Source organism: Streptomyces sp. NPDC046939 (genome assembly GCF_040644575.1).
In the GTDB taxonomy this organism is placed as follows: Bacteria; Actinomycetota; Actinomycetes; order Streptomycetales; family Streptomycetaceae; genus Streptomyces.
In genome coordinates, this window is the sequence record NZ_JBEYWV010000041.1 from 1 (window position 1) to 93,102 (window position 93,102).

The 93,102-nt window shown below is 72.1% G+C and carries 82 protein-coding genes and 1 tRNA gene; 41 read left to right on the top strand and 42 right to left on the bottom strand.

The window, feature by feature from the left end; all coding sequences use genetic code 11:
• The first annotated feature begins 117 nt into the window (after positions 1-117).
• Both sigK and ABZ877_RS33855 read left to right on the top strand, forming a co-directional pair.
• Positions 118-675, top strand: a complete 558-nt coding sequence (gene sigK / locus ABZ877_RS33850; RefSeq protein WP_361079366.1) for an ECF RNA polymerase sigma factor SigK — start codon at positions 118-120, stop codon at positions 673-675.
• A 328-nt stretch (positions 676-1,003) separates the two neighbouring features.
• The gene (locus ABZ877_RS33855) at positions 1,004-1,273 is read left to right on the top strand and encodes a hypothetical protein (RefSeq protein ID WP_361079368.1); all 270 of its coding nucleotides are present in this window, start codon (positions 1,004-1,006) and stop codon (positions 1,271-1,273) included.
• A 178-nt stretch (positions 1,274-1,451) separates the two neighbouring features.
• Here the strand turns inward: ABZ877_RS33855 and ABZ877_RS33860 are convergent, their stop codons facing one another.
• Entirely contained in the window at positions 1,452-2,237 is a 786-nt protein-coding gene (locus tag ABZ877_RS33860; RefSeq protein WP_361079370.1) for an ABC transporter permease, read from the bottom strand.
• Positions 2,234-3,220, bottom strand: a complete 987-nt coding sequence (locus tag ABZ877_RS33865) for an ATP-binding cassette domain-containing protein (RefSeq protein ID WP_361079372.1) — start codon at positions 3,218-3,220, stop codon at positions 2,234-2,236. Before ABZ877_RS33865 ends, ABZ877_RS33860 begins: the two co-directional genes overlap by 4 nt.
• 63 nt (positions 3,221-3,283) lie before the next feature.
• Here ABZ877_RS33865 and ABZ877_RS33870 point away from each other — a divergent pair, with 63 nt between their 5' ends.
• The gene (locus ABZ877_RS33870; RefSeq protein ID WP_361079373.1) at positions 3,284-3,994 is read left to right on the top strand and encodes a TetR/AcrR family transcriptional regulator; all 711 of its coding nucleotides are present in this window, start codon (positions 3,284-3,286) and stop codon (positions 3,992-3,994) included.
• Between the two features lie 102 nt (positions 3,995-4,096).
• Here the strand turns inward: ABZ877_RS33870 and ABZ877_RS33875 are convergent, their stop codons facing one another.
• The 3 genes from ABZ877_RS33875 to hmgA all read right to left on the bottom strand — a co-directional run bounded on the left by ABZ877_RS33875 (position 4,097) and on the right by hmgA (position 7,730).
• Positions 4,097-5,311 carry a type ISP restriction/modification enzyme gene (locus ABZ877_RS33875; RefSeq protein ID WP_361079375.1) on the bottom strand — a complete coding sequence of 405 codons (1,215 nt, stop codon included), beginning with the start codon at positions 5,309-5,311 and terminating at the stop codon, positions 4,097-4,099.
• Positions 5,312-5,333: 22 nt separating this feature from the next.
• Positions 5,334-6,083 (bottom strand): GntR family transcriptional regulator, encoded by a 750-nt coding sequence (locus ABZ877_RS33880; RefSeq protein ID WP_361079377.1) that lies wholly within the window; start codon positions 6,081-6,083, stop codon positions 5,334-5,336.
• 324 nt (positions 6,084-6,407) lie between these two features.
• Positions 6,408-7,730, bottom strand: a complete 1,323-nt coding sequence (gene hmgA / locus ABZ877_RS33885) for a homogentisate 1,2-dioxygenase (protein ID WP_361079378.1) — start codon at positions 7,728-7,730, stop codon at positions 6,408-6,410.
• 158 nt (positions 7,731-7,888) lie between these two features.
• Between hmgA and ABZ877_RS33890 the strand changes: the two genes are divergently transcribed.
• The 7 genes from ABZ877_RS33890 (at position 7,889) to ABZ877_RS33920 (ending at position 16,826) form a co-directional block, all read left to right on the top strand.
• Entirely contained in the window at positions 7,889-8,425 is a 537-nt protein-coding gene (locus tag ABZ877_RS33890) for a hypothetical protein (protein WP_361079380.1), read from the top strand.
• Positions 8,422-9,039 carry a TetR/AcrR family transcriptional regulator gene (locus ABZ877_RS33895; protein ID WP_361079504.1) on the top strand — a complete coding sequence of 206 codons (618 nt, stop codon included), beginning with the start codon at positions 8,422-8,424 and terminating at the stop codon, positions 9,037-9,039. The genes ABZ877_RS33890 and ABZ877_RS33895 overlap by 4 nt, the downstream gene beginning before the upstream one ends.
• 210 nt (positions 9,040-9,249) lie before the next feature.
• Complete coding sequence (locus ABZ877_RS33900) at positions 9,250-11,463, top strand: molybdopterin oxidoreductase family protein (RefSeq protein WP_361079381.1); 2,214 nt, start codon at positions 9,250-9,252, stop codon at positions 11,461-11,463.
• A gap of 142 nt (positions 11,464-11,605) precedes the next feature.
• Entirely contained in the window at positions 11,606-13,012 is a 1,407-nt protein-coding gene (locus tag ABZ877_RS33905; protein WP_361079383.1) for a CitMHS family transporter, read from the top strand.
• Between the two features lie 4 nt (positions 13,013-13,016).
• On the top strand, positions 13,017-14,288 hold the full coding sequence (locus ABZ877_RS33910) for an MFS transporter (protein WP_361079384.1): 1,272 nt from the start codon (positions 13,017-13,019) through the stop codon (positions 14,286-14,288).
• Positions 14,285-15,673 (top strand): aldehyde dehydrogenase family protein, encoded by a 1,389-nt coding sequence (locus ABZ877_RS33915; protein ID WP_361079385.1) that lies wholly within the window; start codon positions 14,285-14,287, stop codon positions 15,671-15,673. Before ABZ877_RS33910 ends, ABZ877_RS33915 begins: the two co-directional genes overlap by 4 nt.
• Positions 15,674-15,734: 61 nt before the next feature.
• Positions 15,735-16,826 (top strand): Zn-dependent alcohol dehydrogenase, encoded by a 1,092-nt coding sequence (locus ABZ877_RS33920; protein WP_361079387.1) that lies wholly within the window; start codon positions 15,735-15,737, stop codon positions 16,824-16,826.
• Positions 16,827-17,325: 499 nt separating this feature from the next.
• Here the strand turns inward: ABZ877_RS33920 and ABZ877_RS33925 are convergent, their stop codons facing one another.
• Positions 17,326-18,036, bottom strand: coding sequence for a winged helix-turn-helix domain-containing protein (locus ABZ877_RS33925; RefSeq protein ID WP_361079389.1), 711 nt, complete (start codon positions 18,034-18,036; stop codon positions 17,326-17,328).
• A 42-nt stretch (positions 18,037-18,078) separates the two neighbouring features.
• Entirely contained in the window at positions 18,079-18,729 is a 651-nt protein-coding gene (locus tag ABZ877_RS33930; RefSeq protein ID WP_361079391.1) for a TetR/AcrR family transcriptional regulator, read from the bottom strand.
• Between the two features lie 67 nt (positions 18,730-18,796).
• On the opposite strand from ABZ877_RS33930, the gene ABZ877_RS33935 reads away from it, so the two are divergent.
• The 5 genes from ABZ877_RS33935 to ABZ877_RS33955 all read left to right on the top strand — a co-directional run bounded on the left by ABZ877_RS33935 (position 18,797) and on the right by ABZ877_RS33955 (position 23,808).
• Positions 18,797-19,948 (top strand): acyl-CoA dehydrogenase family protein, encoded by a 1,152-nt coding sequence (locus ABZ877_RS33935; protein ID WP_361079393.1) that lies wholly within the window; start codon positions 18,797-18,799, stop codon positions 19,946-19,948.
• Positions 19,949-20,035: 87 nt separating this feature from the next.
• Positions 20,036-22,273, top strand: coding sequence for an ATP-binding protein (locus ABZ877_RS33940; RefSeq protein WP_361079395.1), 2,238 nt, complete (start codon positions 20,036-20,038; stop codon positions 22,271-22,273).
• Positions 22,274-22,282: 9 nt separating this feature from the next.
• Positions 22,283-22,702 carry a hypothetical protein gene (locus tag ABZ877_RS33945; protein ID WP_361079397.1) on the top strand — a complete coding sequence of 140 codons (420 nt, stop codon included), beginning with the start codon at positions 22,283-22,285 and terminating at the stop codon, positions 22,700-22,702.
• A gap of 97 nt (positions 22,703-22,799) precedes the next feature.
• Positions 22,800-23,090: a YiaA/YiaB family inner membrane protein gene (locus ABZ877_RS33950; RefSeq protein WP_361079399.1), complete on the top strand. Its 291-nt coding sequence runs from the start codon at positions 22,800-22,802 to the stop codon at positions 23,088-23,090.
• An 85-nt stretch (positions 23,091-23,175) separates the two neighbouring features.
• Entirely contained in the window at positions 23,176-23,808 is a 633-nt protein-coding gene (locus tag ABZ877_RS33955) for a TetR/AcrR family transcriptional regulator (RefSeq protein ID WP_361079401.1), read from the top strand.
• Position 23,809: 1 nt separating this feature from the next.
• Here the strand turns inward: ABZ877_RS33955 and ABZ877_RS33960 are convergent, their stop codons facing one another.
• Positions 23,810-24,271, bottom strand: coding sequence for a MaoC family dehydratase (locus ABZ877_RS33960; protein ID WP_361079403.1), 462 nt, complete (start codon positions 24,269-24,271; stop codon positions 23,810-23,812).
• 93 nt (positions 24,272-24,364) lie between these two features.
• On the opposite strand from ABZ877_RS33960, the gene soxR reads away from it, so the two are divergent.
• A complete protein-coding gene (soxR, locus tag ABZ877_RS33965) occupies positions 24,365-24,829 on the top strand; it encodes a redox-sensitive transcriptional activator SoxR (protein WP_361079405.1) in 465 nt (154 codons plus the stop codon).
• Positions 24,830-24,857: 28 nt separating this feature from the next.
• Here the strand turns inward: soxR and ABZ877_RS33970 are convergent, their stop codons facing one another.
• Positions 24,858-25,577, bottom strand: coding sequence for a 3-keto-5-aminohexanoate cleavage protein (locus ABZ877_RS33970; RefSeq protein WP_361079407.1), 720 nt, complete (start codon positions 25,575-25,577; stop codon positions 24,858-24,860).
• Positions 25,578-25,623: 46 nt separating this feature from the next.
• On the opposite strand from ABZ877_RS33970, the gene ABZ877_RS33975 reads away from it, so the two are divergent.
• Positions 25,624-26,136 carry a hypothetical protein gene (locus tag ABZ877_RS33975; protein ID WP_361079409.1) on the top strand — a complete coding sequence of 171 codons (513 nt, stop codon included), beginning with the start codon at positions 25,624-25,626 and terminating at the stop codon, positions 26,134-26,136.
• A 61-nt stretch (positions 26,137-26,197) separates the two neighbouring features.
• Here the strand turns inward: ABZ877_RS33975 and ABZ877_RS33980 are convergent, their stop codons facing one another.
• A complete protein-coding gene (locus ABZ877_RS33980; protein ID WP_361079411.1) occupies positions 26,198-26,800 on the bottom strand; it encodes a hypothetical protein in 603 nt (200 codons plus the stop codon).
• Between the two features lie 209 nt (positions 26,801-27,009).
• Between ABZ877_RS33980 and ABZ877_RS33985 the strand changes: the two genes are divergently transcribed.
• On the top strand, positions 27,010-29,886 hold the full coding sequence (locus tag ABZ877_RS33985; protein WP_361079413.1) for a penicillin acylase family protein: 2,877 nt from the start codon (positions 27,010-27,012) through the stop codon (positions 29,884-29,886).
• Positions 29,887-29,932: 46 nt separating this feature from the next.
• On the opposite strand, the gene ABZ877_RS33990 is transcribed toward ABZ877_RS33985, so the two are convergent.
• The 3 genes from ABZ877_RS33990 to ABZ877_RS34000 all read right to left on the bottom strand — a co-directional run bounded on the left by ABZ877_RS33990 (position 29,933) and on the right by ABZ877_RS34000 (position 34,027).
• Positions 29,933-31,216: a serine-threonine protein kinase gene (locus ABZ877_RS33990; protein ID WP_361079415.1), complete on the bottom strand. Its 1,284-nt coding sequence runs from the start codon at positions 31,214-31,216 to the stop codon at positions 29,933-29,935.
• Positions 31,217-31,313: 97 nt separating this feature from the next.
• Positions 31,314-32,567: an MFS transporter gene (locus tag ABZ877_RS33995; RefSeq protein WP_361079507.1), complete on the bottom strand. Its 1,254-nt coding sequence runs from the start codon at positions 32,565-32,567 to the stop codon at positions 31,314-31,316.
• Positions 32,568-32,770: 203 nt separating this feature from the next.
• Positions 32,771-34,027, bottom strand: a complete 1,257-nt coding sequence (locus ABZ877_RS34000; RefSeq protein ID WP_361079416.1) for a DUF1343 domain-containing protein — start codon at positions 34,025-34,027, stop codon at positions 32,771-32,773.
• Between the two features lie 203 nt (positions 34,028-34,230).
• On the opposite strand from ABZ877_RS34000, the gene ABZ877_RS34005 reads away from it, so the two are divergent.
• The 3 genes from ABZ877_RS34005 to ABZ877_RS34015 are packed head-to-tail and all read left to right on the top strand — an operon-like array spanning position 34,231 to position 37,321.
• Positions 34,231-34,995: an SDR family oxidoreductase gene (locus ABZ877_RS34005; protein ID WP_361079418.1), complete on the top strand. Its 765-nt coding sequence runs from the start codon at positions 34,231-34,233 to the stop codon at positions 34,993-34,995.
• The gene (locus tag ABZ877_RS34010; protein ID WP_361079420.1) at positions 34,992-36,671 is read left to right on the top strand and encodes an AMP-binding protein; all 1,680 of its coding nucleotides are present in this window, start codon (positions 34,992-34,994) and stop codon (positions 36,669-36,671) included. The genes ABZ877_RS34005 and ABZ877_RS34010 overlap by 4 nt, the downstream gene beginning before the upstream one ends.
• Before the next feature lie 53 nt (positions 36,672-36,724).
• Positions 36,725-37,321: a TetR/AcrR family transcriptional regulator gene (locus tag ABZ877_RS34015; RefSeq protein ID WP_361079421.1), complete on the top strand. Its 597-nt coding sequence runs from the start codon at positions 36,725-36,727 to the stop codon at positions 37,319-37,321.
• 101 nt (positions 37,322-37,422) lie between these two features.
• Here ABZ877_RS34015 and ABZ877_RS34020 read toward each other — a convergent pair whose 3' ends face one another.
• The 6 genes from ABZ877_RS34020 to ABZ877_RS34045 all read right to left on the bottom strand — a co-directional run bounded on the left by ABZ877_RS34020 (position 37,423) and on the right by ABZ877_RS34045 (position 42,352).
• Positions 37,423-38,637, bottom strand: coding sequence for an acyl-CoA dehydrogenase family protein (locus ABZ877_RS34020; protein WP_361079423.1), 1,215 nt, complete (start codon positions 38,635-38,637; stop codon positions 37,423-37,425).
• 7 nt (positions 38,638-38,644) lie between these two features.
• Positions 38,645-39,691 (bottom strand): phosphotransferase family protein, encoded by a 1,047-nt coding sequence (locus tag ABZ877_RS34025; protein ID WP_361079509.1) that lies wholly within the window; start codon positions 39,689-39,691, stop codon positions 38,645-38,647.
• Positions 39,692-39,821: 130 nt separating this feature from the next.
• Positions 39,822-40,160, bottom strand: a complete 339-nt coding sequence (locus tag ABZ877_RS34030; protein WP_361079425.1) for a DUF202 domain-containing protein — start codon at positions 40,158-40,160, stop codon at positions 39,822-39,824.
• Entirely contained in the window at positions 40,157-40,549 is a 393-nt protein-coding gene (locus tag ABZ877_RS34035) for a DUF202 domain-containing protein (protein WP_361079427.1), read from the bottom strand. The genes ABZ877_RS34030 and ABZ877_RS34035 overlap by 4 nt, the downstream gene beginning before the upstream one ends.
• A 21-nt stretch (positions 40,550-40,570) precedes the next feature.
• On the bottom strand, positions 40,571-41,080 hold the full coding sequence (locus ABZ877_RS34040) for an NUDIX domain-containing protein (protein WP_361079429.1): 510 nt from the start codon (positions 41,078-41,080) through the stop codon (positions 40,571-40,573).
• A gap of 381 nt (positions 41,081-41,461) precedes the next feature.
• A complete protein-coding gene (locus ABZ877_RS34045) occupies positions 41,462-42,352 on the bottom strand; it encodes a DMT family transporter (protein ID WP_361079431.1) in 891 nt (296 codons plus the stop codon).
• Positions 42,353-42,682: 330 nt separating this feature from the next.
• On the opposite strand from ABZ877_RS34045, the gene ABZ877_RS34050 reads away from it, so the two are divergent.
• Together ABZ877_RS34050 and ABZ877_RS34055 are read left to right on the top strand one after the other, a co-directional pair.
• Positions 42,683-43,651: a hypothetical protein gene (locus ABZ877_RS34050; protein ID WP_361079433.1), complete on the top strand. Its 969-nt coding sequence runs from the start codon at positions 42,683-42,685 to the stop codon at positions 43,649-43,651.
• Positions 43,652-43,692: 41 nt separating this feature from the next.
• The gene (locus ABZ877_RS34055) at positions 43,693-45,234 is read left to right on the top strand and encodes an APC family permease (protein WP_361079435.1); all 1,542 of its coding nucleotides are present in this window, start codon (positions 43,693-43,695) and stop codon (positions 45,232-45,234) included.
• Between the two features lie 91 nt (positions 45,235-45,325).
• Here the strand turns inward: ABZ877_RS34055 and ABZ877_RS34060 are convergent, their stop codons facing one another.
• Positions 45,326-46,732 (bottom strand): gluconate:H+ symporter, encoded by a 1,407-nt coding sequence (locus ABZ877_RS34060; RefSeq protein WP_361079437.1) that lies wholly within the window; start codon positions 46,730-46,732, stop codon positions 45,326-45,328.
• A 52-nt stretch (positions 46,733-46,784) separates the two neighbouring features.
• Positions 46,785-47,297, bottom strand: a complete 513-nt coding sequence (locus ABZ877_RS34065) for a gluconokinase (RefSeq protein WP_361079439.1) — start codon at positions 47,295-47,297, stop codon at positions 46,785-46,787.
• Between the two features lie 144 nt (positions 47,298-47,441).
• Here ABZ877_RS34065 and ABZ877_RS34070 point away from each other — a divergent pair, with 144 nt between their 5' ends.
• Entirely contained in the window at positions 47,442-48,143 is a 702-nt protein-coding gene (locus tag ABZ877_RS34070) for an FCD domain-containing protein (protein WP_361079441.1), read from the top strand.
• Between the two features lie 23 nt (positions 48,144-48,166).
• Here ABZ877_RS34070 and ABZ877_RS34075 read toward each other — a convergent pair whose 3' ends face one another.
• From ABZ877_RS34075 to ABZ877_RS34110, 8 genes are all read right to left on the bottom strand, one after another.
• Positions 48,167-48,562 (bottom strand): YchJ family metal-binding protein, encoded by a 396-nt coding sequence (locus ABZ877_RS34075; RefSeq protein WP_361079443.1) that lies wholly within the window; start codon positions 48,560-48,562, stop codon positions 48,167-48,169.
• Positions 48,563-48,591: 29 nt separating this feature from the next.
• Positions 48,592-50,865, bottom strand: a complete 2,274-nt coding sequence (locus tag ABZ877_RS34080) for a glycoside hydrolase family 3 N-terminal domain-containing protein (protein ID WP_361079444.1) — start codon at positions 50,863-50,865, stop codon at positions 48,592-48,594.
• Positions 50,862-52,802, bottom strand: a complete 1,941-nt coding sequence (locus tag ABZ877_RS34085; protein WP_361079446.1) for a cellulase family glycosylhydrolase — start codon at positions 52,800-52,802, stop codon at positions 50,862-50,864. Before ABZ877_RS34085 ends, ABZ877_RS34080 begins: the two co-directional genes overlap by 4 nt.
• Positions 52,803-52,853: 51 nt before the next feature.
• The gene (locus tag ABZ877_RS34090) at positions 52,854-53,906 is read right to left on the bottom strand and encodes a LacI family DNA-binding transcriptional regulator (protein ID WP_361079449.1); all 1,053 of its coding nucleotides are present in this window, start codon (positions 53,904-53,906) and stop codon (positions 52,854-52,856) included.
• Positions 53,903-54,748, bottom strand: a complete 846-nt coding sequence (locus ABZ877_RS34095) for a carbohydrate ABC transporter permease (RefSeq protein ID WP_361079451.1) — start codon at positions 54,746-54,748, stop codon at positions 53,903-53,905. The genes ABZ877_RS34090 and ABZ877_RS34095 overlap by 4 nt, the downstream gene beginning before the upstream one ends.
• Before the next feature lie 25 nt (positions 54,749-54,773).
• Positions 54,774-55,718: a sugar ABC transporter permease gene (locus tag ABZ877_RS34100; protein ID WP_361079453.1), complete on the bottom strand. Its 945-nt coding sequence runs from the start codon at positions 55,716-55,718 to the stop codon at positions 54,774-54,776.
• A 33-nt stretch (positions 55,719-55,751) separates the two neighbouring features.
• Positions 55,752-57,017, bottom strand: coding sequence for an ABC transporter substrate-binding protein (locus ABZ877_RS34105; protein ID WP_361079510.1), 1,266 nt, complete (start codon positions 57,015-57,017; stop codon positions 55,752-55,754).
• Between the two features lie 169 nt (positions 57,018-57,186).
• Positions 57,187-58,101, bottom strand: coding sequence for an AraC family transcriptional regulator (locus tag ABZ877_RS34110; protein ID WP_361079455.1), 915 nt, complete (start codon positions 58,099-58,101; stop codon positions 57,187-57,189).
• Between the two features lie 184 nt (positions 58,102-58,285).
• Between ABZ877_RS34110 and tkt the strand changes: the two genes are divergently transcribed.
• The 7 genes from tkt (at position 58,286) to ABZ877_RS34145 (ending at position 68,573) form a co-directional block, all read left to right on the top strand.
• Positions 58,286-60,382 carry a transketolase gene (gene tkt / locus ABZ877_RS34115; protein ID WP_361079457.1) on the top strand — a complete coding sequence of 699 codons (2,097 nt, stop codon included), beginning with the start codon at positions 58,286-58,288 and terminating at the stop codon, positions 60,380-60,382.
• Between the two features lie 49 nt (positions 60,383-60,431).
• Positions 60,432-61,559, top strand: coding sequence for a transaldolase (tal, locus tag ABZ877_RS34120; protein WP_361079512.1), 1,128 nt, complete (start codon positions 60,432-60,434; stop codon positions 61,557-61,559).
• Entirely contained in the window at positions 61,556-63,088 is a 1,533-nt protein-coding gene (gene zwf, locus ABZ877_RS34125; protein WP_361079458.1) for a glucose-6-phosphate dehydrogenase, read from the top strand. The genes tal and zwf overlap by 4 nt, the downstream gene beginning before the upstream one ends.
• A complete protein-coding gene (gene opcA, locus ABZ877_RS34130) occupies positions 63,085-64,122 on the top strand; it encodes a glucose-6-phosphate dehydrogenase assembly protein OpcA (protein WP_361079460.1) in 1,038 nt (345 codons plus the stop codon). Before zwf ends, opcA begins: the two co-directional genes overlap by 4 nt.
• Positions 64,115-65,773 (top strand): glucose-6-phosphate isomerase, encoded by a 1,659-nt coding sequence (pgi, locus tag ABZ877_RS34135; protein ID WP_361079462.1) that lies wholly within the window; start codon positions 64,115-64,117, stop codon positions 65,771-65,773. The genes opcA and pgi overlap by 8 nt, the downstream gene beginning before the upstream one ends.
• Positions 65,774-65,779: 6 nt before the next feature.
• On the top strand, positions 65,780-66,664 hold the full coding sequence (gene gnd / locus ABZ877_RS34140) for a phosphogluconate dehydrogenase (NAD(+)-dependent, decarboxylating) (RefSeq protein ID WP_361079464.1): 885 nt from the start codon (positions 65,780-65,782) through the stop codon (positions 66,662-66,664).
• Positions 66,665-66,956: 292 nt separating this feature from the next.
• Positions 66,957-68,573, top strand: a complete 1,617-nt coding sequence (locus ABZ877_RS34145) for a carbohydrate binding domain-containing protein (RefSeq protein WP_361079513.1) — start codon at positions 66,957-66,959, stop codon at positions 68,571-68,573.
• Between the two features lie 60 nt (positions 68,574-68,633).
• On the opposite strand, the gene ABZ877_RS34150 is transcribed toward ABZ877_RS34145, so the two are convergent.
• Positions 68,634-68,718 (bottom strand) — tRNA-Leu (locus tag ABZ877_RS34150).
• 196 nt (positions 68,719-68,914) lie between these two features.
• Between ABZ877_RS34150 and ABZ877_RS34155 the strand changes: the two genes are divergently transcribed.
• The 3 genes from ABZ877_RS34155 (at position 68,915) to ABZ877_RS34165 (ending at position 71,632) form a co-directional block, all read left to right on the top strand.
• Positions 68,915-70,240, top strand: a complete 1,326-nt coding sequence (locus tag ABZ877_RS34155; protein ID WP_361079466.1) for a M20/M25/M40 family metallo-hydrolase — start codon at positions 68,915-68,917, stop codon at positions 70,238-70,240.
• Positions 70,241-70,411: 171 nt separating this feature from the next.
• Complete coding sequence (locus ABZ877_RS34160) at positions 70,412-70,645, top strand: chaplin (RefSeq protein WP_361079468.1); 234 nt, start codon at positions 70,412-70,414, stop codon at positions 70,643-70,645.
• A gap of 162 nt (positions 70,646-70,807) precedes the next feature.
• Entirely contained in the window at positions 70,808-71,632 is an 825-nt protein-coding gene (locus tag ABZ877_RS34165; protein ID WP_361079470.1) for a chaplin, read from the top strand.
• 81 nt (positions 71,633-71,713) lie between these two features.
• Here ABZ877_RS34165 and ABZ877_RS34170 read toward each other — a convergent pair whose 3' ends face one another.
• Complete coding sequence (locus ABZ877_RS34170) at positions 71,714-71,902, bottom strand: DUF5703 family protein (RefSeq protein ID WP_111666225.1); 189 nt, start codon at positions 71,900-71,902, stop codon at positions 71,714-71,716.
• A 47-nt stretch (positions 71,903-71,949) separates the two neighbouring features.
• Between ABZ877_RS34170 and ABZ877_RS34175 the strand changes: the two genes are divergently transcribed.
• The gene (locus ABZ877_RS34175) at positions 71,950-72,708 is read left to right on the top strand and encodes a hypothetical protein (protein WP_361079471.1); all 759 of its coding nucleotides are present in this window, start codon (positions 71,950-71,952) and stop codon (positions 72,706-72,708) included.
• A gap of 27 nt (positions 72,709-72,735) precedes the next feature.
• Here the strand turns inward: ABZ877_RS34175 and ABZ877_RS34180 are convergent, their stop codons facing one another.
• A complete protein-coding gene (locus ABZ877_RS34180) occupies positions 72,736-75,081 on the bottom strand; it encodes a helix-hairpin-helix domain-containing protein (protein WP_361079473.1) in 2,346 nt (781 codons plus the stop codon).
• A complete protein-coding gene (locus ABZ877_RS34185) occupies positions 75,078-76,061 on the bottom strand; it encodes an aldo/keto reductase (protein WP_361079475.1) in 984 nt (327 codons plus the stop codon). The genes ABZ877_RS34180 and ABZ877_RS34185 overlap by 4 nt, the downstream gene beginning before the upstream one ends.
• A 144-nt stretch (positions 76,062-76,205) precedes the next feature.
• Here ABZ877_RS34185 and ABZ877_RS34190 point away from each other — a divergent pair, with 144 nt between their 5' ends.
• Positions 76,206-77,261, top strand: a complete 1,056-nt coding sequence (locus ABZ877_RS34190; RefSeq protein WP_361079515.1) for an LLM class F420-dependent oxidoreductase — start codon at positions 76,206-76,208, stop codon at positions 77,259-77,261.
• Between the two features lie 232 nt (positions 77,262-77,493).
• Positions 77,494-78,282, top strand: coding sequence for a ferritin-like domain-containing protein (locus ABZ877_RS34195; RefSeq protein WP_361079477.1), 789 nt, complete (start codon positions 77,494-77,496; stop codon positions 78,280-78,282).
• Positions 78,283-78,301: 19 nt separating this feature from the next.
• Here the strand turns inward: ABZ877_RS34195 and corA are convergent, their stop codons facing one another.
• Complete coding sequence (gene corA, locus ABZ877_RS34200; RefSeq protein WP_361079479.1) at positions 78,302-79,303, bottom strand: magnesium/cobalt transporter CorA; 1,002 nt, start codon at positions 79,301-79,303, stop codon at positions 78,302-78,304.
• A gap of 62 nt (positions 79,304-79,365) precedes the next feature.
• On the opposite strand from corA, the gene ABZ877_RS34205 reads away from it, so the two are divergent.
• From ABZ877_RS34205 to mshC, 4 genes are all read left to right on the top strand, one after another.
• Positions 79,366-80,052, top strand: a complete 687-nt coding sequence (locus tag ABZ877_RS34205) for a histidine phosphatase family protein (RefSeq protein WP_361079481.1) — start codon at positions 79,366-79,368, stop codon at positions 80,050-80,052.
• Positions 80,053-80,153: 101 nt separating this feature from the next.
• Positions 80,154-80,744 carry a DUF3090 domain-containing protein gene (locus ABZ877_RS34210; RefSeq protein ID WP_361079483.1) on the top strand — a complete coding sequence of 197 codons (591 nt, stop codon included), beginning with the start codon at positions 80,154-80,156 and terminating at the stop codon, positions 80,742-80,744.
• Positions 80,708-81,550, top strand: a complete 843-nt coding sequence (locus ABZ877_RS34215) for an SCO1664 family protein (protein ID WP_361079485.1) — start codon at positions 80,708-80,710, stop codon at positions 81,548-81,550. Before ABZ877_RS34210 ends, ABZ877_RS34215 begins: the two co-directional genes overlap by 37 nt.
• Before the next feature lie 104 nt (positions 81,551-81,654).
• Positions 81,655-82,884 (top strand): cysteine--1-D-myo-inosityl 2-amino-2-deoxy-alpha-D-glucopyranoside ligase, encoded by a 1,230-nt coding sequence (gene mshC, locus ABZ877_RS34220; protein ID WP_361079487.1) that lies wholly within the window; start codon positions 81,655-81,657, stop codon positions 82,882-82,884.
• Between the two features lie 70 nt (positions 82,885-82,954).
• On the opposite strand, the gene ABZ877_RS34225 is transcribed toward mshC, so the two are convergent.
• The 8 genes from ABZ877_RS34225 to ABZ877_RS34260 all read right to left on the bottom strand — a co-directional run bounded on the left by ABZ877_RS34225 (position 82,955) and on the right by ABZ877_RS34260 (position 92,628).
• On the bottom strand, positions 82,955-83,572 hold the full coding sequence (locus ABZ877_RS34225; RefSeq protein ID WP_361079489.1) for a hypothetical protein: 618 nt from the start codon (positions 83,570-83,572) through the stop codon (positions 82,955-82,957).
• Between the two features lie 33 nt (positions 83,573-83,605).
• Entirely contained in the window at positions 83,606-85,378 is a 1,773-nt protein-coding gene (locus ABZ877_RS34230) for a S8 family serine peptidase (RefSeq protein ID WP_361079491.1), read from the bottom strand.
• Positions 85,379-85,628: 250 nt separating this feature from the next.
• Positions 85,629-86,528, bottom strand: coding sequence for a PAC2 family protein (locus ABZ877_RS34235; RefSeq protein WP_361079493.1), 900 nt, complete (start codon positions 86,526-86,528; stop codon positions 85,629-85,631).
• Between the two features lie 164 nt (positions 86,529-86,692).
• Positions 86,693-87,364: a FadR/GntR family transcriptional regulator gene (locus ABZ877_RS34240; protein ID WP_361079495.1), complete on the bottom strand. Its 672-nt coding sequence runs from the start codon at positions 87,362-87,364 to the stop codon at positions 86,693-86,695.
• A gap of 61 nt (positions 87,365-87,425) precedes the next feature.
• A complete protein-coding gene (locus ABZ877_RS34245; RefSeq protein WP_361079497.1) occupies positions 87,426-88,484 on the bottom strand; it encodes an LLM class flavin-dependent oxidoreductase in 1,059 nt (352 codons plus the stop codon).
• Between the two features lie 112 nt (positions 88,485-88,596).
• Complete coding sequence (locus ABZ877_RS34250) at positions 88,597-90,213, bottom strand: glycerol-3-phosphate dehydrogenase/oxidase (protein ID WP_361079499.1); 1,617 nt, start codon at positions 90,211-90,213, stop codon at positions 88,597-88,599.
• A gap of 9 nt (positions 90,214-90,222) precedes the next feature.
• Positions 90,223-91,770 carry a glycerol kinase GlpK gene (gene glpK / locus ABZ877_RS34255; RefSeq protein ID WP_361079500.1) on the bottom strand — a complete coding sequence of 516 codons (1,548 nt, stop codon included), beginning with the start codon at positions 91,768-91,770 and terminating at the stop codon, positions 90,223-90,225.
• Positions 91,771-91,836: 66 nt separating this feature from the next.
• Complete coding sequence (locus tag ABZ877_RS34260) at positions 91,837-92,628, bottom strand: MIP/aquaporin family protein (protein ID WP_361079502.1); 792 nt, start codon at positions 92,626-92,628, stop codon at positions 91,837-91,839.
• Between the last annotated feature and the right edge of the window lie 474 nt (positions 92,629-93,102).

Below are 93,102 nucleotides of genomic sequence, written 5' to 3' on the forward strand. Positions count from 1 at the left end.
CCCCTGGGGGGGCGCCCGTCCGGGCGGCCCCCCAGGGGCGCGGCCCATCCGGGCGGACCCCTGTCTCCGAACCCCTCGGGGCAGCACAATGCGCGCAGGGGAGCGAGGGGGGACTAAATGGACGTCACGGACGCCGCCGATGAACTGCTCACCCGTGTGGGACGCGGGGACGAACGGGCCTTCGAGGAGCTGTACGAGAAGGTGGCGGGGCCCGTCTACGGTCTCGCGCGGCGCGTTCTGCGCGACCCCGCGCAGGCCGAGGAGGTGGCCCAGGAGGTCCTCCTTGAGCTGTGGCGGACCGCCGCCCGGTACGACCCGGCGCGCGGCGGCGCCCTCTCCTGGGTCCTGACCCTGGCCCATCGCAGGGCCGTCGACCGGGTGCGCAGCGTCCGCGCCGCGGGGGAGCGCGAGCAGCGCGTGGCCCGGCGCGCGGACATGCCCGCCTTCGATCAGGTCGCCGAGGCGGTGGAGAGCGGCCTCGAACGGGACTGGGTGCGCCGCTGCCTCGGCCGCCTCACCGACCTCCAGCGCCAGGCGGTCACCCTCGCCTACTACGACGGCTACACCTACCGCGAGGTCGCCCGCCGCCTGTCCGTGCCGCTCGGCACCGTGAAGACCCGGATGCGCGACGCCCTCCTGCGGATGCGGGCCTGCCTGGACGGGGCGTCGGCGTGAGCCCCCTGCTCGACGGCTCGACGAGAAAGCGGGCCGGGGCACGTGAGATCGCCCACGTTCCCGCCGCGCCCGATCCCCGTCACGGATCCCGCCGCCCCACCCACGACAAGGTCACCAACTCTGGCTGATCTCGGGCGCGGAACGCCCGCCCAGTGCCCCTCTTGTCCAACTCGCCCTGAATTCAGTAAGATTCGGAGAGTAATCGACTTTGGGTCGTCAACCTCCCTACGGGGTAGGTGAATCGTGCGGCCGGGATACACGAGTGTCCCGATGGGGCGATAGGGTTAACCTGCCCGGGCCGGGTGCCCTCGTACGGGTGGGGAGTGACATGGAACAGATAACAGTGCGCAGCAGGCCGCGTGTGCCTGCGATCACGTGCGGATCCAGCGCGACCAGTTCGCGTCTCGACCGCCATCTCGCGGTGCTCGGCGGTCCCGCCGTGCCCCAGGTCGAGGTGGCGGAGGCGACGACACTGATGCGTGAGCTGACCGCGCGTGACACCGCGCACAGGCGCGGCGGCAGCGCCGCGCGGGTGCGGCGGGTCTCGCTCTTCGCACCACTGCGGCGCCTGCGCCGCACGCTGTTCGGCGGCCACTAGCGGGTCGTCCGTCCAGCAGGGTTCGGGCCCGTGTCCGACCTCCGCGCCGTCCGGCGTACCGCTGCGCATCTTCGCGACCGTCATCCCCACGGCTTGCGGCGGGCGTCCCGGCAAGGAGGCAGGTACGGGCCTTCGCCATGTCCGCGTACGTCGTTCGGCGCCCGCTCCGCTGACCGGCTCAGCGGTCGCCGCGCGCGCAGCGGCGGACCGCGAGCGGCACGCACAGCAACAGCAGTGCCGCGCACCAGCCGAGTGATCCGGCGACCGGGTGCGCCACCGGCCAGGAGGCGCCGTCGGGCACCGGCGCGTTGCCGAACAGGTCACGGATCGCCGTGCAGACCGCGCTGATCGGGTTCCACTCGGCGAGCGTGCGCACCCAGCCGGGCATCCCGTCGGTCGGGATGTACGCGTTCGACAGCAGCGGAAGCATGAACGTGGCGCTGCCCAACTGCCCGGCCGCCTCCTCGCTCCGCGAGACGAGCCCGAGCAGGATGCCGACCCAGGTCGTGGCGAACCGGAACAGCAGCAGCAGTCCGAAGGCCGCCGACGCCTTCGCCGCCCCGCCCTCGATCCGCCACCCCATCGCGAGCCCCACGAGCACCAGCGGCACCAGACCGAGCGCGGTCGTCAGCAGATCGGCACCGGCCTGCCCGAGAGGTACGGCGCCCCGGCTCATGGGCAGCGTACGGAACCGGTCCATGACGCCGCGGTGCGTGTCCTGCGCCGCCGTGAACATCCCCGTCATGATCCCGTTCGCCGCCGTCGCCACGAGCATGCCGGGCACGAGGTAGGCGCGGTAGTCGGTACCCGGCATGGCGAGCGCACTGCCGAACACGTACCCGAAGAACAGCAGGAACACGATCGGCATCGTCTGCGTCATGACCGTGATCGCCGGAGCGTGCCGGACGCGCTGGAGGTGGCGGCCGAGCATCGCCGTGCCGTCGTACAGGATCGCGGTGCTCATGCGGCGGCCTCCCGGGTCGCGTGGTCCTGGCGGGTGCCGGCGGTGCGCGTCAGACGCAGGAACACCTCGTCGAGCGTCGGCGGGCGCAGGGTGGCGTCCATCAAGGGCACGCCGGACGCGTCGAGTTCACGTACGACGCGGGGGAGCGTGACGGCCGGGTCCAGGACGACCGCGCCGACCGTCCGGTTCTCCGCGTCGAGCCGGGGCCGGGCACCGGTGAGCTGGTCGAGGACGACGGCCGCCGCGTGCAGCGCCCGCTCGCCCGCGTCGTCCGGGACGACGACCTCGGCGTAGTGCCCGATCCGCGCCTTCAACGCGGCGGGGGTGCCCGAGTGGGCGGCGCGGCCCTCGTCGATCAGGACGATCTCGTCGGCGAGCTGGTCGGCCTCCTCCAGGTACTGCGTGGTCAGGACGACGGTCGTGCCCGCGCGGGCCAGTGCGCGGACCGCGTCCCAGATCGCGTTCCTGCTGTGCGGGTCCAGCCCGGTCGTCGGCTCGTCGAGGAAGAGCACGGCGGGCCGCGTGATCAGGCTCGACGCGAGGTCGAGGCGGCGGCGCATACCGCCCGAGTACGTACGCGCCGGCCGGTCCGCGGCCTCGGCGAGCGCGTACCGCTCGATCAGCTCGTCCGCCCGCGACCGGGGCGCGCGCAGCAGCCGGGCGAACAGGCGCAGGTTCTCCCGCCCGGTCAGATCCCCGTCGACCGACGCGTACTGCCCGGTGACGCCGATGGCGCGGCGGACGGCGTCCGGGGCGCGCACGACGTCGTGCCCCGCGACACGCGCGGTGCCCGCGTCCGGGCGGAGCAGCGTGGTGAGCAGCCGGACCGCGGTCGTCTTCCCCGCCCCGTTCGGCCCGAGCAGACCGCACACCGTCCCCTCGCGCACCGCCAGATCGAGCCCCCGCACGGCGTGCACGGCCTTCTCCCCGGACCCGAACCGTTTCTCCAGACCCTCACTAAGTACAGCGTACGTAGAAGTCATGGGGCCACCGTACCCCACTACGTACGCCGTACGTAACTACGATGGAGCGCGAGGTGATGATCAATGGCGGTCCGACCGGCCGTACCCGAAGTGATCTGGGCGCGCCCCGAGCGCACCGGCCGCGGGCCCCGACCCGCGCACAGCAGGGACGACATCGCGGCGGCAGCCGTGCGCGTGGCCGACGCGGAGGGCATCGACGCGGTCTCCATGCGCAAGATCGCCGGTGAGCTGGGCATGGGCACGATGTCGCTCTACAACTACGTGCCGCGCAAGGAGGACCTGTACGAGCTGATGGTCGACGCCGTCAGCGCGGAGTACGCGTACCCGGAGCCGAGCGGGGACTGGCGCGAGGACGTCCTGGCCCTGGCCCGGCAGACGCGGCAGATCATGCACCGGCATCCGTGGCTGCCGCGGCTCATGTCGCCGGTGTACGGGTTCAGCCCGAACGCGCTGACGTACCTGGAGTACTGCCTGCGGTGCCTGGACCCGCTGGAGCTTCCCTACGGGACGAAGATGGAGCTGATCGCCGCCGTGACGGGCGTCGTGACCACCTACGTCTCCAGCGAGATCGCCGGGGTCGAGCGGACGCGGTCACTGCCGTGGAGCGCCGAGCAGGAGCAGGCGGTGCGGATCGCCTATCTGGGCGGGCAGGTGGCGTCCGGGCGGTATCCGCGGCTCGCGGCTGCGTTCAGCGAGGATGCGGGGCCGATCGATCTGGAGGCGGTGTTCGAGCGGGCGTTGCGGCGGACCTTGGCGGGGTTCGTGGCCGGGTAGCGCTCCGGGGTGGGGCCTTCGGTTGTCGCGCGAACGACTCGCCATTGTGGTTGCTCGCGCCGTTCCCCGCCTTCCTCTGAGAGGCGCACTTCGTGCGGCCTCTCAGAGGAAGGCGAACTGGCCGCCTGGGCCCTCCTCCGGCTGGTCCAGGACGGTTGCCGGGCGGCGGGCCGGCGCCGGGACCGGGAGGACTCCCGCTCGGCGGAGTTCGTAGGGGCCGAGCAGTGTGCCGAGGTCCGCGCGCAACTCGCGTCGCAGCGGTTCCAGTTCGGCGAGGAGCGCCAGGACCGTGATCAGTTCCAGGAGCTCCGACGTCCACTGCTGGGGCCAGGTCGCGGGCCGGACGGCCGTGAGCGTGCCCTGTTCCGCCGGGGCCGTCCGGCGGATGAACCACTGTTCCAGGACGCGGACGCCGCTGACGTGGAAGTCCCAGGCCGCCGCCGGGACCGGGGAGATGCGGCCGTCGCCGATCAGCAGGGCCTCCTCCTCGCGGTCGTAGAGGAGTTCCGTGGGGCGGGGCGGCAGGGGAGCGCGGACGTACGGGCGGCGGCCACCCGGCAGCTTGGGCCGGTCGGCGCCCTGCCCGCGCCGGTGCAACCACAGCACACGGCGGCCGATCTCCACACCGCGCGCCCAGACCTCCGGGTCCACGGGGAGCGGAACCCGGCACTCCTTCGCGTCCCGGGTGGCGGCCGCGAGAATCCAGGCCAGAAGGGGCTCGGGGCCCACCTCGTGGCCGTAGAGGGCCGAGAGGTGGGGGAGGAGGCCCGGGGCGACGTTGGGTTCGGTGGCGCCGGGGCGACGGTACAGCGGGCGGATGCGGCCGGGGCGGCCCGCGGGGGAGCGGCCCTCGGGGAGGACGGCACTGGCGAGCAGCGCGGGGCCGCCCGCGTCGGGCACGTACCCCTGCTCGACGAGGAAGAGCTGGTGGTCGTCCGCCACCCGCCACAGCTCCGGGCGGGCCGCGTCGATCAGGCGCTGGTCGGGGATGAGCCACTGCTCGTCGAACGGGCCGTGCAGAATCCGCACCGGCTCCGGGCACGGCCCCTCCGCACGCGCCAGCGGCTCCGTCCCGGCGCGCTGACGCGGGAGCTGGGCGGCGGCGCTGTGCAGGGTGCGGGCGCGGGACGGCTGGAGCAGCGCCTCCCGCCGCTCGCGCGGGGCCGCGACGAACGCGTCCCAGCGCGCCTTCAACGACGCCGCGTCCGGCGCCACCGGCCAGGAACGGCCCAGGCGCAAGGGCGCCACGGACCACGGCATGAGGTCCGCGAGCGGCATGGCGTCGGTGAGCGGCCCGTCGTTCGTCACGCCCGGCATGGTACGTGGCCTCCGCGCACCGTCAGTGGGCGTCCAGCGTCACCGTGAACGAGAAGCGGTCGCCCCGGTAGTGGATGACCACCACGTCCAGGACCCTGCCCTCCTCGTCGTAGGTGATGCCCGTGTAGTGCAGGATCGGGCTGAGCAACGGCACCTTCAGCAGCCGCGCCGTCTCCGGGTCCGCGAGGCGGGCCTCCACCGAGTCCGTGATCCGGCTGATGCGGGCCCCGACCACGTCACGCAGCACCTTCGTCATCGGCCAGCGCGCCAGATCCGCCACGTCCACCTGGCCGCCCAGGTCCGGTCTGACGTAGTTGCGGGCGTGGTTCGTCGGCTCGCCCGTCTTCTCGTCGCAGCGCAGGCGGTGGTACGTCGCCACGGACTCCGTCCCCGGGAACAGGCCGGCGTACTGCACCGGGACCGGGGCCGTGCCGTGCGCCAGTATCTCCGTCACCATCCCCGACTGCTGCGCCACGATCGCGTCCACCGAGCCGAGCAGGCGTACGGGGGCGCCCTGCTGGGCCGTCGGCTCGATGAACGTGCCGCGGCGGCGGTGCCTCGTGATCAGCCCCTCGTCCTCCAGCTCCTTCAGCGCCTGGCGCATCGTGAGGACCGAGACGCCGTAGTGCACCGCGAGCTGTTCCTCCGTGGGCAGGCGCAGTGGGTCCTGCGGGGTGCGGCCCAGTATGGAGGCGCGCAAGGACTGCGACACCTGGTACCAGAGAGGCAGCTTGCGGTTCAGGACGATCGAGTCCGGGGCGAATGACGTCACGGGTTATCCGTATCTGGCGGGGCCGGGGCTGTGCAATGCGGGGTGCGATTTCGTCTGCCGGGTGACTGTCCCGTGGGCGGCTTCGTGTGCCGGGTGACTGTCTCGTGGGCGGCCCCCGCCCGGTGGGGGCTGGTCGCGCAGTTCCCCGCGCCCCTGAAGGCTTGCGGCTTCGCCGCGCCTTCCCGTGGAGCACGCGGCTTTTCCGCAGCCCCTTGAAATGGCGCACGGAGTGCGCATTTCAGGGGCGCGGGGAACTGCGCGACCAGCCACGACGCACCCGCACCCGCCGAGCGCCCCGCACCCGGCAGACGAGAAGGCGCGCCCCTACCCCCTGAAGTGACGTTCGAGCCCGCGCCACACCTCGTCATAGCCCCGCTGCAAGTGCCCCGCCCGCGCAGCCTGCACCGTCGCCGTGATGGGCCACCGCGTCTCGAACATGAACGCCAGCCCGTCATCGACCCGCTGAGGCACGAGCTCCGCCGCGCTCGCCTTGTCGAACGTCTCCCGGTCGGGCCCGTGCGCGGACATCATGTTGTGCAGCGACCCCCCACCGGGCAGGAAGCCGGAGGCCTTCGCGTCGTAGGCGCCTTCGATCAGGCCCATGTACTCGCTCATGACGTTCCGGTGGAAGTAGGGCGGCCGGAACGTGTCCTCGCCCACCAGCCAGCGCGGCGCGAACACCACGAAGTCCACCCCGGCGAGACCGGGCGTGTCGGACGGCGACGTGAGCACCGTGAAGATCGACGGGTCGGGGTGGTCGTAGGAGATGGTGCCGAGGACGTTGAAGCGCCGCAGGTCGTACACGTACGGGACGTGGTTGCCGTGCCAGGCGACGACGTCGAGCGGGGAGTGGTCGTAGGTGGCGCTCCAGAGGTTGCCGCAGAACTTGTTGACGACCTCGACCGAGGCCGTGCCGTCCCCGTCGTCCTCGTACGCGGCGACCGGCGCCCGGAAGTCCCGCGCGTTGGCGAGGCCGTTGGCGCCGATGGGGCCGAGGTCGGGGAGGCGGAACGGGGCGCCGTAGTTCTCGCACACGTAACCGCGGGCGGTGTCGTCCAGCAGCTCGACGCGGAAGCGGACCCCGCGCGGGATCAGCGCGACCTCGCCCGGCCCGGCGGCGAGCAGGCCGAACTCGGTGCGCAGGAGGAGGCCGCCGCGCTCGGGCACGATGAGGAGTTCACCGTCGGCGTCGCTGAACACCCGCCGTGTCATGGAGGAATTGGCGTGGTAGAGGTGCACGGCCATGCCGGTGCGCTGCGTCGCGTCGCCGTTGCCGCCGAGCGTCCACAGGCCGGACAGCCAGTCCGTGCCGGGCGCGGGCTCGGGCAGCGGGTTCCAGCGGCGCCGGTTGGGGTCGGGGACGGCCTCGGTGAAGGGGGCGGTGCGCACGGCGCCGTTGTCGACGCGGGTGAACTCGGGGTGTGCGGCGGACGGGCGGATGCGGTACAGCCACGAACGGCGGTTGTGCGCGCGGGGTTCGGTGAAGGCCGTGCCGCTGAGCTGCTCGGCGTAGAGGCCGAGCGGGGCGCGCTGGGGGGAGTTGCGGCCCTGCGGCAGGGCGCCGGGTACCGCCTCCGACTGGTGCTCGTTCCCGAAACCGGACAGATAGGCCAGGCCCTCGGCCGCCTTGCGTGCGTCCCCGCTCATCTTCGCTCCCTCGTCCCTGATTCCTATGCTCAACCGTAGGATTCGGAGATCACCCGCGCAAGAGGCCGTTTCCGGACGGGGCGACCGGGTCCCTCTCGGGCCGGACCTCCTCCCCGAGAGGGATTCGCGAAGGTGAGCGTTGCTCTACTCTCCCCGTCATGTTCAGGACACCGTGGGTGCGCGCAGCCGTCGCCGGTCTGACGTGCGCCGTGCTGACGGGGCCCGCCGCCGGGTGCGGGAGCGATGACGACGGCACCCGCACGGCCGGTGAGGTCCGCACCGACCGCACCGACGACGAGGGCAGGCCGTACCGGGAGGTCCCCGAGGAGGACGCTCCGGAGATCGGCGTCGTCGTCCAGCCGGACGAGGCGCGGGCGGGCGGCTGGGACGTCAGGATCCGCGTACGGAACTTCCGCCTCACCCCGGAGAGTTCCCCGAAGGGCAGCCCCGCCGACGCCGTGCGCGGGCGGGGCTACGCCCGGCTCTACCTCGACGGCCGCCCCCTCGCCAGCCTGCGCACCACCGCCTACCGGCTGCCGCCCACCCGGCTCGCCCGCGGCACCCACCACCTCACCGCCCGCCTCTACGCCGACGACCACACGGTCTGGGCGGTCGACGGCGAACCGGTCGAGGCCACCGCCGACCTCACCGCCTCGGGCGCGGAACCGTCCCCGGGGGCGAGCACCGTAGGCTGACCGCCATGCCCCACCCCACGTCCCTGCGGCGCGCCCCCGTCCAGCAGCGCAGCGCCGAGCGGCTGAGCCGGATCATCGACGCCTGCGCCGAACTCCTCGACGAGCAGGGCTACGACGAGTTGAGCACCCGGGCCGTCGCGACGCGGGCCGATGTGCCGATCGGCTCGGTCTACCGGTTCTTCAGCAACAAGCGGGCCATGGTCGACGCCCTGGCCGAGCGGAACCTGGAGCGGTACGCCGAGCGCGTCGCCGAGCGGCTCGGGGCCATCGCGGCGGACGACTGGCGCGGCGCCATGGACGCCTTCCTCGACGAGTACCTGGCCATGAAGCGCACGGCCCCGGGCTTCTCCCTCGTCGACTTCGGGACGCAGATCCCCGTCGGCGACCCCGACGCCGACCCCAACCACCGCGTCGCCGACACCCTCACCGACCTCCTCGCCCCCCACCTCGGCCGCACCCCGGACCCCGACCTGCGCCGCACCTTCCTCGTCGCGGTGGAGTCCGCGGACGCCCTGGTCCGCCTCGCGTTCCGACTCGACCCGTCGGGCGACGAGCGGATCATCGGGGAGATCAGACAGTTGCTGCGGGCGTATCTGGCCCGGGTACTCGACTAAAGGCGCACCAACCCGCCACATCAGCCACGACGATCACAATCCGTCGCGTCCGTCCTGCCCGTCGTGCCCGCCACTTCGGCCCTGATCGGTGCTGATCGGCCCTGGGCAATCTCCTGTTTGAGCGACGCCTCCCTTTTCTCCATACCGCTCGGTATGCTCGACCCGCCCGCGCACCAATGCACCGCCCTAGCGATCGCCCTGGGAGACGCCATGCCCCGCACCGCCCTGCGCATCTGCCCGCTCTGCGAAGCGACGTGCGGACTGGCGCTCACCATCGAGGGGACCCGCGTCACCCGCGCCCGGGGCGATCGCGACGACGTGTTCAGCGCCGGGTTCATCTGCCCGAAGGGCGCCTCCTTCGGCGCGCTCGACGAGGACCCCGACCGGCTCACCCGGCCCCTGGTCCGCAAGGACGGCCGGCTCCAAGAGGCCACGTGGGACGAGGCGTTCGACGCCGTCGCCGCCGGGCTGCGGCCGCTCATCGAGGCGCACGGGCCGAACGCCGTCGGTGTCGTCCTCGGCAACCCCAACGTGCACACCATGGCCGGCGCCCTCTACCCGCCCGTCCTGCTCAGCACCCTGCGCACCCGCAACCTCTTCACCGCCTCCACCGTCGACCAGATGCCCAAGCACGTCTCCAGCGGCCTGCTCTTCGGCGACGCGAACGCCATCCCGGTGCCCGACCTCGACCGCACCGACCACCTCCTGATCCTCGGCGCCAACCCCCTCGAATCCAACGGCAGTCTGTGCACCGCCCCCGACTTCCCCGGCAAGCTGAAGGCGCTGCGCGCCCGGGGCGGCACCCTCACCGTCGTCGACCCGCGCCGCACCCGCACCGCCAAGCTCGCCGACCGGCACGTGGCGATCCGGCCCGGCACGGACGCCCTGCTCCTCGCCGCCCTCGCGCACGTCCTGTTCGAGGAGAAGCTCGTCGACGTAGGACCGCACCTCGCCCCTCATGTGCAGGGCCTCGGCGAACTCGCCGAAGCGCTGCGGGACTTCAGCCCCGAGGCCGTCTCCGGCCGCTGCGACGTCTCCGCCGACACCCTTCGCGCCCTCGCCCGTGAACTGGCCGCCGCGCCCACCGCCGCCGTCTACGGCCGGGTCGGCAGCAGCACCGTCGCCTTCGGCACCGAGGCCAGTTGGCTCGTCGACGTCCTCAACGTCCTCACCGGCAACCTCGACCAGCCGGGCGGCGCCCTCTTCCCGCTCTCCGCCACCGCCCCCGCGCCCCGCCCCGCCGGACCCGGCAAGGGCTTCGCCCTCGGCCGCTGGCGCAGCCGCGTCTCCGGACACCCCGAGGCCAAGGGCGAACTGCCCCTCGCCGCGCTCGCCGAGGAGATCGACACCCCCGGCGAGGGCGCGATCCGCGCCGTCGTCGCCATCGCCGCCAATCCCGTCCTCTCCGCACCCGACGGCGACCGGCTCGACAAGGCCCTCGACTCGCTCGACTTCATGGTCAGCGTCGACCCGTACCTCAACGAGACCTCACGCCACGCGCACGTCGTCCTCCCGCCGCCCCCGCCGTCGCGCAGCGCCCACTTCGACTTCGCGTTCAACACCTTCGCCGTACGCAACCAGGTCCGCTACACCCGCGCCGCCATCCCCCTGGCGGACGGGCAGCCCGACGAGTGCACCCTCCACGCCCGGCTCGTCCTCGCCGTGAGCGGGCAGCACGGCGCCCCCGCCGACGCCGTGGACGACATGGTCATCCGCGCCGCGCTCACCAAAGCCGTCGCCACCCCGCACTCGCCGTGCTTCGGCGCCGACCCCGAACAGCTCGCCCGCGAACTGACCGGCGACACCGGCCCCGAGCGCCGCCTCGACATGATGCTGCGCCTCGGCCCGTACGACCTCACCCTCGACGACCTGCTCGCCCACCCCCACGGCATCGACCTCGGCCCGCTGGAGCCGCGCCTGCCCGGCCTCCTCAAGACCCGCAGCGGCCGTATCGAACTCCTGCCGCAGCCGATCGCGGACGACCTGCCGCGCCTGCGCCGGGCGCTCGATGACACGGACGACGGGCTCGTCCTCGTAGGACGGCGCCATCTGCGGTCCAACAACAGCTGGATGCACAACATCCCCGCCCTCGTCGGCGGCTCCAACCGCTGCACCCTCCACGTCCACCCCGACGACGCGGCCAGGCTCGGGCTGCACGACGGCACGCCCGCGCGCGTACGGGCGGCGGGCGGTGAGGTCGTGGCACCCGTCGAGGTCACCGACACCGTGCGGCCCGGAGTCGTCAGCCTGCCGCACGGCTGGGGCCACGACCGGCCGGGGACCCGGCTCGGGGTCGCGGCCCAGGACCCCGGCGTGAACGTCAACCAACTGCTCGACGGCAGCCTCCTCGACCCGCTCTCCGGCACCGCCGTGCTCAACGCCGTACCCGTGGAGATCGAGGCCGCCGCACCGACACCCGTATGACCCTCGCGCGACCGTGACCTGGAGTTTTGCGCTTATTGCTCACGTGTCAACATCTTGTTAACGCGTTCGTCACACCCCTAACGTCGCGCTGACCGCCGACCCCCGGGCGGTAGTTCAACGGCGAACGTAGGGACTCCACTCCATGCTGACCATCCTCGGCTTCGCCATGATCGCCACCTTCCTGGTGCTGATCATGGCGAAGAAGGTGTCGCCGATCGCGGCGCTCGTCCTCATCCCCGCGCTGTTCTGCGTCCTCGTGGGCAAGGGCGCGCACCTCGGCGACTACGTCATCGCGGGCATCGGCGACCTCGCGCCCACCGCCGCGATGCTGATGTTCGCGATCGTCTACTTCGGCGTGATGATCGACGTCGGCCTCTTCGACCCGATCGTGCGGGCCATCCTGCGGTTCGCGAAGGCCGACCCCGTGCGCATCGTCGTCGGCACCGCCGTGCTCGCCGCGATCGTCTCCCTGGACGGCGACGGCTCCACCACCTTCATGATCACCGTTTCGGCGATGTACCCGCTCTACAAGCGCCTGAAGATGAGCCTCATCGTGATGACCGGCGTCGCCGCCACCGCCAACGGCGTCATGAACACCCTGCCCTGGGGCGGCCCGACGGCCCGCGCCGCCACCGCCCTCAAGGTCGACGCGAGCGACATCTTCGTCCCGATGATCCCGGCGCTCGCCGTCGGCATGGTCGCCGTCCTCCTCCTCGCCTACGTCCTCGGGCGCCGCGAGCGCAAGCGGCTCGGCCACCTCTCCCTGGAGCCCGTCACCGAGGCCGTGACGGAGACCGCCGACGAGAAGGTCCTGGTCGGCGCGGGTGCCGGTACCGGCGGCCCGGGGGTCGCGGGCGGCGGCGGTGACCACGCCGCGCCCGCGTACGAGAACGAGGACGGCGAGACCTTCGCCGGACTCGACCCGCACCGCCCCACCCTGCGCCCCAGGCTGTACTGGTTCAACGCGCTCCTCACCGTCGCCCTGCTCACCGCGATGATCATGGAGCTGCTGCCCATCCCGGTCCTGTTCCTGCTCGGCGCCGCGCTCGCGCTCACCGTCAACTTCCCGCACATGCCGGACCAGAAGGCCCGCATCGGCGCGCACGCGGAGAACGTCCTCAACGTCGCCGGGATGGTCTTCGCCGCCGCCGTCTTCACCGGCGTCCTCCAGGGCACCGGCATGGTCGACCACATGGCGAAGTGGGTCGTGAGCGGCATCCCCGACTGGATGGGCCCGCACATGGCCCTGGTCACGGGCGTGCTGTCGATCCCCTTCACCTACTTCATGTCGAACGACGGCTTCTACTTCGGCATCGTGCCGGTCCTCGCCGAGGCCGGGAACGCGCACGGCGTCTCCACCCTGGAGATCGCCCGCGCCTCCCTCGTCGGCCAGCCGCTGCACATGTCGAGCCCGCTGGTGCCCGCCGTCTACGTGCTCGTCGGCATGGCGAAGGTCGAGTTCGGCGACCACACCAAGTTCACCGTGAAATGGGCCGCGCTGACCGCGCTCGTCATCCTCGGCGCGGGCCTGCTCTTCGGGATCGTGTGAGCCGATGAGCGGGACCCCGAGCCGGGCCTGGCTGCTGCGCCTCGTCATCGCCTTCAGCTGCGCGCAGGCGGCGGTGTCGATGGCGCGGCCCGCCGTCTCCTACCGGGCCCTCGCGCTCGGCGCCGACGAACGGGCCGTCGGCGTCATCGCCGGTGTCTACGCCCTGCTCCCGCTGTTCGCCGCCGTCCCGCTCGGCCGCCGCACGGACCACGGCCGCTGCGCCCCGCTGCTGCCGGTCGGCGTCGTCCTGATCTCGGGCGGCTGCGCGCTCAGCGGCCTCGCGCACTCCCTGGTGGCGATGGCCGCGTGGAGCGGGGTGATGGGCCTCGGCCACCTCTGCTTCGTCATCGGCGCCCAGTCGATCGTGGCCCGCCAGTCCGCCCCGCACGAACAGGACCGCAACTTCGGCCACTTCACCATCGGGGCGTCCCTCGGCCAGCTCGTCGGACCGGTCGCGGCGGGCGCTCTCATCGGCGGCCCGGACCTCGCGGGCACCAGCGCGCTAGCCCTGCTCGTCGCGGCGGCCGGCTGCGCGCTCGCGCTCACCTCCCTGTGGCGGATCGAGCACCGGCGTACGGAGACCAAGGCGCGGGAAGGCGCCTCGCCGGTCCCCGTCCACCGCATCCTGCGTACGCGCGGGGTCCCCGGCGGCATCTTCATCAGCCTCGCCGTGCTCTCCGCGACCGACATCCTCACCGCCTACCTGCCCGTGGTCGGCGAGCACCGGGGCATCGCCCCGTCCGTCGTCGGCGTGCTGCTGAGCCTGCGCGCGGGCGCCACGATCGCGTGCCGGCTCGTGATGACGCCGCTCATCGACTGGCTCGGCCGGACCGCCCTGATCGCGACGACCTGCCTGCTCGCCGCCGTGCTGTGCGCGGGCATCGCGCTCCCGGTCCCCGTCTGGGCGCTCGGCGCGATGCTGCTCCTGCTGGGCTTCTGCCTCGGGGTCGGTCAGCCGCTGTCGATGACGACGGTGGTGCAGGCGGCGCCGCCCGACGCCCGTTCGACCGCCCTGGCCCTGCGTCTGACCGGCAACCGCCTGGGGCAGGTCGCGGCGCCCGCGACGGCCGGACTGGTCGCGGGCCTGGTCGGTACGGCGGCGCCGTTCGTGATGCTGGGCGGGCTGCTGCTGATCGCGGCCGGGCTTGGCGCGAGGGGAACGGGGGGAGGTGACAAGCGTCTCTGGCGCCGGAAAACTAACAGCGCTAGTTTGGGTGCCCCGAGGAGCCGGAACCAGAGCCAGAACCAGAGCGCGCAGCAGAAGGAGAGCCCATGAAGGCCCACGACGGCATGTACATCGGCGGCGAGTGGCGGGCCGCCGCGGGCGGGGACACCATCGCCGTCGTCAACCCGGCCGACGAGCAGGTCATCGGGCACGTACCCGCGGGCACCGCCGAGGACGTGGACGCCGCCGTGCGCGCCGCCCGCACCGCCTTCCCCGCCTGGGCCGCGACCCCGCCCGCCGAGCGCGCCGCGAAGCTCGCCGCCCTGCGCGACGTGCTCGCCGCCCGCAAGGACGAGATCGCCGAGACGGTCACCGCCGAGCTGGGCGCCCCGCTGAAGTTCTCGCAGACGGTGCACGCGGGCGTCCCCGTCCTGGTCGCGGGCTCGTACGCGGAGCTGGCCGCCACCCACCCGTTCGAGGAGAAGATCGGCAACTCCACGGTCTACTCCGAGCCGGTCGGTGTCGTCGGCGCCATCACGCCCTGGAACTACCCGCTCCACCAGATCGTCGCCAAGGTCGCCCCGGCACTCGCCGCGGGCTGCACCGTCGTCCTCAAGCCCGCCGAGGACACCCCGCTGACCGCGCAGCTGTTCGCGGAGGCGGTGGACGAGGCGGGCATCCCGGCGGGCGTCTTCAACCTCGTCACCGGCGTCGGCGCGGTCGCGGGCCAGGCCCTCGCCGAACACGCCGACGTCGACCTCGTCTCCTTCACCGGCTCCACGGCGGTCGGCCGCCAGATCGGCGCGACGGCGGGCGCCGCCGTCAAGCGCGTCGCCCTCGAACTCGGCGGCAAGTCCGCCAACGTCATCCTGCCCTCCGCCGACCTCGCCAAGGCCGTCAACGTCGGCGTCGCCAACGTCATGGGCAACTCCGGCCAGACGTGCAGCGCCTGGACCCGCATGCTCGTCCACACCTCCCAGTACGACGAGGCCGTGGAGCTGGCCGCGGCCGCCGCCGCCAAGTACGGCGACCGCATCGGCCCGCTCGTCAACGCCAAGCAGCAGGCGCGCGTGCGCGGGTACATCGAGAAGGGCGTCGAGCAGGGCGCCCGCCTCGTCGCGGGCGGCGCCGAACCACCGCGCGAGCAGGGCTACTACGTCCAGCCCACCGTCTTCGCCGACGTCACCCCCGACATGGCCATCGCCCAGGAGGAGATCTTCGGCCCCGTCGTCTCGATCATCCGCTACGAGGACGAGGACGACGCCGTACGGATCGCCAACGGCACCGTCTACGGGCTCGCGGGCGCCGTCTGGGCCGGTGACGAGGAAGAAGCGGTCGCCTTCGCGCGGCGCATGGACACCGGACAGGTCGACATCAACGGCGGCCGGTTCAACCCGCTCGCCCCGTTCGGCGGGTACAAGCAGTCGGGCGTGGGCCGGGAGCTCGGCCCGCACGGTCTGGCGGAGTACCTCCAGACGAAGTCGCTCCAGTTCTGACCCTTCGCGGTTCCGCCGCCTCAGCCCTGTCGCTTCCGTCCCGAAGGAGATCGATCTCTTCATGGTCCGCGCCGCTGTCCTGCCCGCCGTCGGCTCCCCGCTGGAGATCACCGACATCGACCTGCCCGCGCCGGGCCCCGGCCAGGTCCGCGTCAAGCTCGCCGCCGCCGGGGTCTGCCACTCCGACCTGTCGCTGAGCAACGGCACGATGCGCGTACCGGTCCCCGCCGTCCTCGGCCACGAAGGCGCCGGCACCGTCGTGGCGGTCGGCGAAGGCGTCACCCATGTGGCGCCCGGCGCCGAGGTCGTCCTCAACTGGGCGCCCTCGTGCGGCAGTTGCCACGCGTGCTCGCTCGGTGAGGTCTGGCTGTGCGCCAACGCGCTGGCGGGCGCCGGGAACGTCTACGCCCGCCGCGCCTCCGACGGCACCGACCTCCACCCCGGTCTTAACGTCGCCGCGTTCGCCGAGGAGACCGTCGTCGCCGCGAACTGCCTCCTGCCCGCACCCGAGGGCGTCCCCCTCACCGACGCCGCCCTCCTCGGCTGCGCCGTCCTCACCGGGTACGGCGCCGTCCACCACTCGGCGCGGGTGCGCGAGGGGGAGAGTGTCGCGGTGTTCGGCGTCGGCGGGGTCGGTCTCGCCACGCTCCAGGCGGCGCGGATCGCGGGTGCGTCGAAGATCATCGCGGTGGATGTGTCGCCGGAGAAGGAGGCGCTGGCGCGGGAGGCGGGTGCCACGGAGTACGTCGTCGCCTCGGACGATACGGCCCGCGAGATCCGCGCCCTCACCGGCAAGCAGGGGGTCGATGTCGCCGTGGAGTGTGTCGGACGCGCCATCACCATCCGTACGGCCTGGGAATCCACCCGGCGCGGTGGCCGTACCACCGTCGTCGGCATCGGCGGCAAGGACCAGCAGGTCACCTTCAACGCCCTGGAGATCTTCCACTGGGGCCGCACCCTCGCGGGCTGCGTCTACGGCAACTCGGACCCGGCGGCCGACCTGCCGGTCCTGGCGGGGCACATCCGTGCGGGGCGCTTGAATCTGGCCTCGATGGTGACGGAACACATCGCCCTGGACGACATTCCGACGGCGTTCGACAACATGCGGGCCGGCAAGGGCGGCCGAGCGCTTGTCGTTTTTGCCGGGAGCTGAGGGGACCGGGGCGCGGGGGTGGGCGTCCGCTGGATGCGGGTCCGGGTCCGGGTGCGGGTGCGTCGTGGCTGGTCGCGCAGTTCCCCGCGCCCCTGAGGCATGCGGCTGCGCCGCGATGCCCCGGGCGGGCGTCTGCCGTGTGTTGTCGCGTTGCCGGGTGCGGGTGTGGTGGTGGCTGGTCGCGCAGTTCCCCGCGCCCCTGAAAGGCTGCGGCTCCGCCGCGCCTTCAACCGGGCCACTTTGGAAGGCCGCGCCTTCAACCGGCCACTTTGGAAGGCCGCGCCTTCAACCTGGCCACTTCGGAAGGCCGCGCCTTCAGCCCGGCGCCCCTGGAAGGCTGCGGCTTCGCCGCGCCTCCAGGGCGCCACCCGTGGTTCTGAAGGCGCGGCGAAGCCGCATGCCTTCAGGGGCGCGGGGAACTGCGCGACCAGCCACGACGGACCCGCACTCGCCATCGAAAGATCAACCCGGCAGACGAGAAGGCGGGACCGGCCCCCAGTCAGCGCACCCCGGTCACCCCGAGTTCCGCCGAGAAGAACTCCGCCCCCACCCCGGTCACCCGAACCGCCCGCTCCGACCCGATCCGCTCGACCCACCCGGACGCAAGCGCCCGGCGACAAAGCACCGCCCCCGCGACCCCGGCCAGATGAAGCCTCCGCTCGGTCCAGTCCAGGCAGCCACGCGCGAGCGGCCGCCGGCCCTTTCCAAGAACCCCCGGCTCCCCGAGCCCCCGGAACCAGCAAACCCCCGCCTCCGTCAGCGAGAACCCCGTCTCGACCCGCAGGAACCCCCGCCCCGCGAGCCCCTCCGTCACCGCGATCCCCAACCGCCCGGCCAGATGGTCGTAGCAGGTCCGGCCCCGCGCCATCGCGTCCCGCGCCGAGGACGCCCGGAGCGTAGGGGGCCGCTCACCCCCGCCGGGCACGGCGTACGCCGCGAACCCCTCGACGAGCTGCGCGGCGCCCGCGTCGGCGAGCCGGAGGTAGCGGTGCCTGCCTTGCCGTTCCTCGGCCAGGAGCCCGCCGGAGACCAGCTTGCCCAGGTGCTCGCTGGCCGTGGACGCGGCGACGCCCGCGTGCCGGGCCAGCTCACCGGCGGTCCACGCCCTGCCGTCCAGCAGCGCGAGCAGCATCGCGGCCCGTGTCTCGTCGGCGATGAGCGTGGCCAGCGCGGCGACCCGCGCCGCGCCGGGTTCTGTCGTGGAAGCCATGCCCCAAGGATGCGCCGGAACGGTTCGGCGCGGGCCGAAGTGTCAGCGCGCGGCGGCGACGACGGCTTCGTACTGCACCCCGAGCCCGTCGAGCAGCGCGGTGAGCCCCGTCTCGAAGGCCCGGTCGTCCACGACGTCCTGGTGCTCGGCGAGGAGGTGCGCCTGCCCGAGGTGGGGGTAGTCGGCGGGGTCGTACGCCGTCTCGTCGTCGACGAACCCTCCGGCGAACGAGCCGAGCGCCGACCCCATCACGAAGTACCGCATGAGCGCCCCGATGGACGTGGCCTGCGCGGGCGGCCACCCGGCATCGACCATCGCCCCGAACACCGCGTCGGCGAGGCGGAGTCCGGCGGGCCGCCGGCCGGGGCCCTGGGCGAGCACGGGCACGATGTTGGGGTGCTCGCGCAGCGCGGCCCGGTAGGAGACGGCCCAGTCGTGCAGCGCATCGCGCCACCCGCGCGGATCGTCCGCGTCGAACATCGACAGGTCGACCTGGGCGCTGACGGAGTCGGCGACCGCCTCCAGGATCTGGTCCTTGGTGCGGAAGTGGTTGTAGAGGGAGGGCCCGCTCACCCCGAGCTCGGCGGCGAGCCGCCGCGTCGAGACGGCCGCGAGCCCTTCGGCGTCGACGAGGGCGCGGGCCGCGTCCACGATGCGGTCGGTGCTCAGGAGGGGCTTGCGCGGTCGGGCCATGCGGCACATAGTAGGGCTGTCCCTGTAAAACTAGCAGTGCTAATTAAAGGTCACCTGGGAGTCGTCCGTGCATCTGGAGCTGAGCGAGGAGCAGACGGCGGTCCGTCGGCTCGCCAAGGACTTCGTGGACCGTGAGATCGCGCCGCACGTGGTGGCCTGGGACCGCGCCGAGGAAGTCGACCGCGGGATCGTGAAGAAGCTCGGCGAGGTCGGCTTCCTCGGCCTGACCATCGACGAGGAGTACGGCGGCTCGGGCGGCGACCACCTCGCGTACTGCCTGGTCACCGAGGAGCTGGGGCGCGGCGACTCCTCCGTGCGCGGCATCGTCTCGGTCTCCCTGGGACTGGTCACCAAGACGATCCAGTCGTACGGGAGCGAGGAGCAGAAGCGGCACTGGCTGCCCCGGCTCACCGCGGGCGACGCGCTCGGCTGCTTCGGCCTCACCGAGCCCGGCACCGGCTCCGACGCGGGCAATCTGTCGACGCGTGCGGTCCGTGACGGCGACGACTACGTGATCAGCGGCTCCAAGATGTTCATCACCAACGGCACCTGGGCCGACGTGGTGCTTCTCTTCGCGCGCTCCACCGACGCCCCGGGACACAAGGGCGTCTCCGCCTTCCTCATACCCACCGACACCCCCGGTCTGACCCGCCGCACCATCCACGGCAAGCTCGGCCTGCGCGGGCAGGCCACGGCCGAACTGGTCCTTGAGGACGTCCGCGTCCCCGCCACCGCGCTGCTCGGCCCCGAGGGCAAGGGCTTCTCGATCGCCATGTCCGCCCTGGCCAAGGGCCGGATGTCGGTCGCCGCGGGCTGCGTCGGCATCGCCCAGGCCGCCCTCGACGCGGCGGTCGGCTACGCGGGCGAGCGCGAGCAGTTCGGCAAGCCCATCGCCTCGTACCAGCTCGTGCAGGAGCTGATCAGCGACATCGCCGTGGACGTGGACGCGGCCCGCCTGCTCACCTGGCGCGTCGCCGACCTCATCGACCGGGGCGAGGACTTCGCCACCGCCGCCTCGAAGGCGAAGCTGTTCGCGTCCGAGGCCGCCGTCCGCTCCGCCAACAACGCCCTCCAGGTCTTCGGCGGCTACGGCTACATCGACGAGTACCCGGTCGGCAAGTTGCTCCGCGACGCCCGCGTCATGACCCTGTACGAGGGCACGAGCCAGATCCAGAAGCTGATCATCGGCCGCGCCCTGACGGGGGTCTCCGCCTTCTGAGGACACACTGACGACGCCCGCCCCCTTGAGAAGGTCCCGGATCAGGCGTACACCGCTGGTATGGGCTGACGGGGGAGAGGCGAGCCCATGAGTGACATGAGCCGGATCAACCTGCGCGGGGACGTCAGCGGGCAGGTCGTCGTCGGGGACCGCAACGTCGTCATCAGCGCCCGGGACGGCGCGCAGGTCTCGTACCGCGCCGAGGGGCCGCCGCGCGTCAGGCCGCGCCCGTTCCCCCTCGGTGCGCCGCAGCCCCGGCAGGCCGCGCTCATCGGCCGGGACGCCGAACTCGCGGCGATCGGGCGCTGGCTGGCCGGCGGGAGAGCGGTCCAGGTCTTCGGCCCGCCGGGCATCGGCAAGAGCGCGCTGCTGCACCGGTTCGCCGCCGACCGCGCGGCCCGCGGCGACCCCGTCGTCCGGCTGACCGCGACGGGCACGCCGCTGGAGGATCTCCTCCAGGAGCTGTTCCACACCTGCTACGAGACCGAGAGCGGCCGCGAGTTCGACGGCTACAAGCCCGAACCGGCCGCCCTGCGCCGCCTGCTGGGCGCGCTGCGGGTCCTGCTCGTCGTCGACGACCTCACCGCCACCTCCGAGGACCTGGCCCTCCTGCGGGACATGACGGGCGGCTGCGCACTGCTGACCGCCTCCGCCGAGTGGACCGCCGGCTTCGACGGCAGGCCCATGCGCCTGGAGGGACTCCCGGCCGACGACGCGTTCGCCCTGCTCGTACGGGAGCTGGGGCGCACGCCGCGGGGCCCGGAGGCGGACGCGGCCCGGCGCCTGATCGCCACCGTCCAGGGACATCCGCAGACCCTGGTGCAGACGGCCGCGGCCCTGAACGCGGCGGCCCGGGACGCGTGGCCGCCGCCCACGGCCTTCCGGATCGACGAGAACGCCCTGGCCGTCGGCGTAGCGGCCCGGCTCTCCCCGGCCTCCGTCGGCCTCCTGCGGCTGCTCAGCGCGCTCGATCCGCTGCCCGTGCCCACGGTGCTCCTGGAGGTGTTCGGGGCGCGGCCCGACCGGTCGGCGGTGGCGGAGCTGACGGCCCTGCGCCTGGTCGAGGCCGACGGCGAGGGCTTCCGCTCCTGCGGGCGGTTCGCCGCGCTCGTCGCGCGGCAGGCGGGGGCCACGGGTGACGCCGCGCGGCTGGCGCCCCCGCTGATCCAGTGGCTGCGGCTCCGCGCCACCCGGCGCGAGGCGGGCGCGGCGGCGGCGGTGACCGGGCGGGTCCTCGCGGCGGCGGTCTGGCGCGAGGACCACACGACGGCCCGGGACCTCGCCCGCGCCGCCGCCCCGCTCCTCGCGCTGTCCCTGCGCTGGGGCGCGTGGCGGCGCGTCATCGAGCACGGCAGGACGGCGGCGCACACGCTGGGGGACGCCGCGAGCGAGTCGTACTTCCGTCACGAGGCGCAGAAGCGGCGTCTCGCCCTGGGCGGGGCGGCCATGGGCGCGGGCGGCGGTGGCGGCGGCGCCGGGTACGCGGCGGTGCAGGGCGGCGGCGGACTCGGCGCGGGCGCCCCGCCCCCGGGCGGCCCACCGGGACCCGCGCCGCCGCCGCCCGGACCACCCGGCGGTGTACCGGGGCACGGCCCAGCGCTCACGCCCGGCTCAGCGGGCGCGCGGGGCGCCCGCGCCGCGCACCGGTCGCTGCACAGCACGGTCTCGGCGCATCCGGTCGCGGCGGGGGTCGGCGCGATGGCGCTGGCGGCGAGCGGGGTGGTCGCGGCCGTGCACCTGGCGGGCAGCGACAGCGGGCCGGCCGTCGTGGCGTCCACTCCGCCCGCGATCCCGAGCGACCTGCTCCCGAGCGACCCGCCCACGTCGGCCCCGGAGCCGAGCCCCAGCCTTTCCGCTCCCCGCACCAGCACGCCACCCTCGACGCCGCCGGTCGTCCCCGGGCGGCCCACCGGCTCGGACGGCTCGTGTCCTCCCGTCGCGCTCGGCAGTCAGGACTTCGGCGCCGTGACCGTCGGCGAGCAGAAGACCGAGACCGAGAGCTTCTCGTGGCTGGAATGCGACAACGAGGACGCCCTGCGGGCCGACGACCCGGGCAACTGGAGCGCCGCGCTGACCTCCTGCCCGCCCGCCTCGGGACAGGGCGGCACCTGTGAGTTCCAGGTGACCTTCCGGCCCTCGAAACCGGGCGGCTACAGCACCCGGGTCGTGATCCCCGCCGACGACGGCGCGCAGGACGTCACGCTGACGGTGACCGGGACCGGCGTGTCGGTGCCGTCGACGCCCGTCGACCCGTCGTCCCCCGTCGAGCCGTCGCCGACGGACACCTCGCCCGCGCCACCACCACCCGAACCCACCATCAGCTGAGGAGACCTCATGCCGCACACCCCGGGCGACCGCTACGACATCCGCACGCACGACGTCTCCGGCCAAGTGGTCGTCGGCCGCGACAACACCGTCAGCCGGATCGACTCACCGGCCTCCGCCGCACCCGTCACCGAGCGGGAACTCGCCGAGCTGCGCGCCGAGTTCGCCCGCGTACGCGCGGCGCTCCCGGCGGACGCCCCCGAGCGGGCCGGTGAACTCCTCGACGAACTGGAGGAGTCCGCGACGGCGCTCGAGCCCGACCTGTCCACGATGGAGTACGTGCGCCGCTGGTTCGGTCGCCACCTGCCGTCCCTGGCCGGCGCGGTCACCGCCCTGGTGGTCCACCCGATCGTCGGCCGGCTGGTCGAGGCCGCGGGCGGCACCCTCGCGGACGAGTTCCGCCGCCGCTTCGGCGGCGAGAGCACCTGATCGCACGGTCGTCTGAGTACCTACCTAGGCGGCGCCGGGCGGCGGTGAGTAGCGGAGCGGATGTGGCGGCGGCCACACCCCGGCCATGCTGTGCGGCATGAGTGAGACACCGGTCAAGCAGCAGAACACCGCCGCCTTCTACGGACAGGCCATCGCGTCCTTCGCCCTCGCGCTCACCGCCGTCTCCGTCGGGATCTACCGCCTCGACGCGAGCGGCTGGATCCGCGCCTTCCTCGCCATCTCGGTCCTGTACCTGACGACGTCGGCCTTCACCCTGGCCAAGGTGGTCCGGGACCGCCAGGAGGCCGACCAGATCGTGAGCCGGGTCGACCAGGCGCGCCTGGAGAAGATCCTCGCCGACCACGACCCGTTCAAGCCCGTCGCCTGATCCGTCCGCCCCTGCGCGCTAAGCGCCCGCTCACCCCGGGAGGTATGGTGTGGGCGCACGTACCCGGGAGGATGTGAGCGGACCGATGACGCAGGACGAGCGGGCCCTGGACCAGGCCGTCGAAGAGGTGCCGTGGGCCGAGGTCACCCCCGACGCGGCCAGGCGGCTGCTCCTCGCGGCCGTCGAGGCGTTCGCCGAGCGCGGCTACCACGCCACCACGACCCGGGACATCGCGAGCCGGGCCGGGATGAGCCCGGCCGCGCTCTACATCCACTACAAGACCAAGGAGGAGCTGCTCCTGCGCATCAGCACCATCGGCCACGAGAAGGCGCTGATGATCCTGCGCCGCGCGGCCGACGGCGGGGGCAGCGCCACCGAGCGGCTCACCGAGGCGGTCCGCTCCTTCGTCCGCTGGCACGCCGGGCACCACACGACCGCCCGCGTCGTCCAGTACGAGCTGGACTCGCTCGGCGAGGAGCACCGCCCCGCCATCGTCGCCCTGCGCCGCCGCAGCGACGCCGCCGTGCGCGAGATCATCACCGACGGCGTCGAGGCGGGCGAGTTCGACGTCCCCGACGTGCCCGGCACCACCCTCGCGGTGCTCTCCCTCTGCATCGACGTGGCCCGCTGGTTCAACACGGAGGGCCGCAGGACGCCCGACGAGGTCGGCGCGCTCTACGCCGACCTCGTGCTGCGCATGGTGGGGGCCCGGAAGTAGCTCAGAAGTAGTAGCGGGAGACCGACTCCGCGACGCAGACCGGCTTCTCGCCGCCCTCGCGCTCCACGGTGAACGCGACGGACACCTGCACCCCGCCCGGCACGTCCTCCACGGACGTGATCCTCGCCGTCGCCCGCAGCCGCGAGCCGACCGGCACGGGGGCGGGGAAGCGCACCTTGTTGGTCCCGTAGTTGACGCCCATCTTCACGCCCTCGACGGAGATCAGCTGCGGGCCGAACAGCGGCAGCAGCGACAGGGTCAGATAGCCGTGCGCGATGGTCGTGCCGAACGGGCCCTCCTTGGCGCGCTCCGGGTCGACGTGGATCCACTGGTGGTCACCGGTCGCCTCGGCGAACCGGTCGATCCGCTCCTGCTCGACGGTGACCCAGTCGGTGTGGCCCAGTTGCTCGCCGACCGCGGCCCTCAGCTCGTCGGCATCCTTGAAAACCCGCGGTTCCGCCATCTCCAGTGACCTCCCGGCTCCCGTGTCTAAGCGCTTGCTCAGCTCTCCGGGCATGCTAACAACGTCCCCCGCCCGGCGACTAGGCTCGGCGGGGTGCCACAGATTCCGGAGAAGATCCACGAGCTCACCGTCGGCCAGCTCTCCGCGCGCAGCGGGGCCGCCGTCTCCGCCCTGCACTTCTACGAGTCCAAAGGGCTGATCAGCAGCCGCCGCACCCCGGGCAACCAGCGCCGCTACACCCGTGACACCCTGCGCCGGGTCGCCTTCATCCGCGCCGCGCAGCGCGTCGGCATCCCGCTGGCCACGATCCGCGACGCCCTCGCCGAACTCCCCGAGGAGCGCACCCCGAACCGGGAGGACTGGGCACGCCTGTCGGAGGCGTGGCGCGGCGAACTGGACGAGCGGATCACGCAGCTGGGCCGCCTCCGCGATCACCTCACCGACTGCATCGGCTGCGGCTGCCTCTCGATGGAGACCTGTGTCCTGTCCAACCCGGACGACGTCTTCGGCACCCGGCAGACGGGCTCCCGCCTGATGAAGGAGCGCCGCGACAGCTAGGCCCCGCGCGGGGCGACCGGGCGGGCGCCTACGCGGCCGGGCGGCGCAGAGCGGCCTCGACGAGCTCCGCGTTGCCCGGGGCCCGCGACCCGTCCGGCAGGAGCAGCACGTCCTCGAGACCCACCCGGGTGGCCAGCCCCGACCGCAGGGCCAGCCGCAGCACGGGCCACGCCCCGCCCTCCTCCCCGTGCAGCAGCACGGGCCGCCCGTGTGCCGGGCCGAGAGCGTCCAGCAAGGACCGGGCGGCCGACTCGGCGGCCCCGGCGTCCCGCTCGGTCACCTCGGCGAGCACCCGCAGCACCCGCGGCCCGAGCGGCGACGCGGCGAACCGTTCCGCCGCGTCCGTCCCCGACCAGATCCCGGCCTCGACCCCGACGCCCCGTTCGAGGAGCGCGGCGGCGACCTCCTCCGCCCCCTCCTCGTGCCAGTTCACGGAGGCGTGGTCCGGCAGCGTCGTCCACGAGCGGATCCGCGCCACCCGCGCCGCGGGGTCGGGCTCGGCCCACGCGCCCGTCGTCACCCCGACCGGTACGGAAACCCGCGCGCGGATCGCCTCCAGGGTCGCCGCAACCGAACGTGGCGCCAACGTGTCTTGTCCACAGGGGGACTTGGGGTGAACATGCACATCCGATGCGCCGGCCGCGACCGCCGCCGCGGCGGCCTCGGCCAGCGCCCCGGGCGAGAGCGGCACCGCCGCTCCGTCGCTCGCCCCACGCGCACCGTTCAGACACACCTGTACGAACACCATGAAGCGATGGTGCCAGCAGCGACCGGCGGCGGGGATCGGACACGACATGCCCGTAGCAGTCTGCTCACTCAAGTTCGAGTCCGCGCACTCGGGAGCCCAGAAGATCGTCTACGACAGCGACGGCTACCACCTCGTGCGCTTCCCTTACGCGGCGGCCGAGGAGTCGTACGACCCGTGGAAGATGCACGATCCGGCCGCGGGCGGCGGCGCCTCGAAGTACCCGGACGCGCGCTCCGGCCTGATCTGGCCGAGCCACGACGGCTGGGCCACCCTGTCGGCGCTGCTCTACTGGGCGCCGGACAGCCGCGCCACCGAGTACCGGGCCCGCTTCGTGCGCGACCCGCTGAACCTGTCGACCCGCTACGACTCGACGGCGACGACGGACATCTCGGCGACGGGCGGCGGCCAGTACCGCTCCTACACCTGGCAGATGTTCGTCCACCCGGGCACCCCGGTCGGCTTCAAGATCTCGGCGCGGGCCGGTGACACCAAAATCGCGGTGCCGATCACCCTCGCCGAGTTCAAGATGGCGATCCATACGGACGTCATCCGCCCCTGAGCCGCCCGGCGGACCCGGAGGGCCGGGGGTGCGCCGCACCCCCGTCGCACCGTACGTCCTCCTAGGCCGTGACCAACTGCCGCACCCGCCTCGACGCCGCCACGGCCTCGTCGGTGAGCACCGGGCGCGGCACCACGATGCCGCAGTGGGCGCAGACGGGGCCCGACGACGGCTCGTGCGCCAGGTCGTGCTGCCAGACCAGCTCGGTGCCCGCGCACACGGGGCACCTGTCGCCGGGCTCGCGCTCCAGGGCCGCGATCAGCCGGCGCAACACCTCGGCCAGCGGCGCCGTGGGGTGCACCCTGGGGTCGTCGCACCAGGCGACGCCGAAGCCGCCCCAGGTCAGCCGGTGCCAGTCGTCGACGCTGCCCGGGCGGCGCAGCCCGTCGTGCTTCTCCTTGCGCCGTCGCTGGGCGAACGCGAACTCGTACGCGAGCCACACGGCCCGCGCCTCCTCCAGCTCCTCCAGGGCCGCCACCAGGCGGGCCGGCTCGGGGGAGCGGTCCTCGGGGCCGAACCCGGCCCGCGAGCACAGATGGTCCCAGGTGGCCCGGTGCCCGTAGGGAGCGAACCGCTCCAGGCACTTGCGCAGCGAGTAGCGCCGCAGCGCCAGATCGTTCCTCGGGTCGCGCACCTGTCTTGCCAGACTTCGGAATCCAGCCATCGCCCTGCACCTCCGTCACCCGTACGTCGGCGTCGCCGCGGCAAAAGAACGACGTCGCCGAGTAGACGTATCGACACGCGAATCGGATCCCTTTTCCGGACGGTGAATCTTTGTTCCTGTGTGGATTCCGAAAACGTGACGCATGTTCATCTTCTGTCGTCGGCTAACCGCCGGTAACCTCCGGCTCACCATCGTCGGGAGGACCAGGCATGCGACGACGCATCCCACGAACCACCCTGCACAGAAAGCCAGTCAGCCAGTCCGGCGGCTCCTTGCGGAGAATTACGGCCGCCGCGGCGCTCGTGCTCACCGCGGGACTGCTCTCCCCTCTCTCGACGGCCACGGCCGCCGACGACCCCGTACCCGTCAGCGACCACTGCAAGGGACAGTGCGCGGACATCCTGCCGCCCGGGGCGAACGGCAGTGCCACGCTCGCCGAGATCCTCGCCCACAAGCTGCTCGGTACCCAGCCCGCTCACGCCGACGATCAGCTCGGCCCTTACGACGCCCTGTCCTCCGGCTACCCCTCACTCACGGATGACACGCTCACGAACTTCTTCAACGACGCCTCCTTCGGTGTCCCCGACGGCCAGGTGGGGTCCGTCACCCGCCCGCGCGACGATGTGACGATCACCCGTGACAAGAAGAACGGCGTACCCCACATCAAAGGTTCCACGCGCTACGGGACCGAGTTCGGCGCCGGATACGCCGCAGGTCAGGACCGGCTCTGGCTCATCGACCTGTTCCGGCACATCGGCCGCGGCGAGCTGACCTCGTTCGCGGGCGGCGCCCTCGCGAACCAGGGCCTTGAGCAGGAGTTCTGGCCGCAGGCCCCGTACACCGAGGACGACCTGCAGAAACAGGTCGACTACATCAAGTCGACCGGCGGCGCCCGCGGGCAGCAGGCCATGGAGGACGCGCAGGCCTACATCGACGGCCTCAACGCCTACCGGGTCAAGTCCAAGAACGGCCGCTACTTCCCCGGCGAGTACGTCCTCACCGGCAAGATCGACGCGATCACCAACAGCGGCGAGATACAGCCGTTCAAGATCACCGACATGATCGCGCTCGCCTCGGTGGTCGGCGGGCTGTTCGGCAACGGCGGCGGGGGAGAGGTCGAGGCGGCCCTCTCGCTCATGAAGGCGCAGGAGAAGTACGGCGTCGAGAAGGGCACCCAGGTCTGGGAGTCCTTCCGGGGCCGCGACGACCCCGAGACCGTCACCACCATCCACGACGGCACGAGCTTCCCCTACGGGCAGAAACCGGCCACCGCACGCGGCCAGGCCATGCCCGACAAGAACTCCGTCACCCGCGAGCAACTCGTGTACGACCGCACGGGCTCGGCGGCGACGGCGGCGAGGTCCGGCACCGTCGCCAAGGACCCGGTGAAGGCGCCGTCGAAGCTCCAGCCGCTCCAGGGCATGTACGACGACGGCGTGCTCCCCGCCGACATGTTCACCGGCTCCGCCTCCAAGAAGGGCATGTCCAACGCCCTCCTCGTCTCCGGCAAGCACACCGCCTCCGGCAACCCGGTCGCCGTGTTCGGACCGCAGACCGGCTACTTCGCGCCGCAACTGCTGATGATGCAGGAGCTGCAGGGCCCCGGCATCAGCGCGCGCGGCGTCTCCTTCGCGGGCGTCGGCATGTACGTCCAGCTCGGCCGCGGCCAGGACTACTCCTGGTCGGCGACGTCCGCCGGGCAGGACATCACCGACACCTACGCGGTCCCGCTGTGCGAGCCGGGCGGCGGAGCCCCGACGAAGAACTCCACCTCCTACCTCTACCGGGGCACCTGCACCCCCATGGAGAAGCTGGAGAAGACCAACGCCTGGAAGCCGACGGTCGCCGACTCCACGGCCGCGGGCTCCTACCGGATGCAGGTCTTCCGCACCAAGTACGGCATCGTCACGCACCGCGCCACCGTCGACGGCAAGCCCGTCGCCTACACGTCGCTGCGCTCGACCTACCGCCACGAGGCCGACTCGATCATCGGCTTCCAGATGCTGAACGACCCGTCCTACGTCACGGACGCCGCGTCGTTCCAGAAGGCGGCCCAGCACATCAGCTACGCCTTCAACTGGTTCTACGCCGACAGCCGCGACATCGCGTACTACAACAGCGGCGACAACCCGGTGCGCGCCAAGGACGTCGACATGTCCCTGCCCGTCAAGGGCGAACAGGCGTATGAGTGGCAGGACTTCGACCCGACGAACAACACGGCGGCCCTCACCCCGCCGTCCCAGCACCCCAACTCCATCAATCAGGACTACTACATCTCCTGGAACAACAAGCAGGCCAGGGGCTTCACCGCCGCCAACTTCAGCCTCGGCGCCGTGCACCGCGGCAACCTCCTCGACGACCGCGTGAAGAAGCTGACCGCCAAGGGCGGCGTTACCCGCGCCTCGCTCACCCAGGCCATGGAGGAGGCCGCCGTCACCGACCTGCGCGGCGAACAGGTGCTGCCCGAGCTGCTCGCGGTGATCCGCAGCGCGCCCGTCACCGACCCCGCCGTCGAGAAGGCCGTGCAGCAGCTGGAGGCGTGGGGCAGGGCGGGCGCCCAGCGCAACCAGACGGCGGCGGGCTCCAAGACGTACGCGCACCCCGACGCCGTACGGATCATGGACGCCTGGTGGCCGCTCCTGGTGGAGGCCGAGTTCAAGCCGGGGCTCGGCGCCGATCTCTACCAGGCGCTCACCGGGCAGCTCAGCGTCGACGAGTCGCCCTCCGCCGGACACGGGCCGACCGGATCGCACGCCGGTTCCTCGTTCCAGTACGGCTGGTGGGGCTATGTCGACAAGGACCTGCGCACGGTCCTCGGCCGGCCGGTGCGGGGCAAGCTCGGCGACACCTACTGCGGCGCCGGATCGCTCACGGCCTGCCGCACCGCGCTCCTGACGAGCCTCGCCACCGCCGCGGCCAAGCCCGCCACCGAGGTGTACCCCGGTGACGACAGCTGCAAGGCCGGGGACCAGTGGTGCGCGGACACCATCGTCCACCGGGCGCTCGGCGGGATCACCCACCGGGGCATCCAGTGGCAGAACCGTCCGACGTACCAGCAGGTGGTGGAGTTCCCGACGCACCGCTGAGGGGGGGACGCGGGGCGGTCGGCACGCGCCGTCCGCCCCGCACCGCCTACGCGCGCACCCGTCCGGCCCCGAGCACCACCCGGGCCAGCTCCGGATGGAGGATGTCGCTGTGGGCCCCGGCCGGGGGCTCGCCGCGGCGCACGACCTGGGCCGCGTCCACGCTCACGCACCCCTGGCCGGGGACGCCCGACCTCAGCGCCTCCGCCAGCGTGAGCCGGACCGCGCCGGGAATGTCCTGGACGCCGTCGTACCCCATGGCGCCCCAGCGGACCCCGAGGTCGATGGCGCCGCGGTCGTCCCCGGCCAGCCGGGACGCCAGCGGGTACATCGTGGACAGCGCCATGTCGAAGTGCGAGTAGCAGGAGACCAGCGGCCCGTCGATCCGCGCCTGCTTCCCCTTCAGGGCGCCGCGGCCCGCGAAGGCGTAGTGCGAGAACGCGCCCTGGAGCAGCGTCACCGACTTCACGTTGCGGGCGGCGTTCGGCAGTCCGGCGAGCGCGAACGACACGAGCCGCGCCCCGAAGCTGTGCCCCACCAGATGCACCCGCACGTCCGGTGCGTCGTGCGCGAGGCGGCCGAGGAGCGGCCCGAGCCCGTCCTTGCCGACCTTGCCCGCACGTCGCTTCATCGCGAAGTACGTGGCCTGGCGCAGCAGTTCATGGGCGCCCTGCCACGCCCTGGCGAGACCGCCGGGCAGCCGGAACCCCGCGAGGCCCGTCGCCGCCTCCAGCGCCTCGGCGAACTGCTCGCACATCGCCCGCGTGTTCTCCTGGAGCATCGCCGGGGCGGTGTGCGGGGAGTCCTCGCCCTCGACGTCCGCGCCGAGCGCGCTGGGGCGGACCCCGACGAGCTGCCGGGTCAACCCGCCGAACTGGTCGAAGGCGTCGGCCCGGTCCGGCTGTTCGCCGAGGAGCCCGCCCAGCTTGCCGACGACCGTCTCACTGTGCGGGAAGGTCCGCCCGAGCGCCTGCCTGGTGCCCTGGTCGAGCGTCGTGCGGGGCGCGACCGGAGCGGCCGGAGCACTCGCCGCGCGGGCCCGGTCGAAGTCCGGGATCTCCTCGTCCGTGAAGCGCATGGACGGCCACCGCAGCCCCGCGTAGCCGAGCGCGGCACCGGGCGCGAGCGACGGGATCGGTGCGAAGAAGCGGTCGAAGAGGCGGACCGCCATGTCCCGGTCGTTGTTCCAGCCGTGCGTGAGGAGGATCAGGTCCCGGACGCCGCGCTCGCGCACCTCGCGCAGCAGCCGGTCGCGCCGTCCGGGCTCCGGGTCCCCGTCGGCGTCGAACACCAGCTCCCAGTAGGGACGTACGTGTACTTCCGGTACGGCCATGGCCCACCCCCGTGGCAGTAGTCCGTGCGGTGTGCCGCATCGTCCTGCGGGGGCCGGTGATTGGCCATACGTCCGTCGGCGGCATCGCCGGGCGGGGTCAGGCCAGTTCGCGCTCGCGGGTCTCCGGCAGCGCGAGGACGCACAGCAGCGAGACGACCGCCATCGCGCTCACGTACCAGCCCACCGACGACGAGCCGAACGCGCCCTGGAGCCGCGTCGCCACCAGCGGCGCCACCGCGCCGCCGAGCACACCGCCCAGGTTGTACGCGAAGGAGGCGCCCGAGTAGCGCACCCGCACCCCGAACAGCTCCGGCAGATAAGCCCCCATCGGGCCGTAGACGACCCCCATGCAGAACAGGGCGCCACCGAGCGCGAGCGCGATGAGCACGGGCTGCTCGGTGTCCATCAGCGGGAACAGGGCGAGCCCCCAGACGACGGCCAGGGCCGAGCCCACGAGGACCATCCTGCGCCGGCCGCCCGCGTCCGAGCGCGTCGCCGCCAGCCAGGTACCGGCGGCCAGGAACAGACACGCCACCAAGGACACCGCGAGCATCGTGGAGCGCGGCACGCCGAGCGTCTTCGTGCCGTACGCCAGGCAGTACGTGGTCGCCGTGTAGAAGAGGCCGTACGCGATCACCATGCCGCCCGCGCCGAGCAGGATCTCCCGGGGATGGCGCTTGAAGACCTCCAGGGCGGGCGCCTTGCTGGCCTCCTGCTCCGCCATGACCTTCGCGAAGACCGGTGTCTCGCTGATCCTCAGCCGTACGAACAGGCCGACGGCGACCAGGAGGAAGGAGAGCAGGAACGGGACGCGCCAGCCCCACGACCGGAACGCGTCGTCCGAAAGCGACTCGGAGAGCAGCCAGAAGATGCCGGTCGCCGCGAAGAAGCCGACCGACGGGCCGAGCTGGGGGAACGCCGCGAACATGCCGCGCCTGCCGCGCGGCGCGTGCTCCACCGCAAGGAGCGCGGCGCCGCCCCACTCGCCGCCCAGGCCCACACCTTGCAGGAACCTGAGCAGGACGAGGAGGAGCGGCGCCCAGACGCCGAGCGTGTCGTAGCCGGGGAGCAGGCCGACGAACGCCGTCGACAGGCCCATCAGGAGCAGCGACGCCACCAGGACCGACTTGCGGCCGACCCGGTCGCCGAAGTGTCCGAAGACCAGCGAGCCGATCGGGCGGGCCGCGAACGCGACGGCGTACGTCGAGAACGAGGCGAGCGTCGCGTTGAGCGAGGACAGGTTCGGGAAGAACGCCTCGTTCAGGACGAGCGCGGCGGCCGTTCCGTAGACGTAGAAGTCGTAGAACTCGATGGCGGTGCCGATGAAACTGGCCACGGCCACGCGTCTCAGGCTCTCCGCCTGGGGGTGCGGATTCGGCGGGGCCGGGGCCTTGTTCTGGCTGGTGGGGTCGTCTTTGAGCACGCTCCGTACTTTTGCGGTAGCTGTATCTTGCAGTCAATGGGTGGGACGCGCCGTCTCGGTTGATGAGATCGTCGCCGGGTGCGGGGCTCGTCGTGGTTGCTCGCGCAGTTCCCCGCGCCCCTGAGGTACCTCTACCTGTACGTCAGATACTTCGCTCGGGTGCTGCGGAATGTGCGCAATTCGTCCTGCCAGGCTGCTACCACCTCGTCCGTGGTCGCTCCGGCGTCGATCATCGTGCGGACCTGGGTCGAGCCCGTCAGCTTGTCGATCCAGTTGTCCGGGCGCCAGGCGAAGCCCGGCCAGACCTTCTTCGCCGTGATGAGCAGGGCGATGCCGGTGCGGACCGGGTCGAAGGTCTCCCTGTCGTCCACGTGGAGCTGGACGCCGCCGATCGTTTTCCCCTGGAACTTGGAGAACGTCGGGGCGAAGTACGCCTCCCTGAACTTCACCCCGGGCAGTCCCTCCTCGTTCGCCCTCGCCGCCCAGCGGCCGTCGATGCCGTCCGCGCCGAGGAGTTCGAAGGGGCGGGTGGTGCCGCGGCCCTCGGAGAGGTTCGTGCCCTCGAAGAGGCAGGTGCCGGAGTAGACGAGCGCCGTGTCCGGGGTCGGCATGTTCGGGCTCGGCGGGACCCACGGCAGGCCCGAGGCGTCGTAGAAGTCCCCGCGCCGCCAGCCCGTCATCGTCACGGTCGTCAGCTCGACGGGGCGGGCCAGGTACTCGGCGTTGAACAGGCGCGCAAGCTCCGTCACCGTCATGCCGTGGGCCTGCGAGATCTCCCGGCGGCCGACGAACGTGGCGAACTCCTTGTGCAGGACGGGACCGTACGCGTTCCGGCCGGTCACCGGGTTCGGGCGGTCCAGGACGACGAACCGTTTCCCCGCGAGCTGGGCCGCCTCCATGCAGTCGTACAGCGTCCAGATGTACGTGTAGAAGCGCGCGCCCACGTCCTGGATGTCGAAGACGACCGTGTCGACGCCGGACGCCGTGAAGATGTCGGCCAGCGCCTGCCCGCTCTTCAGATACGTGTCGTAGACGGGGAGTCCGGTCGCCGGGTCGTCGTAGCGGCCCTCGGAGCCGCCCGCCTGTGCGGTGCCGCGGAAGCCGTGCTCGGGGCCGAACACCGCGGTCAGGTTCACGCGGTCGTCGGGGTGCATGACGTCGACGATGTGCCGGACATCGCGGGTGACGCCGGTCGGGTTGGTGACGATGCCGACCCGTTCGCCGTCGAGCAGCCGGTAGCCGTCCGCGCGGAGCCGCTCGAAGCCGGTCCGCAGGCGGTGCCCGCCACCGGGCGCGGCGCTCGCCGAGCCGGCGCCCAGGCTCAGGGCGCCGGTCGCACCCACCGCCCCCGCGCTCGCCGCGAGCAGCAACCGTCTCGACACGTTCATGCGAAAACCTCCGGCGTCGGCGTCCGTATCGGCATCAGCGGAACTGGCATGCCCATGCACGCTAACCCCCGGACCGGTGACGGGGAACGAAGCGCACGCGGATCACCTACGGAAACCCCTTCCGTGACGACATACCGACTGGTTAGTCTGCTGAGGCAACCGAGCCGTTCCGCGGCGTGCCGAAGTCGTGTCGAAGGAGACCGATGGTGGAGAGTCTGCAAGGCCAGGGGATCGTCGTGACCGGCGCGGGCGGTGGCATCGGTGCCGCGCTCGCCCGCCGGTTCGCCGCCACCGGGGCCCGTGTCGTCGTCAACGACCTGGACGCCGACAAGGCCGCGAAGGTCGCCGGCGAGATCGGCGCGACGGCCGTCCCCGGCGACGCCTCCGCGATCATCGACGAGGCCCGCGACGCGCTCGGCGGCACCGTCGACGTCTACTGCGCCAACGCCGGGCTCGCCTCCGGCGGCACCGAGGCCGCCGACGAGCAGGTGTGGGCGCTGGCCTGGGACGTCAACGTCATGGCGCACGTCCGCGCCGCGCACGCCCTCATCCCCGACTGGCTGGAGCGCGGCAGCGGCCGCTTCGTCTCCACCGTCTCCGCCGCCGGACTGCTGACCATGGTCGGCGCGGCCCCGTACAGCGTCACCAAGCACGGCGCGTACGCCTTCGCCGAATGGCTGTCGCTCACGTACCGGCACCGGGGGATCAAGGTGCACGCGATCTGCCCGCAGGGCGTCCGCACCGACATGCTGACCGCCGCCGGATCGGCCGGTGAGCTGGTGCTCGCGCCGACCGCGATCGAGCCCGACGACGTCGCGGAGGCGCTGTTCAAGGGGATGGAGGAGGACCGCTTCCTGATCCTGCCGCACCCCGAGGTCGCCGAGTACTACGCGGCCCGCGCCGCCGTCCCCGAGCGCTGGCTCGCCAACATGAACCGCATCCAGCAGAAGTGGGAGGCCACCCGGTGACGGACGTGACGACCGGCTCGATCTACGCCGCCCGGCCCTGGCTCGGCGTCCTCAACGACGCGCAGAAGGCGCCGGTCCACCCGGCCGCCACCCTCGCCCACGCCTTCGCCGACGCCGTGCGCCGCGCCCCCGACCGCACCGCCCTCGCCTACTTCGACGGCCGCCTCACCTACGCCGAGGTCGACGCCCTGTCGGACTCGGTGGCCGGGCACCTCGCCGCCAAGGGGCTCCAGCGCGGCGACCGGGTCGCGATCATGCTGCAGAACAGCCCGCACTTCGTGCTCGCGCTGCTCGGCGCGTTCAAGGCGGGCGCGGTCGTCGTCCCCGTCAACCCGATGTACAAGTCGGGCGAGGTCGGGCACGTCCTGCACGACGCCGAGGTGACCGGCCTCGTCTGTACGGACCGGGCCTGGGAGGCGTATCTGCGCGGGACGGCGGCGGACGCGCCGGCCGTCCGCGTCGTGCTCACCGCCTGCGAGCTCGACCTCCAGACGCGCAACGACGAGCGGGTCCTGAAGTTCGACCGGGTGACCCCGGTGGCCGAGGACGCCGACGACCTGGTGGCCGTCGCCCGCGCAGGCCACGCGGCGCCCGCGCCGGACCGGCTGCCGGCCGCCGACGACATCGCGCTGATCAGCTACACCTCGGGTACGAGCGGCACCCCCAAGGGCGCCACCAACCTGCACCGCAACATCATGTACAACGCCGAGCGGCAGCGGACCGGGCTCGGCATCCCCGAAGGCGCCACGTACTTCGCGCTCGCGCCGCTGTTCCACATCACCGGCATGGTCTGCGAACTCGTCGCGTGCGTCGCCAACACGGGGACGCTCGCGCTCGCCTACCGCTTCGAGCCCGGCGTCGTCCTCGACGCGTTCGCCGAGCACAAGCCCGCCTACACGGTCGGCCCGTCCACCGCGTTCATGGCGCTCGGCGCCCAGCCGCAGGCGACCCGCGAGCACTTCGCCTCCTTCGCCTCCATCTCCTCGGGCGGCGCGCCGGTGCCGCCCGCCCTCGTGGAGAAGTTCCGCGCCGACTTCGGCCCCTACATCCACAACGGCTACGGGCTCACCGAGTGCACCGCGCCCTGCGCCTCCGTGCCGCCCGGCGTCGAGGCGCCCGTCGACCCGGTCTCCGGCACCCTCGCGGTCGGCGTGCCCGGCCCCGAGTCGGTCGTCCGCATCCTCGACGACCTCGGCAACGAGGTGCCGTTCGGCGAACAGGGCGAGATAGCGGTGCGCGGCCCCCAGGTCGTGCCCGGCTACTGGCGCCGCCCCGACGCCACCGCCGAGGCGTTCCCCGACGGCGAGCTGCGCACCGGCGACATCGGCTTCATGGACGAGAGCGGCTGGCTCTACGTCGTCGACCGCAAGAAGGACATGATCAACGCGTCCGGCTTCAAGGTCTGGCCCCGCGAGGTCGAGGACGTCCTCTACACCCACCCCGCCGTGCGCGAGGCGGCCGTCGTAGGCGTCCCGGACCCCTACCGCGGCGAGACCGTCAAGGCGTACGTGAGCCTGCGCCCCGGCGCCGACGCCACCTCCGAGGAGCTGTCCGCGTACTGCGCGGAACGCCTCGCCGCGTACAAGTACCCCCGCGAGGTGGAGGTCCTGCGCGAGCTTCCCAAGACGGCGAGTGGGAAGATCCTCCGACGAGAGTTGCGTTCGGCCCACGAGTGAGGACGTTCTCCCGCGGAGTGAGACACGAAGTGAGCGAAAGGCAGGTGGCGGCAGTGCCCAGGACGACGACGGACGGCGACGGCACGCCCGTTCCGCAACGACTCCTCGCGGCCGCCACCCGGCTGTTCGCCGAGCGCGGCTACGACCGCACGTCGGTGCAGGAGATCGTGGAGGCGGCGGGCGTCACCAAAGGCGCCCTCTACCACTACTTCGGCTCCAAGGACGATCTCCTGCACGAGGTGTACGCGCGCGTGCTCCGCCTCCAGCAGGAGCGGCTCGACGCGTTCGCCGACCGGGACGAGCCGGTCGAGCAGCGGCTGCGCGAGGCCGCGGCGGACGTCGTCGTGACGACGATCGACAACCTCGACGACGCCTCGATCTTCTTCCGCTCCATGCACCACCTCAGCCCCGAGAAGAACAAGCAGGTACGGGCCGAGCGCCGGCGCTACCACGAGCGGTTCCGGGCGCTGATCGAGGAGGGCCAGAAGACCGGCGTCTTCTCCACCGAGACCCCGGCCGACCTCGTCGTCGACTACCACTTCGGCTCGGTCCACCACCTGTCCACCTGGTACCGCCCCGACGGCCCGCTCACCCCGCAGCAACTCGCCGACCAACTGGCGGACCTGCTCCTCCGGGCGCTGCGCCCGTAGAGCGGCGGCGGACACTGACCCCAGGGGCGCGGGGCCGTATCGATCAGCAGCTCCGCTGCGGGGCGCGACCAGCCACGAAGCACCCGCACCCGGCAATGAAACTAGACGTACCGCTTCAGCTCCCGCCGCGCGAGCGAGCGCTGGTGCACCTCGTCCGGCCCATCAGCCAAGCGCAGCGTCCGCGCCCCCGCCCAGAGCTCCGCCAGCGGATAGTCCTGCGACACACCACCCGCCCCGTACAACTGCACCGCCTTGTCGATGATGTCGACGACCGTGCGCGGGGTGGCGATCTTGATGGACTGGATCTCGGTGTGGGCGCCACGGTTGCCGACCGTGTCCATCAGCCAGGCCGTCTTCAGGACGAGGAGGCGCAACTGCTCCACGGCCACGCGCGCGTCCGCGATCCACTCCTGCACGACACCCTGCTGGGCGAGCGGCTTGCCGAAGGCGGTACGGGCGACGGCCCGCTTGCACATCAGCTCGATGGCGCGCTCGGCCATGCCGATCAGGCGCATGCAGTGGTGGATGCGGCCGGGACCGAGCCGCGCCTGGGCGATGCCGAAGCCGCCGCCCTCCTCGCCGATCAGATTGGTGGCGGGCACGCGCGCGTGGTCGAAGATGACCTCGGCGTGGCCGCCGTGCCAGTGGTCCTCGAAGCCGTACACGGTCATGGCCCGGCGGACCTCGACGCCCGGGGTGTCGCGGGGGACGAGGACCATGGACTGCTGGCGGCGGATGTCGGGGCCGTCGGGGTCGGTCTTGCCCATGACGATGAAGATCTTGCAGTCCGGGTTCATGGCGCCGGAGATGTAGAACTTGCGGCCCGTGATGACGTAGTCGTCGCCGTCGCGCTCGATGTGCGTCGTGATGTTCGTGGCGTCCGAGGAGGCGACCTCGGGCTCCGTCATCGCGAACGCGGAGCGGATCTCCCCGGCGAGCAGCGGCTCCAGCCACTGCTTCTTCTGGGCCTCGGAGCCGAACTGTGCGAGCACCTCCATGTTGCCGGTGTCGGGCGCGGCACAGTTCAGCGCGGTCGGCGCGAGCTGCGGGGAGCGGCCGGTGATCTCGGCGAGCGGCGCGTACTGGAGGTTGGTGAGCCCGGCGCCGTGCTCGGCGTCGGGCAGGAACAGGTTCCACAGGCCCTGCTTGCGGGCCTCGGCCTTCAGCTCCTCGACGATCGCCGGGGTCTGCCAGGGCGAGTCGAGCGCGGCGCGCTGCTCACCGGCGACGGCCTCGGCCGGGTACACGTGGTCGTCCATGAAGGCGAGGAGGCGCTCCCGCAGCTCCTGCGTCCGGGCGTCGAATGCGAAGTCCATGGAGGGATCAGCCTTCCTTGAGGTCCTGGAGGGTGGTGAGGCCGTGCTCGATGAAGACCGGGACCAGTTCGCCGATCCGGTCGAAGCCCGCGCCGACGGTCTGGCCGAGCGTGTAGCGGTAGTGGATGCCCTCCAGAATCACGGCGAGCTTGAACCAGGCGAAGGCCGTGTACCAGGAGACGGCGGACACGTCGCGCCCCGAGCGCGTGGCGTACCGCTCGACCAGTTCGGCGGGTGCGGGGTGGCCGGGGGCCGAGGCGGTCGTGGAGATGGGGGAGTTGGGCAGCTCCAGCTTGGCGCTGTACATGACGAGGAGGCCGAGGTCGGTGAGCGGGTCGCCGAGCGTGGACATCTCCCAGTCGAGGATGGCTTTGATGCGGTCGGCGCCGTCCGCCGCGTCCTGGCGTACGAGCACGTTGTCGAGGCGGTAGTCGCCGTGCACGATCGTCGCGGCGGGGGAGGCGGGCAGGGAGCGGCCGAGCGCGGCGTGCAGCTCGTCGATGCCGGCGAGGTCGCGGTTGCGGGAGGCGTCGAGCTGCTTGCCCCAGCGGCGCAGTTGCCGGTCGAGGAAGCCCTCCGGGCGGCCGAAGTCGGCGAGGCCCACCTCCGCCGGGTCCACCGCGTGCAGGTCCACGAGCGTGTCGACGAGCCCGAGCACGACGGCCCGGGTCCGCTCGGGCCCGAGCGGCGCCAGCTCCTCGGCGGTCCGGTACGGGGTGCCCTCCACGAACTCCATGACGTAGAACGGGGCGCCGATCACCTCCGTGTCCTCGCACAGGAGCAGCGGCTCGGGGACCGGTACGGCGGTCGGGTGCAGTCCGGCGATCACCCGGTGCTCGCGCTTCATGTCGTGCGCGGTGGCCAGGACGTGCCCGAGCGGCGGCCGCCTGACCACCCACTTCGCGGCCCCGTCGGTGACCTCGTACGTCAGGTTGGAGCGCCCGCCCTCGATGAGCCGCCCGGAGAGCGGACCGCCGACCAGGCCGGGCCGCTCACGGTCGAGGTGGCCGCGCAACTGGTCGAGGTCGAGGCCAGGGGGGTGACTCATCGAGATCCTCCGGGAGTCCGGTCGGGTGGTGCGCAAGGGGCGGCGATGCGCTGGACCTCATCATGCCGACCAGTCGGTATGTCGTCCAGTGGCTGACGGAAACGTGACAGCCGTTACGTACCTCGGGGCGCCCCCGTCACACCACGAGCGCCGCCGCGAACACCGCCAGGGCGACCGTGCACAACGCCGCCGTCGTCGCACCCCGCCGGGACAGCAGCGGGGGCGCCGCCTCGTGCAGCGCGAGCGCGGTGATCCTGCGATGGGCCACCGCGAGGAAACCAAGCCACACCACGAGGCACAGCGCCGCCGACACGATGCCGAGCGGGCCGATCCCGCCGTGCAGGACCGTCTTCACCGCGAGCACCGCCGCGACCGTGCAGGACAGCGTCGTACGCCGCCACGCGAGCCGCGTCCTGGCCGGCTGCAACCCGGGATCACGCGCGGGCGCGTCGTACGCCCCGGCGGACCCGCTCACCCTTCCCAGCCCACGACCACCACGACGACCATCGCGACCGCGACCAGCGCCACCACCAGGCTCAGCACCGCCGGGAACCGCGACACCGGCAGATCCTCGCCCCGCCGCATCGCCCGCTCGCACCGCACCCAGTGGCTCACCGCCCGCAACGAGCAGAGCACCCCCGCCGCGAGCAGCGCGAGCGCGAGACCGACCCGCCACGCCCAGCGCAGGTCCGGCAGGAACTGGTCCACGGCGAAGCCGCCGCCGATCAGCGCGAGCGCGGTGCGCACCCACGCCAGGAACGTGCGCTCGTTGGCCAGCGAGAACCGGTAGTCGGGGGTGTTCCCCTCGTTCCTGACCCGCTCCGGGGCGAACCAGAGCCGGGCGTTGCGCGCGAAGTCGATCACTGGCACGACCTTACCCGTGCGTCACGCGCGCGCCCTGAGCCGCTCGTACGCCGCCATGCTGTCCGGCGTCCACTGCCACTCGCCGAGCCGCCGCTCCAGCTCCGCCGGGCTCAGGAACGCGTACCAGTCGACCTCCTCGGCCTGGGGGTCGACGGGCAGCGCGCACGTCACCTCGTAGACGGACGACCACCAGGAGCCGCCGTCGGCTCCGCCCTCGTACAGGAACTTGAACAGCGGCGTCGGTGCCGGGAGGCCCCGCACGCCCAGTTCCTCCTCGGCCTCCCGCAGCGCGGCCTCGTCGTAGCTCTCCCCGGCGCCGACGACTCCGCCGACGAACATGTCGTAGCGGCCCGGGAAGACGAGCTTGGTGGTGGTGCGCCGGTGCACAAAGACCTTGCCCTCCGGGTCCCGGGCCAGGACGAACACGGCCCGGTGCCGTAGGCCCCGCCGGTAGGCATCCCCTCGGGGGGCCTGCGCGATGACGCGGTCCTGCGCGTCGACGATGTCCAGAATCTCCTCAGCGGGGTCCATACGGCGAGGCTAATCCAGCCATGCCGGGTGCGGGTGCGGGTGCGTCGTGGCTGGTCGCGCAGTTCCCCGCGCCCCTGGAATGCGCACTGCGTGCGGCATTCCCCTCGTTGTCCGGGTGCGCCGCCGTCGTGGTTGCTCGCGCAGTTCCCCGCGCCCCTGAGATGCGCACTTCGTGCGCCATCTCAGGGAGGCGCGTCGTCGGGAGGCGCGCCCTCAAGGGATGCGCGTCGTCGGGAGGTGCGCCTTCAAGGGAGGCGCGGCCTCGGGGGAGGCGCACCTCGGGGGAGGCGCGGCGCAGCCGCAGGCCTCCAGGGGCGCGGGGAACTGCGCGACCAGCCACGACGCGACCCGCACCCGGCAACACACCCATCGGCCGGACCCCTACGCCCCGCTCCGCATCTGATCCCGGTCCCGCGCGGCAGCGCCTGGCATGGCGGGATGCAGCCCCAGCAGAATCACCCCCGCCACGACCCCGGCCAGCCCCACCGCCTCCCACGCCAGCGCCCCCGCGTCCATCCGCAACTGGTCCCCGAGGAACCCCACCCCGCACACGATCCCGGCGAGCGGCTGCGCCGCGGTGAGCGCGGGCAGGGACATCCGCAGCGGCGCCGTCTCGAAGGCGCTCTGGACGAGGACGAGCCCGGTCACCCCGAGCGCGAAGACGGCGTACGGCTGCCAGGACGTGAGCAGCCCGCCCCACCCGTCCGCCCCGAACCGCTGCCCGGAGACGCGGGTCAGGGCGTCCTGCACCCCGTACAGCAGCCCGGCCGCGACGGCGAGCAGCGCGGGCCCCGCGCTGAGCCGGGACCGCTTGGCGAGCCCCGCGAGGAACAGCGCACCCCCGATCATGGCGCCGATGATCAGCCAGTGTCGTAGGGGATCGGTCACGGCCGTGCCGCCGCGCGGCTGACCCGCCACGATGAACGCCGTGACGCCGCCCGCGAGCAGCAGGAGGCCCGCCCAGCCCTGCCGCCCGAGCGGCTGTCTCGTCTGGCGGCGCGAGAGGACGAGCGCGAAGAGCAGGTTCGTCGCGAGGAGCGGCTCGACCAGCGTCACCTCGCCCCGCCCGAGCGCGACGGCCCCCAGCGCCATGCCGCAGATCATGAACCCGATGCCGGCGAGCCAGCGCGGCACCCGGACGAGGTCGATCAGCAGCCGGGGGGAGAGGAAGTCGCCGAGCGGGGCGTGCTGCGCCGCGTTCTGCTGGAGGACGAAGCCGATGCCCAGGCAGAACGCCGCGCTCACGGCGAGGACGAGTACGAGAACCGACACGCTGCGCACCTCGGACGGCTGCGATACGGGCTGGAGTGGCTATGTGCCGACGATAGCGCCCCGGGGCGCCCGCCGCCCCACGACGAGTACCCCGCACGGCACACCCGGCACCCGAACTCGGGCAGCGAACGGCCGAGTTGATCAAGTTCGTCACCGGATCACCCTTGACGCGGAGGTTCTCCTACCGGTTTGCTGTGCGTGATCATTCGTTCCGGGGCCGCGCAGTGCCGCGTCAGTGCCGCACGTTCGCCGCTTCGTGGCCGGAGAAGTCCGGGACCGACCATCCCGGATCAACAGTCGTAGCTGAGATGTCGTAGAGGAACCGCCGCGGTGTCCCCACCCCCGCCTCCGCTCGGGCGCCCCCGGAAGAAGGCCGCGCACTCCTTCGACCCCGCGCTCGACGACGCCGGGCTCGTCGCCGCCCGCGCCGCGCTCGCCCAGGGCCGGTGGACCGAGGCGCGGACGCTGCTCGCCGAGACGGGGGACGACTGGGACCGCCGCGGCCACCGCGTGATGGGGCTCGCGCAGGAGCCGACCGCCACCGCCTGGGTCCGCGACTGGCGGCTCGCCGAACCCGAGTCGACGGACGCGCCCGTCCTGCTCGCCTGCGCCGCCGTGTACCGCGCCGTGGCCGGGAAGGGCCGCCCCGACAAGGCGCGCGCCGCCTGCCGGGAGGCCGCCGCCCTGGTGCCGCGCGATCCGACGCCCTGGCTCGGTCTGCTGCTCCTGGAGCGCGAGTTGGGCCGCGAGGAGGACGTCGTACGCCTCTTCGACGAGGTGCGGCTGCGCTACCCGGTCCACCATCACGCGCACCACCTGATGGTGGCCAGGCTCGCCGAGCGGCGCGCCGCCGCGGGTCAGGACCCCTTGCACGAGGTGTACGACTTCGCGGCCTGGGCCGCCGAACAGGCCCCGGCGGACTCGCCGTTGGCGGTGCTGCCGGTGATCGCGCACGCCGAGCGCTACCGCGTCCTCGCGAGGGCGGGCGTCGAGCCGCCCGACCCGAAGGCGTCCGGGCACTGGACGGGCCGGCGGGCCCGCGTCGTCATGAAGGCCGCGTTCGACTGGTGGCTGGAGTGGGGCGACCCGCACGACCGGGCCGGTGCCGCCCACCCGCGCGGCCGCATCGACCTCAACTTCCTGGCCCATGCCAAGTACTGCGAGGGCCGCCCCGCCGAGGCCGCCGCCCTCTTCCACCGCATCGGCACGCACCTCACCCCGGCGCCCTGGTCCTACCCGGACCGGGACCCGTACGAAGCGTTCCACGCCGCGCGCGACGCCGCGCTCGGCGCGGCCTAGACGACCAGACGGCGCACCTGACCAGGAAGGACAACCCCGCGATGACGACGGGCAGTTCGAGCACGAGCGACAGAGCCGTGGCGGCCGAGCCGGGCATCAGCACGTATCTGGGCGAGGAGAGCGCGCTGCGCGCCGGGCGGCTCGGCACGGCCGGGCTGCTGCTCTCCGTGCTCGCCGCGACCGGGCCGCTGATGGTGGTCGCGGGCGTGATGCCGACGACGTTCGCCGTCATGGGCGTGGTTGGCATGCCCCTGCTCTTCCTGATCCTCGGCATCGTCCTGACCCTCTTCAGCGTCGGCTACGCCGAGATGAGCCGCCACGTGCACAACGCGGGCGCCTTCTACGCGTACATCTCCCGCGGCCTCGGCCCGACGACCGGCGCGGCGGCGGCCCTGGTCGCGCTCGTCGCGTACAGCGTCCTCCAGGTCGGCATCTTCGGCATCTTCGGCTTCGAGGTCGCCGGCCTCTTCCAGCAGTACCTCGACGTCGAGCTGGCCTGGTGGATACCGGCGCTGCTGGCCGTCGTCGCGGTCGGCGTCCTCGCCCTGCTGAAGATCGACGTGAACGCGAAGGTGCTCGGCGTCCTGCTGCTCCTCGAGGTCGCCGTCGTGGTCGTCTTCGACGTCGCGGCGCTCGGCGACCCGGGCCGCGAGGGCCTGTCGATGCACGCCTTCGACCCGTCCACGCTCTCCGGCGTCGGCCTCGGCACCGCCCTGTGCTTCTGCATCGCCGCGTTCACCGGCTTCGAGCAGGCGCCCGTCTACGCGGAGGAGACCAGCCGCCCGCACATCCTCGTGCCCCGCGTCATGTTCCTGGCCGTCGGCGGCGTCGCCCTCTTCTTCGCGTTCAGCTCCTGGGCGATGACCGTGGCCACGGGCCCGGCGGGCATCGTGGGCGCGGCCCAGAAGCAGTCGACCACGCTCCTGTTCGGCCTGACCGAGGACCGGCTCGGCGGGACCTTCACCGACGTCGTCCACGTCCTGTTCGTCACCGGCATGTTCGCGGCGCTGCTCAGCTTCCACAACGTGGTCGCCCGGTACGCGTTCGCCATGGGCCGCGAGGGCCTGCTCCCGGCCCGCTTCGGCCGCACCAACAGCGGCAGCGGCGCGCCCGGCACCGGCTCGATCCTGCAGTCCGTGATCTCGCTGATCGTCGTCGTGTGCTTCGCGGTCGCCGACGACGGCAAGGCGGGCGACCCGACCGCCCCGGTCCTGCACCTGTTCACGTGGGGCGGCAACGTGGGCGCGCTCGGCGTCATCCTGCTGATGGCCACGGCGTCCCTCGCGGTCATCGTCTTCTTCGTCAAGCGCGGCGCGGCGGGCCCGCAGGCGTGGCGTCTGGTGTCGTCCGGTATCGCGGGCCTGGCCCTGCTCGTCATCGCCGGTTACACGATCAAGGACTTCGACGTCCTGGTCGGCTCGGGCCCCGACTCCGCCCTGAACTGGCTGCTGCCCGGCATCATCGCCCTCGCCGCGCTCGTCGGCGTCGTCTACAGCCTCGTCCTGCGCTCCCGCAACCCGGAGGCGCACGCACGGATCGGCCTGGGCAACGAGGCGTTCCAGCTGGAGAAGAAGGCCGGCTGAGACCGGCCACCGCCCCGGCGGACCACTTCGGCCCCGCCCCCCGTCACCTCTGGTGACGGGGGGCGGGGCCGAAGTGCGTTGCAGGGCGGTCCTAGATGACCAGCGAGAGCAGCAGGACCAGGGCGCCCGCGACCACGGAGATGATCGTCTCCATGATCGACCAGGTCTTCACCGTCTGGCCGACGCTGAGCCCGAAGTACTCCTTGACCAGCCAGAACCCGGCGTCGTTGACGTGGCTGAAGAACAGCGAGCCCGCGCCGATCGCGAGGACCAGGAGCGCCGTGTGCGAGTCCGACATGTTCGCGGCGAGGGGCGCGACGAGACCGGCGGCCGAGACGGTCGCGACGGTCGCCGAACCGGTGGCGAGGCGGATCACGACGGCGATCAGCCAGGCGAGCAGGAGCGCAGGGATGGACCAGTCCTTGGAGATGTCCAGGACCATCTGGCCGACGCCCGAGTCGATGAGGGTCTGCTTGAAGCCGCCGCCCGCGCCGACGATGAGGAGCACGCCCGCGATCGGGGCGAGGGACTTCTCGGTGGTGGCCTGGAGCTTGCCCTTGGTGAACCCGGCCGGGCGGCCGAGCGTGAACATGCCCACGATGACGGCGACGAGCAGGGCGGTCAGCGGGTTGCCGATGACATCGAAGACACGCTGCACGGTGGCCTCGGGGTCGTCCACGACGATGTCGACCAGGGCCTTGGCCAGCATCATCACGACCGGCAGCAGGATGGTGGCGACGGCGGCGCCGAAGCTCGGCCGCCTCTCCAGGTCGTCGGAGGCGCGGCCCGGGACCATCTTGTCGGGCACGGGCACGTCCACCCAGCGGGCGGCGTACTTGGAGAAGACGGGACCGGCGATGATGACCGTCGGGATCGCGACGACGATGCCGAGCGCGAGCGTGATGCCCAGGTTGGCCTTGACGGCGTCGATCGCGACGAGCGGGCCGGGGTGCGGCGGGATCAGACCGTGCATGACCGACAGACCGGCGAGCGCCGGGATGCCGATCCGCATCAGGGAGTAGTTGCCGCGCTTGGCGACCATCAGGACGACCGGGATCAGCAGCACGATGCCGACCTCGAAGAAGAGCGGCAACCCGATCACGGCGGCGATCAGGACCATCGCCCACGGCATCGCCTTGCCGCCGGACTTCCCGGCCTTGGCGAGGATCGTGTCGACGATCTGGTCCGCGCCGCCGGAGTCGGCGAGCAGCTTGCCGAGGATCGCGCCGAGCGCGATCAGCACGCCCACACCCGCGACCGTGGAGCCGAGACCCGCGGTGAAGCTGGTGATCACCTTGTCGAGCGGCGCCCCGGCGACCGCGCCGAGCGCGAGCGAGCCGATGGTGAGCGCCAGGAAGGCGTGGAGCTTGAACTTCGTGATGAGCAGGACGATGACGGCGATGCCCGCGAGGACGGCGATCCCGAGCTGGGCGTGGCCCGCGGAGGTGATCGGCTCGACGGCGTCCGCTGCCAGCATCTCGACGCTGAGACTGGTCACGGTTGATCCTTGGTGCGTGGGAAGGGGTTCGGGAACGAGGAGGGGCTGAGAGCTACTCGGAGTCGAGCGCGGCCAGGGCCTCGACGGCCCGGTCCGCGATCTCCTCGGGAGAGCCCGACACATCGACGGCGACGCCCGCCTCGTCCGCCGCGAGCGGCTGGAGCGTGGCGAACTGCGAGTCCAGGAGCGCGGTCGGCATGAAGTGGCCCTTCCGCTGCGCCATCCGGTCCTCGATGAGTTCACGGCTGCCGGTGAGGTGCACGAAGACGACGCCGGGGGCGGCGGCTCGCAGCCGGTCGCGGTAGGCGCGCTTGAGGGCCGAGGAGCTGACCACCCCGCCGAGCCCGGCCCGGCCGTGCGCCCACTCGCCGATGGCGTCCAGCCACGGCCAGCGGTCGTCGTCCGTCAGGGGCGTGCCGGCGGTCATCTTGGCGATGTTGGCCGGGGGGTGGAAGTCGTCGCCCTCGGCGTACGGAACGCCGAGCCGTTCGGCGAGCAGGGGACCGATCGTTGTCTTGCCGGTGCCCGCTACGCCCATGACCACGACGACGTGGGGGGTGCTCATCGCTGCCTCGCTGTCCTCATCGGTGTCTTCGTCGACATCGCTGTGTTCACGCCACTGAAACTCAATAGGTCTGACTAATTCAAGAGACTGTGACTTAAAAGTCAGACTTTTTGTTGGCCGTGCCCGAACCGTACGCTGAACCCCATGACCACGAAGGACCGGGGACTGCACGCCCGCGTACTGGACAGCCTCGGTCCCGCCATCACCGCGGGCGAGTACCCCGAGGGCAGCGTGTTGCGCACGGACGAGCTCGCCCAGCGCTACGAGGTGTCGCGCTCCGTCATGCGCGAGGCGGTCCGGGTCCTGGAGTCGATGCACCTGGTGGCGTCGCGGCGCCGGGTCGGCGTCACCGTCCGCCCGGCGGCGGAGTGGAACGTCTACGACCCGCAGGTCATCCGCTGGCGGCTGGCCGGCGCCGACCGGCCGCGCCAGTTGCGCTCGCTGACCGTGCTGCGTTCGGCGGTCGAGCCGGTCGCGGCCGGGCTCGCCGCGCGGTACGCCTCGGCCGAGCAGTGCGCCGCGCTCACCGAGTGCGCGCTCGGCATGGTCGCCACCTCACGCGGCCATCAGCTGGAGGGCTACCTCGTCCACGACATCGAGTTCCACCGCATCGTGCTCAACGCGTCGGGCAACGAGATGTTCGCCCACCTCGGCGACCTCGTCGCCGAGGTCCTCGCGGGCCGCACCCACCACCAGGTCATGTTCGAGGACCCGGACCCGGCGGCGGTGACCCTGCACGTCTCGGTCGCGGAGGCGGTACGGGAAGGGGACGCGGAGCGCGCGGAGGCGCTCACGCGCGAGATCGCGGTCGGGGCGCTCCAGGAACTGGACATCCTGGCGCCCTGAACCGCCTTGCGCAAATGGGGGAGTTACTCGATGAAGTCCCCGTCGACGTACACCCAGGCGCCGCCCACCCGCAGGAACTGACTCCGCTCGTGCAGCGCGCCCGCCCGGCCGCCGTCCTTGTAGCGGGCGCGGAAGGTGACGGTGCCGCTCTGGTGGAACGCGGAGCCGTCGGTGGCGTCCAGGACCTCCAGACCGGCCCAGGTCAGCGCCGGGTCGAACTCGATCACCGGCGGCCGGGTGTCCGGGTGCCAGGTGCGCAGCAGGTACGCGGCGTCCTTGCGCGCGAACGCCGTGTACCGCGAGCGCATGAGGGCCTCGGCCGTGGGCGCGGCCGCGGCGCCCGAGTGGTAGCGGCCGCAGCAGTCCTCGTACGGCTGGGGGAGACCGCACGGGCAGGTGGGGGAGGTGGGGCGTGCCATGGGCCCATTGTCCCCCACCCGTGCGCCGCCTACGGAGGCGTGACAGTGAGGAGGGCGCCCCGGGTCCGGTCGGACGCCGGTCCCGTCTCGATCTCGTACGTGCCCGCCTCCACCGTCAGCCGCAGGTCACGGCCGACGGAGGCGAGCGTCTCGGCGGTCACCCCGAAGACCACCTCGCGGCGCTCGCCCGGCGCGAGATCCACCCCGGTGAACCCGCGCAGCTCCCGCACGCGCGGCCAGGACGAGCCGCCGGAGACACGTCGCACATAGAGCTGCACGGTCTCGCGGACGGCCGTCCGGCCGGTGTTCTCGACGGCGACCGTGCAGGTCAGACTGGCCTCTTCGACCGGTACGGCGGACCGGCTCAGCACGGGCGCGCCGTAGGCGACCGTCCCGTACGAGAGGCCGTGGCCGAAGGCGTACCGCGCGGTCGCCGGCTGGTCGACGTAGCCGCGGTAGCCGTGGTCCTTGCCGTTGTAGAACACGGGGAGCTGGGCCGCCGAGCGCGGCACGGACACGGGCAGCCGCCCGGCCGGCGCGACGGCCCCGAACAGCACGTCGGCGACGGCCCGGCCGCCCCAAGGACCCGGGTACCAGGCGGACAGCAGCGCCCCGACGCGGCCGGAGAGGTCGGGCAGGGCGTGCGGGCGCCCCTGGACCAGCACCACGACGACGGGCGTCCCGGTCGCGGCGACGGCGTCGAGCAATGCGCATTGCCCGCCCGGCAGGGAGAGTTCCGCCAGGTCCACGCCTTCGCCGCACGTCATGCCGGCTGGGTTCCCCGACGACACGACCGCCGCGCCGTTGGCGTCGAACCGCGTGCCGTCCTCGCGGGCGCTTGACCCCCCGAGGACAAGCACCGCGACATCGGCGTCCGCGGCCAGGGCGACCGCATCGGCGATCCCGGAGCGGTCGTCGCCGACCAGCTCGCAGCCGCGCGCGTACGTCACCTCGCGGCCGGGCCCGGCGACGGCGCGGACGCCGTCGAGCACGGTGGTGCCGGTGCCGGGCCGCCGCGGTGCCGTGTAGTCGCCGGTCTGCTGCGGCACGGAGTCGGCGTTCGGGCCGAGGACGGCGATACGGGACACGACGGGCGGCAGGGGCAGGGTCGACCCGTCGTGCTCCAACAGAGTGATTGATGTACGGGCCAATTGCTCGCTCAACCTCCGTGTCTTTACGGAGCTTTCCGCGCCCTTGGCACGTACATAGGGAGCCTCGAACAGCCCGAGCCGGAACTTCAGCGCCAGAACCCGCCCGACGGCCCGGTCCAGCGTCTCCTCCGCCACGAGCCCCCGCTCGACGGCCTCCGCGAGGCGCGGGAAGGCCCCGTCCCACAGGCTCAGGTCCGTCCCCGCCGCCAGCGCCATCGCGCCCGCCGACGCCGAATCGCCCGCGAGCCGCACGAGCCGGTCGAGCGCCTGCCCGTCCGCCATCACGATCCCGTCGAACCCCCACTGCTTCCGCAGAAGTTCGGTCAGCAGGTACGGATTGGCCGCGCACGGCAGGCCGTCGAACTCGTTGTACGCCGCCATGACCCCGGCGGCCCCGGCCCGCACCCCGGCGCGGGCCGCCGCCAGATGGATCTCGTGCAGTTCGCGGCGGCCCAGCTCGGTCGCCGCGCTGTTGCGCCCGCCGACCGTCGCGCCCTGCCCCGCGAAATGCTTGAGGACGACCCCGACGCCCTCCGCGCGCATGCCGCGCACCAGCGCCTCCGTGAACCGGGCGGCCAGATACGGGTCCTCGCCGAAGCACTCCTCGGCGCGGCCCCAGCGCGGGTCGCGCACCAGGTCGAGGGCGGAGACCAAGGCTATGTGCCCGCCCCGGGCGCGGAGTTCGGCGGCGGCAGCGGCGGCGGCCTCCTCGTACAGCTCCGGGTCCCAGCTCGCGCCGACGGCGAGGTTGACGGGGAGGACCGTGCCGTCCAGGGCCTGATGCCCGTGCGGTACCTCCTCGACCATCAGCACGGGTATGCCGAGCCGGGTCGTCTCGACGACGTGCCGCTGCACCGCGTTCACGACCCCGGCCGCGTCCGCCGCCGTGATCCCGTCGGCGAACGTGACGCCCGACCAGGGGTCGGCGCGCTGCAACCCGTACAGGGCACCCATCCCGTCGTACGCCGCCACCTCCGCACGGAAGGCGTCGGTGAGCCGGTGGCGTCCGTCCGGGCCGCGCTCATAGGCGTGCCAGCCGTACAGGCGCTGGTTGACCTGGCCGACCTTCTCCGTCAGCGTCATGCGGCCCAGCAGGTCGCGCACGCGGTCGGGGACGGGCGCGGCCGGGTCCCGGTACAGCGGCTCGCTCATCGCAGTTCCAGGACCCGGACGCCGAAGGCGGGGAGGGTGACCGCGCCGACCGGCTCCCCGGAGTCCAGGTCGTGCAGTGTCGCGCCCTCCGCCGTCCCCGGGCGGACGGTCACCTCGTCCTCGGCCTGGCTGACCAGCCACACGAACCGCCGCCCGTCCTCGTGGACCAGGACATCCGTGCCGACGTACGGCTCGTCCACCGTCACCGCCCGCTCCACCCCGGCGACCTCGGCGAGCGCCGCGTACAGGCGGTGTGTCTGCTCCGGGTTGACGCGGGGCGTGCGGGCCGCCATGTGTTCCAGCGGGTACGTGGCGAGGACGGTGCGCCCGCGCCCGGTCTCCCGGCACAGCAGCGCCGGGCGGCCGTGGCCGTCGACCGCCACCACGCGGGCGCCGCGCGGCACGACGGGCAGGTAGGCGCGGCTGTCCTCGTTCCCCGCGACCGGGAAGCGCAGCGTCTCACCCGCGCGGATGGAGCCGAAGTCCTCCTGGAACGTCATCTCCAGGGTGTCGTCCTCGATCGGCTCCGCCACCCCGTACGACAACTGCTGCTCGACGCCGAACAAGCCGTCCAGGTCGTCGAACCAGGCGCCGCGCGTCCCCGGGTGCTCGCCCGAGCAGAACGACAGGTAGACCGTGGCGCCCTCGTCGGCCCGCCGCTGGAGCGCCCGCCGCGTCCGCGTCGTCAACTGCCGTGTCGCGGGCAGGAGATACAGGTCCACGTCCTCGGCTATGCCGTCCGCCTCACGGGTCAGGCCCGCCGGGAGATCGGCGGCGCGCGCGGCCACGTACCCCTGGTGCAGCGACGTGAAGATCAGCGGGCGGTCGGCGGGGCGGCTGTACGGGTAGCCGCGCTCCAGGAACGCGGGGACGACGAAGGCGGCGCCCGCGTCGGCACGACGGCAGCGCGCGAAGTCCACGGCCTTCAACACGCCCGCGAAGGCGGCGAGTTCGCGCAGCGGCTCCTTCGGCGCGCCCGTGCTGTCGGTGATGCCGAAGTGCATCTCGAAGGGGTGGTGGTCGTACGGGGACCGGTCCCACAGGTCGTCGTAGTCGGTGTTGTTCCAGGCCATCCAGCCCGTCGCACCACCGAGGAGTGAGTTGTGCAGGGTCTGGCGGTAGTAGACGCCCGCGTTGGCCGCCGACACCGTGTCCGTGGACAGGCCGAACTCCTCCAGGACCACCGGCTGCCCGGTCACCGCCGCCAGCTCGCACTCGAACGCGGCGCGGTAGTGCTGGCGCGCCTTGTCCGTGTCCGAGCGGTAGACGTGCGGGCCGACGAAGTCCACGTACTCGGCGGTGTCCCGGAGGGAGAAGCCGTTGTCGCGGCCGGTGACCTCGATGCCCCAGGCGCCGTCGCCGAGCGAGACGGGCTGGGTGGCGCCCGCCGCCCGTACGGCGTTGCACATGGCCTGCGCCCACGCCGTCACGACGTCGCTGGAGGGCGGGTCGACCTGGTAGATCCGGCCGTAGCCCGGCATCTCGTTCGTGATGAGCCAGCCGGTGACGGCCGGGTGGTCCTTGAAGCGGCGCGTCATCTGCGCGGCGAACCACGCCTGGCGGCCCACCATCCACACGTCCTCGTAGAGGTCGCGGCCGCCGCGCCATGCCGGGTCCCAGTTCTCGCCCGACATGTGGCCGACGATGAACGTCGGGACCGTGCCCATGCCCAGCTCGCGGTGCGCGTCCAGGAAGTCGCGGAACCTTTCGCACAGGGCTTCGTCGATGCGGTGCGGCTCGGGGTGGAAGTCCGGCCAGTAGAAGAACGAGCGGGTCATGTTCAGCCCGTGCTCGCGCAGCACCCGCAGCTCCTCGCGCACCACCTCCGGGTCGTAGTCGCGCCACATCAGGGGCCCGCCCGTGCGGGACCAGAAGTTGGCGCCGAGCCAGGGCAGGACGGCGGCGTCGTGGGTCAGGTGGGCGCTGTGGCGTCGCATGGTGGTACGGGTCTCCGTTGCGTTGCTGAGTGCGGTGCGTGCGGGGGTGCGTCAGAGGTGGGGCGCCGGTCCTGTCGACTCGCGGATCACGAGCCGGGGCCGGTCCACGAGCGGCGTCGCGGGCAGGTCCTCGCCGCACTGGGCGAGCAGCGTGCGGGCCGCTGCCGCGCCGACCCGCTGCACCTGCTGGTCGACGGTGGTCAGGCGCGGGTGCAGCCAGCCGCCGAGCGGCAGGTTGTCGTAGCCGACGACCGACAGGTCCTCGGGGACGCGCAGGCCCGCCCGCTGGGCGGTGCCGATGCCGCACACCGCCATCGAGTCGTTGGCGTAGACGACGGCCGTCGGACGGTCGTCGGCGGCGAGGAGCGCGCGGGTCGCGGCGACGGCCGCCGCCTCCGAGAAGTCGGTGTGCTGTACGGAGGCGGGGGCCAGCCCGGACGCGGCCAGGGTCTCCTCGAACACGGCGAGGCGGAGGCGCGTGTGCTGGAGCTCGGCGGGACCGGCCACGTACGCGATCCGCTCGTGCCCCAACTCCCGCAGGTGCCGAACGACTTCCACGACACCCGCGCCCTGGTTGCCGAGCCCGACCACCGGCACCGGCGCGTCCGGCGTCGGCGCGCCGAGGAGGACGGCGGGCAGGCCGAGGCGGGTCAGGAGCGCCGGGCGCGGGTCGTCGGCGCGGGCGTCCGTGAGCACCGCCCCGTCCACCCGCTTCTCGGCGGCGAGCCGCTCGTACAGCGCGCTCTCCTCCTCCACACCCGCGACCAAGTGCAGGAGCAGGCCGTAGCCGCGCGGCGCCAGCTCGCCCTCTATGCCGGTGATCAGCTCGCTGAAGTGCGGGTCCGCGCCGAGCACATCGGTGGGCCTGCGCACGACGAGCGCGAGCGTACGGGTACGGGCGCTGCGCAGCGCCGACGCCGACGCGCTCGGCGACCAGCCCAGGTCGAGCGCCACGTCGAGGATCCGCTGCCGCGTCGCCTCGGCCAGCCGGCCCTTGTCGTTGAACGCCTGCGACACTGCCGCCGTGGAGACCCCGGCCGCCGCCGCCACCGCCTTGATGGTCGGACGTCCCGCCTTCTTCTTCGTCGTAGAGGTACCGCTCACATCTTCACCGCCCCACTCACCAATGCCTGCTGCATCCGCTTCTGGAGCACCGTATAGACCACCCACACCGGGACGAGGGTCAGCACGGTGCCCGCCGTCAGGACGCCGTAGTCGGTGCCGGTGATGGCCTTCAGGGTGGGCAGCGCGACCTGCACGGTGCGCTGGGCCGGGTCGGGGCCGATGATGACGAGCGAGTACAGGTACTCGTTCCAGAAGGTCAGGAAGTTGAGCAGCAGGACCGTCGCGATGCCGGGCAGGCACATCGGCGTGTAGACGTGGCGCAGGACCGCGAAGGTGGACGCGCCGTCGAGCCGGGCGGCCTCCTCCATCTCCTTCGGGATGGTCCGCACGAACTGCACCAGGATCACCACCGACAGCGGCATCGCCGTCGCGGGCAGGAAAAGGACCATGAACGTCCGCGTGTGGAACAGGCCCGTCGCCGCCGCGAGGAGGAACGTCGGGAACAGCGCCGCGAACGTCGGGATCAGGAAGCCGAGCGAGAACACCTTCTCCACCAGGGAGGCGAGGCGGCCCGTCGAGCGGGCCAGGGCGAACGCCGCCGGGATCGCGAGCGCCAGCGTCAAAACCAGCGAGAAGACCGTCACCAGCGCCGAGTTGACGATCGCGAGACCCAGGTCCGCGCTGTCGAACGCCGTCGAGAAGTTGCCGAAGCCGAAGTGCGACGGCAGCGCGAAGGGGTGGGCGAAGATCTCGTCGTTCGTCTTGAACGCCGAGGCGAGGAAGTAGTACAGCGGGATGACCAGGAGCACCGCGTACAGCCACACCAGGATGTGCGCGGGCAGCCAGGACCGGCCGAAGCGGGAACGTGCCGAGGACTTCAAGGCGTACTCCGATCAGGACTGGCGGTCAGTAGCTCTGCCGGAACACGCGCCGGATGGCGAGCAGTCCGACGAGGCCGACGAGGAAGAGGAGGACACCGACGGTCTGGCTGTAGCCGAGGTCCGCCGCGATGAACGCCTTCTGGTAGACGAGGAACGACAGCGTCGTCGAGGAACTGCCGGGCCCGCCCTGGGTCAGCAGAAGCACGTGCTGCGCCGAGCCGAACAGCGTCCAGAGGAACTGGAGCATCGTCACGACGCCCACGTAGTCCTTGATCACCGGGAAGTGGACGCGCCACATCGTGCGCCAGTGCCCGGCGCCGTCCAACTGCGCCGCCTCGCCCAGCTCCTCGGGCACACTGCCGAGCCGCGCCGCGAAGAGCACGGCGGTGAAGCCGATCCCGGCCCAGATGTCGAGCGCGATCAGACAGGCGAGCGCGGTGGACGGGGACGCCAGCCAGGCGTCGGCGAGCGAGCCGAGGCCGACCGCCTCCAGGCCGCCGTTGAGCAGCCCGTCGGGGGAGAGGGCCGCGTAGAAGACCATGGCCTTGGCGGGCGTCGAAATCAGACCCGGGATGAAGAGCAGGTACCGGATGACCCGGTGGCCCGGCGGCTTCTGCGCCACGTAGTAGCCCAGCATGTACGCGCACGCCACCATCACCGGGATCGCGACGACCAGCTGGATCGCGGTGTTGGAGACCGCGTCCCAGAACACCGGGTCGTCGAAGACCGCCCGCACGTTGTCGAACCCGGCGAACGACACCGGCTGGAGCATGCCCGGCCAGTGCAGCGCCGCCACCACGAAGATGGCGACCAGCGGGCCGACCATGAAGACCAGGTACCAGACGAGCGCGGGCAGCGCGAGCACCGTGCCGCCCTGGCGGCGCGCACGGCCACCAGGACCCGGCGAGGAGGACGGAGGGGTGGGGCGGCCGACCGCTGCCTCGCCCGCTGTCGACGTCAACGTCGTCATTGCAGCAACTCCCTGTGCGTAAGTGGGCGGCGGTCAGATGCCGCGGTAGGCGGCTTCGAGGACCTGGCGGACCTTGGCGGCGCTCGTGCCGCGCGTGAAGGACGTACTCGTGGCGGTGATCAGCCCCTGCGTCGCCGCCGGCGGCACGAACAGGTCGGGGAGCAGCACCTGGCCCACGTCCGAGCCGAGCTTCTGCGCCGCCGCGACCAGCGGAAAGTCCGTGCTCACCGCGTCCGAGCGCAGCGCCATGTCGCGGCCCGACTCCTTGATGAACCGCGCGACGGTGTCCTCGCGGTAGAAGAACTTCAGGAACTTCTCGACGGCGTCGATCTTCTTCGTGCCGTTCGGGCTGATCCAGAAGCCGATCAGCGTGTACGTGCGCAGGATCGTCGGCTTGTCGTGCGCGGCGCCCGGCGCCAGCGGCCAGCCGCCCACGTCCGTGTGGCGGGCCACCGCATCCGGCACCTTGGCGAGCGCCGACGACATCGCCGACTGCATCGCGGCGGCCTGCGTGTTGAACTGCGTCGTCATCGTGTCCGACGTCAGACCCTGCGCCTTGTCGGCGAAGCCCCCGGCGTCGCGCAGCTCCACGAAGTAGTCGATGCCCCGGCGGGCCCCGCTGCCGCTGAAGTCACCGGTCTCGTAGACGTGGCGCGCCTCGTCCTCGGTGAGGAACGTCTGGATGATCTGCGCGAGGAGCTTCTGCCCGGTCCAGTCGTTGCCGCCCGTGGTGACGGGCGCGATGCCCTTCTTGCGGAGCTTGCCCGCCGCGCGGATCAGCTCGTCCCCGGTGGTCGGGACGGTGTCGACGCCCGCGCGGTCGAGGAGCGCCCGGTTGAAGGCGACCGGCCAGTTCGTCGCGAAGTACGGGAACGCGCGCAGCCGCCCCTTGCCGTCCGTCCAGGCGTCGAGCGCGACGGGGAGCACGCGCTTCCGCAGGCCCCAGTCGTCCATGTAGCCCTTGACATCGACCGTGGCGCCGACGTCGGTCCAGGCCAGCGTCTTGTCGTACAGGTTGACCATGACGACGTCCGGCTCCTTGCGGGCCAGGCGCGAGGTCTCGTAGACCTGCGCGAGGTCGTCGCCGTTGACCAGGTTCCGCACCTTGAGCCCGCTCTCCTCGCGGAAGCGGTCCAGGGCGGCGAGGTAGGTCGGCGAGCCGGGCGCGGTGGTGCCGAGCTGGCTGTGGACGACGAGCGTGTCGGGGTCGTCGTCGGCCGCCGCCAGGGAGGAGCAGGCAGAAAGGGCGGGGGTGGCGGCGAGCGCACCGCCCGCGGCGAGAAAGCCGCGCCGGCTCATCGCGGAGGGCTTGAAGGGGACTGGGGGCACGGCGGTACGTCTCCAACCGAGGGGTGGTTAATCGATATACCTGCGGGGGTGCGAGCACCGTACGAGGGCCCCGGGAAACGGTCAACCCCCCGTTGCGCATGGTGAAACGGGGGGTCTCGGGATATTGGAGAAGCGGGGTTCAGACCTGCTCCGCGCGGAACGCCGCCGGAGTCACCCCCGTGTGCTGCTGGAAGAACTTCGAGAAGTTCGCCGAGTCCCCGAACCCGACCGCGACCCCGATCCGCCCCACCGGCAGGTCCGTGTGGGCCAGCAGCCGCTTCGCCTCCAGGATCACGCGCCGGTCGATGAACGCCTTCGGGGTCTGCCCGGTCGCGGCGCGCACCGCGCGGACCAGGGTGCGGCGCGAGTAGCCCAGCTCGTCGGCGTACGCGCTGACGCTGTGGTTCGTCGTGAAGCCCTGCTCGACGGCGGTGCGGAAGCGGCTGAACGTCGTGTCCGGCTGCGGCTCGCACGCGTCGGCCGCCGCCTGCGCCGAGACGTGCGCGACGCGGAGCATGAACGCGGTGAGCGTGTGGCGAAGGACCGAGGTGTGCAGGCTGAGCGGGAGCGTCGTCGTGTCGAGGTACTCGCGCTGAAGCTGCGTCAGCGACGCCTCGATGGCGGCGAGTTGGGCCTCGTCCGGGTGGAGGATCGGCGGCCGGTCGTAGCGGTACATGCCCGTCGCCTCGACGATCGCGCGCGGCAGGAACCCGGGCTGCATGGTGAGCGCCGTGCCGACGTAGGGGTCGGTGGTCGAGAAGCCGTGCACCTGTCCGGGGCGGATCCACAGGATGTCCCCGGCCCCGACCTCGTGCTCGGTGAAGTCGATCATGTGGCGGACGGGACCCTCGCGGAAGAAGAGCAGGACGTGGAAGTCGATGCGGTGCACGCGCCGCGACAGGCCGACGCCGCCCGCCCAGGGGCCGTCCGTGCCCATCGGCCCGACCTGGATGCCGACCCCGGAGACGCTCGCGCTCGGGTCGAAGGGGTACGTACGGATGTGCTCCGCGCTCGTCAGATGTGCGCTCGTCTGCGCGGGGCCCTGCTCCGTCATGCGTGTTCCTTGGTCGCGACCGGTCTGCGTGTCCCATTTTCACCGAACGGTGGCACGGGGGCACCTACCGAGCGAAAAGTATGACCTTTAACGTCGTACCTGGTTCCACCTGGGCGTTTGGCCTCGGCGGGCCACCGCCTCAGGGCACCGCAAGAGCACCACGGATGCGAAGGAAGTCATACAGATGAGCACGCAGACACCGAACGGCCTCGACCCCTTCGAGAAGCCCTTCGAGTGGACCGACCTCGACCAGCGTGCCGTCGACACCGCCCGCCTCCTGGCGGCCGACGCCGTGCAGAAGGTCGGGAACGGTCACCCCGGCACCGCCATGAGCCTCGCGCCCGCCGCGTACACGATCTTCCAGAAGGCGATGCGCCACGACCCGGCCGACCCGGAGTGGACCGGCCGCGACCGCTTCGTCCTCTCGCCGGGCCACACCAGCCTCACCCTCTACACGCAGCTCTTCCTCTCCGGCTACGAGCTGGAGCTCGACGACCTGAAGGCGTTCCGCACCCAGGGTTCGAAGACGCCCGGCCACCCCGAGTACGGCCACACCGCCGGTGTCGAGACCACGACCGGCCCGCTCGGCCAGGGCGTCGCCAACGCGGTCGGCATGGCGATGGCCGCCCGCTACGAGCGCGGCCTGTTCGACCCCGAGGCCCCCGAGGGCACCAGCCCCTTCGACCACACCATCTGGGCGATCGTCTCCGACGGCGACCTGGAGGAGGGCGTCTCCGCCGAGGCATCCTCGCTCGCGGGCCACCAGAAGCTCGGCAACCTCGTCTTCCTCTACGACGACAACCACATCTCCATCGAGGGCGACACCGCGACCGCCTTCTCCGAGGACGTGCTGAAGCGCTACGAGGCGTACGGCTGGCACGTGCAGCGGATCACGCCGCGCGAGGACGGCGACGTCGACGTCAAGGCCCTGTACGAGGCGCTCGCCGCCGCCAAGGCCGAGACCTCCCGCCCCTCGATCATCGCCATGCGCACGATCATCGCCTGGCCCGCCCCGAACGCCCAGAACACCGAGGCCTCCCACGGCTCCGCGCTCGGCGACGACGAGGTGGCCGCCACCAAGCGCGCCCTCGGCTTCGACCCCGAGCAGTCCTTCATCGCCGAGGAGAAGGTGCTCGCCCACACGCGCGGCGCCCTCGACCGCGGCGCCGAGGCCCACGCCGCCTGGGACAAGCAGCTCGCCGAGTGGCGCGCCGCCAACCCGGAGCGCTCCGAGCTGCTCGACCGGATCGTCGCGGGCCGCCTCCCCGAGGGCTGGGAGCAGGCGCTGCCCGCCTTCGAGACCGGCAAGAAGGTCGCCACGCGTGCCGCGTCCGGCAAGGTCCTCCAGGCGCTCGGCCCGGTCATCCCCGAGCTGTGGGGCGGCTCCGCCGACCTCGCGGGCTCGAACAACACGACGATCGACAAGACGTCGTCCTTCCTGCCGGTCGGCAACCCGCTGCCCGAGGCGAGCCCGTACGGCCGCACCGTCCACTTCGGCATCCGCGAGTTCTCGATGGCCGCCGAGATGAACGGCATCGCGCTCCACGGCAACACCCGCATCTACGGCGGCACGTTCCTCGTGTTCTCCGACTACATGCGCAACGCCGTCCGCATGTCGGCCCTGATGCAGCTCCCGGTGACGTACGTCTGGACGCACGACTCCGTCGGCCTCGGCGAGGACGGCCCGACGCACCAGCCCGTCGAGCACCTGGCCTCCCTGCGCGCCATCCCCGGCCTGAACGTCGTTCGCCCGGCCGACGCCAACGAGACCGCCATCGCCTGGCGCGAGATCCTGCGCCGCGGCTCCGTCAAGCCCGCCCCGCACGGCCTCGCGCTGACCCGCCAGGGCGTTCCGACCTACGAGGCGAACGAGAACGCCGCCAAGGGTGGCTACGTGCTGGTCGAGGCGTCCAAGGAGACCCCGGACCTCATCCTCATCGCCACCGGTTCCGAGGTGCAGCTCGCCGTCGAGGCGCGCGAGACCCTGGAGGCCGAGGGCGTCGCCACCCGCGTCGTCTCGATGCCGTCCGTCGAGTGGTTCGAGGAGCAGGAGCAGGCCTACAAGGAGAGCGTCCTGCCCGCCGCCGTCAAGGCGCGCGTCGCCGTCGAGGCGGGCATCGGCCTGACCTGGTACCGCTACGTCGGTGACGCGGGCCGCATCGTCTCCCTGGAGCACTTCGGCGCCTCCGCGGACGCGAACATCCTGTTCCGCGAGTTCGGCTTCACCGCTGAGAACGTCGCCGCGAAGGCCCGCGAGTCCCTCGCCGCCGCCCGCGCCTGAACCTCCCCTTCCCGCCAGAACGCAGTACCGAAAGAAGATGAAGCACACCATGAGCAACGCCGTCGCGCCCCTGAAGTCCCTCTCCGACGAAGGCGTCTCCATCTGGCTGGACGACCTGTCGCGCAAGCGCATCGACTCCGGCAACCTGGCCGAGGTCGTCGAGAAGAGCCACGTCGTCGGCGTCACCACCAACCCGTCGATCTTCCAGGCCGCCATCGGCTCCGGTGAGGGCTACGAGGAGCAGCTCGCCGACCTCGCCGTCCGCAAGGTCACCGTGGAGGAGGCCGTGCGCATGATGACCACGGCCGACGTCCGCGCCGCCGCCGACATCCTGCGCCCCGTCTACGACGCGACGCAGGGCCGTGACGGCCGCGTCTCCATCGAGGTCGACCCCCGCCTCGCCCACGACACCGAGGCGACGATCGCCGAGGCCAAGCAGCTCGCCTGGCTCGTCGAGCGCCCCAACGTCATGATCAAGATCCCGGCGACCGAGGCGGGTCTCCCGGCCATCACCGAGGTCATCGGTCTCGGCATCTCGGTCAACGTCACGCTGATCTTCTCCCTGGACCGCTACAAGGCCGTCATGGACGCCTACCTCGCGGGCCTGGAGAAGGCGCACGAGCGCGGCATCGACCTGGCGGGCATCCACTCGGTCGCCTCGTTCTTCGTCTCGCGCGTCGACGCCGAGATCGACAAGCGCCTCGACAAGGTCGGCACGGACGAGGCCAAGGCGCTCAAGGGCAAGGCCGCCCTCGCCAACGCCCGTCTCGCCTACGAGGCGTACGAGCAGGTCTTCGCGAGCGAGCGCGCCGCCAAGCTGGCCGCCGCCGGCGCCAACAAGCAGCGCCCGCTGTGGGCCTCGACCGGCGTCAAGGACCCGGCCTACAAGGACACCCTGTACGTCGACGAGCTGGTCGCCCCGGGCACGGTCAACACCATGCCGGAGGCCACCCTCCTCGCCACCGCCGACCACGGCGACATCCACGGCGACACCGTCACCGGCACCTACGACGCCTCCCGCGAGCAGCTCGCCGCCGTCGAGAAGCTCGGCATCTCCTACGACGAGGTCGTGGGACAGCTGGAGGCCGAGGGCGTCTCCAAGTTCGAGATCGCCTGGAACGACCTGCTCGCCACCGTCCAGACCCGCCTGGCCGGCAAGGACGGTGCGGGCAAGTGACCGTCACCGCCTGGCAGAACCCCCTGAGGGACCCGCGCGACCGGCGTCTGCCGCGTATCGCGGGCCCCTCCGGGCTCGTCATCTTCGGCGTCACGGGCGACCTGTCCCGCAAGAAGCTGATGCCCGCCGTCTACGACCTCGCCAACCGGGGCCTGCTCCCGCCGGGCTTCTCGCTCCTCGGGTTCGCCCGCCGCGAGTGGGAGGACCAGGACTTCGCGCAGGTCGTCCACGACTCCGTACGGGAGCACGCCCGCACCCCCTTCCGCGAGGAGGTCTGGGCCCAGCTCGCCGAGGGCATGCGCTTCATCCCCGGCGACTTCGACGACGACACCGCGTTCAAGCAGCTCCGTGACGCCGTCGACGAGCTGGACGACAAGCGCGGCACCAGCGGCAACTACGCCTTCTACCTCTCGGTGCCGCCGAAGTTCTTCCCCAAGGTCGTCCAGCAGCTCAAGAAGCACGGGCTCGCCGACGCGCCCGAGGGCTCCTGGCGGCGCGCCGTCATCGAGAAGCCGTTCGGCCGCGACCTCGCGTCGGCCAAGGAGCTGAACGCGATCGTGCACGAGGTGTTCGCCCCGGAGCAGGTCTTCCGGATCGACCACTACCTCGGCAAGGAGACCGTCCAGAACATCCTGGCCCTCCGCTTCGCCAACCAGATGTACGAACCCGTCTGGAACCGCAGCTACGTCGACCACGTGCAGATCACGATGGCCGAGGACATCGGCATCGGCGGCCGCGCGGGCTACTACGACGGCATCGGCGCCGCCCGCGACGTCATCCAGAACCACCTGCTCCAGCTGATGGCGCTCACCGCGATGGAGGAGCCCGCATCCTTCGACGCCGAGTCCCTCGTCACGGAGAAGCTGAAGGTCCTGCGCTCCGTCCGGCTCCCCGACGACCTGGGGAAGTCCACCGTCCGCGCCCAGTACGAGGCCGGCTGGCAGGGCGGCGAACGCGTCAAGGGCTACCTCCAGGAAGACGGCATCGACCCCAAGTCGAAGACCGACACCTACGCCGCCGTGAAGCTGGAGATCGACAACCGCCGCTGGGCGGGCGTCCCCTTCTACCTGCGCACCGGCAAGCGGCTCGGCCGCCGCGTCACCGAGATCGCGGTCGTCTTCCAGCGCGCCCCGCACTCCCCGTTCGACTCCACCGCGACGGAGGAGCTCGGCCAGAACGCGATCGTCATCCGCGTCCAGCCCGACGAGGGCATGACCGTACGCTTCGGATCGAAGGTCCCGGGTACCTCGATGGAGATCCGGGACGTGTCGATGGACTTCGCCTACGGCGAGTCGTTCACGGAGTCCAGCCCGGAAGCGTACGAAAGGCTGATCCTGGACGTCCTGCTGGGCGACGCCAACCTCTTCCCCCGCACGGAGGAGGTGGAGGAGTCCTGGCGCATCCTCGACCCGGTCGAGGGGCACTGGGACACCCACGGCACACCCGCCCGGTACGCCTCGGGAAGCTGGGGCCCCAGGGAAGCGGACGAGATGCTCGCACGAGACGGACGGAGCTGGCGCAGGCCATGAAGATCGACCTGACCGACACCACGGCAAGCAAGATCAACAAGGCGCTCGTCCAAGGGCGCCGCGAGATCGGGACGCCGGCCGTGGGCATGGTCCTGACGATGGTGATCGTCACGGACGAGGAGAACGCGTACGACTCGATCAAGGCCGCCGAGGAGGCGTCCCGCGAGCACCCGTCCCGCACCCTCGTCGTGATCAAGCGGACCGCCCGCACCCCGCGCGACCGCCAGGGCAACCGCCTCGACGCGGAGGTCCGCGTCGGCTCCGACGCGGGCACCGGCGAGACCGTGATCCTGCGCCTGCACGGCGAGGTCGGCGGCCACGCCGACTCCGTCGTCCTGCCGCTGCTGCTGCCCGACGCCCCGGTCGTCGTGTGGTGGCCGGTCGAGGGCCCCGACGAGCCCGCCAAGGACCCGCTCGGCGCGCTCGCCGCCCGCCGCATCACCGACCTGTACGCGGACGAGCACCCGCTGGCCGCCCTCGACCGGCGCGCCGCGTCCTACGCGCCCGGCGACACCGACCTGGCCTGGACCCGCCTCACCCCGTGGCGCTCCATGCTGGCCGCCGCCCTCGACCAGGCCCGCGCCGACATCGTCTCGGCGGCCGTCGAGTCCGAGGCCGAGAACCCCAGCGCCGAGCTGCTCGCGCGCTGGCTCGGCTCCCGCCTCGGCGTCCAGGTCGAGCGCGTCACCACCGGCGGCCCCGTCGTCACCGCGGTCCGCCTCGGCACCGCGAACGGCGACATCCGCATCGACCGCCCCGAGGGCCCCCTCGCCACGCTCACCCTCCCGGGCCAGCCCGAGCGCACGCTCGCCCTCAAGGTCCGCTCCACCGCCGAGCTGATCGCGGAGGAGCTGCGCCGCCTCGACGCCGACGAGATGTACGCCGTCGCGCTGCGGGGCGACGGCACCGAGGCAGCACGGGCGCCGAAGGCCGAGAAGAACCCCCCGGCCCCGAAGGACACCCCGGCCCCCAAGGGCGCCCCGGCCGCCACGAAGAACGCGAAGGCTTCCAAGGAGTCCGTAGACCATGCCTGACACCACCCCCCTGCTGACGCGCCGCCCGCAGTGGACCGCCCTGGAGGACCACCGGGCGAAGTTCAACGGCACGCACCTGCGCGAGCTGTTCGCGAACGACCCGGGCCGCGCCCAGCGCTACACCGTCCAGGTCGGTGACCTGCACATCGATTACTCGAAGCACCTGGTCACGGACGAGACCCTCGCCCTGCTCCAGGAGCTGGCCGCCGCCACCGACGTGTTCGGCCAGCGCGACGCCATGCTGCGCGGCGACAAGATCAACACGACCGAGGACCGCGCCGTGCTCCACACGGCCCTGCGCGCCCCGGCCGACGCCGTGATCGAGGTCGACGGCGAGAACGTCGTGCCCAAGGTGCACGCCGTCCTCGACAAGATGGCCGTCTTCGCGAAGAAGATCCGCTCGGGCGAGTGGACCGGCCACACCGGCAAGCGCATCAAGAACATCGTCAACGTCGGCATCGGCGGCTCCGACCTCGGCCCCGCCATGGCCTACGAGGCGCTGCGCCCCTACACGGCCCGCGACCTCACCTTCCGGTTCGTCTCCAACGTCGACGGCGCCGACCTGCACGAGGCCGTCCGCGACCTCGATGCGGCCGAGACGCTGTTCATCATCGCCTCGAAGACGTTCACCACGATCGAGACGATCACCAACGCCAAGGCCGCCCGCGCCTGGCTCCTCGCCTCGCTCGGTGACGACTCCGCCGTCGCCAAGCACTTCGTCGCCCTGTCGACCAACGCCGAGAAGGTCTCCGACTTCGGCATCGACACGGCCAACATGTTCGAGTTCTGGGACTGGGTCGGCGGCCGCTACTCCTTCGACTCGGCCATCGGCCTCTCCCTCATGATCGCCATCGGCCCGGACGCGTTCCGTGAGCTGCTGGACGGCTTCCACCTGGTCGACGAGCACTTCCGCACCGCCCCGGCGGAGGCCAACGCGCCGCTCCTGCTCGGCCTGCTCGGCATCTGGTACGGCAACTTCCACGGCGCCCAGTCGCACGCGGTCCTCCCGTACAGCCACTACCTGTCGAAGTTCACCGCCTACCTCCAGCAGCTCGACATGGAGTCCAACGGCAAGTCCGTGGACCGCCAGGGCCGCCCGGTCGAGTGGCAGACGGGCCCGGTCGTCTGGGGCACCCCCGGCACCAACGGCCAGCACGCCTACTACCAGCTCATCCACCAGGGCACCAAGCTGATCCCTGCGGACCTCATCGGCTTCGCCAAGCCGGTCGAGGAGCTGGGTGACCTCGCGGACCAGCACGACCTGCTGATGGCCAACCTCTTCGCGCAGGGCCAGGCGCTCGCCTTCGGCAAGACGCCGGACGAGGTCCGCGCCGAGGGCGTCGCCGAGGACCTGGTGCCGCACAAGACGTTCAAGGGCAACCACCCGACCACGACGATCCTCGCCACCGAGCTGACCCCCTCGGTCCTCGGCCAGCTCATCGCGCTGTACGAGCAGAAGGTCTTCGTCCAGGGCGCGATCTGGAACATCGACTCCTTCGACCAGTGGGGCGTCGAGCTCGGCAAGGTCCTCGCCAAGCGCGTCGAACCCGCTCTCACCGAAGGCGCCGAGGTCCCCGGCCTCGACGCCTCCACCCAGTCCCTCGTCGACACCTACCGCGCGCTGCGCGGCCGTACCACCGAAGGTAAGTGAACTGACATGCAGCTTGGTCTGATCGGTCTCGGCAAGATGGGCGGCAACATGCGCGAGCGCATCCGCCGCGCGGGCCACACCGTCATCGGCTACGACCGCAACCCCGAGGTCTCCGACGTCGCCTCCCTCTCCGAGCTCGTCGAGAAGCTCGAGGGCCCGCGCGTCGTGTGGGTGATGGTCCCCGCGGGCGCCGCGACCCAGTCCACCATCGACGAGCTGAAGGACCTGCTCTCCGAGGGCGACGTCGTCGTGGACGGCGGAAACTCCCGCTGGACCGACGACGAGAAGCACGCCGCCGAGCTGGCCGTCAAGGGCATCGGCTTCGTCGACTGCGGCGTCTCCGGCGGCGTCTGGGGCCTGCAGAACGGCTACGCGCTGATGTACGGCGGCTCCGAGGAGAACATCGCCAAGGTCCAGCCGATCTTCGACGCCCTCAAGCCCGAGGGTGACTTCGGCTCTGTTCACGCGGGCAAGGTCGGCGCCGGCCACTTCTCCAAGATGGTCCACAACGGCATCGAGTACGCCATGATGCAGGCCTACGCCGAGGGCTGGGAGCTCCTGGAAGCCGCGGACTCGGTGACCGACGTGCGCGAGGTCTTCCGCTCCTGGCAGGAGGGCACGGTCATCCGCTCCTGGCTGCTCGACCTGGCGGTCAACGCCCTGGACGACGACGAGCACCTCGCCAAGCTGCGCGGCTTCGCGCAGGACTCCGGCGAGGGCCGCTGGACCGTCGAGGCGGCCATCGACCACGCGGTGCCGCTGCCCGCGATCACGGCGTCGCTGTTCGCGCGCTTCTCGTCGCGGCAGGAGGACTCGCCGCAGATGAAGATGATCGCCGCGCTGCGCAACCAGTTCGGCGGCCACGCGGTGGAGTCCGTCAAGGAGCACTGAGCCACGAGCCACACCTGAGGCGGCCCCGGTCCCGTACGGACCGGGGCCGCTTCGTCTTGCGGGCAGGCAGGTCGTGCGGAGCACCTTGACAACAGCATTGGTCCATACCAACTTATGAGGGCCGCAGAACCTCCGAGGTTCGCGCACGTCCCCAAGTTCCCCCTCAGCACAGGGAGTTCGCGTGTCCCCACACCGGACGCAAGACCGCGCCGGACGCACCGGGCGCACCAGACGCACCGCAGGCCCCCGCAGAACCCGCCTCCTCGCCCTCGTCGGCTCCGCCGCCCTCGCCCTGGCCGGCGCCGTCGCGCTCCCCGGCACCGCGCAGGCGGCCAACGTCCTGTCCGACCCCGGCTTCGAGTCCGGCTCGCTCGGCTCCTGGAGCTGCACGGGCAACCTCGGCTCCATCGTCTCCAGCCCCGTCCACGGCGGCAGCAAGGCCCTCGCGGGGGCGGCGAGCGCGAGCGACAACGCCAAGTGCGCCCGCACCGTCGCCGTCCAGCCGAACACCGCGTACACCCTCTCCGGCTGGGTGCGCGGCAACTACGTCTACCTTGGCGTCGACGGCGGCACATCCACCTGGACCCAGTCCCCGTCCACGTACACGCAGCTCACGGTCAAGTTCACCACCGGCGCCTCGCAGACCAGCGCCACGCTCTACACCCACGGCTGGTACGGCCAGGGCACCTACTACGCCGACGACCTCAGTCTCGACGGGCCCGGCGGCTCCACCGACACCCAGGCGCCGACCGCCCCGACCGGCCTGACCGTCACCGGCAAGACCTCCAGCAGCGTCTCCCTGTCCTGGGGCGCGGCGAGCGACAACGTCGGCGTCACCGGCTACGACGTCTACTCCGGCGGCAGCAACAAGCTCGCGACGTTCAGCGCCACCTCGGGCACCGTCTCCGGGCTCTCCCCGTCGACCGCGTACAGCCTCACCGTGAAGGCGCACGACGCGGCGGGCAACAGCTCGCCCGCCTCCAACACCGTCAACGTGACCACCGACGCGGGCACGGGCCCCGGCCCCGGCTTCAAGCAGGCCGCGCCCTACCTCTACACCGGCTGGGGCGACCCGCCGAACCCCACGACTGTCATGAACGCGACCGGTGTCAAGTGGTTCACCATGGCGTTCATCCTCTCCTCGGGCGGCTGCAACCCGTCCTGGGACGGCCAGCGCCCGCTCACCGGCGGCCAGGACCAGAGCGCGATCAACGCGATCCGCGCGGCGGGCGGTGACATCGTCCCGTCCATCGGCGGCTGGAGCGGCAACAAGCTCGGCCCCAACTGCTCCACCCCGGAGGCGCTCGCGGGCGCGTACCAGAAGGTCATCGACGCCTACGGGCTCAAGGCGATCGACGTCGACATCGAGAACACCGACGAGTTCGAGAACGCGGCCGTCCAGGACCGCATCCTGAACGCCCTGAAGATCGTCAAGGCGAACAACCCGGGCCTGCGTACCATCCTCACCTTCGGCACCTCCACCACCGGCCCGACGTCCTGGGGCAACCGCCTCATCGAGCAGTCCAAGGCGCTCAACGCCAACATCGACGTCTTCACGATCATGCCGTTCGACTTCGGCGGCGGCGCCGACATGTACGGCAACACCGTGAACGCGGCCGAGGGCCTGAAGAACAAGCTGAAGTCGGTCTACGGCTGGGACGACGCCACGGCCTACGCCCACCTCGGCATCTCCGGCATGAACGGCCTCAGCGACCAGCAGGAGGTCACGACCCCGGCCATCTGGACGCAGATCAAGGACTGGGCGAACAGCAAGCACATCGCCCGCCTCGCCTTCTGGTCGGTCAACCGCGACCGCCCGTGCGCGGGCGGCGGCGTCGCCGAGAACTGCTCCGGCATCGCCCAGGACGCCTGGCAGTTCACGAAGATCACGGCCGGCTTCACCGGCTGACCGGGCGCAAGGAGGAGTGACAAGAAGAAAGACCCCAGAATCCTCTGGGGTCTTTCGCTGTGTCCGAGGGGGGACTTGAACCCCCACGCCCGATAAAGGGCACTAGCACCTCAAGCTAGCGCGTCTGCCATTCCGCCACCCGGACAAGGTGTCTGCCGCCTCTTTGCGGGGTGTTTCCCGCGGCGACACAGAGAACATTACCAGGGATTCCGAGTGCCCCGATCACGCCTCCCACCCGGCCCGGCGTCCTGTGAACGGCACGTGACGAGCGGGGCCCGGCCTTGGGCGCGGACCCGCGGAGGGGGAGGATGAGGGGGATCCACTGGGAGAGAGGAACAAGCGTGAGCGAGTCGAGCACGGGCAGGGCCGTCTCCGGACAGGACGAGGTCGTCGACCTCTGCCGTGAACTGATCCAGATCGACACCAGCAACTACGGCGACCACTCGGGCCCGGGCGAGCGCAAGGCCGCCGAGTACGTCGCGGAGAAGCTCGCCGAGGTCGGCCTCGAGCCGAAGATCTTCGAGTCCCACCCGGGCCGCGCCTCCACGGTCGCCCGCATCGAGGGCGAGGACCCGTCGCGGCCCGCCCTCCTCATCCACGGCCACACCGACGTCGTCCCGGCCAACGCGGTCGACTGGACCCACCACCCCTTCTCCGGCGAGGTCGCCGACGGGTGCGTGTGGGGCCGCGGCGCCGTCGACATGAAGGACATGGACGCGATGACCCTCGCGGTCGTCCGCGACCGGCTGCGCACCGGGCGCAAGCCCCCGCGCGACATCGTCCTCGCCTTCCTCGCCGACGAGGAGGCGGGCGGCACCTACGGCGCCCACCACCTCGTCGACCACCACCCCGAGCTGTTCGAGGGCGTCACGGAGGCGATCAGCGAGGTCGGCGGCTTCTCCTTCACCGTGAACGAGCAGCGCAGGCTCTACCTCGTACAGACCGCCGAGAAGGGCATGCACTGGATGAAGCTGACCGTGGCCGGCACCGCCGGGCACGGGTCCATGATCCACCGGGACAACGCGATCACCGAGCTGTCCGAGGCCGTCGCCCGCCTCGGCCGCCACAAGTTCCCCGTGCGCGTCACCAAGACCACCCGCGCCTTCCTCGACGAGCTGGGCGACGCGCTCGGCACCGAGCTCGACCCCGAGGACATGGAGTCGACGCTGGCCCGGCTCGGCGGCATCGCCAAGCTCATCGGCGCGACGCTCAGCAACACCGCGAACCCGACGCAGCTCGGCGCCGGCTACAAGGTCAACGTCATCCCGGGGGAGGCCACCGCCCACGTGGACGGCCGGTTCCTGCCGGGGCACGAGGACGAGTTCCTCGCCGACCTCGACCGCATCCTCGGTCCCAAGGTCCGGCGCGAGGACGTGCACGCCGACAAGGCCGTCGAGACGACCTTCGACGGGGCGCTCGTCGCCGCCATGCAGACCTCCATCGCCGCCGAGGACCCGATCGGCAAGACCATCCCGTACATGCTCTCCGGCGGCACCGACGCCAAGTCCTTCGTCGAGCTGGGCATCCGCAACTTCGGCTTCGCGCCGCTCCAGCTGCCGCCGGAGCTGGACTTCGCCGGCATGTTCCACGGCGTCGACGAGCGCGTCCCGGTGGACGGGCTGAAGTTCGGCGTCCGGGTCCTCGACCGCTTCATCGACGCGTCCTGACCCGTCGCGGCAACCCGCGCGTCAACCCGGTGTGTACGCCAACATTCGTGCGGCTGTACGTAGTTGACCGGAAAGAGTGAAAGGAACCATCAGCTCGTAGCCCTATCACTTCCCCCTCGTTACAGGGAGTGCAGTCCGCGGCTGGGACTGCATTGCCAATGAGGAGGAACAATGATCAAGAAGGTCGTCGCCGCCGTGGCTGCCACTGGTGGTCTCGTGCTCGCGGGTGCGGGCATCGCCACTGCCGACGCCGGTGCCCAGGGTGCCGCCGTGAACTCTCCCGGTGTGCTGTCGGGCAATGTCGTCCAGGTGCCCATCCACGTACCGGTGAACGTCTGCGGCAACACCGTCAACGTGATCGGTCTGCTGAACCCCACCTTCGGCAACACCTGCGTCAACGACTGACGTCGTTGTGCCTCATCCCTTGAGGGTCTGAGTCCGTCGGCCCCGGAGCGCGCGTCTGCTCCGGGGCCGACAGGCATTCGGCGCGGCGCAACCGGGCCCGCGCCTTCGGTAGCGCCCGCACCTTCGGTAGCGCTGGGCAGAGTTTGAAGGCAGGAAACAGCTATGCGACAGGTCACACGCAAAGGCCTGATCACCGTGGCGGCCGCGAGCGGCGTACTCGCGGTCACCGGCGGATACGCGCACGCCGACGCGGGCGCGCAAGGAGGTGCGTCGAACTCCCCGGGCGTCGCCTCGGGCAACGAGGTACAGGCTCCCGTGCACGCGCCGGTCAACCTGTGCGGCAACACGGTCAACGTGATCGGGCTGCTCAACCCGGCCATGGGCAACAACTGCGCCAACCCCTCGCACGGCAGCGAGGGCGGCGGCAAGGGCCACGGCGGCAAGGGCGGCAGCGGCAAGGGCGGCGACGAGCGGGGCGGCTCCGGCGGCGGCTCGCAGGCCCAGGGCTCCACGAGCAACTCGCCGGGCGTCGGCTCCGGCAACAACGTGCAGGCCCCGGTCGACGTGCCCGCCAACGCCTGCGGCAACTCGGTCAACGTGATCGGGATCGGCAACCCCGTCTTCGGCAACGACTGCGGCAACCCCGCCGAGCACACCCCCGAGCAGCCCGGCGAGCCCCAGCAGCCCCCGACGAAGCCGCACGAGCCGGGGAAGCCCGGTACCCCGGGCAAGCCCGGCACCCCGGGGAAGCCCGGGACCCCCGGCACGCCGGGCACCCCGGAGACCCGCGGCGGCCACTTCGTCGGCGAGACCAAGCCGAAGGCGCCGAACAAGCCCGAGGCGCAGAGCGTCGTCGAGGGGCCCGAGGCCGAGTCCCAGCTCGCCATGACCGGCAGCTCGCTGCCGCTCGGCGCGACCATCCCGGTGGGCGCGGGCGCGCTCCTCGCGGGTGCGGTGCTGTACCGGCGCGCGCGGGCGAACGCGTGACGCACTGAGCACGGCAGGCAGACGGGAACGGAGCGGGCCCCACCCGGGGGCCCGCTCCGTTCCCGTTCCTCCTGTTTCAGGTCACCATGTGGCCCGTACCTGACGGATGATCCTCCGACGCAGGCGTACGCGGCGACTGCCGTCGCGGCGCAGGCTCAATCGGTCCAACTCCCAGTGTCCGTACTCGGCATGGTCTGTCAGCAGACGCGTCGCATCCTTGCGGGACACCCCGCGCGGTACGTACACGTCGACAAATTCGTATTCCGGCATCGCATCTATTGTGCGGGCAGGGGCCCGGTACGGATAGCGTCTGCACCATGTCTGATGCTGCGCAGCCCACCGCTGCCGAGGTACGCGCCGCGGCCGAGGCGGTCAAGACCGCGCTCGACCGCCACCTGGCGGCCGTCGAGCGCCGGTCGGGAGAGGACGACCCGGCCGTCTACGAGGCGTTCAACGAGCTCGCCGCCGCGGCCGAGGAGTACGACGAGCTCCTCTACGACCGGTACGACGAGGTCACCCCCTTCGAGATCCCCGGGGCGGAGGACTCCCTGCCGCCGTACACCGGGCCCGAGGAACCGAACGCGCTGAGCGTGCTCATCCGACGCGACTACGCCGTGGCGGAGCCGCAGCGCCTCCTCGCCCAGGCCGGCCGGGTCGCCGACGTCGACGCCGACCCGGACCTCGACAACGGGCCCGCGACCGGCGCGGGCAGCAGCGTCCACGCCGCGCTCGGCGTCCTCTTCGGCGAGTTCGAGCCCGACGAGATCGCCTCGCGCCACAAGGAGTTCGGTCTGGAGGAGGGCGACTCCACGCTGTGGGTCCTCGCCGCCGACGAACCGCCGGAAGCCGGTGAATGGCTGGAGTCCCCCTTCGACCAGGCCGACCCGCAGCGCGTCGTCTGCCGCTTCGACGTCAGCGCGGTCTTCGACGACGACGAGGACGAGGAGGGCACGGTCCCGGTCACGGCCCCGCTGGCGGACCCGGACGCGCTCATCGACGTCGAGGACATCGCGGGCGTCGAGGACCTGGAGGGCGCCGACGTCGACGACGAGCCCCTGGAGGAGGCGGACCGCTGATCCGCCCCTCCGGGGTACCGGGGCCGCTCAGGCGTCGGGCAGTTGCGCCTTGAGCAGACGGTGCAGCCGGGTCGTGCGCGGCTTGGCGGGGATCTCCGCCACCGCGCGCGGCAGGGCCGCGTCCGCGCCGTGCACGACCGAGAGGTGGCGCTCGCCCCGGCTGAACGCGGTGTAGACCCAGGGGCGGGTCAGCGCCTGCGTCGCGTCGCCGGGCAGCACCACGACGGCGGCGGGGCTGCGCAGGCCCACGGCCTGGTGGGCGGTGAGCGCCCAGCCGTGCCGGACAGCGCCCCGCTCCACCTGCTCCTTCGGTACGAGGACGGGCTCGCCGTCGCACTCCAGACGCAGCCCCTCCGCGTCCGCCCCGAGCACCCGGCCGGGCCTGACCCGCCCGGGCGCCGGTACATAGGCCACGCGGTCGCCGGGGTCGAAGCCGCCGAACCGGCCGGGGCCGGGGTTCAGCCGCTCCTTGAGGGCGGCGTTCAGCGCGCGCGTCCCCGCCGCGCCGCCGTGCCCGGGGGTGATCACCCGGGTCTCCTCGGCGGGCACGCCGATCGCGCGCGGCACCGAGTCGGCGACGAGCTGCACGGTGCGGTGGATCGCCTCGGCCGCGTCCCGCACGGGGACGATGACGACCTCCTTGCCCGGCGCCTCGACCTGGTTCAGCTCACCGATGCCGATGCCGGAGACCAGCTCGCCGATGGGGCCGGGGTCGGGGGTGCGGGAGGAGACGCGCGGGCAGATCCCGGCGGCGACCAGGTCCGCGAAGACCCGCCCGGGGCCGGCCGACCAGAGCACGCCGGGGTCGCCGCTGAGCAGGAGGCACGCCCCGTCGGGCAGCGACTCGGCGAGGACCGCGGCGGCCTCCACGTCGAGCTGCGGCGCGTCCAGGACGACGAGCAGGTCCACCGCGATGGCCCCGTCGGTGTCCCGGCCGGGGCCCTCCGTCTGCGCGAGCAGGCCCGCGACGGTGGCGGTGGCCGTGGCGGGGGCGTCCGGGCCGAGCAGGTGCGCGGCCCGGCGCCGGCCGTCCGTGCTGTGCGCGGCGACGCACACCCGCAGGCCGAGCCGGGCGGCGGCGGCCGCGGTGGCGACCGGCTCCGCGCGGGCCGCCTCGCCGCCGGTGTGCAGGACGAGCGAGTGCGTGTGCACGGCGCGAATCAGCTCGGCAGTGGTGCCGCCCGCGGCGACGGCGGCCTCCTCCCAACCGGGACCGGCCGCGCGGCCGTCCTTGGGCGCCGAGTTGATCAGCCGGGCCAGGCCGTCGGCGAGGCTCTCCTCGGCGAGCGCGGTCCGCTCCAGGCCGACCAGGACCCGGACGGGGCGCTCGACGGCCTCCTCGTCCTCGCCGTCCCCGGCGGGCGCGTCGTCCAGCGCGTCCTGGAAGAGCAGCGCCTCGCCCTCCGCGACGGCGCTCTCCACGGCGGCGTCCGGCCGCGGCACGCCGCGCTTGCCGAGCGCCTCGACGAGCACGGGCAGGTCGAGCGCGGTGTGCCCGGCCAGGGTGGCCTGTTCGAGCAGCCATACGGTGACGGCCCGGCCGCGCCGCTCGTCGTCCGGCGTGCACTCCGCGCCGAGCAGCGCGCGTGCGAACCCGTCGGCCTGCTCGGGGCGGACGCCGCTCAGCCGCAGCAGTTGCCAGGGGTCGGCGCGGAGCCGGTCGTCGGCGTCCTCGCCCAGGGCGCGGGCGGCGGCCACGGCGAGGCTGTCCGGCGCCCCGCCCTCCACGAGCACGGCCCGCACCGCGTCCACCGTCCCGGCGTCGGGCCCCGCCTCCACGACGGGCGCGGCCGGGACGGGCCTGCGCACCGGCTCGGGCGTGACGACCCGGCGCGGCCCGCGCTCCGGCTCGGCGAAGACGGTGGCGGGCTTCTCGCCGCTCTCCACCGCGCGGACGGCGGCCAGCAGATCGGCGGCCGTCCCGCTCAGCTTGGCCCCGGCCTCGACCGGCCCCTCCTTCGCGGCCTTGCGCTGGGCGATCCGCTCCCGCAGCTCCCGCTGCGCGGCCAGCTCCGCCTCGGCCTCGGACAGCTGCTCCGCGTCCGGCGTCTTCTCGGCCCCGGGCACCTGCTCCCCGTCCGCCGAGCCCTCGGTACCCGCGGCGCCCTCGGCGTCGGACGATTCCGTGTCTGCCGAGCCTCCGATGTCGGACGGCTGTTCCGCGTCCGCCGAGCCCGCGGCCTCGGACGGCTGGGCGCCGTCCGCCGGGCTCTCGGCGTCCGCCGGATCCTCCGCACCCCCGGTGCCCCCCGCACCCCCGGCGGTGCCGGTGCCGCCGGCCTCTTCCGGGTGTTCGGCAGCCGCGGCGCCCTCAGCCTCGGCGTCGGGGTGCGCCCCTGACTCGTTCTCCGCGGCGGCGGACTCCGTACTCACAACGTGCTCCAGTCCTGATCGGGATAGCGGTGCACGGGCGCCGACACGTCGTCGAGCGCCTGGCAGATCTCGTCAGGAAGACTAAGCGCCTCCACTGACAACGCCTCCGAGAGCTGCTGCGCGTTGCGCGCGCCGACGATCGGGGCCGCCACCCCCGGCCGGTCCCGCACCCAGGCCAGCGCCACGTGCAGGGGCGTCACGGCGAGCCCGTCCGCGGCTATCGCCACCGCGTCCACGATGTGCCCGGCCGCCTCGTCCAGGTACGGGGCGACGAACGGCGCCATGTGGTCGGAGCCGCCCCGGGAGTCCGCCGGGGTGCCCGAGCGGTACTTGCCGGTGAGCACGCCCCGGCCGAGCGGCGACGACGGCAGCAGGCCGATGCCGAGATCGAGCGCGGCGGGCAGCACCTCGCGCTCCACGCCGCGCTGGAGCAGGGAGTACTCCATCTGCGTACTGGCGAGGCGGGTGCGCGAGCCCGGCGCCGCGAGCTGCCAGGTGCCCGCCTTGGCGAGCTGCCAGCCGCAGAAGTTGGAGACGCCCGCGTACCGTGCCCGGCCACTGCTGACGGCGATGTCGAGGGCCTGGAGCGTCTCGTCGAGCGGCGTCTGCGTGTCGTAGGCGTGGATCTGCCACAGGTCGACGTAGTCCGTGCCGAGGCGGGCGAGCGAGGCGTCCAGGGCGGAGAGCAGATGGCCGCGCGAGCCGTCGAAGCGGCGGTCCGGGTCGGGGACGCTGCCCGCCTTGGTCGAGATGACCAGGTCCCGGCGGGGCACCAGGCCCTCGACGAGCCGCCCGAGCAGGTACTCGGACTCGCCGTCGCCGTACACGTCGGCCGTGTCGACGAGTGTGCCGCCCGCCTCCCAGAAGGTCTTCAACAGGTCGGCGGCGTCGTGCTCGTCGGTGTCCCGGCCCCAGGTGAGGGTGCCGAGCCCGATGCGGGACACGCGCAGACCGGTGCGGCCGAGATGCCTCTGCTCCATGGGCGCTGAGATTACTGGCCCAAGGTCGGGAAGTGGCGACCCTGTGGACAACTCCTGCCGGGCCGGTCGCGCTAGGGTGCGGGGCAAGGCACGTTACCGATGGGTAAGTCAGTGGATCCGCACGGCGACAAGGGGATGTGGTCAATGAAGCTCGGCATCAATCTCGGGTACTGGGGCGCGGGCATGGACGCGGACAACCTGGCCGTCGCCAAGGAGGCCGACCGGCTCGGCTACGCGGTGTGCTGGGCCGCCGAGGCGTACGGCTCCGACGCCGCGACCGTCCTCGCGTACGTCGCCGCGCAGACCGAGCGCATCGACGTCGGATCGGCGATCTTCCAGATCCCGGCGCGTCAGCCCACGATGACGGCGATGACCGCCGCCACCCTCGACTCGCTCTCCGGCGGCCGCTTCCGGCTCGGCCTCGGCGTCTCCGGGCCGCAGGTCTCCGAGGGCTGGTACGGCGTCAAGTTCGACAAGCCGCTGGCGCGCACGCGCGAGTACGTCGAGATCGTCCGCAAGGCGATGAGCCGCGAGCGGGTCTCCTACGACGGCGCCCACTGGACGCTGCCGCTGCCCGACGGGCCTGGCAAGCCGCTCAAGCTGACCCTGCACCCGCAGCGCGAGCACATCCCGCTGTACATCGCCGCGATCGGCCCGAAGAACCTGGAGCAGACCGGCGAGATCGCCGACGGCGCCCTGCTGATCTTCCCCTCCGCCGAGCACCTGGAGGAGACCACGATCGCGCACCTGCGCGCGGGCCGCGAGAAGGCGGGCAGGACGATGGAGGGCTTCGACGTCTGCCCGACGCTGCCGCTCGCGGTCGGCGCCGACAAGGACGTCGCCGCCCTGGCCGACTTCTTCCGGCCGTACACCGCGCTGTACGTCGGCGGCATGGGCAGCCCCAAGCAGAACTTCTACAACCGCCTCGCGCAGCGCATGGGCTACGAGAAGGAGGCGGCCGAGATCCAGCAGAAGTACTTGTCCGGCGACAAGGAGGGCGCGGCCGCCGCGATCCCGCACCAGCTCATCGACTCCACGACCCTGCTCGGCTCCGTCGACCGCATCGCCGACCGCATGCGCGCCTACGCGGAGGCCGGTGTCACCACCCTGACGATCAACCCGGCGGGCTTCACCCTGGACGAACGCGTCGCAGCCCTGCGCGCGGGCACGGAGGCCCTGGAAAGGGCGGGACTGGCCTGACGGAACCCGGCGGAGCTGGTTCGCGGCCGTGGTGGGGGCTCGGGGGGCGTCCCCGCCACGGCCGTCGTGGGGATCAACGCGTCACCGCGCGCGTGGTTACGCCCGGCTCCGGCGCTCCGTCTCCTCCGTTCGGCCGAGTTGGCCGTCACACCTGTTGCCCCTCCGCGCCCACCGCATTTGACTCGTCTTTTGCGGAACACCGGATGCGGTGCGGAGGCAGGGAGGTCCCAGGGTGCTGTCGGCCAAGAGCTTGTTCCAGGAGATCATCGACGACGACGACGCGTTCCGGCTGTTCTGTTCCATCGCCGCCAGCGGTGAGTCGCAGGGCGGCTGGGAGAACGGGCGCATCGCCGCCCTGGTCCCCGACAGCGAGCGCGCCCTCGCCCCGAAGGTCGCCCGGCACGGCGCCGACGAGGACAAGCACGGACGCATCTTCAACGCCCTGATGAAGAAGCGCGGCCTCCAGCCCGTCCCCGTACCGCCCGAGACCGACTACACGATGCTCCTCGAACAGCACGGCATCGGACTCGCCCACGGCCGCCTCAAGCGCGACGAGCCGCTCACCGTGCGGGACATCGTCACCTACCTCGCGCACAGCCGCGTCACCGAGCAGCGCGCCTCCGAGCAGATGCGGATGCTGCGCAAGCACTTCGCCGACGACCCCGACCTCGGCCGCGCCGTCAGGATGATCTCCCACGACGAGGACAACCACCTCGCCTACTGCCACGAGGAACTGCTCCGCCTCGCCCGCGCGGGCCACGGCCGCACCATCCAGCGCATCCTGCGCGCATGCGCCCTCGCGGAGATCGCGGTCTACCGGGACGTCAGCCTGGCCGTCATGGACCACATGGGCCGCATCCTGGGCTGGTCAAGGCCGAAGGCGGCCCTGCTCGCCGCCGGGATCCGCGCCATGTACGCGTACGAGCGCGCCGGCGGCTGGCGCCGCATGGTCTCCCTGGAGATGCCCACGCGCAGGGACGCCCTCGGCGGGCCCGCGACCACGGCCGTGGAATTCGCCTGACCCGCCCCGCCGGCCCCCGCTACATCCAGCCGCGTTTCTTGAACATCCGGTACAGGACCCACTCCAGGACCACCATCACCACGATGACCACCGGGTACGACCACATCCAGTGCAGCTCGGGCATGTGGTCGAAGTTCATGCCGTAGATGCCCGCGATCATCGTGGGCACCGCCGCCATCGCCGCCCACGCGGAGATCTTCCGCATGTCGTCGTTCTGCCGCACGCTCATCTGCGCCAGGTGCGCCGAGAGGATGTCGGAGACCAGGCGGTCGAGGCCGTCCACGGACTCGTTGACCCGGGTGAGGTGGTCGTTGACGTCGCGGAAGAACGGCTGCGCGTCCTCGTTGACGAACGGCACCTTCGCAAGACCCCACGGGCCGACCCCGGACAGCCTTTCGAGCGGCAAGGTCAGCGGCACGGTCGCGCGCCGGAACTCGAGGACCTGCCGCTTGAAGGTGTAGATCCGCGACGCCGTGTCCCGCGACCCGCCGCCGTCGGGGGAGAAGACCTCCGCCTCCAGCTCCTCCAGGTCGGTCTGCAGCTCGTTCGCGACCTCCAGGTAGTGGTCGACGGTGGCGTCCGCGACCGAGTAGAGCACCGCCGTCGGCCCCTGCTTCAGCATGTCCGGGTCGGCCTCCAGGCGCTGCCGTACGGCCTTCAGGGGCGCGCCCTCGCCATGGCGCACCGTCACCACGAACGAGTCGCCCAGGAACAGCATCAGCTCGCCCGTGGACACCTGGTCGCTCTTCGGCTCGTAGACGACCGGTTTCAGCACCACGAACAGCGAGTCGTCGTAGATCTCCAGCTTCGGCCGCTGATGCGCCTTCAGCGCGTCCTCCACGGCCAGCGGATGCAGCCCGAACTCCTGCGTGACCTGCTCGAACTCGTCCTCGGTCGCCTCGTGCAGACCGATCCACACGAACGCGTCGCCCGTCGAACGCGCCTTGTCGAGCGCGTCGGAGAAGTCCGAGGGCCCCTCGGTGCGGCGCCCGTCCCGGTAGATGGCACAGTCGACGATCATGAGGCGCATTCTCCCCAGGGGGCGACGGAGCCGCACGCGCGCGTGCGCCTAGGCTGAGCCGTATGCCCACGTTGATTCTCGTCCGGCACGGACGCTCCACCGCCAACACCGCGGGCCTGCTCGCCGGACGGACCCCCGGCGTGGCCCTCGACGAGCGGGGCGCCGCCCAGGCCGCGGCGCTGCCCGAGCGCCTGAAGGACCTGCCCCTGTCGCGGATCGTCACCAGCCCCTTGCAGCGCTGCGAGGAGACTCTCGCCCCGCTGCTCGCCGCCCGTCCCGACGTCCCCGTGGACACCGACGAGCGCATCGGCGAGTGCGACTACGGCGACTGGTCCGGCCGCAAGCTCGCCGAACTCACCGACGAGCCGCTCATGGAGGTCGTGCAGCAGCACCCGACCGCGGCCGCGTTCCCCGGCGGGGAGTCGATGCGGCAGATGCAGCACCGGGCCGCCGAGGCCGCTCGGGAGTGGAACGCGCGCGTGGCGCGGGAGCACGGCACCGACGCCGTGTATCTGATGTGTTCCCACGGCGACATCATCAAGTCGCTCGTGGCGGACGCCCTCGGGCTGCATCTGGACCTCTTTCAGCGGATCTCTGTAGAGCCGTGTTCCATCACGGCGATCCGTTACACCCGGCTGCGCCCCTTTCTCGTACGTCTCGGCGACACCGGGGACTTCGCGTCCCTGGCGCCGCGCGAGGAGCCGCAGGATCCGGACGCACCCGTCGGTGGCGGCGCGGGCGCACCGTGATCGTCGGCCGCAGTAGGGTGAAGCAGCCGTCAACACGGTCGGGTCCTGTCGTCCGCGGCCGGACCTGATCAGTCGTTCCCCGAATCCCATGGAGTCAGGACGTGTCCCGTCAGGTGTTCCTCTACGACCCCCCGGAGCGGTTCGTCGCCGGTACGGTCGGGCTCCCCGGACGCCGCACCTTCTTCCTGCAGGCCTCGGCAGGAACCCGGGTCACCAGCGTGTCGCTGGAGAAGACCCAGGTCGCTGCGCTCGCCGAGCGCATGGAGGAACTGCTCGACGAGGTCGTGCGGCGCAGCGGCGGAAACGCCCCGGTGCCCGCCGTGGTGCCGGGCGAGGCGACCGACACCGCGCCCCTGGAGGCGCCGGTCGACGAGGAGTTCCGCGTCGGCACCATGGCGCTCGCCTGGGACGGCGACGAGGAGCGCATGATCGTCGAGGCGCAGGCGCTCGTCGAGGTGGACGCCGAGTCCGAGGAGGATCTCGCCGAGGCCGAGGAAAGGCTTCTCCAGGACGAGGAGAACGGCCCGCCGATGCTCCGGGTCCGCCTCACCGGCACCCAGGCCCGCGCCTTCGCCAAGCGCGCCCTGGACGTCGTCAACGCGGGCCGCCCGCCGTGCCCGCTGTGCAGCCTGCCGCTCGACCCGGAGGGACACGTATGTCCGCGCCAGAACGGATACCGGCGCGGCGCGTGAGCGACCGGGACCGCACGCTCCTCGCCGAGGGGGAGCTGCACGTACTGGGCCAGATCCGCGACGCCTCCAACGCCGTCCTGCTCTGCACCGTCACCCACGAGGGCCGCGAGGCGCGCTGCGTCTACAAGCCCGTGCGCGGCGAGCGCCCCCTGTGGGACTTCCCCGACGGGACGCTCGCGCAGCGCGAGGTCGCCGCGTACGAGGTCTCCGAGGCGCTCGGCTGGTCCCTGGTGCCGCCGACCGTGCTGCGCGACGGCCCGTACGGCGAGGGCATGTGCCAGCTCTGGATCGACGGGCCCGACGAGGAGGCGGGGGAGCAGGGCGCCGAGCTGCTCGCCCTCGTCGACGCCGAGGAGCCCGCAGAGGGCTGGAAGGCCATCGGGTTCGCGGAGGTCGAGGAGGGGCGCAGGGCGCTGCTCGTCCACGCCGACGACCCGCGCCTGCGCCGGCTCGCCGTGCTCGACGCCGTGATCAACAACGGTGACCGCAAGGGCGGCCACCTGCTGGTCGACGCCGAGGGGCACCTCTACGGGATCGACCACGGGGTCACCTTCAATGTCGAGGACAAGCTGCGCACCCTGCTGTGGGGCTGGGCGGGTGAACCGCTGACCGACGAGGCCACCGCCGCCCTGGAGGCGCTGCGCGAGCGGCTGCGGGACGGCGAGCCGCTCGCGGCCCGGCTCGCGGAGCTGATCACCGCCGCCGAGCTGGAGGCCCTGCGGGAGCGGGTCGCGGCCCTGCTGAAGTCCGGCAGGCACCGCGAGCCGGGCGGGGAGTGGCCGGCGATCCCGTGGCCGCCCGTCTGACCGGCGGGCCAGCACGCCGATCATGAATGCACAAGAGCGCCTCGTCGGCCATCGAAGCCCGGTCCGGTTCGTATGCGGACGCACCGTCCGGTTACGCTCAAGGCATGCATGCCTGGCCCGCTTCTGAGGTCCCCGCCCTGCCCGGCAAGGGCCGCGACCTTCGGATCCACGACACCGCGACCGATGGGCTCGTCACACTCGACCCCGGTCCCGTCGCCCGTATCTACGTCTGCGGCATCACGCCGTACGACGCGACCCATATGGGTCACGCGGCGACCTACAACGCGTTCGACCTCGTGCAGCGCGTGTGGCTCGACACCAAGCGGCAGGTGCACTATGTCCAGAACGTGACGGACGTCGACGACCCGCTCCTGGAGCGCGCCCTCCGCGACGGCATCGACTGGACCGGGCTCGCCGAGCGCGAGACCGCCCTGTTCCGCGAGGACATGAGCGCCCTGCGGATGCTGCCGCCGCGCCACTACATAGGCGCCGTCGAGGCCATACCGGGCATCGTGCCGCTCGTCGAGCGGCTGCGGGACGCCGGAGCGGCCTACGAGCTCGACGGCGACATCTACTTCTCGATCGAGGCCGACCCGCACTTCGGCTCCGTCTCGCACCTCGATGCCGAAACGATGCGGCTGCTCTCCGCCGAGCGCGGCGGCGACCCCGACCGCCCCGGCAAGAAGAACCCGCTCGACCCGATGCTGTGGATGGCCGCCCGCGAGGGCGAGCCGAGCTGGGACGGCGGCTCGCTCGGCCGGGGCCGCCCCGGCTGGCACATCGAGTGCGTCGCCATCGCCCTCGACCACCTCGGCATGGGCTTCGACGTCCAGGGCGGCGGCTCCGACCTGGCCTTCCCGCACCACGAGATGGGCGCCTCGCACGCGCAGGCGCTGACCGGCGAGTTCCCGATGGCCAAGGCGTACGTGCACGCAGGGATGGTCGCGCTCGACGGCGAGAAGATGTCGAAGTCCAAGGGCAACCTGGTCTTCGTCTCGCAGCTGCGGCGCGACGGCGTCGACCCGGCCGCGATCCGGCTCGCGCTCCTCGCCCACCACTACCGGTCCGACTGGGAGTGGACGGACCAGGTCCTCGCGGACGCCGTCGCCCGGCTCGGGCGGTGGCGGGCGGCGGTGTCGCGGCCCGACGGGCCGTCGGCCGAGCGGCTCGTCGAGGAGATCCGCGCGGCGCTCGCCGACGACCTGGACGCGCCGAAGGCCCTCGCCGCCGTCGACCGCTGGGCGGAGCTCCAGGCCGCGCAGGGCGGTACGGACACCGGGGCGCCCGGTGTCGTCTCGCGGGCCGTCGACGCGCTGCTCGGGGTCGCGCTCTGACCCGGGGCGGCGCCGGGCGGAGGGCTGATGTCCGCCCGGCGCCGCCGGTCCGTGCGCGGGCGCGCGGCGATCAGGGCAGGGTGACGGCGATGCCGACGAGCAGGCCCGGGTTGCTCGTGTCGTAGTAGCCGTGGACCCGCTGGCCGAACACGAACGCGTTCTGCACCTCGGCGTGGGTCTCCGGCTTCGGGTCGATCAGGACCCGCCACTGGCCGTCCACGTACAGGTAGAGGATGTCCGCCTGGCCCGGGAAGGGCTGGATCAGGTCGAAGAAGCTGACCGCGACGCCGCTGACCAGGCTCTGCGTCGACACCTGCGGGATCTCGGCCTGCGGCACCCGGTGCTGCTGCCCCTGCTGGCCTTGCTGCCCCTGCTGGCCGGGGGCGCCTTGCTGCTGGCCCATCTGGTGGAGCAGGTGCTGGAACGGCTGCTGCTGGCCCATCTGTTGCAACTGCTGCTGCAACTGCGGCGGGAGCTGCTGCTGGCCCTGCGGCCCCTGCATGCCTTGCATGCCCTGCATCCCCTGGCCCATCTGCTGCAACTGCGGCGGAACCGTGCTCGGGCCCTGCGGCCTGCTCTGCTGGCCGAACTGCGAGGAACCGTACGGCTGCTGCTGCCCGAACTGCGGCGGGCCCAGAGGCTGTTGCTGCTGCTGGCCGTACTGGCCCATCTGCGGGGTGGTGCTCATACTCGTACCCCTTCTCGTCGTTGCGTGGGGGTGTCAGCCCGTGACCACCAGGCCGACGACCTCGTCGTCCGAGAACCAGACACGTACGTCGGGCCGTCCCCCGGCGAAGGCGGCGTGCACCGCCTGGCGGATCTCGGGGGACGGATGGTTGAGATTGCGCCAGTCGCCCGCCACGAACAGGCGGATGCGGGGCGGGAGCTCCGGCGGATACGGGATCAGCTCGTCCCAGAACCGCTCGGCCTGCCCGGAGCCGACCGTCGACGGCAGCACATTCGTCACCGCGCCCTTCAGGTCGGGCCGGTTGCCGATGCGCTGCGAGGCGGGGCGGCCCGGCGCGTCCTGCTGCGGCGAGCCCGTCGCCCGGAGCACCTCACGCGCCCGCTGCGACGTCATCGGGCGCTGGCCCCCCGCCTTGAGCATGCCCTGGAGGCAGGCCAGCGCGCCGACGACCACCGGGGAGGCGGACGAGGTCCCGGAGAAGGTGTCCGTGTACCAGGCGATCTCCTCGCTGCCGCCTTGGAGGTCGCCGGGCCGGTCCCAGAAGCCGCCCGTGGTGGTGACCTCGCGGCCCCAGCCCTGGGCGTCGACGCGGGCACCGAAGTTGGAGAACGCGAGCCGCGAGCGGTCCGGGCCGTGGTCGCGGCCGTGCGTGCCGGGCGGCGGCGCGCCCGCGCCCACGAGGACCGCGCCGGAGGACCGGTTGGACGGGTTGAACGGGTTGTGCCACCAGGACGGGAACGCGTCGGGGCGCCGCTCGTAGACCGCGTCGTCCAGCGACTCCGCGCCGTTGCCCGCCGCGGCGACGACCACGACGCCCTTCGCCGTCGCGTACTTCACCGCCGCGAAGTCGTCCGGCCACCACTCCAGGGGAATGTAGCCACGCTGGTCGTCGCGGGGCGCGAAGTCGAAGCGCGGCCCCGGGCGGTGCAGCTCGACCAGGACGATGTCGCCGGGGGAGAGGCGCTGCGCGGCCGCATGGATCGCCGCCGCCGTGCCCACGCCCTGGAACGACGCCGCCGCCGTCACCGCCTCCGGCGCGATGCCAGTGATGCCGTGCTCGCCCCGGTCGCCGCCGATCACGCCGAGGACCGCCGTGCCGTGGTTGCGCCAGGCCACGTCCGCGATCGGGGTGCCGACCACCAGGCCCGCGAGCTTGGCCGACAGGTCCTCGTGGCCGAGCTGCCAGGCGCCCTCCACGTCGATGACGGTGACGCCCTCGCCGCTGCCGCCGAGCCGCTGCCACGCCCAGTGCGCGTCCACGCCCTCGGGCGCGGGGCCGAGATAGCGCTGACGGGCGGTGAAATCGGGGGTCGCGGCCGTCTTCTCCTTCATGCGCCGGGCCTCGTACGTCTCGTACGTCTCGTCGAAGGCATCCTCCGGCAGCGACGCGGGCACCGCGCCCGGCTTCACGTACGCCGTCACGATGCCGGGCAGCGCCGAGATCCGGGACCGCAGCTCCTGCGCGCGGTCGGCGCCGCCGCGCACCCGGTAGAACAGCGCCAGGTCGGGGACGTCCGCCCCGGCCGCCGACGCCTCGGACACGCCCTGCAGCCGCTCCTCGCTGCCGAACAGCGGCTCCATGGTGAGCTGTTCGTCGCCGAGGAACATGTTGAGGGCGGAGACGTCCGCGCCCGCCGCCGAGCGGACCCCGTCGGCCTGGACGCGCAACCGGGCCTCGGGCCGCGCCAGGACGATCAGTTCCTCCTCGGCGCCCTGATAGGTGAACCCGGATCCGTCCGGCCCCGGACCCGCCGCTCCGGGCCCCGCCCCCGGGCCGTGCGCCGGCTCCGCGTGCTGATCGGTCATCGCTCCACAGCTCCCCTCGCCACGTCGGTCGTACGGGTGTGCCTGTGTGCTGTGCCGTGCTCCGTGCCGCGCTCGTCGGGGCACACCCTGCTACCGCCGTGGACGTCCGTCCAGACCCGGTGGGCCAAGGGAGTTTGAAATGAAGTTGAAGAGGGAAAACTTGCCCGTCGCCTCACGTGCCCGCGACAAAGGCGCGGGGCCCATGACAAAGGCGGGCGCCCCGCGGCGCCCGCCCTGATGTCGTCCCGACCTACTCCTCCGCGTCGTCGCCCTCCGGGCGCTGGGGCTTCGGCGGACGCGTCCGGTCGCCCGGGTCGCGGTGGCGCAGATAGCGCTCGAAGTCGCGGGCGATCGCCTCGCCGGACGCCTCCGGGAGCTCGGCGGTGTCCCGCGCCTCCTCCAGGCTCTGCACGTACTCGGCGACCTCGCTGTCCTCCGCCGCCAGCTGGTCCACGCCGACCTGCCAGGCGCGCGCGTCCTCGGGCAGGTCCCCGAGCGGGATGGGCAGGTCGATCAGGTCCTCAAGCCGGTTGATCAGCGCCAGCGTGGCCTTCGGGTTCGGCGGCTGCGACACGTAGTGCGGGACCGCCGCCCACAGCGACACCGCCGGGACGCCCGCGTGCGTGCACGCCTCCTGGAGGATGCCGACGATGCCCGTCGGACCCTCGTACTTGGTCTCCTCCAGGCCCATGCGCGTGGCGAGGTCCGCGTCGGACGTCACCCCGGACACCGGCACCGGACGCGTGTGCGGGGTGTCACCGAGCAGCGCGCCCAGGATGACGACCAGCTCGACGCCCAGCTCGTGCGCGAACCCCAGAATCTCGTTGCAGAACGACCGCCAGCGCATGGACGGCTCGATGCCCCGGACCAGGACCAGGTCGCGCGGTTTCGCGCCGCCGACGCGGACCACGGAGAGCCGCGTCGTCGGCCAGGTGATCTTCCGCACGCCGTCCTCCAGCCACACGGTGGGCCGGTTGACCTGGAAGTCGTAGTAGTCCTCGGCGTCCAGCGCCGCGAACACCTCGCCCTTCCACTCCTTGTCGAGATGCGCGACCGCGGTGGAAGCGGCGTCGCCGGCATCGTTCCAGCCCTCGAACGCGGCCACCATGACCGGGTCGACCAGCTCGGGAACCCCCTCGAGCTCGATCACCCAGCGCCTCCTTCCGACGTTGCCTCGCGTACCTGCCCACCTTACGGCGTCCACGGGTACGCCCCGCAGCCCCCTGGAGTGCGGGAGGCTGCCCGGAACACTGCCCCGAGTCCGGCGGCGGCACTCCCCCCGGAGGGATCACTTCGCCCGGTGGGATCACTTCGTCACAGGGTCGAACGGAGCCACTGCTCCACGCTCGCGATGTGCACCGTCGCCCACGCCCTGGCCGCCTCCGCGTCGCGGTCGCGCAGCGCCGCGAGGATCGCCCGGTGTTCGCGCAGGGTGCGGCCGACCGCGTCCTCCTGGGTGAGGCCGCGCCAGATCCGGGCCCGGGTCGTCGGCCCGGACAGGCCGTCGAGCAGGGAGCACAGGACCGTGTTGCCGGACGCGGCGACGATGTCGCGGTGGAACTCCAGGTCGGCGGCGACCAGCTCCTCCACCGACGGATCGGCGCCCAGCGCGTCCAGGCGCGCGGCGAGGACGTCGATCCGCTCCTCGGAGATGGCGGCGGCGGCCATCGCGGTCGCCGCCGGCTCCAGGATGCGGCGTACGGCGAGGAACTCCAGGACCGTGTCGTCGCGGTGGAAGTCGACGACGAAGCTCAGCGCCTCAAGGAGCAGTTGCGGATCGAGACTGGTGACATAGGTTCCGTCACCCTGGCGGACGTCGAGGATGCGGATCAGCGACAGGGCGCGCACGGCCTCGCGCAGCGAGTTGCGGGAGAGGCCGAGCCTGTCGGCGAGTTCGCTCTCCTTGGGGAGCCGGTCGCCGGGGCGCAGGGCGCCGGAGACGATCATGCCCTTGATCTTCTCGATGGCCTCGTCGGTGACGGCCACGACGCCCCCTCTGCTCGTCCCCGGAGGGCACGCACCTCCGATGTCCGGGACCATTATGGGCTCAGGCCCACAGGGTGCTCGGCGCCTCCGCGCGCACGACCGGCGCGATCTCCTCCGCGAACCGCTGCAACGTCTCGATCTGCTCGCTCGTGCCCTGCCCGAACGCGTCCACGGTGACGGACTGGAGATCGTGCCGGTACACCGCGTGGTAGCCGAGGATCTTGTCGATGAGCTGCTGCGGCGAGCCGATGAGCTGCGGCCCGTCCGCGATGGCGTCCTCGATCGTGCGGAACGGCGTGTTGTAGCCCGCCTTGCCGGCCAGGTGCGGCCTGAAGGACTGGGCGACCTTCGCCTCGTACAGCTCCTTGTAGCGCGCGACGGCCTGCTCGTGCGTGTCCGCGATGAGCAGCCCGCCGGAGCCCGCCGCCACGTGCGCCCGCGCCGGATCGTGCCCGTACGCCGCGAACCGCTCCCGGTAGTGGTCGATGAGCTTCGCGTACGCGGCCCGGGGCTGGATCGCGTTCGCCGTGAACAGCGGATCGCCGTGCCTGGCGGCCAGTTCGGGGGAGTTGAGGGAGGTCGCCGAGCCGTGCCAGACGCGGGGGAGGCCCGCGTACGGGCGCGGCACCGTCGTCACGCCCTTCAGCGCGGGCCGGAACTCGCCCTCCCAGTCGACGCCCTCCTCCGTCCACAGGCGGCGCAGCAGCTCGTACTTCTCCTTCTGGAGGTCCCACTGGCGCGCCTCGTCCAGGCCGAACAGGTCGAAGTGGCCGGCCTCCGCGCCCTTGCCGATGACCAGTTCGACGCGGCCGCGCGAGAGCTGGTCGAGCGTCGCGTAGTCCTCGGCGACCCGCACCGGGTCGAGGATGGCCACGACGGTGACGCCCGTGAGCAGCTTGATCCGGGTCGTGCGCGCCGCCAGCGCGCCGAGGATCACGGTCGGGCTGGACGACAGGAACGGGCCGGCGTGCCGCTCGCCGACCGCGTACGCGTCGTAGCCGAGCCGTTCCGCCGCCACGCCGACCTCGACGACCTGCGTCAGCCGGTCGGCCGCCGACGGGAGTTCACCGGTCAGCGGGTGCGGGGCGTGGCCGATGATGGACAGGACCTGGAATCTCATGGACCCACTGTCACCCGCACACATTGCGGACGTATGTCGGCCACATGGCAGCGCCCGGGGACGCGTAAGGGGCGGCCCGCCATGGGAGCCGCCCCTTACCCGTACCGCCGGACTACTTCTTGTCGAGCAGGTCCTGCACCTTGCCCCGCACCTCGTCCGTGGCCAGGCCGCGGATCGTCAGCGTGGTGCGGCGGCGCAGCACGTCGTCCGGGGTCTCGGCCCACTCGTGGTCGCGGGCGTAGGCGACCTGCGCCCAGATCTCCGGGGCGTCGGGGTGGACGCGCTCGCCCAGCTCCGGGTTCTCGTTGGCCAGCCGCGCGATGTCGAAGGCCAGCGAACCGTAGTGGGTCGCCAGGTGCTTCGCGGTGTCGGCGGCCATCTGCGGGCCGGGCGCCGGGTTGTCGATCAGGAGGCGGTGGGCGACGGCGCGCGGGTTGGCGACACCCGGCAGCGGCAGCCGCTTCGGCAGCTCCTTGACCGGCTCGAAGTCGTCGCCCAGCGGGTGGCCGGGCAGCGACTCCAGCTTCTTCATCACCGTACGGCCGATGTGGCGGAACGTCGTCCACTTGCCGCCCGCAACGGACAGCATGCCCGCCCGGCCCTCGGTGACGACCGTCTCGCGCTTCGCCTTCGACGTGTCGCCGGGGCCGCCCGGCAGCACGCGCAGACCCGCGAACGAGTACGTGATGAGGTCCCGCTTGAGCTGCTGGTCGCGGACGGAGAACGCGGCCTCGTCCAGGATCTGGTCGATGTCCTTCTCCGTGACCGACACCTCGGCCGGGTCGCCCTCGTACTCCTCGTCGGTCGTGCCGAGAAGGAGCATGTCCTCCCAGGGGAGGGCGAAGGTGATGCGGTACTTGTCGATCGGGGTCGCGAGCGCGGCCTTCCACGGGGAGGTGCGCTTCAGGACCAGGTGCGCGCCCTTCGACAGGCGGATGGAGGGGGCCGCGTCCGGGTCCTCCATCTTGCGCAGGTGGTCGACCCACGGGCCGGTCGCGTTGAGCACGAGGCGGGCGTTCACGCCGAAATCGTCACCGCTCATGCGGTCCTTCAACTCGGCGCCCGTCACCCGACCCTTGGTGAAGCGCAGGCCGGTGACCTCGGCGTGGTTGAGGACGACGGCGCCCGCGTCGACGGCCGCGCGGACCGTCATCAGCGCCATGCGCGCGTCGTTCATCTGGTCGTCGCCGTACACGGCCACGGCCTTCAGGTTCTCGGTGCGCAGCTCCGGCACGTCCTGCTGCGCCTTGGCGGGCGAGAGCAGGTGGCCGACGCCGTCGCCGAACGCCGACAGGGCGCTGTACGCGAAGACGCCCGCGCCCAGCTTGGCCGCGCCGTGCGGGCCGCCCTTGTAGACGGGCAGGTAGAAGGTGAGGGGGTTGGCGAGGTGCGGCGCCACGTTCTTGGAGACCGCGCGGCGCTCGAAGTGGTTCTCCGCGACCAGCTTGACGGCGCCGGTCTGCAGGTAGCGCAGACCGCCGTGGAGCAGCTTCGAGGACGCGGAGGACGTGGCGCCGGCGAAGTCACCGGCGTCGACCAGGGCCACCCTGAGACCGGACTGCGCGGCGTGCCAGGCAGTGGAGATGCCCAGGATGCCGCCGCCGATCACCAGGAGGTCGTACGTCGCCTTGGAAAGCTGCTCGCGGGTCTCGGCGCGGCTCGGGTTCGAACCGGCGGCCGGGTGCGTTCCGAGGGCAGGCACGGTCTGCAGGGTGGTCTTGGTAGTCATGGTGGGGTGTTACTCCTCGACAGAGCTGTCTTCGAGCCAGCCCATGGACCGCTGCACGGCCTTGAGCCAGCTCTTGTACTCACGGTCGCGGGTGGCCGCGTCCATGCGGGGGGTCCATTCGGCGGCCCTGCGCCAGTTGGCGCGCAGGTCGTCGGTGGAGGACCAGAAGCCGACGGCGAGACCGGCGGCGTAGGCGGCGCCGAGGCAGGTCGTCTCGGCGACCATCGGGCGCACCACGGGCGCGTCCAGGAAGTCCGAGAGGGTCTGCATCAGCAGGTTGTTGGAGGTCATGCCGCCGTCGACCTTGAGGGCCGTGAGCTCGACGCCGGAGTCCTTCGTCATGGCGTCGCTGATCTCACGGGTCTGCCAGGCCGTGGCCTCCAGGACGGCGCGCGCGATGTGCGCCTTGGTGACGTACCGGGTCAGACCGGTGATCACACCGCGGGCGTCGGGGCGCCAGTACGGGGCGAACAGACCGGAGAACGCCGGCACGAAGTAGGCGCCGCCGTTGTCCTCGACCGACGACGCGAGCGTCTCGATCTCGGCGGCGGACTTGATGAGGCCCATCTGGTCGCGCATCCACTGCACCAGCGAACCGGTGACCGCGATGGAGCCCTCCAGGGCGTAGACCGGCTTCTGGTCGCCGATCTGGTAGCCGACGGTCGTCAGCAGCCCGGAGTACGAGTTGATGGCCTTGTCACCGGTGTTGATCAGCATGAACGTGCCGGTGCCGTACGTGGACTTCGCCTCGCCCTCGGCGAAGCAGGTCTGGCCGAACAGGGCGGCCTGCTGGTCGCCGAGCGCGGAGGCGACCGGGATGCCGCCGAGGACGTCGCCGAGCTTGCCGCCGGTGACCTCGCCGTAGACCTCGGCGGAGGAGCGGATCTCGGGCAGCATGTTCACCGGCACGCCGATGGAGTTGCAGATGCGCTCGTCCCACTCCATCTTGTGCAGGTTCATCAGCATGGTGCGGGAGGCGTTGGTGACGTCGGTGACGTGCTTGCCGCCGTCGACACCGCCGGTCAGGTTCCAGATGACCCAGGTGTCCATCGTGCCGAAGAGGATGTCGCCGGCCTCGGCGCGCTCGCGCAGGCCCTCGACGTTGTCGAGCAGCCAGCGGGCCTTGGGCCCGGCGAAGTACGAGGCGAGGGGGAGGCCCGTCTCGCGGCGGAAGCGGTCCTGGCCGACGTTGCGGCCGAGCTCACGGCACAGGGCGTCGGTGCGGGTGTCCTGCCAGACGATGGCGTTGTGGACGGGCTCGCCGGTGTTCTTGTCCCAGAGCAGCGTCGTCTCGCGCTGGTTGGTGATGCCGATGGCCTTGATGTCGTCGCGGGTGATGCCGGCCTTCTTGACGGCGCCTGCGACCACCTCCTGGACGTTGGCCCAGATCTCGTTGGCGTCGTGCTCGACCCAGCCCGGCTTCGGGAAGATCTGCTCGTGCTCCTTCTGGTCGACCGCGACGATCCGGCCGTCCTTGTCGAAGACGATGCAGCGGCTGGACGTGGTGCCCTGGTCGATCGCCGCGATGAAGGGGCCTGCAGTGTGTGCGTCGGTCACGGGGTGCTCCTGAAAAAATTCTTGATGCTCGGGCGGGTTCTCGCGAATCGGGCGGACTCGGGCGGCCTACTTGAACGCCACGTTGTAGAGGCCACCGGCTATGGCGCCGCCGATCAGCGGACCCGCGATCGGGATCCAGGCGTACGACCAGTCGGAACCGCCCTTGTTGGGCAGCGGGAGGAGGGCGTGCACGATGCGCGGGCCCAGGTCACGGACCGGGTTGATCGCGTAGCCCGTGGGGCCGCCGAGCGAGAGGCCGATGCCGACGACGACCAGCGCGGTGACCAGGGCGCCGAGCGTGCCCAGGCCATTGCCGCCGTCGTTCAGGCCCTGCGTGAGGATGGCGAGGACCAGGACGACCGTCGCGATGATCTCCGTGATCAGGTTCTGTGCGACGTTGCGGATCTCCGGGCCCGTCGAGAAGACGCCGAGCACGGGGCCCGCCTTGGGCGCGGCCTTCTGGTCGACCAGGCCGTCCTCGTCGGGCTGCGCCGCGAGGACCTCCGGGTCGGTCAGGTGCGCGTGGAACTGGCCGTAGTACGTCACCCAGACCAGTACGGCGCCGATCATCGCGCCGAGCAGTTGCGAGGCCAGGTAGAGCGGCACGTCGCTCCACTTGGTGCCGCCCTCGATGGCGAGGCCGAGGGTGACCGCGGGGTTCAGGTGGGCGCCCGAGACGCCGCCCGCGAGGTAGGCGCCGGTCAGGACCGCGAAGCCCCAGCCGAACGCGATGGCGACCCAGCCGGCCCCGAAAGCCTTCGAGCGCTTGAAAGTGACGGCGGCGCAGACGCCACCGCCGAGCAGGATGAGCACGGCGGTACCGATGGTCTCGCCGATGAAGATGTCGGAGCTGGACACCCGCGACTCCTTTGTCCTTCGTCCAGGGAAACCGAACCCCGGGTCCCTCTCCGGTGGTTCGCAGCCCTCCAGTGAGGGCGGTTTCGGCCTGGCCTCGTCGCACACTCTAACGCGTATTGCCGGTAGGTGTTCGACAATGCCGACCGATGGACGCGAGTTTGCGCTTGGGGCCGTTCGATCGTCAAGGGTTCTGTTATCCAAAGCACGATCGTTATTGATCGCTCGTGCCTATCGGTGACGCGGTGCGGATGGACGTGCATCGATGGTCACCCGGAAAGGTGCAACCTGCACGTTGAACGGGGGGAGCGGTGATTGCGGGCAGCGGGGCGGATCGCGCGGGGCGCTGTGTCTCGGCTGGGGAGCGGTACGCCCCGGGGCAAGGGGGTGCGGCGCGCAATCACCGCTCCCCCCGTTCAACGTGCAGGTTGCACCTTTCCGGGTGACCATCGATGCACGTCCATCCGCACCGCGTCA

Bases quoted from the DNA above. Each gene is read 5' to 3' on its own strand.
- ABZ877_RS33855 (WP_361079368.1), top strand. From the start codon at position 1,004: ATGGAACAGATAACAGTGCGCAGCAGGCCGCGTGTGCCTGCGATCACG.
- hmgA (WP_361079378.1), bottom strand. From the start codon at position 7,730: ATGAGCGGGGACGCACGCAAGGCGGCCGAGGGCCTGGCCTATCTGTCC.
- ABZ877_RS33950 (WP_361079399.1), top strand. From the start codon at position 22,800: ATGAGTGAGACACCGGTCAAGCAGCAGAACACCGCCGCCTTCTACGGA.
- ABZ877_RS33920 (WP_361079387.1), top strand. From the start codon at position 15,735: ATGGTCCGCGCCGCTGTCCTGCCCGCCGTCGGCTCCCCGCTGGAGATC.
- ABZ877_RS34110 (WP_361079455.1), bottom strand. From the start codon at position 58,101: ATGACGGAGCAGGGCCCCGCGCAGACGAGCGCACATCTGACGAGCGCG.
- ABZ877_RS34085 (WP_361079446.1), bottom strand. From the start codon at position 52,802: ATGCGACGCCACAGCGCCCACCTGACCCACGACGCCGCCGTCCTGCCC.
- pgi (WP_361079462.1), top strand. From the start codon at position 64,115: ATGCCTGACACCACCCCCCTGCTGACGCGCCGCCCGCAGTGGACCGCC.
- sigK (WP_361079366.1), top strand. From the start codon at position 118: ATGGACGTCACGGACGCCGCCGATGAACTGCTCACCCGTGTGGGACGC.
- ABZ877_RS33980 (WP_361079411.1), bottom strand. From the start codon at position 26,800: ATGGCTGGATTCCGAAGTCTGGCAAGACAGGTGCGCGACCCGAGGAAC.
- ABZ877_RS34165 (WP_361079470.1), top strand. From the start codon at position 70,808: ATGCGACAGGTCACACGCAAAGGCCTGATCACCGTGGCGGCCGCGAGC.
- ABZ877_RS33985 (WP_361079413.1), top strand. From the start codon at position 27,010: ATGCGACGACGCATCCCACGAACCACCCTGCACAGAAAGCCAGTCAGC.
- corA (WP_361079479.1), bottom strand. From the start codon at position 79,303: ATGATCGTCGACTGTGCCATCTACCGGGACGGGCGCCGCACCGAGGGG.
- ABZ877_RS33915 (WP_361079385.1), top strand. From the start codon at position 14,285: ATGAAGGCCCACGACGGCATGTACATCGGCGGCGAGTGGCGGGCCGCC.
- ABZ877_RS34055 (WP_361079435.1), top strand. From the start codon at position 43,693: ATGACGACGGGCAGTTCGAGCACGAGCGACAGAGCCGTGGCGGCCGAG.
- ABZ877_RS34020 (WP_361079423.1), bottom strand. From the start codon at position 38,637: ATGGACTTCGCATTCGACGCCCGGACGCAGGAGCTGCGGGAGCGCCTC.
- mshC (WP_361079487.1), top strand. From the start codon at position 81,655: ATGCATGCCTGGCCCGCTTCTGAGGTCCCCGCCCTGCCCGGCAAGGGC.
- ABZ877_RS34225 (WP_361079489.1), bottom strand. From the start codon at position 83,572: ATGAGCACCACCCCGCAGATGGGCCAGTACGGCCAGCAGCAGCAACAG.
- ABZ877_RS33975 (WP_361079409.1), top strand. From the start codon at position 25,624: ATGCCCGTAGCAGTCTGCTCACTCAAGTTCGAGTCCGCGCACTCGGGA.
- ABZ877_RS33890 (WP_361079380.1), top strand. From the start codon at position 7,889: ATGTTCAGGACACCGTGGGTGCGCGCAGCCGTCGCCGGTCTGACGTGC.
- ABZ877_RS33865 (WP_361079372.1), bottom strand. From the start codon at position 3,220: ATGACTTCTACGTACGCTGTACTTAGTGAGGGTCTGGAGAAACGGTTC.
- ABZ877_RS34205 (WP_361079481.1), top strand. From the start codon at position 79,366: ATGCCCACGTTGATTCTCGTCCGGCACGGACGCTCCACCGCCAACACC.
- gnd (WP_361079464.1), top strand. From the start codon at position 65,780: ATGCAGCTTGGTCTGATCGGTCTCGGCAAGATGGGCGGCAACATGCGC.
- ABZ877_RS34070 (WP_361079441.1), top strand. From the start codon at position 47,442: ATGACCACGAAGGACCGGGGACTGCACGCCCGCGTACTGGACAGCCTC.
- ABZ877_RS33955 (WP_361079401.1), top strand. From the start codon at position 23,176: ATGACGCAGGACGAGCGGGCCCTGGACCAGGCCGTCGAAGAGGTGCCG.
- ABZ877_RS33945 (WP_361079397.1), top strand. From the start codon at position 22,283: ATGCCGCACACCCCGGGCGACCGCTACGACATCCGCACGCACGACGTC.
- ABZ877_RS33900 (WP_361079381.1), top strand. From the start codon at position 9,250: ATGCCCCGCACCGCCCTGCGCATCTGCCCGCTCTGCGAAGCGACGTGC.
- ABZ877_RS33860 (WP_361079370.1), bottom strand. From the start codon at position 2,237: ATGAGCACCGCGATCCTGTACGACGGCACGGCGATGCTCGGCCGCCAC.
- ABZ877_RS34250 (WP_361079499.1), bottom strand. From the start codon at position 90,213: ATGACTACCAAGACCACCCTGCAGACCGTGCCTGCCCTCGGAACGCAC.
- ABZ877_RS33940 (WP_361079395.1), top strand. From the start codon at position 20,036: ATGAGTGACATGAGCCGGATCAACCTGCGCGGGGACGTCAGCGGGCAG.
- ABZ877_RS34245 (WP_361079497.1), bottom strand. From the start codon at position 88,484: ATGAGATTCCAGGTCCTGTCCATCATCGGCCACGCCCCGCACCCGCTG.
- ABZ877_RS34065 (WP_361079439.1), bottom strand. From the start codon at position 47,297: ATGAGCACCCCCCACGTCGTCGTGGTCATGGGCGTAGCGGGCACCGGC.
- ABZ877_RS34105 (WP_361079510.1), bottom strand. From the start codon at position 57,017: ATGAGCCGGCGCGGCTTTCTCGCCGCGGGCGGTGCGCTCGCCGCCACC.
- ABZ877_RS33905 (WP_361079383.1), top strand. From the start codon at position 11,606: ATGCTGACCATCCTCGGCTTCGCCATGATCGCCACCTTCCTGGTGCTG.
- ABZ877_RS34005 (WP_361079418.1), top strand. From the start codon at position 34,231: ATGGTGGAGAGTCTGCAAGGCCAGGGGATCGTCGTGACCGGCGCGGGC.
- ABZ877_RS34230 (WP_361079491.1), bottom strand. From the start codon at position 85,378: ATGACCGATCAGCACGCGGAGCCGGCGCACGGCCCGGGGGCGGGGCCC.
- ABZ877_RS34040 (WP_361079429.1), bottom strand. From the start codon at position 41,080: ATGGACCCCGCTGAGGAGATTCTGGACATCGTCGACGCGCAGGACCGC.
- opcA (WP_361079460.1), top strand. From the start codon at position 63,085: ATGAAGATCGACCTGACCGACACCACGGCAAGCAAGATCAACAAGGCG.
- ABZ877_RS34190 (WP_361079515.1), top strand. From the start codon at position 76,206: ATGAAGCTCGGCATCAATCTCGGGTACTGGGGCGCGGGCATGGACGCG.
- ABZ877_RS34215 (WP_361079485.1), top strand. From the start codon at position 80,708: ATGTCCGCGCCAGAACGGATACCGGCGCGGCGCGTGAGCGACCGGGAC.
- ABZ877_RS34100 (WP_361079453.1), bottom strand. From the start codon at position 55,718: ATGACGACGTTGACGTCGACAGCGGGCGAGGCAGCGGTCGGCCGCCCC.
- ABZ877_RS34170 (WP_111666225.1), bottom strand. From the start codon at position 71,902: ATGCCGGAATACGAATTTGTCGACGTGTACGTACCGCGCGGGGTGTCC.
- ABZ877_RS33990 (WP_361079415.1), bottom strand. From the start codon at position 31,216: ATGGCCGTACCGGAAGTACACGTACGTCCCTACTGGGAGCTGGTGTTC.
- ABZ877_RS34075 (WP_361079443.1), bottom strand. From the start codon at position 48,562: ATGGCACGCCCCACCTCCCCCACCTGCCCGTGCGGTCTCCCCCAGCCG.
- ABZ877_RS34160 (WP_361079468.1), top strand. From the start codon at position 70,412: ATGATCAAGAAGGTCGTCGCCGCCGTGGCTGCCACTGGTGGTCTCGTG.
- ABZ877_RS33925 (WP_361079389.1), bottom strand. From the start codon at position 18,036: ATGGCTTCCACGACAGAACCCGGCGCGGCGCGGGTCGCCGCGCTGGCC.
- tal (WP_361079512.1), top strand. From the start codon at position 60,432: ATGAGCAACGCCGTCGCGCCCCTGAAGTCCCTCTCCGACGAAGGCGTC.
- ABZ877_RS33970 (WP_361079407.1), bottom strand. From the start codon at position 25,577: ATGGTGTTCGTACAGGTGTGTCTGAACGGTGCGCGTGGGGCGAGCGAC.
- ABZ877_RS33930 (WP_361079391.1), bottom strand. From the start codon at position 18,729: ATGGCCCGACCGCGCAAGCCCCTCCTGAGCACCGACCGCATCGTGGAC.
- ABZ877_RS33960 (WP_361079403.1), bottom strand. From the start codon at position 24,271: ATGGCGGAACCGCGGGTTTTCAAGGATGCCGACGAGCTGAGGGCCGCG.
- ABZ877_RS33875 (WP_361079375.1), bottom strand. From the start codon at position 5,311: ATGCCGGGCGTGACGAACGACGGGCCGCTCACCGACGCCATGCCGCTC.
- ABZ877_RS34000 (WP_361079416.1), bottom strand. From the start codon at position 34,027: ATGAACGTGTCGAGACGGTTGCTGCTCGCGGCGAGCGCGGGGGCGGTG.
- ABZ877_RS33910 (WP_361079384.1), top strand. From the start codon at position 13,017: ATGAGCGGGACCCCGAGCCGGGCCTGGCTGCTGCGCCTCGTCATCGCC.
- ABZ877_RS33870 (WP_361079373.1), top strand. From the start codon at position 3,284: ATGGCGGTCCGACCGGCCGTACCCGAAGTGATCTGGGCGCGCCCCGAG.
- ABZ877_RS34080 (WP_361079444.1), bottom strand. From the start codon at position 50,865: ATGAGCGAGCCGCTGTACCGGGACCCGGCCGCGCCCGTCCCCGACCGC.
- tkt (WP_361079457.1), top strand. From the start codon at position 58,286: ATGAGCACGCAGACACCGAACGGCCTCGACCCCTTCGAGAAGCCCTTC.
- ABZ877_RS34175 (WP_361079471.1), top strand. From the start codon at position 71,950: ATGTCTGATGCTGCGCAGCCCACCGCTGCCGAGGTACGCGCCGCGGCC.
- ABZ877_RS34185 (WP_361079475.1), bottom strand. From the start codon at position 76,061: ATGGAGCAGAGGCATCTCGGCCGCACCGGTCTGCGCGTGTCCCGCATC.